Genomic DNA, 111,828 nt, shown 5'->3' with positions numbered 1-111,828 from the left:
CTGCGCTACACCGACCAGCAGGAGACGACCCGCCGGCTGCTGCGCCGGCTGGCGCTGGCGGGCCGGGCCTCGCTGGGGACGGCCGCGGCCGCCGCGCTGCTCGGGACGGACCGCCCGGAGGCGGCCCGTGTTCTCGCGGCCCTCGCCGACGCGGGTCTCGTCGACCGGGTCCGCGGCGACCGCTACCGTCTGCACGACCTGGTCCGCGGTTTCGCGCAGGCCCGGCTGCTGGACGAGGAGGACCCCGCCGAGCGTTCGGCCGCGCAGGAGCGGCTGCTGGTCAGCTACGCGGAGCTCGCCGACTCCGTGCTGCGGCTGGTCGACGGCAACATGTCGACCCGCTCCGACCGGTTCACCCCGCACGGCTTCACCTCGCTGGACGAGGCGTTGCGCTGGCTGGACGACGAGTCGAGCTTCATCACGGCGACGCTGCGGCACGCGGAGGGCGTCGACCAGAACGCGGTGATGAGTCTGCTGGGCGCGCTGTGCGACTACTGCCTGCTGCGCGGCGACCTCTACCGGCTCGGCGAGATCAGCGAGCTGGCGCAGTCGGTCGGTCAGGATCTGCTGGTCAGGTCCGTGCAGTGGCGGACCGGCATCGCCGCCCGCCAGCTGGGAGAGCTCGACAAGGCGCGCACCACGCTCAGTTCGGTCGTCGACCTGTATCTGCAGGCCCACCACGACGCGGGGGCGGCACGGGCGCTGTGCTCCCTGGGCATCACCCTGCACCATCAGGGTCAGCTCACCGAGGCGTCGGCGAAACTGCGGGAGGCGATGGCCCTGCAGGCGGCGCCCGAGCTGGCCACCGACCGTGCCTGGACGATGCACGCGCTGGCGGCGGTGGAACGGGACCGGGCCCACCTCGCCGAGGCTCTGGACCTGCTGACCCGTTCGCTGCTGCTGCACCGCGAGGGCGGCTCGGTGCACGGTGAGGCGTGGGCGCACTTCCAGCTGGGGCAGCTGCATCTGCGGCGGGGAGACGTGCCGCAGGCCGAGTCGGAGCTGCGGCAGGCCCTGGACCTGTACGGTCGCACCCGCGACGCCCGCGGCGAGGCGTGGGCGATGACCCAGCTGGCGCGGGCCCGTCTGATCGACGGCGATCCGGGGCCGGCTGCGGAGGACCTGCGCCGGGCGGCGGCCCGGCACCGGGACAACGAGGACGCGCGCGGCGAGGCGTGGACGGTGTACTACCTGGGCCTCGCCCTGGAGGAGACGGGCGATCTCGACCACGCGGTGCGCGAACTGGAACGGTCCCGCACCTTCTTCTCCCGTATGCGGGACGTCTACGGGCTGGCCTGCGCCCGGCACCACTCGGCGCGGGTGACCCGGGACCAGCGCGCCGCCCAGACCGGTTCGCTGCGCAACTCGGGCTTCGCCCGGCAGCTGCTGGTCGACGCCCGCGCCGACTTCCAGCGCATCGGCGTCGCCCACGGCGAGGCCTGGACGTGCGTGGAGCTGGCGATCGTGGACGCGGGCAACGCCCGTACCCAGGCGGCCCTCGCGCTGTGCGAGGAGGCGGCGGCCCTGTTCGCGTCCTACGGCGACCGGCGGGGCGAGGACTGGGCCCGCTTTCTGCGCTGCACGCTCCTGCCGTACGCGGCGCCGGGCGGCGTGGAGGTGGGCACGGCGGTGGCCCGGGAAGACCTGGCGGAACTGCGGCGGGCACACCATCCGCTGCGCGACGACCGGCTGACCGAGTGCCTGGAGGCCTACGGCGTGCTGCTGGAACGCGGCGTGCGCCTGGAGTCGGGCTGGCAGGCCTGGCGTCTGGGACTGGTGCCGGACAGGCACGGGCGCGAGGTCATGGGGGTCGACGTCGGCACGGGCTGATCCCCCGGCCGGGCTCGAACACCCCGAACCCCGCGCACCCGCCCGTGCACGGCCCGCGTGCCGCCCGCAGGCCCCGCCCACGGGCGACACGCGGGCCGCGAACCGCCTTCGGCCTCGGGCGACACCCGGGCGACAGGCGTCAGGCCACGGGCGACAGCCAGGCGTCAGGCGTCAGGCGTGTCAGGCCTCGGGCCTCAGGCCTCGGGCCACGGCCCGGATGCCGGTCGTCCGGCTCCGGCCGCGGCCCGGGCGCTCGCGCGCCTGCGGCGTCCGCGTTCGTCCCGTCGCGGCCTCACGTCGCCGAGGAGGGCTTCCCCGTCGTCGTGTTCGCCGAGGTCTCCCGCGGGGCGTCCGCCGACGCGCCGTCGGCGGTCCGCTCCGCGCCCGTCTCCTTGAAGTCGACCTTGCCCATGTGCTTGCTCATGGACCTCATCAGCCCCCACACGGCCACCGCCATCGCCGCGAAGACGATGAAGCCGAGGACGCCGGGGGTGACCTTGTTCTCGTCGACCTCCTTGGCGAGGGGGACGAGGTGCGTCATTGCCAGGCTCACGCTTGCGCTCATATCAGGCATTGTCGCGGATGCCCGCGAAGAGGTCGTCCTCGGGGATGGCGGTGTCGACGCGCGACTTCGCGAGCTCGTACTCCTCCGTGGGCCACACCTCCCGCTGGATCTCCATCGGGACGCGGAACCAGCCGCCGTCGGGGTCGATCTGGGTGGCGTGGGCGATCAGCGCCTTGTCGCGGATCTCGAAGAAGTCGTCGCACGGGATGTGCGTGGTGAGCGTGCGCTCCCGCTGCCCGAACTCCTCCCAGCGCTTGAGCCACTCCCCGTAGGGGGACTCCAGGCCGCGGTCGAGCATCGCCTGGTGCAGCGCCATGGTGCGCGGACGGTTGAAGCCCTGGTTGTAGTACAGCTTCAGCGGCCGGTACGCGGCGCCGAAGTCGGCCTCGGGGTACTTCTCGGTGTCGTCCGCGCCCTCGAACGCCACCATGGAGATCTTGTGGGTCATGATGTGGTCGGGGTGCGGGTAGCCGCCGTTCTCGTCGTAGGTGGTGATCACCTGGGGACGGAAGCTGCGGATCTGCTTCACCAGCTCGCCGGCGGCCCTGTCCACGTCCTCCAGGGCGAAGCAGCCCTCGGGGAGCGGCGGCAGCGGGTCGCCCTCGGGGAGGCCGGAGTCGACGAAGCCCAGCCACTCCTGCCGGACGCCGAGGATCTCGCGCGCCTCGTCCATCTCCTTCTTGCGCACCTCGTGGATGTGTTCCTCGATGTAGGCGTCGCCCTGCAGCTTGGGGTTGAGGATGGAGCCGCGCTCCCCGCCCGTGCAGGTCACGACCAGCACGTCCACCCCCTCGGACACGTACTTCGCCATGGTGGCCGCGCCCTTGCTCGACTCGTCGTCGGGGTGGGCGTGCACGGCCATCAGTCGCAGCTGGTCAGTCAAGACTCAATCCTCGGTAAGTCGGCGCCCGGTGTGCACCGGCGCGATCGCAGGCTTCTATAGTGACCGACTCGGGGGGCGAATAATTCCGCGCCGAGAGGACGATCATGAGCACGGCCAGCACGCGACTTCCGGAGGGCCGGTACGGCCGTTCCTCGGACGAGCGCGCCGACCACAAGCTCAAGATCGCCGGTGCGGTGCTGGGCGCCCTGCTGCTGGCGCTGATGGGCTACTTCGCCTATCACTACGTCGGCCAGAACAAGATCAGCGCCGAGGTGATCGCCTTCGAGGCGACCTCGGACTCCGCGGTGCGGGTCCATCTGGAAGTGCGCAAGGACTCGGGCACGAGCGGCTACTGCACGGTGCGCTCGCAGGCCGCCGACGGCGCCGAGGTGGGCCGTGCCGACTTCCGGTTCTCCGGTTCGGACACGCGCATCGACAAGGTGGTCACCCTGCGTACGACCGCGACGGGCACGACGGCGGAGCTGCTCGGCTGTCACGCGGACTGATCCGGGAGCCTCACGCGGGCGGTGCCGACGGCAATACACGTTCGTTGACCTGCCTCGACGCAATTCTGGTGGCTTATGTCCTCCCCCTTCGGCCACTGAATTGTTAGGCTCGTGGTTTCGCCCATCACCTGAGGAACATGCTTCTGGGTGGGCGATGCTTTGACTTCCCAGTACCGACGAGGAGCACCTGTGACCCAGACCAGCGAGTCCGTCACCTGGCTGACCCAGGAGGCGTACAACAAGCTCAAGGTCGAGCTTGAGTACCTTACTGGTCCTGCGCGCACGGAGATCGCCGCCAAGATCGCGGCCGCGCGCGAGGAGGGGGACCTGCGTGAGAACGGTGGGTACCACGCGGCCAAGGAGGAGCAGGGCAAGCAGGAGCTCCGTGTGCGCCAGCTGACCCAGCTCCTGGAGAACGCCAAGGTGGGTGAGACCCCCACCTCCGCCGACGGCGCGGTGGCGCCCGGCATGGTCGTGACCATCGCCTTCGACGGCGACGAGGACGACACCATGACCTTCCTGCTCGCCTCGCGCGAGTACGCGAGCTCCGACATCGAGACCTACTCGCCGCAGTCCCCGCTGGGCACCGGCGTCATCGGTCACAAGGTCGGCGAGGAGGCGGAGTACGAGCTGCCCAACGGCAAGAAGGCCTCCGTGCGCATCCTCAAGGCCGAGCCCTACAGCGGCTGAGCCCTTTTCGCGGATCCTCCGTCCCGGACCTTCGGTCTGGGACCCTCCGTCCCGGGCCTTCCCTCCCGGATCCTCCGGGCGAGCCCCCGGCGCCCCGTGCCGCCGGGGGCTTCGTCATCCCCGCATCCGCCTGGCGCGGCCGGCCGTCACGCGGTGGCCGAGCGGTACTTGCGGACGGCCAGCGTTCTGAACAGCAGGATGATCAGCACGGACCACAGCAGTGACGCCCACACGGCGTGCTGCATCGGCCACGCGTCCGGTACCGGATAGCCGGCCGGGAGGTTGCCGAACAGCTCGCGGCACGCCTGGACCGTGGCGCTGAACGGGTTCCAGTTCGCGATGGTCTGCAGGAACGTGGGCATGTTCTCCGCCGGCACGAACGCGTTCGAGATGAACGTCAGCGGGAACAGCCAGATCAGGCCGCCGGAGGTGGCCGCCTCCGGGGTGCGCACGGACAGGCCGATCAGGGCGCCGATCCAGGAGAACGCGTAGCCGAGCAGGAGCAGGAGGCCGAAGCCCGCCAGGACCTTGCCGAAGTTCTCGTGCGTGCGCCAGCCGACCAGGAGGGCGACCAGGGCGAGGACCACCAGGGTCAGGGTCGTCTGCACCAGGTCGGCGAGCGTACGGCCGGTGAGCACGGCGCCGCGCGCCATGGGCAGCGAGCGGAACCGGTCGATGAGGCCCTTGTGCATGTCGTCCGCGATGCCCGCTCCCGCGCCGGCGGTGGCGAAGGTGACGGTCTGCGCGAAGATGCCCGCCATCAGGAACTCGCGGTACCCGGAGGGGCTGAGCCCGGCGCCCGGGACGTTGATCGAGCCGCCGAACACATAGCTGAACAGCACCACGAACATGATGGGCTGGACGAGCCCGAAAATGACCATCTCCGGAATGCGGGACATCCTGATCAAGTTGCGTTTGGCAACGACCAGCGAGTCGCGGACGGACTGGCCGAGTGGATGGGCGGGCTTGGGCGCCGCGCCGCGCACGGTGTCGGTGACGGCACTCATTTGACGTTCTCCCTCTTGCTCTGTCCGCTGTCGTCGGTTTCCGCCTGCTCCTCCGCCACGTGTCCGGTCAGGGACAGGAAGACGTCGTCGAGGGTGGGCCGGCGCAGGCCGATGTCGTCGATCTCGATGCCGCGGGCGTCGAGCTCGCGGATCACCTCGGCGAGGAGCTTGGCGCCGCCGGTCACCGGCACGGTGAGTTTGCGGGTGTGCTGCTCGACGGTGGTGTCGCCCTTGCCGAAGCCGGTCAGCACCTCCTGCGCCACGGGGATGTGCACTCGGTCGTGCACGACGACCTCCACGCGCTCGCCGCCGGTGCGGGCCTTGAGTTCGTCGGAGGTGCCGCGGGCGATGACACGGCCGTGGTCGACGACCGCGATGTCGTGCGCGAGGTGGTCGGCCTCCTCCAGGTACTGGGTGGTCAGCAGCAGGGTCGTGCCGCCGGAGACGAGACGCTTGATGACCTCCCACAGCAGCTGCCGGTTTCGGGGGTCGAGGCCGGTCGTAGGCTCGTCCATGAACATCACGGGCGGGGAGACCACCAGTGCCGCGGCCAGGTCGAGGCGGCGGCGCATGCCTCCGGAGTAGGTCTTGGCCGTGCGGTCGGCGGCGTCCGCGAGGTCGAACTGCTCGAGGAGTTCGGCGGCCCGGGCCTTCGCCGCGCTCGCCCTCATCTGGTACAGCTGCCCGACCATCTGCAGGTTCTCGCGGCCGGTGAGGTACTCGTCGACCGCCGCGAACTGCCCGGACAGGCCGATCGAACGGCGGACCTCGTTGGGGTGTCTGAGCACGTCGAGGCCGGCGACCACGGCCCGGCCGCTGTCGGGGCGCAGCAGGGTGGTCAGACAGCGCACCGTGGTGGTCTTGCCCGCCCCGTTCGGCCCGAGCAGACCGAGTACCGTGCCTTCTGGGACATCGAGGTCGACGCCGTCCAGAGCCTTTACGTCGCCGAAGGTCTTCACCAGGCCTTCGGCGTAGATGGCGCCTGGCATATGAGTCTCCACGTCGTTGGGGATGCTTTGTACGGGATGCTTTGTGCGGGATTCTTCGTTCGGACTCTTCGTTCGAGGTTCTTCGTTCGAGGTTCGTCGTTCGAGGTTCTTCGTCCGGGTTTCTTCGGGGCCCCGAAGCAGCGCCTCTCCTCCTGCACCGGGAAGCAGGGACGGGAGGCGCGACATCGACCATAACGCGATGTATCGCGTCTCACAACGGACTTTCCCGTATGGGTGACAGGGGCCGCCCTGGCCTGCACCGACACCCCGCCGCGGCCCTTCCCGGACGCCCGTGACGGGGGCCGGGCAAGGCGACGGAGGGCGACGGGAGCGCGGCCTCCGACAGCTCCCCAGGCCGCCCCGTAGTTCTCTTCCGGCGGCCTCAGTCGATGACGGTGTAGCCGGCCTCGCGCAGGGCTCGGCCGACCTCGGCGCAGTGCGCCGGCCCCTTCGTCTCCAGGTGCAGCTCGACCTCCGCCTCGGACAGCCCGAGCCGCGGGTCGGTCCGCACATGGCCCACGTCCAGCACATTAGCGTCGACCGCTGACAACGCCCCGAGCATGGTGGCGAGGGCGCCCGGCCGGTCCGTCAGACGCAGACGAACGGCCAGGTAGCGGCCCTGCGCCGCCATGCCGTGCCGCAGCACCCGCTCCATCAGCACCGGGTCGACGTTGCCGCCTGACAGCACCGCGACGACCGGCCCCTCGAAGGCGCCCGGCTCGCTCAGCAGCGCGGCCACCGGACTCGCCCCGGCCGGCTCGACGACCAGCTTGGCCCGCTCCAGGCACAGCAGCAGCGCGGTGGACAGCTCGTCCTCCGACACCGTGCGCACCTCGTCCACCAGGTCGCCGACGATGCCGAACGGCACGTCGCCGGGCCGGCCGACCTTGATGCCGTCGGCCATCGTCGTGGGATTGCCGATCGACACCGGTCGCCCGGCCGCCAGCGAGGCCGGGTACGCCGCCGCGCCCGCCGCCTGCACGCCGACGATCCGCACGTCCGGCCGCAGCGCCTTCACGGCGACCGCGATGCCCGCCGCCAGGCCCCCGCCGCCGATCCCCACGACGATCGTGCGCACCTCCGGGCACTGCTCCAGGATCTCCAAGCCGACCGTGCCCTGCCCTGCGATGACGTCGGGGTGGTCGAAGGGGTGGATGAACACCGCGCCCGTCCCGGCCGCGTACTCCTGCGCCGCCGCCAGCGTCTCGTCGACCACCTGACCGTGCAGCCGCACCTGCGCGCCGTACTCCCGGGTGGCGCTGATCTTCGGCAGCGGCGCGCCCTGGGGCATGAACACCGTGGAGCGCACGCCCAGCAGCGTCGACGCCAGGGCCACGCCCTGCGCGTGGTTGCCCGCGCTCGCCGCGACGACCCCGGCGGCCCGCTCCTCCGGCAGCAGCCCGGCGATCCGCACGTACGCGCCGCGCAGCTTGAACGATCCCGTCCGCTGGAGGTTCTCGCACTTGAGGTGCACCGGCGCCCCGATCAGCTGGGACAGGTGCCTGCTGCCCTCCATCGCGGTCGCCCGGGCCACGCCCGACAACATCTTCCGGGCGCCGCGCACGTCGTCGAGGGTGACGGTGCGCAAGGAGTCAGCCGGGGTGTAGCTCATGACACCAGCATCGCAGTTCACAGGCGGGAACGACCGCTGTGACCAACCTCCGAGACCGGTTTCCGCAGCGCCGGTACGACCCGCCTTCCAGCCGCGTACTCTGTCCCCCATTCCAGCAGCCCCTTCATGAAGTGAGCCCCCGGCCATGCCCACAACACCTGAAATGTCGATGGACATGACGACCGTCGGTGACACCGGTCTCCTCGACACGCTGCAGCACGAGGTCGCGGTGTTCGCGCGCCGTGCCGAGCAGACCCGGCTCGGCGGCGTCGGGCAGGTGCGCAACTCCATGGACCGCGCCGCGTACCTGCTGCTCAACCGCCTCGACAACGAAGGTCCGATGGGCGTCAAGGCGCTCGCCGCGAGCATGGGCATCGACTCCTCTACGGTCACCCGGCAGGTGGCGCCGCTCGTGGACACCGGTCTGGTCAAGCGGACCTCGCACCCGGAGGACGGGCGCGCCGTGGTGCTCCAGCTGTCCCCGCGCGGGGCCTCGCGCCTTGAGGAAGTACGGTCCTCCCGGCGGCAGTTGATGGCCGAACTGACGGACGACTGGGCGCCGGAGGAGCGCGAGGCGTTCTGCGCGCTCCTCACGCGCTTCAACACCGCGCTGTCCTCCCGGATGGCCTCCTCGAGCCTCCCGGGGGCGGAGCAGTCGCCGGCCGCCTCCTGACCCCCGGCACGCTCGCGGACGACTTTCCGGCGTGCGTGCGCGGCTCTTGACCGGCGGCCCGCCCCTGGCCTCAGATGAGACCGGGCATATGGCCGTCGGGAGGACGCCGTCAGGCGGGAGGCTCGGTGTGCGAGAGAGGCTTACGACCCGGGAACACCGCAGGAACCGCGACTTCGAGGCGTTCGTCGCCGGAGCGGGCGGGCGGTTGCTGCACACCGCCACGCTGCTCACCGCGGAGGCCCCGGACGACAACCCGCGCGCCCGTCGCCTGCTGACCCTGTCCCTCGCGCACACGTACGCGTGCTGGGACCGGCTGCGCGGCGAGGACCCCTACGACCACGCCCGTGAGGCCCTCGCGTCCCGCTTCGCGCACGGCGCCTGGCACCGGTACGGCACGCTGCACTTCGGCCGTGCCCACGCGGGTGGCGCCGTCGGCGCGCTGGCCCGCCTCAGCCCCCGGCAGCGCCTCGTCGTCGTCCTGCGGCTGTGGGAGGGCGTCGCCGAGGAGCAGGTGGGGGCGCTGCTGGGGCTGCCCGAGGACCGGGTCCGCGCGGTCTGCGAACGGGCCACGGCGACGCTGCTGCATCCGCCGCGCGATCCCGCTCCCGCGGTGCGCCGGGCGAAGGCGGCGACGTCGTGAACCGGTCCGCACGGGAGGCCGCGGTCCGGCAGATGCTCGAGCGGACCACCCCGCCCCTGCCGGCGGAGATCTACCCGGACGTGGTCCGCCGGGGCAGCCGGGCCCTGCGCCGCCGGACGCTGGCCCTGCGGCTGCTGTGGCTGCTGCTGTTCGCGGCGACCGTGGCGTTCGTCGTCTGGGCGGCGGTCGTCGAGCCGTGGGTGGAGCCGCCGTCGCAGACGACTCCACCGCTCACCGGCTGGTGAGGACCCGCGCGGACGACTATCCGAGGGCCTGCTGGAGGTCCTCGAGGAGGTCGTCGACGTTCTCGATGCCGACGGAGAGACGGACGAGGTCGCCGGGCACCTCGAGGGCGGAGCCGACCACGGAGGCGTGCGTCATGCGGCCCGGGTGCTCGATGAGGGACTCGACGCCGCCCAGCGACTCGCCGAGGGTGAACACCTTGGCGCGGTTGCAGACCTCGACGGCCACCTCCTCGCCGCCGGCGACCCGGAAGGAGACCATGCCGCCGAAGGCCCGCATCTGCTTGGCCGCGACCTCGTGACCGGGGTGCTCCGGCAGGCCCGGATACAGCACGCTCGTCACGCGCGCGTGGCGGGTCAGCATGTCGGCGATCCTGGTGGCGTTCTCGCTGTGCCGGTCCATGCGCACCGACAGCGTCTTGGTGCCGCGCAGCACCAGCCAGGAGTCGAAGGGCCCGGCCACCGCGCCCATCGCGTTCTGGTGGAACGCCAACTCCTCGCCGAGTTCCGCGTCGCCGGTGATCAGCGCGCCGCCCACGACGTCCGAGTGGCCGCCCATGTACTTGGTCAGGGAGTGCACGACGACGTCCGCGCCGAGCGACAGCGGCTGCTGCAGGTACGGCGTGGCGAAGGTGTTGTCGACGACGAGACGCGCGCCGGCCTCACGGGCCACCTGGGCCACGGCGGCGATGTCGGTGATGCCGAGGAGCGGGTTGGAGGGGGTCTCCACCCACACGGCCTTGGTCTTCGGCGTGATCGCTGCCCGGACGGCGGCGGCGTCGCCGGTGTCCGCGACCGACCATTCCACGCCCCAGCGGGCCACGACCTTGGCGAAGAGCCGGAAGGTGCCGCCGTAGGCGTCGTTGGGGATGACCACGTGGTCGCCGGGGCTGAGCAGCGTACGCAACAGGCAGTCCTCGGCCGCCAGTCCGGAAGCGAACGCGAGGCCCCGGCGGCCGCCTTCGAGGGCGGCGAGGTTCTCCTCGAGGGCGGTCCTGGTCGGGTTGGCGCTGCGGCTGTACTCGTAGCCGCCGCGCAGACCGCCGACGCCGTCCTGCTTGTAGGTCGAGACCTGGTAGATGGGCGGTACGACCGCGCCGGTGAGGGGGTCCGCGGTGTTGCCTGCGTGGATCGCGAGAGTCTCGAAGTGCTGACTGATGTGCCTGTCGCTCATGGGCCCCGAGCGTAGTCCGCTCGCGGGCGCGGTGCGGGCGGCCGCCGCGACGGCGGGCCGGGGGCGGCCGGTCGGCAGGGACGTTTTTCCACAGGCATGGGGTCGGGTTGGCCAATTGTCGGCGCGGTCTGGTTCGCTTGTGGCATGGAGATTCTCTGGGTCCTGACAGCCGTGATCATGATCGGCTTCGTGCTGCTGTCACTGCTGCGGCGCAGGCGCGGCCTGGTCGGGCTGGTCCCGGCGGATCATCCGGACGCCGCGGACCCGGCGACGTACGGTTTCCTGACCACGGAGGAGCTGGACATCCGTATGCCCGGCCCCGACCAGGACCTGCTGAGCGTGCTGGACGTGGTGCAGCGCACGCAGGACTACCGGGCGGCGCAGCAGCTGCTGGCCGGCACGGAGACGGAGGGCGAGCTGCGCTGGCAGCGCGTCCAGGCTTTCGCGGGCGCGGCTGCGCTGGAGCTGCAGCAGCGGCCGGGCGGGGTCGCCGAGGCGCCGGGCGGGCAATGGCTGCGGGTGTGGCGCACCGAGGCGCCGAAGGACCCGGGCGGTGCGGCGGTGCACGCCGAGTTCCTGGTCCAGCAGGCCTGGCGCACGTCGACGCCGGGCACCGACGACTTCCGGATCATCATGGAGGAGGCCAAGGACACCTGCGAGCAGGCGGCCCTGCTGGCCCCGGGTGACCCGATCCCGTACATCGTCGAGCTGTCGGTGGCCCGCGGCATGACGTACTCGCAGGCCGAGTTCGAGCAGCTCTGGCTGAAGATCCTGGACCGCGCTCCTGCGCACATGGGCGCGCATCTCTCGGCCCTGCACTACTGGTGCGAGAAGTGGCACGGTTCGCGCGAGCTGGCGTACGAGTTCGCGGAGGCCGCGGCGGCGAGAGCGCCGCAGGGCTCCCTGCTGGCGGCGATGCCCCTCTTCGCGGTCTTCGAGCACCTTCCCGAGGTCAACCTGGTCAGGAGCTTCTACCAGAGCGAGGTCGTGACGAAGGCGGTGCACGGCGCGCTCTTCGCGGTGCACGCGGCCCGGCCCGACGACCCGATGCTGGCGCACGTGCGCCATCTGCTGGTCTTCTTCCTGGTCCGCTCCGAGCGCTGGTCGGAGGCGATGAGCCAGCTGGTCCACGTGGACGGCCACGTCGGCGCCCTGCCCTGGACGCTCTCCCCGGATCCGGCGGCGGAGTTCGCGGTCTACCGCGCGCTGGCCGTCGCGGGTTACGAGGCGAACGGCGGCAGCCCGGCGACCATGCCGCACTGACCCCGCTCGGACGCCCGCGAGGGCGGTCGCCCCGGTTCCCTGTCCGCCCCCTGTCCGGCGCCTGCTTCGGGCCGGGGGCGGACGTCGTCGGATCGGCCCCGGTCGCAGCCCGTCTGTTCCTGTGCGAGCCTGAATTCATGATCAGGAAACCGCCTGTCCGCCGGCCCCACCGGGTGGGGACGGGGGCGGGGGCCGCTGGGGCGGGGGCGCTCGAGAGGAGCTGATCGACATGAATCCGGTCGCGAAGTCACCGGTGAGGATCGAGGCGTTCCTCGACCCTCGGTTGTCCAGATGGCTGTGGCTGGTGAAGTGGCTTCTCGCCGTCCCGCACTACATCGTGCTGTTCTTCCTGTGGATCGCGTTCTTCTTCGTGACCGTCGTGGCGTTCTTCGCCATCCTGTTCACGGGCCGCTACCCGCGCTCGCTCTTCGACTTCAACGTCGGCGTGCTGCGCTGGAACTGGCGTGTCGCCTACTACGCCCACGCCGCGCTCGGCACCGACCGGTACCCGCCGTTCACCCTCGCCGAGGTGGCCGACTATCCGGCGCGTCTCGACGTCGCCTACCCCGAGCGCCTGTCCCGGGGCCTGGTCCTGGTGAAGTGGTGGCTGCTGGTGATTCCCCAGTACATCGTCGTGGGGATGTTCGTCGGCGACTGGGGCTGGGGCTGGGAGGATTCGGACCGTTGGCACGGGGGCGGCCTGCTCTACTTCCTCTCGCTGGTCGCCGTGGTCGTCCTGGCGTTCACCGGCCGCTACCCGGTCCACCTCTTCGACCTGCTGCTCGGGCTGGCCCGCTGGGTCGCGCGGGTGGCGGTCTACGCGGCGCTGATGACCGACGTGTATCCGCCGTTCCGCCTCGACATGGGCCCGCAGGACGACCCCGCGCCGCTGACGAAGTCCCCGGCAGGAGGCGCGGGCGGCTCCGGACCGTGACGGCCGGCCGGGGCCGGCCCGGCGGTATTTCGGTTGCCCGTGGCGCTTCGGTGAGGGCTGAATGACGGTCATGGCTGACATTCAGGGCTCGTACGACGATCTGTTCACCGCGGTGCCCACCGCTCTGGCCACTCTCCTGGACGACGGCGACGCGGGCGGCTCGGTGGCCGTCTTCGTGGACGGTGAACCGGTGGTGGATGTCTGGGGCGGGTTCGCCGACGTCGCTCGCACGGTCCCATGGCAGCGGGACACCCTCGTCAACGTCTACTCCGTCACCAAGACCATGACGGCGCTGTGCGCGCTGGTGCTGGCCGACCGGGGGGCGCTCGACCTGGACGCGCCGGTCGCCCGCTACTGGCCGGAGTTCGCCGCGGCGGGCAAGGAGGCGGTGCTGGTACGGCACCTGCTCTCGCACACGGCGGGGCTGCCCGACTGGTTCGGTTCGATCGCCGAGATCTACGACTGGCCGGCCGCGACGGCCCGGCTGGCCGCGCAGGCTCCGCAGTGGGAGCCGGGCAGCGCGGCCGGGTACCACTCGCTCACCCAGGGATTCCTGGTGGGCGAGGTCGTACGCCGGATCACCGGCCGGATGCCGGGTGACTTCTTCGCCGACGAGATCGCCGTGCCGCTGGACGCGGACTTCCACATCGGGCTGGCGGCCGAGCACGACGACCGGGTGGCGCCGACCATTCCCCCGCCGTCCCGGGACGAGGACTACACGGCGGCCGCAGCCGCCGGCGACCCGGCCGCGGACGCTCCGGGCGCCGCCGACCCGGCCGGAGCCCCGGCTCCCACGCCGACCGCCTTCCGGGTGCGCGACGGCAACAGTGTGGCCTGGCGACGGGCGCAGATCCCGGCGGCCAGCGGCTTCGGCAACGCCCGCTCGGTCGCCCTCGTCCAGTCGGCCATGGCCTGCGGAGGTGCCGTGCGCGGGGTGCGGCTGCTGTCGCGGGCGGGCCGTGACCGTGCGTGGGAGGAGCAGTTCAGCGGCGAGGACCGCAGGCTCGGCATGCCGATCAGCTGGGGCCTGGGTTACGGGCGGTTCGGCGGCACGTACGGCTGGGGCGGCTGGGGCGGCTCGACCGTCATGATCGAACCCGAGGCCCGCATGGTCGTCGCCTACGTGACCCAGCAGATGCGCGAACCCGCGCAGGACACCCGGGGCCTCGACCTCCTGATGGCCGCCTACGACGGTCTCCAGGGCCTGCGGACCGGCGGCTGAGGGGGCACGTCCCCGACGGGTCGTACCCCGACCACCCCGACCACCCCGACCGCTCGGGAACGGGAAAGGGCCCCGGCTGGATCCGCCGGAGCCCTTTCCCGGGAAGCCGTCGGCCCGCCCGTGGCACCGCCGGTCCGCCCCCGAGGACGCTCAGATCGTCGAGGCGTCGATGACGAAGCGGTAGCGGACGTCGCTGGCGAGCACCCGCTCGTACGCCTCGTTGATCTCGGCGGCGCTGATCAGCTCGATCTCCGCGCCGAAGCCGTGCTCGGCGCAGAAGTCCAGCATCTCCTGGGTCTCCTGGATGCCGCCGATGCCGGAGCCGGCGAGGGTCTTGCGGCCCGCGATCACGGAGAACAGGTTGAGCGCGACCGGCTCCTCGGGCGCGCCGACGTTGACGAAGGCGCCGTCCGTCCGCAGCAGGGCCAGGTAGGCGTCCAGGTTCAGCGGGGCGGAGACCGTGGAGAGGATGAGGTCGAAGGTGCCGCGCAGCTCCTCGAAGGTCTTCTCGTCGCTGGTGGCGTAGTAGTGGTCGGCGCCCAGCTTCAGGCCGTCGTCCTTCTTGCGCAGCGACTGCGACAGCACGGTCACCTCGGCGCCGAGCGCGTGCGCGATCTTGACGCCCATGTGGCCGAGGCCGCCCATGCCGAGGATCGCGACCTTCTTGCCCGGGCCGGCGTTCCAGTGCTTCAGCGGGGAGTAGGTGGTGATGCCGGCGCAGAGGAGCGGCGCGGCCTCGTCGAGCTTGAGGCCGTCGGGGATGCGCAGGACGTAGTTCTCGTCGACGACGATCTTCTGCGAGTAGCCGCCGTAGGTGGGCTCGCCGTCCTTGCCGACGGCGTTGTACGTGCCGACGCCGCCGCCGGTGCAGTACTGCTCGAGGCCGGCCTTGCAGTTGTCGCACTCACGGCAGGAGTCGACGAGGCAGCCGACGCCCACGCGGTCGCCGACGGCGAACTTGGTGACGCCGGGGCCCACCTCGGAGACGACGCCCGCGATCTCGTGGCCGGGCACCATCGGGAAGATGGCCTCGCCCCAGCCCTCCCTGGCCTGGTGGATGTCGGAGTGGCAGATGCCGGCGAACTCGATGTCGATGAGGACGTCGAACTCGCGCACCGGGCGGCGCTCGATCGTCGTGCGCTCCAGCGGAGCCTTGGCGGCGGATGCGGCGTACGCGGCAACGGTGGTCATGCCGGGGTTCTCCTAGCGAGGGGGTCGTCCCGGCCTGCCTTCGGGCCGGGGCATGCCGTCCAGGTTCCCCCATCTCCCGGTGTTCACCCAGGTCACGCTTCTGCGTACGACTGCCGTGCCTACCACTGGCGGGGTCAGGCTGGTGGTCGTACGACCGGGAATACTGGGCGCCATGGACGATCGCCCCGAACCCTCCGGCGCCTCCCTGGACCGGCGTGCCGAGCTCAGCGAGTTCCTGCGCACCCGTCGGGCCCGGCTGAAGCCGCAGGACGTGGGGCTGCCGGACTTCGGACGGCACCGCAGGGTGCCCGGGCTGCGGCGCGAGGAGCTGGCGCAGCTGGCCGGGGTGTCGGTGGCCTACTACACCCGTCTGGAACAGGGCAACGGACGGAACGTGTCGGGGGAGGTGCTGGACGCGATCGCCCGCGCCCTGCGGCTGACGGACGCCGAGCACGCGCACCTCACCCACCTCGCGAAGCCGAAGCACAAGAAGAAGCAGAGCGGGCCGCCCCAGCAGGTCCGGGCGGCGCTGCGGCAGCTGCTGGACACGATGGACTCGGTGCCTGCGTACCTGGTCGGGCGGCGCGCGGAGATCCTGTGCTGGAACCGGATGGCCGCGGCGGTCTTCGGAGACTGGGCGGAGCTGCCGGCGGCGGAGCGCAACTGGGCGCGGCTGGTCTTCCTGCGCCCCGACTACCAGGACCTGTTCGTGGACTGGGAGCAGAAGGCCATCGACATCGTCTGCGCGCTGCGGATGGACGCGGGCTGCTATCCGGACGACCCGCGGCTCTCCGCGCTGGTGGGCGAACTGTCGGTGAAGAGCGAGGACTTCAGGCGGCTGTGGGCGACCCACGACGTCAAGGAGAAGAGCCACGGCGTGAAGCGGCTGAGGCATCCGCTGGTCGGCGAACTCCACCTGAACTTCGAGGGGTTCAGGCTGGCCGGGGACGGCGAGCAGACGTTGGTGACGTATCACGCGGAACCCGGGTCGGCGTCGGCGGAGGCGCTGCGGCTGCTGGCGAGCTGGGGCGCCGACGCGCGGCGGGCGGGGTCGCAGGCGCCGTCCGCCTGACCGCCCCCGCCCCGGCCGCCCGCCCCCGGCTCATGACCTCCGGCCGGCCACACCGGACCCCGGGGCTCCGGCCGGCCGCCGGCCGTCCTCAGCCCTGGTACGGCGGAGCCGCCCCCCATCCCCACTTCGGCGTCGGCTGCTCGGACGGCGGCTTGGCGTCCGGGCCGGAGAAGTGGACGGCGAGGCGCGTGCCCCACTCGACGTAGGCGAGGAACGCGGACCGGAACTCGGCGTCGGTCGGCAGACCGGCCTCGTCGGCGGCGTCCTGGATCAGGTTGACCCAGCGGCGGCGCTGGGGCTCGGTGATGTCGCGGCCGAAGTGCTTGGCGACCATGTGGCTGTGGCCGCCCTGGGTCGCGGAGTAGGTGTCGGGCCCGCCGAAGACCTCCGCGAGCCAGAGCGCGACGTGTTCGGCGTGCTCGGGGGCGAGGCCGGCGAAGACGGGGGCGAGGAGGTCGTCCTGGAGCACCTTGGCGTAGAAGCTCTCGGTGAGCCGGGTGAAGGCCTCCGCGCCGCCGGCCCACTCGTACAGCGTGGGCACGGCGGCGCCGGAGCCGTGCACCGAGGTGGCCTTGTAGTGGCGCATCTCGTCGATGTGGCCGATGTAGGGGCGGATCTCGGCGAGGAAGGCGGGGAACAGGTCCGAGGTCCGGAAGCCCTCCAGGTGGTCCTCGGTCGACGTCCAGGTGATGCGCAGGACGAAGTGCTCGAAGTCCTCCTCGCAGCGGGCGAGTTCGTAGTCGACGCAGTGCGGGGAGGCCGCGAGCCGGCGCGCGGCCCGGGTGTAGGCGGCGAGGAACTCCGCCGACCGCTCCTGCGGGATGTGGTAGCGGATGTACTCGATCGTGGTGGGGCCGGTGGGCGCAGTGGTTGTCTCGGCTGCCGTCATGGGGACACGCAAGCACGGACCGCCCGCCGGAGGCTTCTCTTCCGGCGGGCGTTCGCTCAGCGCTCAGCGATCGCGGGGGGGCGAGGCGGGTCAGACGGTCGTCGCGTTCTCCTTCACCGTGATCCGGCCCTTGCGGATCGTCGCGACGCGCGGGGCCCTCTTCGCTATGGCGGAGTCGTGGGTGACCATGATGAAGGTCAGTCCGTGCTCCTTCCACAGGGTGTGCAGCACGTCCATGATCTCGTCCCGCATGTCCTCGTCGAGGTTGCCGGTCGGTTCGTCGGCGAGGAGCACCTTCGGCTGTTTGACCAGCGCGCGGGCGATGGCGACGCGCTGCTGCTGTCCCCCCGACATCTCGGACGGCAGATGTCCGAGGCGTTCACCGAGGCCCACCGACTTCAGCGCCTCGGCGGCCCGTTCGCGGCGCTCCCCGCCCTTCACGCCGAGCGGGACGAGGGCCGTCTCCACGTTCTCCTGCGCGTTGAGCGTCGGGATCAGGTTGAAGGACTGGAAGACGAAGCCGATGCTCTCGCTGCGCACCTTCGTCAGCCGCGCCTCGGAGAGCCTGGCCAGGTCGACGCCGTCGAAGACGACCTCGCCCTCGCTGGGCCGGTCGAGTGCGCCGAGCATCTGCAGCAGGGTGGACTTGCCGCCTCCGGTGGGCCCCTGGATGACGAGCCGGTCGCCGTCGGGGACGGTCAGGTCGACGCCGTCGAGGGCGTGGACGGTCTCCTTGCCCCGGGTGTAGCGCTTGGTGACGCCTCTGAGTTCGTACATGGGGACAACAACTCCTGGAGCTGGTGGGTGGGTTGGCTATGCGACGCGGCTCAGCGCGTCCGCCGGGCGCAGCCGCGAGGCGCGCCAGCCGCCGAACGCGCCCGCGATCAGGCCGCCGGCCACGGCGAGCGCCACCGCGACGGCGACCGTCGTGACGCTCACCGGGGCCGTCAGGGCGACGTCGAGGGTCCTGGCGGCGGCCCGGCCGCCGAAGCCGCCGGCGCCTCCGCCCGGACCGCCGGGACCGCCCTGGCCGCCGCCGGCGCCGCCCAGCCGGGCCTGGAGTGTGGGGCTGATCGCGGTCACGGCGTAGGCGCCGGCGAGGCCGAGCGCGATGCCGAGGGCGCCGCCGAGCAGTCCGTTGACCACGGCCTCGCCGACGACCTGCCGGGTGACCCGGCCGGACTTCCAGCCCAGCGCCTTCAGGGTGCCGAACTCGCGCACCCGCCGGGAGACGGCCGAGGAGGTGAGCAGTCCGGCGACCAGGAAGGCGGCGATCAGGACCGCGACCGACAGCCACCTGCCGACGTTGGCGGCGAGCGAGGAGGCCGTGGAGAGGGAGCCGGAGACGGTGTCCGCGAGGTCGGCGGAGGTCGTCACCGTCGTGCCCGGGACGTTCTTCTGGATGGTCGACTTGACGCTGTCGATCTTCTGCGAGTCGGTCGCCTTGACGTAGATCGTGGTGACCTTGTTCTTCGCGTCGCCGAGGGTCTGGGCCTGGGTCAGCGGGATGTAGACGTCGGCGTCGGCGTCGCCGCTGTCGGCCGTGGCGATGCCGATGACGGAGAACTTGACGCCGCTGACGGTCAGCGTGGAGCCGACCTCGAGCGACTGCTCCTTGGCGTACGCCGAGTCCACCACGGCGACCTTGGCGTCGGTCTCGGAGGTCTTGAAGGTGCGGCCGCTGCTGATCCGGGAGGAGGTCAGCGGTCCGAGTCCGGGTTCGGTGACGTCGGCGCCGTAGACGGAGTAGTTGTCGACGTCGAAGTTCGCGCCGCCGCCCTGCACCTCGCCCTGCGGCCGGGCACTGCCCTCGCCCCGGCCCTGTCGGCCGCCGCCGGCGCTCTCGTCCTGCCGGAACCGACCGCGGGTGAACTGTCCGTTGATCTTGATGACCCGGAGGCTGAGCCCGCCGACCGCGTCGGAGACGCCGCTCTGCTCGCCGACCGTCGCGACGGTCGCGGCCGGCAGGGTCTGGAAGCCCTGGACCATGACGCGGTCGGTGCTCTGCTGCGCGTCGGAGTCGTCGTCCTGCGCGTCGAACTGGAAGCGCGGGCGGTCCGAGGAGCTCGCGGTGGGCGCGGCGGCCTTGGTGACCGTCATGTCGGTGCCCAGGCCGTACAGGGACTGCAGGACCTTCTCCTGGGCCTTCCCCATGCCGGCCGACACGGAGGTGACCACGATGACCAGCGCGATGCCGAGCGCGAGGCCGGAGGCGACGACGAGTGCCGCTTTTCTGCGGCGGCGCAGTTCGCGCCTCAGGTAGGTGAAGAACATGGCCGCAAGCTAGGCACGGCGCGTGATCGTGCCATAAGGCCCATATAAGAGATCGATGAGAAGGCTGTGGCGGCCCCCGGAAACACCGATGCCGCCCCTGGGGGCGGCATCGGGAGCCTGTGGACCGGCTGGGAGCGGGGGTCGGGTCAGGCGGCCGAACCGGCCTTCCACTGCGCCCAGTCCATGTTCCAGCCGTTGAGGCCGTTGTCCGGCGCCACGGTCTTGTCGCCGGTGTTCTTGACCACCACGACGTCGCCGACGATCGAGTTGGTGAAGAACCAGTAGCCGGCCGTGCCGGTGTCGTTGGCGCCCTTGGTGTCGGACAGGCCGACACAGCCGTGGCTGGTGTTCACCGAGCCGAAGATGGACTTCGCGCCCCAGTAGTTGCCGTGCACGAAGGTGCCGGAGTTGGTGAGGCGGATGGCGTGCGGCACGTCCTTGATGTCGTACTCGCCCTTGCCGTCGTCGTCGGTGAAGCCCACGGTCGCGCCGTTCATGCGCGTCTCCTTGAACTTCTCCGACATCACCATCTGGCCCTCGTACGTCTTGTTGTCGGGCGAGCCGGCCGAGATCGGGATGGTCTTGATGACCGTGCCGTTGTGCGTGATCTTCATCTGCTTCGACTTGGCGTCGACGTAGGAGACCTGGTTGCGGCCGACCTTGAAGGTGATCGTCTTCTGCTGGACGCCGATGACGCCCTTGGCGCCCTCCACACCGTCGAGCGCGAGCTTCAGCGTGACGGTGGAGTTCTCCTTCCAGTAGTCCTCGGGACGACAGTCCATCCGCTGGGTGGAGAACCAGTGGCAGACCACCTCCTGACCGCTGGTGGAGGTGACCGTGACGCCCTTCTGGACGGCCGCCTTGTCGGTGATCGGCTTGTTGAAGTTGATCGACACGGGCATGCCCACGCCGACGGTCGAACCGTCCTCCGGCGTGAAGTTGCCTATGAAGCTGTTGGCCGGCGAGACCGTGGTGAAGGAGGCGTTCTCGTGGGCCACGAGACCCTTCGCGTCCTTGGCCTCGGCCGCCACCTTGTAGGTGGTGGAGCGCTCGAGCTGCGCGTCCGGCTTCCAGCTGGTCTTGTCCGCGGAGAGGGCGCCCTTGACGGCGGCGCCCTCGGCGGTGGTCATCGTCACGGCGGTGAGAGTGCCCTTGCTCACCGTGACGGCCGCCGAGTTGTTGATGGAGGCGTTGTTCGAACCGTCCGCGGGCGTGATCTTGATCTGGGCCTCGGAGGACTTCTTCGCGGCGGCCTCGTCGGCCTTGGCCTGCGAGGAGCTGCCTCCGCCGTCGGATGCGCCGTCACCGCCGCCGGAACACGCGGAAAGCACCAGAACACCGCCGAGCAGTGCGGACGCCGTCATCAGACCCCGGCGCCGCCTACTGTCCGTCATCACACGCTTCTCCATCGTTGCGATTGCCTGAACCCCGAGAGTCCCCGTCAAGACCATCAACGCTACGACCGGTTCGTCCCGTTCCCCCTGCACAGAAGGTGTGGGGCACGCCACGTTCGTGGCGCGGAAGGTGCGGGTGTCGGTTCGTGCGCCTGCTGAGACGACGAGACCCCGGCCGGCGGTTGCCGTCCGGGGTCACGAGTTTCCCGGAAAGCTCAACCGATGCGGCCTTCTTCACCGTCCGCCTCGTCATCCTCGTCGAGATCGTCCTCGTCGAGGTCCCACTCCGTCGAATCCGGGTCGTGGTCGACCCGTTCACTGGACCAGGAGGCCTGCTGGAGCTCCACCCCCGGCACCTGTCCGACCAGGTCGAAGGGGTCGACGAGGTAGGCGAGGGCCTCCGCGGTGTCCTCCGTCACAGCGGCCTCGGCATGCACGCGTTCACCGTCCGGGACCTCCGGATCGTCCGCGAGCCGCCGCAGCGCGGCCGTGGTCAGGGCGTCCTGATCGTGCACCTCGAGCAGAACTTCCACTCGAATCCGCACAAAACGTGATGTCTCTTCATCGCTCATGGGCGGAGCGTACGGCTCATGGCTCCCGCGGCTTTCCCGCGACCCGCGACTTTCATTAGCATCGGGGCACACGGCCAATTCGCCAGCGCCACAAGGGGATCGATATTCCGTGTCATCCGCTCGACGTCCGTTGCTGACCGCCACCGCCGCGGCGACCCTGCTGGGCGCCCTGTGGTTCGTCCCGTCCGCCAACGCGTCCCAGGACACCTCGGCAAGAACGGTCGCGACGACGCAGGTCACGACCCAGGCGCGGGCCGCGTCGACGTCCACGACCGGCTCGGTGACGCGGACCGCCGACCGGTCGACGGGCCGGAGCGCGACGCGGACCCTCTCCGCCACCGAGGCCGAGGCCGCCGTGGAGACCGGGGCCGGGAGCGACGACGGCGTCCGGCTCGCCGACACCGGAAGCTTCGACACCACCCCCTACGTGGTGGGCGGGACGAGCCTGCTCGCACTGGGTGCGGGATTCGTCTTTTATTCCATTCGCCGGGAACGTCTGGGTTTTTGATTTAACTTGACTCACCTTTGACGACTTCTTCATAGTTCGCACATGAAGAGATCATCGGGGGCCCGGCTGTGCGCCACGGCCGCAATCGGCGCACTGTCGCTCTCCCTCCTCACCGCCTGTTCGGACGAGGGGTCGAAGGACACCGCGGACTCCAAGACGTCCGCCTCCTCGTCCGCCGCCTCCTCCTCGGCTCCGGCCGCGAAGGCGCTCACCAAGGCCGAGCTCGAGAAGCTGCTGCTCGCTCAGGGCGAACTCAAGGGCTACAAGGTCGACTCGGGTGACGACACCCTGCCGGCCTCCAAGAGCGTGGTGAAGACCGACAAGCCGGCCTGCGACCCGCTCGCATGGGCCACCGCCGCGCTCGCCCCGGGCGACACGGACGCAAACGCCGGCAACACGGTCGCCGAGGACAAGACGGCCGCCGCCGCCACGGCCAAGCCGACCGACCTCGCGGACGCGTTCGACATCGACATGACGTTCGTCGGTCTCTCCTCGTACGCGGGCGACGGCGCCGAGAAGGCGATGAAGGCCGTCTCCGACGGCGTGAAGACCTGCGCCGGCGGATACGGCCTGAAGGCCGACGGCGAGAACACCAAGGTCACCAGGGTCGCCGCGGACAAGGGCTCCGGCAAGGGCGACGAGACGGTCGCGTTCGTCGAGGACGTCGACATGGACGGTCAGGGCAAGGCCACCTTCCACGCCGAGGTGGTGCGCAAGGGCAACACCGTCGCCACCTTCTACACCGTGAACTTCGCCGGGTTCGAGAAGGGCGGCGACATGGGCGCCGTGCCGGCCGCCGTGATCGACGCGCAGGTCGCGAAGCTCAAGTAATCCCGCTCCGCCCGGGAGGACTTCGGGGCCCCGCCGCGTCTTCGTGCGGCGGGGCCCGCTCGTGCTACCTGAGCGGTCCGGTGACCGTCTCCACCGCCGCGACGACTCCTCCGGCACGCACGAAGGCGTCCGCCGCCGCGAGGTCGGGGGCCAGGAAGCGGTCCGGGCCGGGGCCCTGCACGCCCGCCTCGCGCGCCGCCCGGATGACCGCCCGCGTCGCCGGCGCCGGGGTCAGCCCCTCGCGCAGCTCGACACCGCGGGTGGCGGCGTACAGCTCGACCGCGATCACACGGGTGAGGTTGTCGACGGCGATGCGCAGCTTGCGGGCCGCGGACCAGCCCATCGACACATGGTCCTCCTGCATCGCCGAGGACGGGATCGAGTCGGCGGACGCCGGCACGGCCAGCCGCTTCAGCTCGCTGACCAGCGCGGCCTGCGTGTACTGGGCGATCATCAGCCCGGAGTCGACGCCGGCGTCGTCCGCGAGGAACGGCGGGAGCCCGTGGCTGCGGTTCTTGTCCAGCAGCCGGTCGGTGCGCCGCTCCGCGATGGAGGCCAGGTCGGCCACGGCGATGGCGAGGAAGTCCAGCACGTAGGCGACCGGCGCCCCGTGGAAGTTGCCGTTGGACTCGACCCTGCCTCCCCCGGTGCCGAAAGCCTGGGAGGTGCCCCCAGGAAGCACCACCGGGTTGTCGACGGCCGAGGCCAGCTCGCGCTCGGCGACCAGCCGGGCGTGCGCCATGGTGTCGCGGCCGGCGCCGGCGACCTGCGGGGCGCAGCGCACCGAGTAGGCGTCCTGGACGCGGGGCGCGTCGTCCTGGTGGTGGCCGGTGAGCTCCGAACCCGCCAGCACGGCCAGCATGTTGGCGGCCGAGGCGCCCTGCCCCGGGTGCGGGCGGATGGCGTGCAGCTCGGGGGCGAGCACCTTGTCGGTGCCGAGCAGGGCCTCGAGCGACAACGCGGCCGTGACGTCGGCCGACTTGTAGAGCATGTCGAGGTCGGCGAGGGCCATGACCAGCATGCCGAGCATGCCGTCGGTGCCGTTGAGGAGCGCCAGGCCCTCCTTCTCGCGCAGCTCGACGGGCGTGATGCCGTGCTCGGCGAGCAGCTCGCCGGCGGGGCGTACGACGCCGTCAGGGCCCTCCGCGTCGCCTTCCCCCATGAGGGTGAGGGCGCAGTGCGAGAGCGGGGCCAGGTCACCGGAGCAGCCGAGGGAGCCGTACTCGTGGACGACCGGGGTGATACCGGCGTTGAGGACGTCGGCCATGGTCTGCGCGACCTCGGGCCGGACGCCGGTGTGCCCGGAGCAGACGGTCTTCAGCCGCAGGAACATCAGCGCCCGGACGACCTCGCGCTCCACCCGCGGGCCCATGCCAGCGGCGTGCGAGCGGACGATGTTGCGCTGCAGCTGGGCGCGCAGCTCCGGGCTGATGTGCCGGGTGGCGAGCGCGCCGAACCCGGTGGAGACGCCGTAGACGGGCTCGGGCTTGGCCGCCAGCGCGTCCACGATGCCGCGGGCCGCGGCGAGGGCCGCCACCGCCTCCGCGGAGAGCTCGATCCGGGCGCCGTCGCGCGCCACGGCGACCACGTCGGACGCGGTCACGCCGGACGTCCCCACCACCACAGTGTGCATATCCATATTCAGGAGCGTACGCAGTGAAGACGAAGATGTCACCAGTGGGGGCGGGGTTCGCCCCTTACCGACGCGTCACTTCGCCGCCTCACCGGTCCTGACGTCGTGCCGCGGCTCACGTCGCCCCCTCGTGCGTCGCCTCGTGAGTGGCTTCGTCGCCTCGTGAGTGGCTTCGTCGCCCCGCGGCTCACGCGTCGGCCCCGCGGCCCGCGTCGCCGTCGGCGGCTCAGGGCCGTCCGCGGAACCGCCGTCGCTCGGCGGAGGTCCGCTCGTGCGGCGGCTCCGGCTCGTCGGCCAGCCGCACCACGGGGTCGTCGGGGCCCTGCCGGCCGGCCACCACCGGCCGGCCGGCCCGCACGGCCTTGGCGCGGTACTGGGCCGCGTCCGCCAGCCGGAACAGCCGACGGGCCGAGGACACGGGTCCGATCGGGTCCGCGGTCGAGGCCAGACCGCAGGCCACGCCCTCGCCGAGCTCCAGCTCCCCGGCCCGCCGGCACAGGTCGCCGGCGACCTTGACGACGTCGTCGGCGGGCGGTCCGACGGCCAGCAGACAGAACTCGTCCCCGCCGAGCCGGGCGGCCAGCGCCCCCGGCAGCATCGCCCCGCACAGCGACAGCACCGAGCCGAACCGCTCCAGGAGCCGGTCGCCGACGGCATGCCCGCGGGTGTCGTTGACCCGCTTCAGCCCGTTCAGGTCGCACACCACGAGGGAGACCACCACCCCCTCCGCCCGATGGAGCTCCACCGCCTCCTCCAGCCGTACGTCCACGGCTCGGCGGTTGGCCAGGCCGGTGAGGGCGTCGGTGAAGGCGAGACGGCGGGCCTCCTCCAGCCGCTCGGTCTGGGCGAGTCCGGCGGCGACGACGGCGGCGAGGACGGTCGCGAAATCGGCGTCGTCGCGGTCGAAGACCCGGGTGCCGGTGGAGCGGGCGACGTACAGCTCCCCCCAGGCCCGGCCGTGCAGCACGATCGGAGCGACCACACAGGAGCCCCGGCCCCGGCGGCGCAGGGCCGCGACGCGCTGATGGCAGTAGCCGGGACGGCCGGCGGCGAGGCCCTGGGCGGTCTCCACCCAGGCGTTGGGCTCGCCGCCCGCCGCCCAGCGCTCGTGCAGGAACTCGGTGATCTCGGGGAACTGGTGCACCGGGTAGGCCTCGGCCTCCGGGAACTCGGCCTCGTCGGCGGCCCGGTCCCCTACGTTCACCAGGACCCGCAGCCGCCCGAGGTCGCGCTCCCACACCGAGAGCGCGGCGAAGCTGCCCGTCAGGGCCCGGCCGGCCCCCAGCGCGGCCGCCCGCCAGGATTCGCGAGGGGTGCGCGCGGCCGCCATGCCCTGCGCGAGCGCCACCACGGCCGCCAGGCGTGTGTCCTCACCCATCGCCCTCACCCCCACTGCCCTCGCCCATGACATCAGGCTAGGGATATTTGGGTGAAAAAGAGACACGAAGGGGGCACTTAGAGTGACAGCGGCCCGTGCGACTGCGGCCGCCCCGGCATTCTCACTCGCCCGGCCACTGCGGCCTGCGCTTCTCGTTGAACGCGGCGACCCCCTCCGCCCGGTCCCCGGAGAACGCCACCGACCGCCACGCCGCGTCCTCGACCTCGAGCCCGGCCCGCAGGTCCAGCCCCTGCCCGAGCCGCAGCGCCCGCTTCGCCGCCCGCAGCCCGACCGGCGAGTTGCCGGCGATCCGCGCGGCCATCGCCAGCGCCTCCTCGCGATCCCGGCCCTCCTCCGCCAGCACGTCCACCAGACCCAGCTCCCGCGCCTCTGCCGCCTCCACGCGCCGCGCGGTGAAGATCAGCTCGGCCGCCCGGGCCGCGCCCACCCGGCGGGGCAGCAGCTGCGTGCCGCCGCCGCCGGGGATCACTCCCACCGACACCTCGGGCAGGCCGACCACGGCCGTGCGGTCGGCCACGATCACATCGCACGCCAGGGCCAGCTCGAAGCCGCCTCCCAGGGCGAAGCCGTGCACCGCCGCGATCGTGGGCGCCGGCAGCTCCAGCACGCCGGTGTACGCGCCGCGGGCGAGGGGCCGCTGGCGCACCAGCTCGGCGTCGCTGAAGGAGTTGCGCTCCTTGAGGTCGGCGCCGACGCAGAACGCCCGCTCGTGCGTCGAGGTCACCACGACCACCCGCGCCTCGCGGTCCTCGCCCAGCGCCGCGCACGCCGCCGCGATCGACCGGGCCATCTCGGTGGAGACCGCGTTCATGGCCTTCGGCCGGTCGAGGACCAGCTCCGCGACATGACCGCCCTCGCCGTGCCGCCGCACCAGCACGAACTCCCCGAAGCGCTCCTCGCCCACACGCTCCCCGCCCACGACACCGCTCACGACAGCCCTCCGGTTAACGATGGTTAACAACCAGGGTCCGATCATCCCAGTCGCGGGCCGCGAGCGAAAGGCCAGGCCCCTCCGTACCGGTCCCTCGGCCACCCGTACGAGTGATATCCCACCCAACCCCGCACGCACCACCCAGGACAGCGCATAACGTGCCTCCGCCCCGGCGCATCGAGGGCGCGAACGCATCGGGGAGGGAACGTGATGGCCGGCACGCTGATCGGGCTCGACGAAACGACACGGCAGGACGTGGCCGCGGCGGCCGACCCACCCTGGGCCCCGCGCGCCCGGGGCAGGCACCGCCGGCCGCGCCCCCGCAAGGTGCTGTTCGCCGCGGGCGGCCTGGTGCTGGCCGCGGGCGTGCTGAGCCTTCTGCGGCCGACTCCCGACACGGGCGGCGCCGGCGCTCTCGGCACCGCGGAGGCGGAGCCCCAGCCCGACCTCGTCACGAGCGCGGACGACGACCCCGGCGACGAGACCGGGGACGGAACCGCACAGGCGGCCGAGGACGGCCGGGACGATCGTGCGACCGCAGCCGGGCGGCCCTCCGCCGCCGGATCGGCCACCGTCGCGCCCGCGCCCACCGCGCCCACCGCCATGGGCGGGGCGAGCGCCGGCCCGGCGCGCGAGGCGGGCGGCCTCCTGCCGGGTGCGCCCGGGGCTCCGACGTCCGTCGCCCTGACGCCCGGCGCCACCTACGTCCCGGCCCCCCGCGCGGCGACGCCGGCGCCCACCGCGACCACCGCCCCCGAAGCCCCGCCGGCGCCCCGGCCGGCCCCGGCCACCGCCACCCCGGCGCCCCGGCCGCCGACGCCGCCGAAGACCGCGGAGCCCCGGCAGCCGGGCCTGTGCGTCCCGATCATCGGCCTCTGCGTGGACCCCCTGGCCGCCCCGGCGGCACAGCGCTAGGGCGCGACCGTGTGCGGGGCCGGGGGCCGGGCGCGGGCGGGCGTCGGGGGCGACCGGCGCGGGCGGGCGTCGGCGGTGCGGGTCAGATGTCGGTGTCGGTGCGGCGGGTGAGGAGCCAGGGCTCGACCACGCCCAGGCCGCGCACCGGGCGCTGCCACATCGGCTGGAGGGCGAAGCGGTACTTCGGCGACTCCTCGCCCTCCTTCTCCGCGGCGGCCGCCTCCTCCGCGGCCTCGGCCTCCGAGGAAGGGGCGTCGCCGGTGCGGATCAGCTCCTCGGCGAAGGCGCTGTCGACCAGGACGGCGTCCCGGGGAGCTATCGACGTCAGCCGGGAGGCCAGGTTGACCGTCGTGCCGAAGACGTCGCCCATCCGGGTGGTGACCGTGCCGAACGCCATCCCGACGCGCAGTTCCGGCATCGTCTCGTCGTTGCTCATCGTCTCGACCAGCAGCAGCGCGATGTCGGCGGCGGTGCCCGCGTCGTCCGCCGCGTAGAGCACCTCGTCGCCGAGGGTCTTGATCAGACGGCCGCCCCGGGCGGCCACCAGGTCGGCGGAGGTCGTCTCGAACGCCTCGACGAGCTCGCCGAGTTCCTCCTCCTCCATCCGGCGGGTCAGCCGGGTGAAGCCCACGAGGTCGGCGAAGCAGACGGCGAGCCGCCGGTCCACCATCTCCTCGTCGTCGGCGGCCTGCACGACCCGGCCGGCCGAGGCGGCGAGCTGGCGGCGCCAGACGTAGACGAGGAACTCCTCCAGCTCGGGCAGCAGCAGCTCGACGATCGGGTACGTGACCTCGGTGCGGGTCATGCCCGGCTCGGGCGGCTCGGTCAGGCCCTCGAGGAAGGAGTCGATCTGCCACTCCGCCAGACGGGCGGTGGTCTGCCCGGTGGACCGCGCCACCTGCACCGCCATCGCCTCGCTCAGCAGCCCCGCCTCGACGAGACCGGCCAGCCGCCGCAGGGCCAGGACGTCGGCCTCGGTGAGCGCCTTGGCCTGCCCGATGTCGGCGAAGCCCATCGCCCGCCAGAAGCGCGACGCCAGCTCCATGGAGACGCCCGCGCTGCGGGCGGCCTGGAAGGGGGTGTAGCGGCGCTCGGCGCCGAGGATGAGCTGTTCGAGGCGCAGCGCTAGAGGATGCGGGTCCTCACCGGATTCGCCCGGCTCGCCGGGGTCGGCGGCCGGCAGGTTGCCCCGGCCGTCCTCGCCCGCGCCGGAGCCCGTGTCGTCGACGGTCACGCCTGCTGCCCTTCCGATCTTCCGCGGTCAGGTTTCGACCGGCCTCAACTCTACGGCAGGTGTGCGCCAGCTCACTCCGTTCGGTTCGGCGGGGACGCGGGCCCCGTGGGCGTCCGATGGCGCCCCAGCACCCCCGAGGGGGCCGCCGAACGGCCTCGGAGCCACCGCCCGGCCCTCGCGTCGCCGTGCGTCACGCCGGTCTCAGATGGACGATGTCGCCCGCTCCCACCGGTTCCTGCACCCCTTCCTCGGTGGCGATGACGAGTCGGCCGTCGCCGTCGACCGCGACCGCCTCGCCGACGAGCGACCGGTCGCCGGGCAGTTCGGCCCGCACCGTTCGTCCCAGGGTCGCGCATCCGGCCGCGTACGTCTCCTGCAGGCCGCTCGCCGCCGGGTCGCCGCCGACGGCGCGCCAGCGCTCGTACCACTCCTCCAGCGACCGCAGGACGGCCCGCAGCAGCGGGTCCCGGTCCGTGGTGACCGCGCCGGCCAGCGCCAGGGAACCCGCCTGCGGCACCGGCAGCTCCTCCGCCCGCAGGGTGACGTTGAGGCCGACGCCGACGACCACCGCGTCCGTGCCGGCCCGCTCCGCGAGGATGCCGCCGGCCTTGCGTTCCTCCCCGCCGACGGTCACCAGCAGGTCGTTGGGCCATTTGAGTGCCGTGTCGACACCCGCGGCCCGGGACAGTCCCGTCGCGACCGCGACGCCGGTGAGCAGGGGCAGCCAGCCCCAGCGGGCCACCGGCACCTCGCTCGGCGTGAGGAGCACGGAGAAGAACAGTCCGGAACGCGGGGGCGCCGTCCACCGGCGGTCCAGCCGGCCCCGGCCCGAGGTCTGCTCCTCGGCCACCAGGACCGCGCCCTCGCGCGCCCTGCCCTCGCTCGCCGCCGTCACCAGGTCGGAGTTGGTGGAGCCGGTGCGCTGCACCACGTCCACACCGGACCAGAGACCGCCCTCCCGTACCAGCGCCCGGCGCAGGGCCGCGCCGTTGAGGGGCGGGCGGTCGAGGTCGGACCACCGGCCGCCGCCCGCCTCTGATGCATCTCGCGGTGTCATGCAAGCCACCCTAGGTGTGTTGAACACCGCACTGCCGATCGGTAGGGGCACCACTACGCTACGGATGAGTAACCGTCCCCCCTTTTGAGCAGGCAGGGAGCCGCATCCCGATGTCCGAGCCGGAAGAGCGCAACGAGATCCCAGGGATCGACATCCACACCACCGCGGGCAAGCTCGCGGATCTCCAGCGGCGCATCGAGGAAGCGACGCACGCCGGTTCGGAACGTGCCGTCGAGAAGCAGCACGCCAAGGGCAAGTTGACGGCCCGTGAGCGGATCGAGCTGCTGCTCGACGAGGGTTCCTTCGTCGAGTTGGACGAGTTCGCCCGGCACCGTTCCACCAACTTCGGCCTGGAGAACAACCGCCCGTACGGAGACGGCGTCGTCACCGGGTACGGCACGGTGGACGGCCGTCCGGTCGCCGTGTTCTCGCAGGACTTCACCGTCTTCGGCGGGGCGCTGGGCGAGGTCTACGGCCAGAAGATCGTCAAGGTCATGGACTTCGCGCTGAAGACCGGCTGCCCGGTCATCGGCATCAACGACTCCGGCGGCGCCCGCATCCAGGAGGGTGTGGCCTCGCTGGGCGCGTACGGCGAGATCTTCCGCCGCAACACCCACGCGTCCGGAGTGATCCCGCAGATCTCCCTGGTCGTCGGCCCGTGCGCGGGCGGCGCCGTCTACTCCCCCGCGATCACCGACTTCACGGTGATGGTCGACCAGACCTCCCACATGTTCATCACCGGCCCGGACGTCATCAAGACGGTCACCGGCGAGGACGTCGGCTTCGAGGAGCTGGGCGGCGCGCGCACCCACAACTCCGTCTCGGGCGTGGCGCACCACATGGCCGGCGACGAGAAGGACGCCGTCGAGTACGTCAAGCAGCTGCTGTCGTACCTGCCGTCCAACAACCTCTCCGAGGCGCCGGTGTTCGCGGAGGAGGCGGACCTGTCCGTCACCGACGAGGACCTCGAGCTGGACACGATCGTGCCGGACAGCGCGAACCAGCCGTACGACATGCACACGGTGATCGAGCACGTCCTGGACGACGCCGAGTTCTTCGAGACGCAGGCCCTGTTCGCGCCGAACATCCTGACCGGGTTCGGCCGCGTCGAGGGCCACCCGGTCGGCATCGTCGCCAACCAGCCGATGCAGTTCGCGGGCTGCCTGGACATCACGGCCTCCGAGAAGGCGGCCCGCTTCGTGCGCACCTGCGACGCCTTCAACGTCCCGGTCATCACGTTCGTGGACGTCCCCGGCTTCCTGCCCGGCGTCGGCCAGGAGCACGACGGCATCATCCGTCGCGGCGCGAAGCTCATCTACGCGTACGCGGAGGCCACCGTCCCGCTGATCACCGTCATCACCCGCAAGGCGTTCGGCGGCGCGTACGACGTGATGGGCTCCAAGCACCTGGGCGCCGACCTCAACCTGGCCTGGCCCACCGCCCAGATCGCCGTGATGGGCGCCCAGGGCGCGGTCAACATCCTGCACCGCCGCACGATCGCGGAGGCGCAGGCGGCCGGCGAGGACCTCGAGGCGGTGCGCGCGCGGCTGATCCGGGAGTACGAGGACACCCTCCTCAACCCCTACATCGCGGCCGAGCGCGGCTACGTCGACTCGGTGATCATGCCGTCCGACACCCGCCGGCACATCGTGCGCGGCCTGCGTCAGCTGCGCACCAAGCGGGAATCCCTGCCCCCGAAGAAGCACGGCAACATCCCCCTCTAAGGAGCCGCTGTGACGATCAAGGTCGTACGGGGCAACCCGACCCCGGAGGAGCTCGCCGCCGCCCTGGCGGTGGTCCGGGCCCGCGCCGCGGCGGCAGCGGCGACGCCGCCGTCCGGCGCGGACACCCCGAGGGACGCCTGGTCCGACCCCGCCCGCATCGCGGCACGCCGGGTGCCGCACCCGGGCGGGGCGTCCTGGACCCGCACGTACTGGCCGAGCTGAGCGCGACCCGCCCGCCTGCTGCTCAGGGAGCGGGCGGGCGGGCAACGCCGCGCAGCGGCCGCCCCACCGGCCCGCAGCCACGGACACCCGAACCCCGGACACCGGGGCACCGGGGCAGGGCTGCGGGCCCGCGATTTGAGTACGCCTACTCAGGCACGGGCCCCCCGCCGGGCCGCACGCTGGTGGAATGCTGTGGTCCGACCCCGAGAACGAGCCCCCCGAGGAACTGCGCGACATGCAGGAGACCCTGCGCAGACTCGGCCTCTTCCTCGCGCTGGCCATGGTGCTGGCGATGATCGTGCTCGGCGTCAGATGACGGCACCGGCGATACGCTGACCGCATGACCGCTGCGCGCCGCCTCGTCCTCGCCTCCCAGTCCCCCGCCCGGCTGAACCTGCTGCGGCAGGCCGGTCTCACCCCCGAGGTGATCGTGAGCGGGGTGGACGAGGACGCCGTCACCGCCCCCACCCCCGCCGAACTGGCGCTCGCCCTCGCCGAGGCGAAGGCCTCCGTCGTCGCCGCGAAGCCCGCCGTCAAGGGCGCCCTGGTGATCGGCTGCGACTCGGTGCTCGACCTGGACGGCGAGGCGCTGGGCAAGCCGGCGGACGCCGAGGAGGCCACCGCGCGCTGGAAGGCGATGCGCGGCCGGGCCGGCACGCTGCAGACCGGCCACTGCGTCTACGACACCGCCAGCGGGCGCTACACGTCCGCGACCGCGTCCACCGTGGTCCGCTTCGGCGAGCCGACGGACGCCGAGATCGCGGCGTACGTCGCCTCGGGCGAACCCCTCTACGTGGCCGGGGCGTTCACCCTCGACGGCCGGTCGGCGCCGTTCATCGAGGGCATCGACGGCGACCACGGCAACGTGATCGGCCTCAGTCTGCCCCTGCTGCGCCGGCTGCTGGCACAGCTGGGCGTCGGCATCACGGAGCTGTGGGCGCCGCCGGAGGCGTGACGGGCGCCGGCGCGACCTGCGGGGCCGGGGAGCCGCCGTCGTCGCCCTTGGCGTCCTCGGGCGCCGGGGCGGCGGACCGCGGCCGGGCGTCGTAGGTCATCAGCAGCAGCACGATCAGCGCGAGCACAGCCACCATGAACACGAACTGCGGCACGCCCAGCAGTCCCCAGGCGAACGCGCCCAGCAGCCCGTGCACGACGGCGGCGCTGATCAGCAGCACCCGGCCGAAGCCGGCGGGCGCGCGGTCGCGCAGCGCCACCAGGAGCGCCACCACGCCGCACAGGACGAAGTAGAGACCGAAGACGATCCCGCCCACCTTGGAGGACGTCGACATGACGTCCGGGTCCAGACCGGCCAGGGACATGTCCTGCCGGTCCACCACGACGCCCATGAACCAGTTCAGCGCGGCGACGCCGAGCCCTTCGGCGAAGAGCACGACCGCCACGATCCACGCCACCGGTCTGCGAACCACCGGTCCCCACCCACTTTCGACCCCGACCCGAGCAAGGGTGCTGTTACCTCAAGTACGTTCGAGACATCCTGAACGCTACTAACGGGTAAACCCTGGGACAAGGGTTCTGCGGGGGGCAAAGAATCATTGGGCCATTCGTAGGGACTCCACAAAGAAACGGAGTGGGCCGCAGCACGCTCTCACAGAGACCTTGACCACATCGGAGGGCTAGGGTTTCCCGGAGGAGTGCTGCGTACGGCGGTACTGCAAGGAATTTCGGTGTCGAGTGAGCCTCGCATCACGCTCCGTGTGGGCAAGCTCACCTGTGGGCACGGGTCGATGAGTCGTGTCGGCAGTCCCTAAACTCGGCTTGTTTCAAGGAGGGAGCCTCAATCGTGCGCAAGGTGCTCATCGCCAACCGTGGCGAAATCGCAGTCCGCGTGGCCCGGGCATGCCGGGATGCCGGTATCGCGAGCGTGGCCGTCTACGCCGACCCGGACCGGGACGCTCTGCATGTCCGCGCCGCGGATGAGGCGTTCGCCCTGGGCGGTGACACTCCCGGGACCAGCTACCTCGACATCGAGAAGGTGCTGAACGCGGCCCGGGAGTCGGGCGCGGACGCCGTCCATCCGGGTTACGGATTCCTCTCGGAGAACGCCGAGTTCGCTCAGGCGGTCCTGGACGCGGACCTGATCTGGATCGGCCCGCCTCCGCAGGCCATCCGCGACCTCGGCGACAAGGTCGCCGCCCGGCACATCGCCCAGCGCGCCGGCGCTCCTCTCGTGGCCGGCACGGCCGACCCGGTCTCCGGCGCCGACGAGGTCGTCGCCTTCGCCGAGGAGCACGGCCTGCCGATCGCGATCAAGGCCGCGTTCGGTGGCGGCGGCCGGGGTCTCAAGGTCGCCCGCACCCTCGAAGAGGTCCCCGAGCTGTACGACTCGGCGGTCCGCGAGGCGGTCGCCGCCTTCGGTCGCGGCGAGTGCTTCGTGGAGCGCTACCTCGACAAGCCGCGCCACGTGGAGACGCAGTGTCTGGCCGACCGCCACGGCAACGTGGTCGTCGTCTCCACCCGTGACTGCTCCCTGCAGCGCCGCCACCAGAAGCTGGTCGAGGAGGCCCCCGCGCCGTTCCTCTCCGAGGCGCAGCGGGCCGAGTTGTACGCCTCCTCCAAAGCCATCCTGAAGGAGGCCGGCTACGTCGGCGCCGGCACCGTGGAGTTCCTCGTCGGCGCCGACGGCACGATCTCCTTCCTGGAGGTCAACACCCGGCTCCAGGTCGAGCACCCGGTGACCGAGGAGGTCGCCGGCATCGACCTCGTCCGTGAGATGTTCCGCATCGCCGACGGCGAGGAGCTCGGCTACGGCGACCCGGAACTGCGCGGCCACTCCTTCGAGTTCCGCATCAACGGCGAGGACCCGGGCCGCAACTTCCTGCCGGCCCCCGGCACGGTCACCCTCTTCGCCCCGCCGTCGGGCCCGGGCGTCCGCCTGGACGCCGGCGTCGAGTCCGGCAGCGTGATCGGTCCGGCCTGGGACTCCCTCCTGGCCAAGCTGATCGTCACCGGGGCGACCCGCGAGCAGGCGCTGCAGCGGGCGGCCCGCGCCCTGGCCGAGTTCCAGGTCGAGGGCATGGCCACGGCGATCCCGTTCCACCGCGCGGTGGTCGTGGACCCGGCGTTCGCTCCCGAACTCACCGGCTCCGACGCCCCCTTCACGGTCCACACCCGCTGGATCGAGACCGAGTTCGTCAACGAGATCCCGGCCTTCTCCGCCTCGGCGGACACCGACGCCGAGGACGAGACGGACCGCGAGACGATCGTCGTCGAGGTCGGCGGCAAGCGGCTGGAGGTCTCCCTCCCGTCCTCGCTCGGCATGTCGCTGGCCCGCACGGGCCTCGCGGCGGGCGCCAAGCCGAAGCGCCGCGCGGCCAAGAAGTCCGGTCCGGTGGCCTCCGGCGACACCCTCGCCTCTCCGATGCAGGGCACGATCGTGAAGGTCGCGGTCGAGGAGGGCCAGGAGGTCAAGGAGGGCGACCTGGTCGTCGTCCTCGAGGCCATGAAGATGGAGCAGCCCCTGAACGCCCACCGCTCCGGCACCGTCAAGGGCCTCAGCGCGGAGGTCGGCGCGTCCATCACGTCGGGCGCGGCGATCTGCGAGATCAAGGACTGACCCCACCCGCACACCGTGTCGAGGCGCCCGCCACCCCGGGCGCCTCACCACGTCAAGCCCCCGCACCCGCAGCAGGCATCATCAGCCCGTCCGGCGCGCACTGAAAGACGCGGACCGCGATATCAGCCCGTCCGGGGGTCCCTCCTCTGGGGGAGTTCGAGGACGAGGCCCCTTCAGGGCCGAACGGGGGCCTGGGGGCGGAGCCCCCAGCAGCGGACCCGCGACGTCACCGACGGCGCAGGTCCGCGACCCGCGCCCGCTCCGCACCCGGCGCCTGCTCCCCCAGGACGGACCCGGCACGAAGCCCCGACGCCGCACCGGGAACCTGGCCCCGCCGCGGAGCCGGCAGCGGCACGTCCCGGCGCTGTTGCTGATGGCGCGCCGGGGCCGCATCACCCCCCGGGCTTCCCGGCGCCCCCGCCACGGCGATCTGCACCCCCTGGTCCGCCAGGGCCTGCAGTTCGGTGGCGGCACGGTCGTCGTGCGCGGGCGGCTCGTCCGTCACCAGGCGGGTGACGAGGTCCGTGGGCACGGTCTGGAACATGGTGTCCGTGCCGAGCTTGGTGTGGTCGGCGAGGACGACGACCTCGGCGGCCGCCTGGACGAGCGCCCGGTCGACCGACGCCGACAGCATGTTGGACGTGGACAGTCCGCGTTCGGCGGTGAGGCCGCTCCCGGAGAGGAAGGCGCGGGAGACCCTGAGTCCCTGGAGGGACTGCTCGGCCCCGCTGCCCACCAGGGCGTAGTTGGAGCCGCGCAGGGTTCCGCCCGTCATCACCACCTCGACCCGGTTGGCGTGGGCCAGGGCCTGGGCGACCAGCAGGGAGTTGGTGACCACGGTCAGGCCGGGCACCCGGGCGAGCCGGCGGGCCAGCTCCTGTGTCGTGGTGCCCGCCCCGACCACGATGGCCTCGCCCTCTTCCACGAAGTTGGCGGCGAGGTCCGCGATGGCGGTTTTTTCGGCGGTCGCGAGATGGGATTTCTGCGGAAAGCCGGACTCCCGCGTGAACCCGCCCGGCAATACCGCACCGCCGTGCCGGCGGTCGAGGAGTCCTTCTGCCTCCAGTGCGCGCACGTCCCGCCGCACGGTCACTTCGGAGGTCTGGACGACGCGGGCGAGTTCACGGAGCGACACGGCCCCGTTCGCTCGCACCATTTCGAGGATCAATTGACGACGTTCTGCAGCGAACACGAAACTGACAGTAACGCGGACGACCGTCTGCTTTCAGCTCTTTGCGCCGAATAGTAGAAGTTGTTCGCACAGAGGCACGGGGGGTGGTATAGGGCTCACTTCCGGCGCCTATAACCCCCGCGCCGTCTCCCGCGCTCTCCCGCGCTCTCTCCCGAGCCGTCTCCGCGCCGTCCGCCGACGCCGGGCCGCCCCGCCGGTCGGCTTCCTGTGACCGGCGGGGAGTCCGACGGGTGGCCGGGGGCCGTCGGAACGGACCGTCAGCCCTCGCCCGACGTCTTGCGGGTGTGCAGCTGCCTCGCCACCTCCGCGATCGACCCCGAAAGGGACGGATACACGGTGAACGCGTTCGCGATCTGTTCGACCGTCAGGTTGTTGTCGACGGCGATCGAGATGGGGTGGATCAGTTCCGAGGCGCGCGGGGCGACGACCACGCCGCCGACGACGATGCCCGTGCCGGGGCGGCAGAAGATCTTGACGAAGCCGTCCCGGATGCCCTGCATCTTGGCGCGCGGGTTGCGCAGCAGCGGCAGCTTCACGACGCGGGCGTCGATCTTCCCGCCGTCCACGTCGGCCTGGCTGTACCCGACCGTGGCGATCTCGGGGTCGGTGAAGACGTTCGAGGAGACCGTCTTGAGGTTGAGCGGGGCCACCGCGTCGCCGAGGAAGTGGTACATGGCGATCCGGCCCTGCATGGCGGCGACGGAGGCGAGGGCGAAGATCCCGGTCACGTCGCCGGCCGCGTAGACGCCCGGGGCGGTGGTGCGGCTGACCTTGTCGGTCCAGATGTGCCCGGACTCGCGGACCCTGACGCCCGCCTCCTCCAGCCCCATGCCCTCGCTGTTGGGGATGGCGCCGACCGCCATGAGGCAGTGCGAGCCGGTGATGACCCGGCCGTCGGACAGGGTGACCTCGACCCGGTCGCCGACCCGCTTGGCGGATTCGGCGCGCGAGCGTGCCATGACGTTCATGCCGCGACGGCGGAAGACGTCCTCGAGGACCGCGGCCGCGTCCGGGTCCTCGCCGGGCAGCACGCGGTCACGGGAGGAGACCAGGGTGACCTTGGAGCCGAGGGCCTGGTACGCGCCGGCGAACTCCGCGCCGGTGACGCCCGAGCCGACCACGATGAGCTCCTCGGGCAGCTCGCCGAGGTCGTAGACCTGGGTCCAGTTCAGGATGCGCTCGCCGTCGGGCCGGGCGTCCGGCAGCTCGCGCGGGTGGGCGCCGGTGGCCAGCAGGACGGCGTCGGCGGTGAGGGTCTCCTCGGTGCCGTCCGCCGCGGCGACGACGACCTTGCGGGAGCCGTCGAGGGCCTGCATGCCCTCCAGCCGGCCGCGGCCGCGCAGCACGCGCGCGCCGGCGCGGGTGACGGAGGCGGTGATGTCGTGCGACTGGGCGAGCGCGAGGCGCTTCACACGCCGGTTCACCTTGCCGAGGTCGACCCCGACGACCCGGGCCGCCTGCTCCAGCGGCGGGGTGTCGTCGGCGACGATGATGCCGAGTTCCTCGTACGACGAGTCGAAGGTCGTCATGACCTCGGCCGTCGCGATAAGGGTCTTCGACGGCACGCAGTCGGTCAGCACCGACGCTCCGCCCAGACCGTCGCAGTCGACGACGGTCACCTCCGCGCCGAGCTGCGCGGCCACCAGGGCCGCTTCATAGCCGCCGGGTCCGCCACCGATGATCACGATCCGAGTCACGTACTCCATTGTCCCGTACGGGACGCGCGGGCACCGCCCCGGGGCCCGCGGGCGCCGGGACTGTGACCAGAGTGACGCCTGCGCGCACTGCCGTACTCTCCTTGCATGTCGCTCTACGCCGCGTACGCCGGCAACCTCGACGCGCGGCTGATGACCCGCCGCACCCCGCACTCGCCGCTGCGCGCCACGGGCTGGCTGAACGGCTGGCGGCTGACGTTCGGCGGCGAGCAGCTCGGCTGGGACGGCGCACTGGCGACGCTGGTGGAGGAGCCCGGGGCGCAGGTGTTCGTCGCGCTGTACGACATCGCCCCCATGGACGAGGAATCGCTGGACCGCTGGGAGGGCGTGGGCCTGGGCATCTACCGGCGTGCCCGGATGCGCGTGCAGACCCTGGAGGGCGAGGAGTCGGCCTGGGTGTACGTGCTGAACGGCTACGAGGGCGGGCTGCCGTCGGCCCGGTACCTGGGCGAGGTCGCGGACGCGGCGGAGTCCGCCGGGGCGCCGCACGACTACGTGATGGAGCTGCGCAAGCGGCCCTGCTGAACGCGGCCGCCTTCGGACCCGGAGCGTCGGCGCGGCGACGGGAGAGCGGTGCGGGCCCGGGTGACGACGGGGACACCCTGGTCACGGGCGCCCGAGGGGCTCCGCGGCCGTTCCTCGTTGGAAACGACAAGACAACGATCGCATTCCCGTGGGCTCTGTCATCTACGCGCGTAGGCACAAACCGGCTACGCTCTCTCGCGTGAACGCATCTCTTCTCCCGGACGACATCCAGGGCGACCCGCACGCCGCCGCCGACGCCGCCGCCGCGCGCCTGCGCGAACTGACCGGCGCCGAGACCCACGACGTCGCCCTCGTGATGGGCTCGGGCTGGGCGCCCGCCGTGGACGCCCTGGGCGTCGCCGACGCCGAGTTCCAGGTCACCGACCTTCCCGGGTTCCCGCCGCCCGCGGTGGAGGGCCACGGCGGCAAGGTCCGCTCGTACCGGATCGGCGAGAAGCGGGCGCTGGTGTTCCTCGGCCGCACCCACTACTACGAGGGCCGCGGCGTCGCCGCCGTCGCCCACGGCGTGCGCACCGCGGTGGCGGCCGGCTGCAAGACGATCGTGCTGACCAACGGCTGCGGCGGTCTGCGCGAGGGCATGCGTCCCGGTCAGCCGGTGCTGATCAGCGACCACCTGAACCTGACGGCGACCTCGCCGATCGTCGGCGCGAACTTCGTCGACCTGACGGACCTCTACTCGCCGCGGCTGCGCGCCCTGTGCAAGGAGATCGACCCCACGCTGGAGGAGGGCGTCTACGCGCAGTTCCCCGGCCCGCACTACGAGACGCCGGCCGAGATCCGCATGGCGCGGACCATCGGCGCGGACCTGGTGGGCATGTCCACCGTGCTGGAGGCCATCGCGGCACGCGAGGCGGGCGCCGAGGTGCTCGGCATCTCCCTGGTGACCAACCTCGCCGCCGGTATGACGGGCGAGCCGCTGAACCACGAGGAGGTCCTCCAGGCGGGCCGGGACAGCGCGACGCGCATGGGGTCGTTGCTGGCCCGCGTACTCGGCCGGCTCTGAGCGCGCCACCGGGGGCCGCGGCCCCCGGACCCGGGCGGGACCGGTCCTCGCCCCGGCCCCGAGCGGGCCTCGTCCTCGCCCTTCCCGGAGGGGGACAACGGACGGGCCGGCCGGATCGACCCGGCCCGAACTGACAGACAAGCGGCGTCCACACGCAACCGGAGGGTGACCCCCGTGCACGACGATCTCCTCGCCCGCGCCCAGGCCTGGCTCGCGGAGGATCCCGACCCCGAGACCCGCGCCGAGCTGGCCCGGCTCCTCGACGCCGGGGACGTCGCCGAGCTCGCCGACCGCTTCGGCGGCACCCTCCAGTTCGGCACCGCCGGTCTGCGCGGCGAGCTGGGGGCCGGGCCCATGCGGATGAACCGGTCCGTGGTGATCCGCGCGGCGGCCGGTCTCGCCGCCCACCTCACGAAGAACGGCCACGCCGGCGGGACCGTCGTCGTCGGCTACGACGCCCGTCACAAGTCCGCCGACTTCGCCCGCGACACCGCGGCCGTGATGACCGGCGCGGGCCTGCGGGCCGTCGTCCTGCCGCGTCCGCTGCCCACGCCCGTCCTCGCCTACGCCATACGGCACCTGGGCGCGGTCGCCGGCGTCGAGGTCACCGCCAGCCACAATCCGCCCCGCGACAACGGCTACAAGGTGTACCTGGGCGACGGCTCGCAGATCGTGCCGCCCGCCGACACCGAGATCGCGGCGGAGATCGACGCGATCGTCTCGCTCGACGACGTCCCCCGTCCCGAGGACGGCTGGCAGACGCTCGACGACTCCGTCCTCGACGCCTATCTGGCCCGCACCGACGCCGTCCTCGCCAAGGGCTCCCCGCGCACGGCCCGTACCGTCTACACGGCGATGCACGGCGTGGGCAAGGACGTCCTGCTCGCCGCGTTCGCCCGCGCGGGCTTCCCGGAGCCGGTCCTCGTCGCCGAGCAGGCCGAGCCCGACCCGGACTTCCCGACCGTCGCCTTCCCCAACCCGGAAGAGCCCGGCGCGATGGACCTCGCGTTCGCCGCCGCCCGCGCGGCGGCCCCGGACCTGGTCATCGCCAACGACCCGGACGCCGACCGCTGCGCGGTGGCCGTCCCGCACGACGGCGACTGGCGCATGCTGCGCGGCGACGAGGTCGGCTCACTGCTCGGCGCCCACCTCGTCCGGCGCGGCGCGCAGGGCACGTTCGCCGAGTCGATCGTCTCCTCCTCCCTCCTCGGCCGCATCGCCGCGAAGGCGGGTCTGCCCTACGAGGAGACCCTCACCGGCTTCAAGTGGATCGCCCGCGTGGACGGCCTGCGCTACGGCTACGAGGAGGCACTCGGCTACTGCGTGGACCCCGAGGGCGTCCGGGACAAGGACGGCATCACCGCCGCCCTGCTCGTCACGGAACTGGCCTCGGAGCTCAAGGAGGAGGGCCGCACCCTCCTCGACCTGCTGGACGACCTCGCCGTGGAGCACGGTCTGCACGCCACCGACCAGCTCTCGGTCCGGGTGCAGGACCTCTCCGTCATCGCCCGCGCGATGGACCGGCTGCGCGCGCGGCCCCCGGCCTCCCTCGCGGGCCTGACGGTGACGCGGGCCGAGGACCTCACCCTGGGCACGGACCGGCTGCCTCCCACCGACGGCCTGCGCTACACGCTCGACGGCGCGAGGATCGTCGTCCGGCCCAGCGGCACCGAGCCGAAGCTGAAGTGCTACCTGGAGGTCGTCGTCCCGGTCGCCGCCCACGCCGACCTGCCGGCCGCCCGCACCGAGGCGGCCGCTCTCCTGGCGGACCTCAAGCGGGACCTGTCGGCGGCAGCGGGCATCTGACGCGTCGGGCGCCCCACGCAGCGCGCGTCCGACGCCCGAACGCGCGGGCACGGCGGGCGGACCGCGGCGGCCGACGGGCCTGCGGGCGGCGGGGCAGCGACACGGCGGGCCGGCCCGGGCAGGAGGAGCGGCACTTCGCCGCGCTCCCGCCGTGGCCGCCGCCGCGCCCCTCGCCGGGCCGGCGTCACCGCAGGAGGAGCAGTCCCGCCGCGACCGCCGTCGCCAGGGCCGCGCCGAGCGGCCACAGGGGCCGTCCGCGGTCGCGGCCGGTCGCCGTGCCGGCGGGCCGCAGGGCCGGGGTCCGCCACACCGCCGTGATCTCCGCGGCCGTCCGCTCGTACGGATGCAGCAGCCCGAGCCTGTCCTCCAGCCAGGACCAGCGCGGGGACGCCACCCGCCACTCCCCGAACGCAGCGCTCCTGCCGTCGATCCGCAGGCGCGCGCCCTCGCACTTCACGATCCGGACGTCGTGCCAGGGGAGGTGCCGGGTCCCCCGCAGCCCGTTGAACCACAGGCCTTCCCGGTCGGCGGTGACCCGCCAGGCAAGCCGGCGCGGCAGCGAGAGCGCGGCGAGGACCGTGAGGCCGATGCCGTACGCGTCACCCCACCTGCCGGACTTCGCGTAGCAGGCGAGGAACAGTGCCACGAGCGCGACGGCGGTCCAGTCGGCCCACCCGGCGCGCCAGTGCCGCGTCCGCGCCTCGTCGGCGCGGTCTCGTGCGGCGACGGCCTCCGCGGCCGTCGTGCGTCGCCGGGCGTCCCGGGCCGCGCGCACGGACGTCCGCTTCTCGGCCCTGTTCCTGCTCCGCAACGCGCCCGGGGTCATCGGCCGCACCGGGCCGAGGGACGCCTCCACCACGGGCGCCCGGCCGGCCGCGGACGCGGCGGCCAGGAAGACCGCCTCGCCCCCGTCGTACGGGACCCCGTGCAGTACGGCCTCGCGCAGCGGTCCTGATCGCCCGTCACCGATCCGGTCGACCAGCGCCCGCAGCTCCCCGTCCTCATCGTCGTCCCGGCAGCCGTCGTCCTCGTCCGCACCGGCGTCGTCCGCGCCCCGGGGGGTCTCGGGCCCGGACGTGGGGACCGTGAGCGACGTGGACACCGTGAACAGGGGGCGCAGCGCGGCGAGATCGTCGGCGGCGTAGACCTCGGTGTCGGCGTCGATGCCGTCGCGCACGAGGACCCGCAGCACAGGGACGGGCGCCCGGCGCAGGGCGAGGGCCCGGCGGCGGCCCAGCACCCCGGAGAGCAGCAGGGTGAGGCCGAGTCCGGCGAGACACCAGCCGGCCGCCGGTACCGCCTGCCGTTGGGCAGACCCGTCCGGGAGACCGGCGGCGGCGTACAGCGCCCCACCCGCGACGACCGTGCCGAGGCCGCACCACGACAGGAACGTCCCGCGTTCCGCCCGCCCGCCCCCGGGCGCCGGCGCCGCGGCTGTCACGCCTGCGGCGGCCTCCCGGCCCGCCGCCCGCTGCCGCCGACGGACGGCAAGCCGCAGACAGGCGGTTCCCCAGACGCCCGCCAGGACGGCAGCCGTGCTCAGCCGCACGCCGGGGGCGAGGTCTCCCGTCGTCAGCGCCACGCCGACGGCGACCGGCCCGAGGACCGCGGCCGCCTCGGGCCGCAGCACCCACCACACGAGGTGCAGGGCGACCAGGGCGGCGGCCCACGCGGGCAGGGCGCCCGACGCGCTCAGCAGGGCGGCGCCCGCCACGGCCGCCGGCGGCAGCGCCACGAAGGCCGACGCGGGGGTTCGCACCGGCGCCCAGCGCGGCGGCAGCGCGCGCGTCCAGTGCGCCGCCCGCTCACCGGACCAGGGCGGACAGCCCTCGGGTATCGCGGCCGCGGGCAGCCGCAGCACCGTGTCGACTTCCGTGCTCATCGCTCCCTCTCGGCTTCGGGGACACCGGTACGGCGGGCAACGCTACGCGGCGGGCCCGACGTCCAGCGCAGGTGGGAGCCCCGGTGGGCCCGGCGGCGAGGTTCGGCGGAAGATTCCTGAGCGGCTTCGGGCGCCGATGGCTCCACGACCGTGCCGGCGGCCTTCCCGACCGACGAGCAGACGGTGACGAGCTGCCCGACCGGGCACGGGCACAGCGGGACCCGCGGGTGGGCCCGGCCCGGGGTCCGGCACAGCGCGACCCGCGGGTGAGCCCGGCCCGGGGTCCGCCCCGTCGACCGGGTGCACCCGGCGGGCCCGCTCCCGGCTCGCCGACGTCGTCATCCGCCTCCGCGCTTGTGCACGCGCCCGGCAGATCGTCGACCGGAGGGACGGGTCGTCGCCGGCCGGCCGCGCGCCGCCCCCGGCACCGGTCGCCTAGGCCGGCGTCGTACATGTAGCCCGAGGGCGTTCCGGGCGACCTGTACGGCGTGCACCGCTGCGGGTGCGAGGCTGAGCCGCGTCGCCGGAGCAGTCGAAGCACACGCCCACCGCCCGGACCCGTGGCACACGCCCACCCGGACCCGAGGACCCGAAGGACACCCACCCGCCCCCGAGGCGTGCGCCCCCGGCGGCGGCTCAGCCCACGGCGAGCAGGATCGCGAGCACCACGGCCCCCGCCGCGACCGGGCCCAGGATCTCCCAGGCCCAGCGCACGGAGACCTCGCCCTGGGCGCTCTCCTCCTGCTGGCGCGCCTCCCACACCTCGCGCAGCTCGTCCACGTCCCGGTCGCCGCGGGCGCGCAGCGGGCCGTCGGCGGCGGTCGCGCCGGCCCCGCCCAGGCGGCTGCTCTTCCCCCGGGCCGCCCGCTTGCGCGCCCGCAGCGAGACGGGGATGGACCACAGCTGGAACTTCTTCCCCGACACGGCGATCGCCTCGTTGGAGTAGCCGGAACGCAGCGTGGCGACCTCCCCCCAGGGCAGCACGATCAACCGGAAGGGGTTGCGCACCCGCAGCCGGTCCGGGCCCGCGTACACGGCGGGCCGCAGCGTGAAGGCGATGATCAGCGGTACGACGAGGATCAGGGTCGCGAGCGCCAGCCAGGGGGTGCGCCCCTCGCCCGAGACGATCGCGTCGACGCCCAGCCAGGCGGCCAGCCCGAGCAGCAGCACACCGCCGAAGACGCCCCCCGAAGACCGGTAGACCCGGTCCTTCGTCACGGGCTCCGGGGGCTCCTGAAACCCGGAGGGTCCTGATGCGCCGGGCCGGGGAGTGCCCGTGGGCCCCGGGGTCCCCGCGGGCCGTTCGGGCTCCGGGGCGCCCGCGGGCTTCGCGGGCCGTGGCTCAGGCGACTGGTCTTCCGGGCTCGTCATGGCCCCGATTGTGCCCGAAGCCGGCGATGCGCTCATACGCGGTGCCCCCGCGCGCGATGAGCGCCCGAACCGCTTCCGGGGGGTGTACACCTGCTACGCGCGTAGATATGCTCGTCTGGTGACCATGCCCACCAATGCACCCACCGCAGCCCCGGCGCTCACGGACGTGACCGCGTCCGACGCCGCGTTGCGCCGCTTCCTCCACGGGCTGCCCGGCGTCGACGCGGTCGGCCTGGAGGCGCGCGCCGCCACGCTCGGCACCCGTTCCATCAAGACGACCGCCAAGGCGTACGCCATCGACCTCGCCATCTCGATGGTCGACCTGACGACGCTGGAAGGCGCGGACACCCCGGGCAAGGTCCGGGCGCTCGGCGCGAAGGCGGTCCGTCCCGACCCGACCGACCGGACGGCCCCCGCCACGGCCGCGGTCTGCGTCTATCCCGACATGGTGGCCGTCGCCAAGGAGGCCGTCGCCGGCTCCGCCGTGAAGGTCGCCTCGGTCGCCACCGCCTTCCCGGCCGGCCGCGCCGCCCTCGACGTGAAACTGGCCGACGTCCGTGACGCGGTCGCCGCCGGCGCCGACGAGGTCGACATGGTCATCGACCGCGGGGCGTTCCTGGCCGGCCGGTACATGAAGGTGTACGAGGAGATCGTCGCCGTCCGCGAGACCTGCGGCTCGGCCGCCCGTCTCAAGGTCATCTTCGAGACCGGCGAGCTGTCGACGTACGACAACATCCGGCGGGCGAGCTGGCTCGGCATGCTGGCCGGGGCGGACTTCATCAAGACGTCCACCGGCAAGGTCGCCGTCAACGCCACCCCCGCCAACACCCTGCTCATGCTGGAGGCCGTCCGCGACTTCCGCGCCCAGACCGGCGTCCAGGTCGGCGTGAAGCCCGCCGGCGGCATCCGCACCAGCAAGGACGCGATCAAGTTCCTGGTCCTGGTCAACGAGACCGCGGGCGAGGACTGGCTGGACAACCACTGGTTCCGCTTCGGCGCCTCCTCGCTCCTGAACGACCTGCTGATGCAGCGCCAGAAGCTGGCCACCGGCCGCTACTCCGGCCCCGACTACGTGACGGTGGACTGAGACCCCATGACCACGCAAAAGCTGACTTCCGCATTCGAGTACGCACCGGCGCCCGAGTCCCGCTCGGTCGTCGACATCGCCCCGTCCTACGGCCTGTTCATCGACGGCGAGTTCACCGAGGCGGCCGACGGCAAGGTCTTCAAGACCGTCTCGCCGTCCTCCGAGGAGGTCCTCTCCGAGATCGCCCAGGCGGGCGAGGCGGACGTGGACCGCGCCGTGAAGGCCGCCCGCAGGGCCTTCTCGCCCTGGTCGGCGCTCCCCGGCGCCGAGCGGGCGAAGTACCTGTTCCGCATCGCCCGGATCATCCAGGAGCGCAGCCGTGAGCTGGCCGTCCTGGAGACGCTGGACAACGGCAAGCCAATCCGGGAGACGCGTGACGCCGACCTCCCGCTGGTCGCGGCGCACTTCTTCTACTACGCGGGCTGGGCGGACAAGCTCGACCACGCCGGGTTCGGCCCCTCGCCGAAGCCGCTGGGCGTGGCCGGCCAGGTCATCCCCTGGAACTTCCCGCTGCTGATGCTGGCGTGGAAGATCGCCCCGGCGCTCGCCACGGGCAACACGGTCGTGCTGAAGCCGGCCGAGACCACGCCGCTGTCCGCCCTGTTCTTCGCGGACGTCTGCCGCCAGGCGGGTCTGCCCAGGGGCGTCGTGAACATCCTGCCGGGCTACGGCGACACGGGTGCGGCGCTCGTCGCCCACCCCGACGTGAACAAGGTGGCCTTCACCGGCTCCACGGCCGTCGGCAAGGCGATCGCGAAGACGGTCGCGGGCACCCGCAAGAAGCTGACGCTGGAGCTGGGCGGCAAGGGCGCCAACATCGTCTTCGACGACGCGCCGATCGACCAGGCCGTCGAGGGCATCGTCAACGGCATCTTCTTCAACCAGGGTCAGGTCTGCTGCGCGGGCTCCCGCCTCCTCGTCCAGGAGTCGATCCAGGAGGAGCTGCTGGAGTCCCTCAAGCGCCGGCTGTCGACGCTGCGACTCGGCGATCCGCTGGACAAGAACACGGACATCGGCGCGATCAACTCCGAGGAGCAGCTGACCCGCATCACCTCGCTCGTCGAGCAGGGCGAGGCGGAGGGCGCGGAGCGCTGGTCCCCGGCCTGCGAACTGCCGGACGCGGGCTACTGGTTCGCGCCGACGCTGTTCACGAACGTCACGCAGGCCCACACCGTCGCCCGGGACGAGATCTTCGGCCCGGTGCTGTCGGTCCTCACCTTCCGCACCCCGGACGAGGCCGTCGCCAAGGCCAACAACACGCCGTACGGCCTGTCGGCGGGCGTCTGGACGGAGAAGGGCTCCCGCATCCTGGCGGTGGCGAACAAGCTCCGGGCCGGCGTCGTCTGGTCCAACACGTTCAACAAGTTCGACCCGGCCTCGCCGTTCGGCGGGTACAAGGAGTCGGGCTTCGGCCGCGAGGGCGGCCGCCACGGCCTGGAGGCGTACCTCGATGTCTGACAAGTCCGAGAAGACCGGGCAGCCCCGGCTGGGCGTCTTCAAGACCTACAAGCTGTACGTCGGCGGGAAGTTCCCGCGTTCGGAGAGCGGCCGGGTGTACGAGGTGACCGACGCACAGGGCGAGTGGCTGGCCAACGCACCGCAGTCGTCCCGCAAGGACGCCCGTGACGCGGTGGTCGCCGCGCGCAAGGCCTTCGGCGGCTGGGCCGGGGCCACGGCCTACAACCGGGGCCAGATCCTCTACCGCGTCGCGGAGATGCTGGAGGGACGCCGGGGGCAGTTCGTCCGCGAGGTCGCCGACGCCGAGGGCCTGTCGAAGTCCAGGGCGGCCGCGACGGTGGACGCGACGATCGACCGCTGGGTCTGGTACGCGGGCTGGACCGACAAGATCGCCCAGGTGGTGGGCGGCGGGAACCCGGTCGCGGGACCGTACTTCAACATCTCCTCGCCGGAGCCGACGGGCGTCGTGACGGTCCTCGCGCCGCAGGACTCCTCCTTCCTGGGCCTGGTCTCGGTCGTCGCCCCGGTGATCGCCACCGGCAACACGGCCGTGGTGATCGCGAGCGAGCGCTCGCCGCTGCCGGCGCTGTCGCTCGGCGAGGTGCTGGCCACCTCCGACCTGCCCGGCGGCGTCGTCAACGTCCTCTCCGGCCGCACGGCGGAGATCGCGGCGCCCCTGGCGTCCCACCAGGACGTCAACGCGATCGACCTCGCGGGCGCCGACGAGGCGCTGGCGAAGGAGCTGGAGATCGCCGCGGCCGACAACCTCAAGCGCGTCCTTCGTCCACAGCCTGTGGACGACTGGGCGGCGACGCCCGGCATCGACCGCATGACGGCCTTCCTGGAGACCAAGACCGTCTGGCACCCCACGGGCTCCCTGGGCGCGTCCGGCTCGTCGTACTGACGGCCTTGGGGCGACTCCCACCGCCGCCCCTCACGAGCGGGGCCGCGCCTCCTCTCCGTCCGGAGGAGCGCGGCCCTTTGTCATATTGACGCATGAATCGCTCACTAGATTAACCATGTGCTACTTTTCCAGCATGGTTGAGATCGCCATCAGCGCCGCCCGCTCCCAGCTCGGCGACCTGGTCCGCCGCGCCGCCCACAGCCGCGAGACCATCGCCCTCACCGACCACGGTCACGTGGCCGCACTCCTCGTGTCGCCGCAGGTGATAGAGGACTTCGAAGACGCCCTGGCGCTGGCCGACTACCAGCGGCGCAAGGCCGAGGGCACTCTCGAACCCGGCATTCCACACGAAGAGGTCGGCAGGATGTTGGGGCTTCGGTAAGTGACCTACAAGATCATCTGGGAACCACGCGCCACCGATGCGGCGGTCAGGTTCCTGAAGGAAGACCCTGCCGGACTGTCCGCCGTCTATGAAGCGGTGGACGCTTTGGCCACGCTCCCCCGGCCCGCCGGTTCCGTCCCCTACGGCTCGCAGGACGTGCGCCGCCTGCACGTCGGTGACTATCGGGTGCTCTACCTCATCGACGACGACGTGATCCACATTCTCGTCACCCACCTCGGCCGCACCCCCTGACCGAAAAGCGGGAGCCGCACCGACCCCTTCGTCGGGGCCGGCGCGGCTCCCGCCGCCCGTATGCCGTGCAGGGTGCTCAGCCGCCCAGCACCTTCGTCACCTCGCCCAGCACCGGGATCGACCCGATGGACTGCGCCTGGGCGACCGGGGCCGTCAGCATCTGGGACGTCAGGGGCCGGAAGTCGGCGAGCTGGGTTCCCACGCCGTTGTCCAGGGGGTCGACGCCGGTGCCCGCGAGGGGGTTGGGCTTGAGGCCCGAGACGGCGCCGGTGACGTACGGGAGAGCGCCCAGCGCCCCCTGCACGCCCGCCTGCGGGTCGATCGAGCCGATCGAGCCGGGCCGGCCGTTCACCGCGTCGAGGACCGGCTCACCGGTCGCCGCGGAGGCGGCCGAGGCGCCCGCGCCCAGCGCCACTCCGGCGGTCGCGAGGGCGGCGAGGGCGCGCCGGCCGGTGGAGATGCGGGGGGAGTCGTGTCGGGCCATCGTCGATGCCGCCTTCTGATGCGCAAGGTGATCAGGTCGCCACGAAGGGTAGTTGAGATGTGACGCGCGCATCAAAGCCGACCCGCGGGGTCGTTGACGGACCGGGGGATGCCTCACACTGGTGTCCCGTGACTCCCCCTCCGCCCATACCGACGCGAGTCGTGCTGCTCTGCGGCCCCTCCGGCTCCGGCAAGTCCCTGCTCGCGGCCCGCTCCGGGCTCCCTGTGCTGCGGCTCGACGACTTCTACAAGGAGGGCGACGACCCGACGCTGCCGTCGGTCGCCGGCAGTTCCGACATCGACTGGGACCACCCCGACTCGTGGGACGCGGACGCCGCCGTCGCCGCGATCGTGGAACTGTGCGGCACCGGACGCACGAATGTTCCCGTCTACGACCTCTCGCTGAGCGCGCGCAACGGCGAGGAGGCGGTCGAGATCGGGCGGACCACTCTGTTCATCGCCGAGGGCATCTTCGCCGCGGAGATCGTCGTCCGCTGCCGGGAGCTGGGCGTCCTGGCCGACGCGCTGTGTCTGAGCCGCGGTCCGGTGAAGACCTTCCGCCGCCGCTTCCTGCGCGATCTGAAGGAGGGCCGCAAGTCGGTGCCCTTCCTCCTGCGGCGCGGCTGGCGCCTGATGCGCGCCGAACGCTCCATCGTGGCCCGGCAGACCGGGCTGGGCGCGTACGCCTGCGACCGCGACGAGGCGATGGGCCGCCTGGCCGCCGCCGCGGCGGGCCGCCGCGCCGCCGCCACGCGGACGGCCGTCTAGCGCCGTGACAGGGGCGGGGCGGCCCGGACGGAAGGCCGCCGACCGGGCCGGGCACGCAGAAGCGGGACTGGACGGACCCCCCGGCCCTCCAGCCCCGCTCCCGGTGCTTCCCCCGTGCTTCCCCCGTGTGGTGCTCCCCCGTGCTTGCGCGGCGCCGCTCCCCCGTACGTCCCCCGTCGGGTCCCCCCGGCGCCGCTCCCCCGTTCACCGGCTCCCCTGAGCGGAGCCGGGCCCTCCCCCGTTCACCCTCAGGCGACCAGCTCCCCGAAGGCGTCCTCCTCGTCACGGCCGAAGCTGAGGACCTCGTCCTCGCGCAGCCGGCGGAGCGACCGCCAGATGCTGGACTTCACCGTGCCGACACTGATGTCGAGGATCTCCGCGATCTCCGGGTCGGTGCGGCCCTCGTAGTAGCGCAGGACCAGCATCGTCCGCTGGAGTTCGGGCAGCCGGGCCAGCGCCTGCCACAGGACGGCGCGCAGTTCGGTGCCGCGCATCGCGTCCGTGTCGCCGGGCGTCTCCGGCAGTTCCTCGGTCGGGTACTCGTTCAGCTTGCGGCGGCGCCACGCGCTGATGTGCAGGTTCGTCATCGTCCGGCGGAGGTATCCGCCGACCGCGGCCTTGTCGCTGATCCGCTCCCAGGCCCGGTACGTCGAGAACAGCGCGCTCTGCAGCAGGTCCTCCGCCTCGAAGCGGTCACCGGTGAGGTGGTAGGCGGTGGCGTACAGGGAGGCGCGGCGCTCCTGGACGTAGGCGGTGAACTCCGCCTCCGTCAGGGAGCGACGCTCCCCCGGGTCCTCCCCGTACGCGGCTCCCCCGTGAGCCGCCGGTTCCCCCGTGTCGACCACCGTCATGAACCCGGTGTGCTGACGCCCGGCGCCGCGAGCGCACCCCCGCCCGCTCACGACGCCGGACTTCTCGGAACCCCGGTTCACGTCGTGCAGACGCGTGACGACCGCGACTGCGTTGGTGCTCATACCGTGCAGCGTGTTCATCTCGCGCCCCCCGTCGTGGACTTCCGGTGTTCTGTCTGGTGCATCGGCCGGGCTTCGCGGTGTTCGCCGTGCTCGTCTCCGCGTCGCCCCGCCTCGTGACCAAAAGACTGCCCGGGCCACTTCATCGCCGTGTCCGCCGTCTGTCACAGACCTGTCACAGGGGCCTGTCACGGGAACACCACAGACACTCCACAGGCTTGCGCGGTACGGCAGTTGGCCTGGTCCGCGCAGGAGCCCGGCGCGGGGAGGCGGGGTCCCTCGAACCGCCCCCGCACCCCTTGGACCACGCGGCGGGGACGGTCCCTTCGGCTGCTCCGTGGACGGCGGGGCCCGAGCGGTCACCGATCAGCCGGCTGTCATGCCCGCGACCGGCAGGGGGAGCTGTCGACCCGGTCCCGCCGCGGCCGGCCCGGCGGGGCCGCGCCTTGGCGAAGGAGCGCCCGTCCCCGACGAAACCGCAGGTCCGCGACGTGCGGATCGAGCATTTATGCGCTTCGGGCGCAGGTGTTCGCGGGATTTCCGCGGCCCCGTGCACACCGCCCGGCGCGGTCCGACGCCGCCGGAACCGGCGCTCCGCGACGGCCGCGCGCAGGCCGACGCCTACCCACGGGTCGAACGACAGCCCCCTCATGGGCCAGAATGAGCCCGTGCCTTCCCTGTTGCTGATCGAGGACGACGACGCCATCCGTACGGCCCTGGAGCTCTCACTGACGCGCCAGGGGCACCGTGTGGCGACCGCTGCGAGCGGTGAGGACGGTCTGAAGCTGCTGCGCGAGCAGCGGCCGGATCTGATCGTGCTGGACGTGATGCTGCCCGGCATCGACGGTTTCGAGGTGTGCCGTCGCATCCGGCGCACCGACCAGCTGCCGATCATTCTGCTCACCGCGCGCAGCGACGACATCGACGTGGTCGTCGGGCTGGAGTCCGGCGCCGACGACTACGTCGTCAAACCCATCCAGGGCCGGGTGCTGGACGCCCGGATCCGGGCCGTGCTGCGGCGCGGCGAACGCGAGTCGAGCGACGCGGCGACCTTCGGCAGCCTCGTCATCGACCGTGCCGCGATGACGGTGACGAAGAACGGCGAGGATCTGCAGCTCACGCCGACCGAACTGCGGCTGCTGCTCGAACTGAGCCGCCGGCCGGGGCAGGCGCTGTCCCGGCAGCAGCTGCTGCGGCTGGTGTGGGAGCACGACTACCTGGGCGACTCCCGGCTGGTGGACGCCTGTGTCCAGCGGCTGCGGGCCAAGGTCGAGGACGTGCCGTCCTCCCCGGTCCTGATCCGTACCGTGCGCGGCGTCGGCTACCGCCTGGACGCCCCTCAGTGACACAGCCGCAGGGGGGGCTCCGCGGCTGGTCCGCGGCGCGCAAGGGAAGACTGTCACGGCTGCGTCTCACCAGCCTGCGCCTGCGGCTGGTGGTGGTCTTCGGCGCGGTGGCGCTGACGGCCGCCGTGTCCGCGTCCGGCATCGCGTACTGGCTGAACCGCGAGGCCGTGCTGACCCGCACCCAGGGCTCGGTGCTGCGCGACTTCGAGCAGGAGATGCAGAACCGGGCGGGATCGCTGCCGGCGCATCCCTCGCAGGACGAGCTCCAGCACACCGCGGGGCAGATGGCCAACAGCAGTCAGCGGTTCAACGTGCTGCTGGTGGGCGCGGACGACAGCGGCAAGACCGTGTACGGCAACTCCAACGGACTCAACGGGTTCTCGCTGGAGGACGTCCCCGAGTCGCTGCGCACGGCGGTGAACAAGCAGCAGGAGGTCACCGGCGGCAACAAGTCGCCGTACCACCTGTACTGGCAGCGGGTCGTGGACCACGGGACGCCGTACCTGGTGGCCGGGACGCGGGTGAACGGGGGCGGGCCCACCGGCTACATGCGCAAGTCGCTGGCGCCGGAGGCCAAGGACCTGAACTCGCTGGCGTGGTCGCTGGGCATCGCCACCGCCCTCGCGCTGATCGGGGCCGCGCTGCTCGCGCAGGCCGCCGCCACGACCGTCCTGAAGCCGGTGCACCGGCTGGGCGTCGCGGCGCGCCGGCTCGGCGAGGGACGGCTCGACACCCGGCTGCGGGTCTCCGGGACGGACGAGCTCGCCGATCTGTCCCGGACGTTCAACCGCACCGCCGAGGCGCTGGAGAAGCGGGTCGACGACATGGCCGCCCGCGACGAGGCCTCGCGCCGGTTCGTCGCCGACATGTCGCACGAGCTGCGGACGCCGCTGACCGCCATCACCACCGTCGCGGAGGTGCTGGAGGAGGAGCTGGACGCCGAGTCGGGCAGCATCGACCCGATGATCGAGCCCGCGGTGCGGCTGGTGGTGAGCGAGACACGGCGGCTGAACACCCTCGTGGAGAACCTGATGGAGGTCACCCGCTTCGACGCGGGGACCGCGCGGCTGGTCCTGGACGACGTCGACGTCGCCGACCAGATCACCGCGTGCATCGACGCGCGGGCCTGGCTGGACGCCGTCGACCTCGCCGCGGAGCGCGGCATCCACGCCCGGCTCGACCCGCGCCGGCTGGACGTCATCCTCGCCAACCTCATCGGCAACGCGCTCAAGCACGGCGGTTCGCCGGTGCGGGTGTCGGTGTCGGCGCAGGACGACTCGGTGGTCATCGCCGTGCGCGACCACGGGCCGGGCATCCCTGAGGAGGTGCTGCCGCACGTCTTCGACCGGTTCTACAAGGCGAGCGCCTCCCGGCCGCGTTCGGAGGGCAGCGGGCTCGGCCTGTCCATCGCACTGGAGAACGCCCACATCCACGGCGGTGAGATCACCGCCGCCAACTCCCCGGAGGGCGGCGCGGTGTTCACGCTGCGGCTGCCGCGGGGGGTCGCCGAACCGGTGGAGCAGGACGTCGCGGGCGTGCCGGGCGGGACGACCGGGCAGGACGAGGGGGACGCATCGTGACCATGGGCCGTGCGACCGTACGACGGCTGTGCGCCGCCGTGGTGCTGGCGGGCCTCGCCGGTCCGCTCGCGGGCTGCGGCATCCGGGCGACCGAGGTCCCGACCGACTTCGGTCCCGCGCCCTCGCGGGTGCGCTGCTCGCTCGCCGATCCCGTCGTGTCGCCGCAGGCCGCCCGCGCGGGCGTGCCGGTGCAGGTGTTCCTGCTGTGCGGTTCGTCGCTGGTGACCGTGGACCGCAGCGTGCGGGTGCCGGACGGCGCGGCGGGCTCCGCGCGGCGCGCGCTGGTCGCGCAGGGCCTGCTCGACCAGCTCGCCGAGTCGCCGTCGGCCGCCGAGAAGGAGGCCGGGTACACGACGGACGTGCGCGGCGCGATGACCGTGAGCGGCCCGGCCGCCAAGGACCCGGACGACGCGCTGCGGCTGAGCGTCCCGCCCGGGGACCTCACCTCGTACGCGCTCGCGCAGGTCGTGTGCACCTTCTCGGACTCCGCGGCGGCCGAGGGCGACGGCTCGGTGATCCTGGGCGGTCCCGGCCCGGAGCCCGTGCGCCGCTACGCGTGCACCGACGAGGTCCGTTCACGGCCCGGCAGCACCGAGCCCCCGTCCTCGGCCGTCACGAGCGGCGGCTGAGGGTCCGCGCCCGCTCCTCCCGGCCCGCGCGCCGTATCGACACGCCGTATCGACACGCCGGAACGGCGCGCCGCGGGGAGCGCGCCGCGGGGAGCGCGCCGCGGGGAGCGCGCGCCCTCCGGGAGCGGCGGCCGGGTGTGTCGGACGCCTCATGCGGGCGAGGGCGTGGACGTCGTCGCAGGTCACCGTCTGTCGTGGCACTGCGGGGCGGGGACCGGGCCGGGCGCCGTGCCGGTGGGCCGGAACCGATCGTGCCGGGGGGCGCGTCTTGGGGGGCGTGCAGCGTCAAGGCTCCATCGGCGGCAGCGCCGCGATCCGCATCCGCGCGACCGGGATTCTCCTCCTGGCCGCCCACCTCGTGTTCGTCGCCTGGGTCACGCTGCGCCCGCTGAACGTTCCCTGGGTGATGCCGGCCAACCTGCATCCGTTCGACGGGATCCGCGCCGATCTGAGGCTGGGCTGGCCCGAGGCGGCGTCGCGGATCGGCGCCGGGCTCGGGCTGTTCGCCCCGCTGGGCTTCCTGCTCCCGCTGGTGCACGGCAGGCTCCGGGTGTCGCCGCTCGCGTCCCTGGTCCGCACGGTGACGGCGGGCGCGCTGCTGTCCCTGGCCGTCGAGCTGCTGCAGACGGGGGTGCCCGGTCAGGTCGCGGACGTCGACTCGATGCTGCTGAACACGGCCGGCGTGGCCCTGGCGCACGTCGCGGTGGTGCCTGCGGTGCGCGGGTGGCTGCGCCGCCGGGAGGAGCCCGCAGGGCGTGCCGGGGTCCGGCAGGGAGAGCCGGCTCAGGGTCGCACCCCGAGGATTCCCAGGGTCGGTATCGCCCCGTAGAGCGACGCTTCGTCCCCTTCGTCACCGTAGCGTTGCCGTCAGAGGGAGCAGCCACAGGGCCGCCTCCGACGGACGCTCACGAAGGAGCCGCAGATGTCCAGCCTCGCCCGCCCCACCCACGGCCGCATGATCGGCGGAGTGTGCGCCGCGCTGGCCCGCCGCTTCGGCACCTCCGCGACCACGATGCGCGTGATCTTCGTGCTGTCCTGTCTGCTGCCCGGGCCGCAGTTCCTGCTCTACATAGCCCTGTGGATCCTCCTGCCGTCGGAGGGCAAGGCGGCGCGCACCGCCTGGTGACCCGCCGCCTCGCACCACGCCGTCGGGGCGTGCCCGGTACGTACGGGCACGCCCCGACGGCGTGACGGATCGCGGTGGGCGCGGTGGGCGGCGCCGCTCAGCCCAGCGGGATCCCGTTGACCGGCAGGCCGTGGGTGGGCAGGCCCTGCAGCGGCAGACCGCCGAGCAGCCCGGAGACGGGCGCGGTGGGGCCTTCGGCGAGCAGCTTCCCGGCGACCGGCTGGGCGGCGCTCAGACCGGCGCCGAGCGTCGGCTGGGCGTGCGTCAGCACCTGGCCGGCGGCGGGGAGCGCCTGGGTCACGTTCTCCGCCGGCAGCGTGCGGGTGATGCCGTCCAGGGCCTTCGTGGCGTCCGGTACGGCGGGGGCGGCGTTCGCGGCGCCCGCACCGGCGGCGGCGAAGGCGGCGCCGAGAGCGGCGACGCCGAGGGTCTTGGCAGCAGACTGCTTCATGATGAATGCGTCCTCGAATGGGATACGGGGAACTGAACGGTTCTCGACCGTAAACACGGGACGGGGTCAGCGGCAAACATCGAAATGCGGACGGTTGGTGAACGCCCGCCCGCATTTCGTACGCCCAAGATTTCCCGCTCAGCTTTCCATTGCCACAGAACCGCTGGTCGAGGCGGTTTGCTGGAACAGCCATTCGGATTTCAGCTCAGCATATCCGGGCTTGATCACGTCACTGATCATCGCGAGTCGTTCATCGAAAGGAATGAATGCTGACTTCATAGCATTGACCGAGAACCACTGCAGATCGTCGAGCGTGTAACCGAATGCTTCGACCAGGTGCTCGAATTCACGGCTCATGCTGGTACCGGACATCAGCCGGTTGTCCGTGTTGACGGTGGCCCGGAAGTGCAGCCGGCGCAGCAGCCCGACGGGGTGTTCGGCGTAGGAGGCGGCCGCTCCGGTCTGCAGGTTGGAGCTGGGGCACATCTCCAGCGGGATGCGCTTGTCGCGGACGTAGGAGGCGAGCCGCCCGAGCTTCACCGAGCCGTCGTCGGCGACCTCGATGTCGTCGATGATCCGCACGCCGTGCCCGAGCCGGTCCGCGCCGCACCACTGCAGCGCCTGCCAGATGGACGGCAGCCCGAAGGCCTCGCCGGCGTGGATGGTGAAGTGGTTGTTCTCGCGCTTGAGGTACTCGAAGGCGTCAAGGTGGCGGGTGGGCGGGTAACCGGCCTCGGCGCCCGCGATGTCGAAGCCGACCACGCCCAGATCCCGGTGGCGGTTGGCGAGTTCGGCGATCTCCAGCGCGCGGGCCGCGTGCCGCATGGCGGTCAGCAGGGCGCCGACGCGGATGCGGTGGCCGTTGGCGCGGGCCGCCCGCTCGCCGTCCCGGAAGCCCTCGTTGACCGCCTCGACGACCTGCTCGAGGGTCAGTCCGCCGTCGAGGTGCTGCTCCGGCGCGTATCGCACCTCGGCGTAGACGACGCCGTCCTCGGCGAGGTCCTCGGCGCACTCCCGGGCGACCCGCACCAGGGCCTCGCGGGTCTGCATCACGCCGACGGTGTGCGAGAAGGTCTCCAGATACCGCTCCAGGGAGCCGGAGTCGGCGGCCTCCCGGAACCAGACGCCGAGCTTGTCGGGGTCGGTCTCGGGGAGGCGGTCGTAGCCGCCCTCCCGGGCGAGGTCGACGATCGTGCCGGGGCGCAGCCCGCCGTCGAGGTGGTCGTGCAGCAGAACCTTGGGCGCCCGCCGGATCTGGTCCGGGCTCGGGGTGATGCCCGTCTGGATGCTCTGGCTCGTCATTTTCGCACTCTAACTCCTACGCGCGTAGATCGCGCGTTGTACAACTCCGCCGATATGTAACGGTGACCGCACGGACAGGTGGAGTACACCACTGCTTCTGACACTGTTCTGCCATGGCACAGGAACTGACGCCGGTTCGGACGGCCCGGCTGGGGAGGGCGCTCGGCCCGGAGCCGACGACGGTGAGCGGGGCGGTGCTGCTGCTCCCGGGCGGCGAGGAGGTCTCCGGCCGCAGACCGTCCGCGCTGTGGGCGGCCGCCTCCGTCCGGGGCCTCGGGCGCAGGCTCGCCCGTGCGGGAGCCGGGGAGGGGCTCGCCGTGCACGCCGTGCACTACCGCTACCGCGGCTGGAACGGCAGCGAGGCGCATCTCGCGGCCGACGCGGCCTGGGCCGCCGACGAGATCGTACGGCGCTACGGGGACGTCCCGGTGTGCCTGGCCGGCGTCGACATGGGCGCGCGGGCAGCGCTGCACGCGGGCGGCCACGACGCCGTCAACTCCGTTCTGGCGATGGCGCCGTGGCTGCCGGAGGAGGACCTGGCCGCGCCGCCCGAGCCGGTCCGGCAGCTCGTGGGACGACGGGTGCTGCTCGTGCACGGCACCAAGGACGAACGCTGCGACCCCGAGCTGTCGTTCCGGCTCGCGGCGCGCGCCAAGAAGGCGAACCGGGACGTGTGCCGCTTCGAAGTGCACTCCGACGGCCATGGGTTGCACCAGTACCGCACGGAAGTCCTCGCCCTCGCAGAGGACTTCGTCATGGGCGCGCTGTTCGGCCGGGCCCTCTCCCGCCCGGTCGAGGACGCGCTCGCGGCGCCTCCCCCGCTGGGCCTGCGCATGCCCCTGGCCGCCGGTTTCGGGAAGTCGTTACGGCGACGGTAGGCACACGGGCCCCCGGCGGGGCGGCCGTGCGTCCCCCCACGGGCGGCGCGGGCGGCGGGGGCGACCCGGACGACAGGCTTCAGGACGGGAGCAGGTTGCCCCGTCTCGAGAGCAGGAACTTCTTGAAGGCGGCCACCGGCGGGGTGTCCGGACGGCCGGCGAGCCAGGCCACGCCGATCTCGCGGGCCGCCCGCGGGGCCGTGACCGTCAGTTCCACCACGCCGGGACGGGCCACGGCCGGCGGCGGGAGCAGGGCGACGCCCAGGCCCGCCGCCACCAGTCCGCGCAGCGTCTCCGCCTCCTCCCCCTCGAAGGCGACCCGGGGCCGGAAGCCCGCCTCCTTGCAGAGGTCGTCGGTGATGCGGCGCAGGCCGTAGCCCGGTTCCAGGGTCACGAAGGTCTCGTCGGCGGCCTCGGCCAGGCGGACCCTTCGCCGGGCGGCGAGCCGGTGGTCGGCCGGCACGACCAGACGCAGCTTCTGCTCATCGAGCCTGCGGGCGACGAGGTCCGGGGCGTCCGGGACCGGGGAGGTGAGACAGAGGTCCAGCTCGCCGGCCCGCAGCCCTTCGAGCATCGCCTCGCCGTAGTTCTGCACGAGGCTGAAGCGCACCCGCGGGTGGTCGGCGCGGAAGGCGTGCAGCAGCCCGGGCACCGTCTCCGCGCCCATGGTGTGCAGAAAGCCGAACGCGACCTTGCCGGCGTTCGGATCGGCGTCGGCGCGGACCTCGTCGGCGGCCCGCTCGATCTCCGCGAGGGCGCGCTCCACCGAGGTGAGGAAGGTGCGGCCGGCCGGGGTGAGGGAGACCGTGCGGCCGCGGCGGGCGAACAGGTCGACGCCGAGGTCCTGCTCCAGCCGGACCATCGCGCGGGACAGCGTCGACTGGGGGACGTCCATCTCCTGAGCGGCACGCGTGACGTGCTCGGTACGGGCGACCCCGGCGAAGTACGCGAGCCGCGGGGCGAGCAGCCTCGCCATGTCGGTGGTGTCTTGTGTGTCACCGGACGGTGACAGGCGACTCCGTGACCTCTGCTGATGCACCATGGGAACGATTATGACGAGTCCGTGCATTGGACGGATCAGCGGGACGATCCGTAGGTTCGAGGCATGTCTCCCGCCAGTACCGGGGCGTCCACGATCGTGGTCGCCGCCTCGTCCGCCCGCACGACCGCCGTCTCCCCCTCCGCCCCCGTCCCCTCCTCCGACACCCGGCTCACCCCCGGCGGCCCCGGCTACCGCCGGATGAGCTTCGCGCTCTTCCTCGCCGGGGTGGCGACCTTCGCCCTGCTCTACTCCACACAGGCGCTGCTGCCGCTGATCTCCGGCGACTTCGGCGTGGCGGCGAGCCGGGCGAGCTGGACCGTGGCGGCGGCGACCGGCGGACTGGCGCTGTTCGTCCTGCCGATGAGCGCCCTGTCGGAGCGCTACGGCCGCCGCACCGTGATGACGGCCTCGCTGGCGGTGGCGGTCGGCGTGGGCCTGCTGGTCCCGTTCGCGCCCTCCCTGGGGTGGCTGGTCGTGCTGCGGGCGGTGCAGGGCGCGGCGCTGGCCGGGCTGCCCGCCTCGGCCACGGCCTACCTCGCGGAGGAGGTCCGGCCGAAGGCGCTGGTCACGGCGATCGGTCTGTTCGTGGCCGGCAACAGCGTCGGCGGGATGAGCGGCCGGGTCATCACCGGCTGGGTCGCGCAGGAGTGGGGCTGGCGGATCGCCGTCGGCGTGATCGGCGCGCTGGCGGTGGCCTGCGCGGTCGCCTTCCGGCTGCTGCTGCCGGCCCCCCGCCACTTCACGCCGGGATCCCTGGCGCCCCGCGTCCTGGCCCGGACCGTCCGCGACCACCTCGCCGACCCGCTGCTGCGCCGGCTGTACGCCATCGGCGCGCTGTTCATGACCGTCTTCGGCGGCGTGTACACGGTCATCGGCTACCGGCTGACGGAGGCGCCGTTCTCCCTCCCCCAGGGCGTCGTCGGCTCGATCTTCCTCGTGTACCTGGTGGGCACGGTGTCGGCGTCCACGGCGGGCAGGCTGGTCGGCCGGCTCGGGCGGCGCGGCGCGCTGTACCTGGCGGGCGGCACGACCGCCGCGGGCCTGCTGCTGTCCCTTGCGGACTCGCTGGCGTCGGTGCTGCTGGGGCTGGTCCTGATCACGGCGGGCTTCTTCGCGGGGCACGCGGTGGCGTCGTCGGCGGTCAGCAGGACGGCGACCACCGGCCGCGCCCAGGCCTCCGCGCTCTACCAGTCCGCGTACTACGTCGGCTCCAGCGCCGGCTCCACCGTCGGTGCGATCGCCTTCCACTCGGGCGGCTGGGCCGGCACGGTCGGCGTCGGCCTGTTCGCGGTGCTCGGTGTCGTCGCGATCACGGTGGCGGGCACGCGCGCGGCGCGCCGGGAGGCTCCGGCGGCCGCCTGACCGCCCTCCCTCGTTCCCGTTCTTGCCTGTTCAGAGCCCGTTGTCAGTGGTCGCGGATAGCCTCCGCGACCACTGATCGGTTTCTGGCACAGGGGGTTCTCGTCCATGGAGTTCCGGATCGACCGCGGTGATCTCGTCGAAGCCGTGGGATGGGCGGCCCGCGCGCTGCCCGCCCGCACACCGGTGCCCGTGCTGGGGGGCCTGGTGCTGGAGGCGGCGGCGGGGACGCTGAGCGTGTCGGGGTTCGACTTCGAGACGGCCGCGCGGATCGATGCGGACGCCGAGGTGGACACCGGCGGCCGGGTGCTCGTCCTCGGGCGGCGGCTGCTGGACATCTGCAAGGTGCTGCCGGACGGGCCGGTGGACTGCGCGCTCGAGGGGACGCGGTTCACGGTCGAGGCGGGCGGCACGAGCTTCGGCCTGTCCACCCTCCCGCACGAGGAGTACCCCGCCCCGCCCGCGCCTCCGCAGGTGTACGGCGCCGTCGACGCGGCCGCGTTCGCGACCGCCGTCGCGCAGGTCGCGGTGGCGGCGGGCCGCGACGACACCCTCCCCGTGCTGACGGGCGTCCAGCTGCGCCTGGAGGGGGACGAGATGACGCTGTCGGCGTCGGACCGCTACCGGTACGCGGTCCGGCGGCTGGAGTGGAAGGCGGAGCCCGGGGCGGCGGGCGCGGGTGTGGTGGAGACGCTGCTGCCGGCGCGGCGGCTGCTGGACGCGGCCCGGTCGCTCGCGCGGTGCGGGACCGTGCGGATCGGCCTCGACGGGACCGCCGGGGGCGGACCGGTCGGGTTCGGGGGCGGACGGATGCGGACCGTCCTGCGGCCGCTGGACGGGCGGCTGCCGTCGTACGGGAAGCTGTTCGACATGGGAGAGGCCGTGGCGGCCGAGATGGAGTGCGCCGCGCTGACGGAGGCCGTGCGCAGGGTCGCGGTGGTGGCGGAGACGAACAGCCCGGTGCGGCTCGACTTCTCGGCGGAGTCGGTGCTGCTGCGCGCGGGGTACGGCGACGACGTCGCGGCGCAGCGGCTGCCGGCCGCGCTGACCGGGACCGAGGACGTCACGGTGGCCTTCAACCCGGCGTACCTGCTGGACGCGCTGTCGTCGTTCGGGGCCACGCGGCTGCGGATGGAGCTGCTGGGGACCGGCCAGCGGACGCTGCTGAGCGCGGCGGACGAACCGGAGAGCCACCGGCACCTGCTGATGTCGGTCAGGCAGTTGGTCTGAGCCGCGGCCGCGAACAGCGGCCGCAATGGCCGGGGCACGCCTTCCACCTGCGCTTTCGTCGACTCGGCAGGCCGTTGTCAGTGGGCTGCGGTAGCTTCCGAGGTGCTGGGCGCGAAGACGCGTGACAGGACGGCCGCAGGGGTGGGTTGGACGATGGGCGACAGCACGGCGACGACGACGGACCTCGACGTCGCACTGGAGAAGCACCGGACGGAACTCACCGGTTACTGCTACCGCATGCTCGGCTCGTCCTTCGAGGCCGAGGACGCGGTGCAGGACACCATGGTGCGCGCCTGGCGGAGCTACGACAGGTTCGAAGGCCGCTCCAGCCTGCGCTCCTGGCTGTACCGGATCGCCACGAACGTCTGTCTGGACATGCTGACGGCGGGCAACAAGCGGGCCCGGCCGATGGACCTCTCCGGGCCCACCCCCCTCGCCCGGGCCGCGCTCTCGCCGCGCCCCGACCACACCTGGCTGGAGCCGATGCCCGACGCCCGTGTGCTGCCGACGGTGGAGGACCCGGCCGAGGCGGCCGTCGCGAAGGAATCGGTGCGTCTCGCGTTCATGGCCGCGCTGCAGCAGCTGCCGCCGAAGCAGCGGGCGGTGCTGATCCTGCGGGAGGTGCTGGCGTGGCGGGCGAGCGAGGTGGCCGAGCTGCTGGACACCTCCGTCGCCTCGGTCAACAGCGCGCTTCAGCGGGCGCGGGCCACGCTGGCCGAGCGGAAGGAGTCCGGCGCGGACGCGGCGGTGTCGGACCCGCTCGACGAGGAGCAGCGAAAGCTCCTGGACCGCTATGTGGCGGCCTTCGAGGGCTATGACATGACGGCGCTGACGGCCCTCCTCCACGAGGACGCCGTCATGACGATGCCGCCGTTCGACCTGTGGCTGACCGGGCACGACGACATCACCGGCTTCATGACCACGCTCGGCTCCGCCTGCGAGGGCTCGCGACTGCTGCCGGTCGAGGTCAACGGTCTGCCGGGGTTCGCCCAGTACAAGCCGGACCCGGAGAAGGGCGGGTTCACCCCGTGGGCCGTCCAGATCCTGGAGATCTCAGACGGCCGTCTCACCGGGTTCCACTTCTACCTCGACACCCAGCGCTGGTTCCCCCTCTTCGACCTCCCCCTCCACCTGGACGGGGAGTCCGACGAGGTCGAGCAGGGCGCGTAGCGCGGGGTCGGGGCCGCGCAGGCGTATACGGCCCCCGGCCCGCCGCGCGGCCAGCTGGAGCCGCGCCAGCAGATCGACGGCGAGGAGCCCCGGCGGCCCGATCCCTGCGACGTCGCAGATCACGACCCCGGTCTCGGTGCCGGCCAGCAGCGCGCGCACGGCGTCGCCCAGCCCTGCCGCCTGCCCTCGGGTGACGGGGCCGGTCAGGGTGAGCACGGGGGGTGTCGTCGCTTCCACGATCGGTAGACCGTGCGCAACGCCCCGACTCATCGGAGGCGGCCGCTGACACCGGCGGCCTCCGGCCGCAGGCCAGGTCAGGTCCGGTCGCGCCTGGTCAGGCGATGCGCTCCAGCACGACCGGGGACGCCGTGAACGGGGCCCGGGGCGGCGATGTCACTAGCCGGCCGGGAAGTCTGCGGTGTCGAGCTTCAGTCCGAAGGGCTCGGGCAGCTCGACGGTGTCGCCGAACTTGCCCGCCCGCAGGACGCGGTAGACGTCCCCCTGGGGTTCCCCGTACAGGGTGACGGTGGGTCCGCCCGGTGCCCAGCTGTCGATGAGGAGGTACAGCGGGACGCCGGCCTGGGCGTATCCGGCAGCCTTCCGGATACGGTCGTTGCTCGCGTTGGCCTTGGAGGTGATCTCGACGATCAGCTCGGCCTCGGACGCGGGGACGCAGTTGCCCGCCTCCGTCCGCAGAACCTCCTTCGGCGCCACCGCGATGTCCGGTATGTAGAGCCCCACACGAGACGGCACCGCAGTGCCCAACGACTGATAGATGCCCCACTCCCGTGGGATTACCAGGTACAGCTCTCGCTGGACCTGGTCCGCGATGTCGTTGTGGGCGTTGGACGGCGGTGGTGCCACGGTGACGATCCCCTCGATGATCTCCACCTTGCAGCCCTCCGGCGCGTCCGTCTCCTGCCAGATCCGGACGAGGCCGTCCCACTCATGGCCTCCGGCCGTCGAATGGTCGACCGTGAGTGCGCTCATGGCGGTCTCCTTGATCGGTGCGTCACCGAGTCCAGCATGCCGAACGGGACCGGCGGAGGTCCACCGATCCCGTTCACCCGAAAGGGGGCTGTGACACCGGTGGCCTCCGGCCGCAGGCCAGGTCAGGTCCGGTCGCGCCTGGTCAGGCGATGCGCTCCAGCACGACCGGGGACGCCGTGAACGGGGTGCCCGCGGCCGCGATGTCGTAGGAGCCGTCCACCGCGTCGAGCGCGTACGCGAAGCGCTCCGGGGTGTCCGTGTGGAGCGTCAGCAGGGGCTGGCCCTCGCGCACGGTGTCGCCGGGCTTGGCGTGCAGTTCCACGCCGGCGCCCGCCTGCACCGGGTCCTCCTTGCGGGCGCGGCCCGCGCCGAGACGCCAGGCGGCGATGCCGATGTCGTAGGCGTCGAGGCGGGTCAGGACGCCCGAGGCGCCCGCCTTCACCACGTGCTGTTCCTTCGCGACGGGCAGCGCGGCGTCCGGGTCGCCGCCCTGGGCCGCGATCATGCGCCGCCAGACGTCCATGGCCGAGCCGTCGGCCAGCGCCTTCGCCGGGTCGGCGTCCTTGATCCCGGCCGCGTCGAGCATCTCGCGGGCCAGGGCGATCGTCAGCTCCACGACGTCCGCCGGGCCGCCTCCGGCCAGCACCTCCACCGACTCGCGGACCTCCAGGGCGTTGCCCGCGGTGAGGCCGAGCGGGGTGGACATGTCCGTCAGCAGGGCGACCGTCTTCACACCGTGGTCGGTGCCGAGGCCCACCATCGTCGAGGCGAGCTCACGGGCGTCCGCGACGGTCTTCATGAAGGCGCCGGTGCCGACCTTCACGTCCAGGACCAGCGAGCCGGTGCCCTCGGCGATCTTCTTGGACATGATGGACGAGGCGATCAGCGGGATGGCCTCGACGGTGCCGGTCACGTCCCGCAGCGCGTACAGCTTCTTGTCGGCCGGGGCGAGCCCGTCGCCCGCGGCGCAGATCACCGCGCCGGTGCCGTCCAGGACGGACAGCATCTCCTCGTTGGAGAGCAGCGCGCGCCAGCCCGGGATCGACTCCAGCTTGTCCAGCGTGCCTCCGGTGTGGCCGAGGCCGCGGCCGGAGAGCTGCGGGACCGCCGCGCCGCAGGCCGCCACGAGGGGGGCCAGGGGCAGCGTGATCTTGTCGCCGACGCCGCCCGTGGAGTGCTTGTCGGCGGTCGGGCGGGACAGGGCGGAGAAGTCCATGCGCTCGCCGGAGGCGATCATCGCGGCCGTCCAGCGGGCGATCTCGCGGCGGTTCATGCCGTTGAGCAGGATGGCCATGTTGAGGGCGGCCATCTGGTAGTCGGCGACCTCACCGCCGGTGTACGCGTCGATGACCCAGTCGATCTGCTCGTCGCTGAGCTCACCGCGGTCCCGCTTGGTGCGGATGACGGAGACGGCATCCATCGACAATTGCGTCATGGCTTTCCTTCCGGTGGTGCAACGGTGGTGCACCGTGGTGCGACAAGACGGGGAGAAAGTGCGCGGCCCCTCTGCGGGTGTCAGAGGGGCCGCACGGGAGTCACCTGGTGAGGTGGTCCGGGCCGAAGGCCTGCGGAAGCATCTCGGCGAGCGGCAGGATTCCCGCCGGCGTCTCCAGCAGGAGACCGGGGCCGCCGAACTCGTACAGCAGCTGGCGGCAGCGGCCGCACGGGACGAGGACCTCGCCGCGGCCGTCCACGCAGGTGAAGTGCGTGAGCCGGCCGCCGCCGGTGTTCTGCAGCTGCGAGACCAGCCCGCACTCGGCGCACAGGCCGAGGCCGTAGGAGGCGTTCTCGACGTTGCAGCCGGACACGATCCGGCCGTCGTCGACGAGCGCCGCCACACCGACCGGGTAGCCGGAGTAGGGGGCGTACGCGCGGGACATGGCCTCGCGGGCCACCGCGCGCAGCGCCTCCCAGTCGACGGCGGCGGCCGGGGTCACTTGCCCTGGCCCTTCCGGTACCGCATGCCGTCGGCCCTGGGCATGCGCAGTCGCTGCGCGGACAGCGACAGCACCAGCAGGGTGACGACGTACGGGGTGGCGCCCACGAAGTCGCTCGGGACCTCGTCGGTGAACAGGTACCAGACCAGGACGAGCGCGGCGACCATGAGGCTGATTCCGGCCTGCCAGTGCGCCTTGCGGTACAGCTTCCAGCCGGCCAGGCCCGCGAGGAGCACGACCAGCAGGAGCAGCAGCGCGTGGACGGTCTCGCCGCCGTTGCGCAGCTGCAGCGCGTCGGAGTAGCCGAACAGGCCCGCGCCCATGGCCAGACCGCCGGGACGCCAGTTGCCGAAGATCATCGCCGCGAGGCCGATGTAGCCTCGGCCGCCGGTCTGGCCCTCGAGGTAGGTGTGCGAGGTGACCAGGGCGAGGAAGGCGCCGCCGAGACCGGCGAGGCCGCCGGAGACGGCCACGGCCGCGTACTTGTACTTGTAGACGTTGACGCCGAGGGACTCGGCGGCGATCGGGTTCTCACCGCAGGAGCGCAGCCGCAGGCCGAACGGGGTGCGCCACAGCAGCCACCAGCTGCCGACGAACAGCAGGAAGGCGAGAAGCGTCACCACGGACAGGTCGGTGACCAGGCCGCCGAGGATGCCCGCGATGTCGGAGAGCACGAACCAGTGGTGCTTCTCGACGGACTGGAGGGCGTCCGAGAGGCCGGGCACGTCGATGTGGGGCAGCGACTCCACGGGCGGGGACTGCTTGGGGTTGCCGCCCGCTTCGGCCGGCTTGCCCTCGGAGAAGAACAGCTTGGCGAGGTACTGGGTGATGCCGAGCGCCAGCAGGTTGACCGCGACGCCGGAGACGATGTGGTCCACGCCGAAGGTGACGGTCGCGACCGCGTGCACCAGACCGCCGAGGACGCCGAAGCCGACGCCGCACAGCAGACCGAGCCAGGGGTTGGACTGCCAGCCGATCCAGCCGGCGCCGAAGGTGCCGAGGATCATCATGCCCTCGAGGCCGATGTTGACCACACCGGACCGCTCGGACCACAGGCCGGCCAGACCGGCGAGGCCGATGGGCACGGCGAGGCCGAGTGCGGCCGACACCTGGCCCTCGGAGGTGAGCTGGTTGGCGCCGGTGATGATGCGGACCACGGCGACGAGCACCAGCGCGCCGGCGATGATCGTGAGGATCCGGCCGACCGAGCGCCCCGACCGGGCGCCGGTGTCCGCCTTGGGAGCCGCGGGGGGCGGCGTGTCGGTCATCGTGGCAGTCATCACGCCACCTCCTGCTTCTGGGTCGGGGCGGCGGCCTGGGCGGCGAGCTCGGCGCCGACCCGCTGCTGCTGGCGCTTGAGGCCGTAACGCCGGACGAGCTCGTAGGCGATGACGACGCACAGCACGATGACGCCCTGGATGACGCCGAGGATTTCCTTGTCGTACCCCTCGAACTCGAGGTGGTTGGTCGTGCGCTCCAGGAAGCCCCAGAGCAGCGCGCCGAGCGCGATCCCGACCGGGTTGTTGCGGCCGAGCAGGGCGATGGCGATGCCGGTGAAGCCGATGCCCGACGGGAAGTCGTTGCTGAACTGGTGGCTGTCGTTGAGCAGGGTCGGCATGCCGATCAGACCGGCCACGGCGCCCGAGATGACCATGCTGGTGGCGACCATCTTCTTGACGGAGACGCCGCTCGCGGTGGCCGCGCTCTCGGACTGGCCGACGGTGCGCAGGTCGAAGCCGAACCGGGTGCGGCCGAGCACGAACCAGTAGGCGACGCCGACGAGGATCGCGATGACGATGAAGCCCCACAGCACACCGGCCGCGCCGGTGTCGATGCTGAAGAAGTACGAGGACTTCGGCAGCGGGTCGGTCGAGACGACCGTGCCGCCGCTCTGGAGCTCGGCGAGCTTCCCCGGCTGCAGCAGGTAGGCGATGATCGCGGTGGCGATCGAGTTCAGCATGATCGTCGAGATGACCTCGCTGACGCCGCGGGTCACCTTGAGGATGCCCGCGATGGCCGCCCACAGGGCGCCGGTCGCCATGGCGCACAGGATGATCAGCGGGATGGCGATCCAGCCGGGCACGGTCAGCGCGCCGCCGAGTACGGCGGCGACGAACGCGGCGAGCCGGTACTGGCCGTCGACGCCGATGTTGAACAGGTTCATGCGGAAGCCGATGGCCACCGCGACGCCCGCCAGGTAGTACGTCGTCGCCTTGTTGAGGATGTAGACCTGGCTGTCGCTGGCGGAGCCGTAGGTCAGCATGTCGCTGAAGGCCGCGCCCGGGTTCTTGCCGGTGGCGAGGATGACCAGGGCGGTGACGACGAGCGCGGTGACGATCGCCAGCAGCGGGGCCGCGACCCCGAGGAGCAGCCGCTCCTTGTCGATCCGTGAGGTCAGCTTTTTCATCGGGCGTCGTCCTCTGCGTGCTCCAGGTGGCCGGTGGCCGCACCCGTCATGGCGGAGCCCAGCTCCTCGGGGGTGATCGTGGCGGGGTCGGCGTCGGCGACCAGTCGGCCGCGGTACATGACCCGCAGGGTGTCGGAGAGCCCGATGAGCTCGTCCAGGTCGGCGGAGATCAGCAGCACGGCCAGGCCCTCGCGGCGCGCCTCGCGGATGTGGTCCCAGATCGCCGCCTGCGCGCCGACGTCCACACCGCGGGTGGGGTGGGCGGCGATGAGAAGCTTGGGCGCGTGGCTCATCTCGCGGCCGACGATCAGCTTCTGCTGGTTGCCGCCGGACAGCGAGGCGGCGGTGACGTCGATGCCGGGCGTGCGGACGTCGTACGCCTGGACGATGCGCTCGGTGTCGGTGCGGGCGGCCTTGATGTCGAGCAGCTGGCCGCGCGAGTTGGGCCGCTCGGTGACATGGCCGAGGATGCGGTTCTCCCACAGCGGCGCCTCGAGGAGCAGGCCGTGGCGGTGCCGGTCCTCGGGGATGTAGCCGACGCCCGCCTCGCGGCGGTTGCGGGTGGGGACGTGGGAGATGTCGGCGCCGTCGAGGCTGATGACGCCGGCGTCGGGGGCGCGGATGCCCATGATCGCCTCGACCAGCTCGGACTGGCCGTTGCCCTCCACGCCGGCGATGCCGAGGACCTCACCCTTGTGGATGGTGAAGGAGATGTCGTCGAGGATGATCCGCTCGACGCCGTCGAGGTCCGTCTGCGTCAGGTGCAGCCCGTCCAGCTTCAGCAGCGGGACGTCCGTGACCGTGGACTCCTCGGTCTCCGGCGTGGGCAGCTCGCTGCCGACCATCAGCTCGGCGAGCTGCTTGGTGGTGGTGTTCGCCGGCTCGACCGTGCCCACCGTGGTGCCGCGCCGGATGACGGTGATCTCGTCGGCGACGGACAGCACCTCCCCCAGCTTGTGGGAGATGAAGATGACGGTGAGGCCCTCGGCCTTCAGCTCGCGCAGGTTGTCGAAGAGGGCGTCGACCTCCTGGGGCACCAGGACGGCCGTGGGCTCGTCGAGGATGAGGGTCTTGGCCCCGCGGTAGAGGACCTTGAGGATCTCCACGCGCTGGCGGTCCGCGACGCCGAGCTCCTCCAGGAGGACGTCGGGCCGGACGTTCAGCCCGTACGCGTCGGAGATCTCCTTGATCTTCGTCCGGGCCTTGCCGCCGATGCCGTGGAGCTTCTCCGCTCCGAGCACGACGTTCTCCAGGACCGTGAGGTTGTCGGCGAGCATGAAGTGCTGGTGCACCATGCCGATGCCGCGCGCGATGGCGTCGGCGGGGTTGCTGAAGGTGACCTGGTCGCCGTTCACGGTGATGGTGCCCTCGTCCGGCTGCTGCATGCCGTAGAGGATCTTCATCAGGGTGGACTTGCCGGCGCCGTTCTCACCGCACAGGGCGTGGACGGTGCCGGTGCGAACCGTGATGTCGATGTCGCGGTTGGCGACTACGCCGGGGAATCGCTTGGTGATGCCGCGCAGTTCGACGGCAGCGGGAGGGCTGGACGCGTTGATGGCGCACTCTCCTCGGGGAAAGGGGCTGCGTGGGGAGGGCAGGCGTCGGCGACGCTAGCGCGGCAACTCCGTGCTACACGCGTAGAGTTGACACATTGTTATGGCTCGACGAGGGGGTTCTCATGCACCCCCCTCGTCGAGCCGGGGTCAGACGGCGACCATCAGGTCACGGGGTGGTCTTGACCTTGATGGAACCGTCGATGATCTTCTGCTTCGCCGCGTCCAGCTGGGTCTTGATGTCGTCGATGAAGCCACCGCTGGTGGCGAGCGAGACACCGTTCTTGGCGAGCGAGTAGTTGTTGGTGCCCGTAAGCGGCTTGCCGTCGTGGACGGACTTGACGAAGTCGTAGACGCCGACGTCGACGTTCTTGACCATCGAGGTCAGGATCGAGGCCTTGTACTTGGCCAGACCCGGGATGTTGTACTGGTCGGAGTCCACGCCGATGGCCCAGGCGCCCTTGACGCCGTTGACGGCCTCGATCGCGCCGTTGCCGGAGGAGCCGGCCGCCGAGTAGATGACGTCGGCGCCGTTGTCGAGCATGCCCGACGCGGCGGCCTTGCCCTTGTCGGGGCTGGCGAAGCCGGAGAAGTCCGAGCCGTGGCTCAGGTACTGGGAGTCGACCTTGACGGTCGGCTTCGTGTCGTGGACGCCCTGCGTGAAGCCCGCCTCGAACTTCTTGATCAGCGGGACGTCGACGCCGCCGATGAAGCCGACGTGGTTCTTCTTGGTCTTCAGCGCCGCGGCGACACCGGCCAGGTACGAGCCCTGCTCCTCGGTGAAGGTGATGCTGTCGACGTTCTTGGCGTCCACCACCGAGTCGACGATGCCGAAGCTGACCTTCGGGTACTTCGCGGCGACCTTGGTCATCGAGGCGGCGTAGGAGAAGCCGACGCCGACGATGGGGTTGTAGCCGGCGTCCGCCAGGTCGGTCAGGCGCTGCTCGCGGTCGGCCTCGGTGTCGGAGGTCTTGGCGGTCAGCTCCTTGATCGAGCCGCCGAACTCGGCCTTGGCCTTGTCGGCGCCGCGCGCGGCGGAGTCGTTGAAGGAACGGTCACCTCGGCCGCCGACGTCGAAGGCGAGACCGATCTTGACGCCCGAACCGCCGCCGGAGGAGGCGGAGGACGAGCTGCTGGCGTCGTTCTCGGAGGAGGTGCTGCCACATGCAGTGGCAGTCAGTGCGAGAGCTGCGGTGGCGATACACGCAGCGGAAAGCTTGGCTACCCGGCGCACGGGAAGGCTCCTTCACCTGACCTGAGCGCCTTGTCGGCGCTTGATGTGAGCACCTTGCCAGTGCTCGGGCCTGGACGCCCCATCGGCGTTGGCTTCGCGGCATCGTAACGCGCGTAGATGTCAGAAAAACACCCCTCGCGACGCCGTTATCGATTCGAGGCGAACGCCGTCTGAACTCGACACCTTGCGGCTTCGCGCCGATGATTTCGAACCGGGGACGAATGGCTTACAACAGGGTTGCGCCGAACGGCGGAACGACCACGTGAGGGCCGTTCCGCCGCCGTCGGCTCACCTTTCGGCCGCGTCCAGCAGCGCAGCCGCCGTGAAGAGCTCGACACCGACGGTGATCGCCGACTCGTCGGCGTCGAAGTCGCCCTGGTGCAGGTCGCGCACGGTGCGCTCACCGGGCGGGCGCACGCCGAGCCGGGCCATCGAGCCGGGGACCCGCTCCAGATACCACGAGAAGTCCTCGCCGCCGAGGCTCTGCTCGGTGCCCTCCACGCCCGACTCGCCGCGCCGGGCCACCATGGCGTCGTGCAGCAGGGCGGTGACGTCGCCGTCGTTGACGACCGGCGGGACGCCCCGCACGTAGTTGATCTCCGACTTGGCCCGGTGCAGGTTGGCCACCTCGTCGATCGCCGCGACGACGATGTCCGGGGCCTGCCGCCACGCCTCGATGTCGAGGCAGCGCACGGTGCCGGAGAGCTCGGCGTGCTGCGGGATCACGTTCGGGGCGTGGCCGCTCTCGATGCGTCCCCAGGTCACGGCCAGGCCGGCGCGGGTGTCGACCCGGCGGCCGACCAGCGCGGGCACGTCGGTGACGACCCGGGCGGCCGCCGTGACGAGGTCGGTGGTCAGGTGCGGGCGCGCGGTGTGGCCGCCGGGCCCGTCCAGGGAGATCTCCAGCCGGTCGCAGGCCGAGGTGATGGCGCCCTCGCGCAGACCGACCTTGCCCGCGTCGACCCGGGGGTCGCAGTGCACGGCGATGATCCGGCCCACGCCGTCCAGCGCGCCGTCGGCGATGGCGTCGGCGGCGCCGCCGGGCAGCACCTCCTCGGCGGGCTGGAAGATCAGCCGCACCGGCCGCGGCAGCCGGCCCTGCCGGTGCAGCTCCGCGAGGACGAGACCGGCCCCGAGGACGACGGTGGTGTGCACGTCGTGGCCGCAGGCGTGCGCGCGGTCGGGGACGGTGGACCGGTAGGCGCACTCGGTCTTCGTGTCCGGGATGGGCAGCGCGTCGATGTCGGCCCGCATCGCGAGGACGGGGACGCCGTCGACCGCCGCGCCCTCCGCGCCCACGGTCCCGATGTCGCAGATGAGGCCGGTGCCGACGGCGAGCACGCGGGGCCGCAGCCCTGCCTTCTCGAGGCGGGCCTTGATCGCGGCCGTCGTGCGGAACTCCTGGTTGCCCAGCTCAGGGTGCATGTGCAGGTCGCGGCGGAAGGCCACGAGCTCGGCGCGCAGCGCCTCCGGCAGGGCGCCGGGAAGGGCGCCGGGGAGCACGGCTTCCCCTGAGGGATCGGCCTCGGACTCTCGGGACATCAGTTGCTTCACCCTCTGAAGGGTAGGACGCCTGGGCGGTCAACCGACCTACGATCAACAAAACTTCAACCCGTCAGGCGAAGAAAAGTTGGCCGCGCGGCGCATGGCTGCTGTGCGGGATGGGTAAACTCGCCGGCTTTCGGGGTCGGCAACCCGCACTTCTTCCTTTCTCTCACGGATACCACGGACCACCAATGGCACGCCGTGCCAGTCCACACACCGGAACCGATCCTGAAATCATCACCTCCGCGCAGCGGTCCCGCCACACAGGGCGATCCGGCCGGCGCCTCCGGGGAGGGCGGGCACGACGCGAGCGTGGCGGCCCCGCACGGAGAACGGGCGGAGCACCGGCGGAGGGCCCGCCCTCCCGTGCCCCTCAGCCGATCCCGTACCGGGCCGCGATCCCGTCCAGGATCAGGTCGAGGCCTTCGGCGAAGTGCCGGTCGTAGTCGGCGAAGATCTCCGCGCCCGCCTGCGCCGACAGCGGGAACGCGGCGAGGCGCCGGGCCCGTTCCTCTACGTCGTACCCCTCGCGCCGCTCGTCGGGCAGCGGCTCGACGCCCTGTTCCTCGGTGACGAAGCCGATCGTGTACAGGTACGTCGTCGAGGTCGCGCGGACCGCTTGGGCGAGGGTGAAGCCGGCGGCCGTGAGCAGCCGTAGGCCGTCCTCCATCTGCTCGGCGTGTTCGACGCCGGTGAAGCGGGAGCCGCTGAACACCTTCGCGCCGTCGCGGTAGCCGCGCAGCGCCCCGCGCAGACCGTGGTTGGACTTGCGCAGCCGCTGCCGCCAGGTGTCGGCGGGGTCGAGCGCGGCGCCGGCGACCATCCGCCGGTACATCTCGGTCGCCATCTCGTCCAGCAGCGCCTGCTTGTCCTTGAAATGCCAGTACAGCGCGGGCGCCTTGACGTCCAGCTCCCTGGCGATGGCGCGCAGGGTCAGCCCGTCGAGGCCGACGTCGTTCAGCAGGCCGAGCGCGGTGTCCGCGACCCGTCGGCGGTCGAGGGGGGCTCGTCGTCCGGTGCTCACGCTTGACAGTTTAACGCCGTTAAGGCCACTCTCGTGAGAGACAGCACTTAACATTGTTAAGGAGACTTGCATGGGTATCGACATGTACGGGGCAGTACAGGCGGACGCGCATGCGGATGCGGACGCAGTCGCGGACGTCGACGTCGACGTCCTGATCGTCGGCGCGGGCCCGACCGGCCTCGTCCTCGGCATCGACCTCGCCCGCCGCGGGGTGCGCGCGCTGGTCGTGGAGCGGGGCGCGACCCTGTCCCCCGGCTCGCGCGGCAAGGGCCTGCAGCCGCGCACCCTCGAGATCTACGAGGACCTCGGCGTCCTCGACGAGATCCTCGCCGCAGGCGGCCCCTACCCGGTCGGCATGATCTGGGCGGACGGCGTGCCGGCCGGCGAGCACGCCATGTTCGACCCGGCCAAGGACGGCGAGGAGGGCTCCCGCTTCACCGGCCCCTGGATGGTCCCGCAGTGGCGGAACCAGGAGATCCTGCTGGCCCGGCTGGAGGAGCTCGGCGGGTCGGTGGCCTTCGGCCGTGAGGTCGTCGGCGTGGAGCAGGACGAGACGGGGGTGACGGCCCGTTTCGCCTCCGGCCGGCCGGTCCGCGCCCGGTACGCCGTCGCCGCCGACGGCGGACGGTCGGCGCTGCGGCGTGCGCTGGGCATCGGGATGACCGGCGAGACCGTGGACCCGCGGCCGATGCTGGTGGCGGACGTCCGGATCGCGGACCTGGGCCGGGACCACTGGCATGTGTTCCCGCCGGGCGAGGGCTCCGACTTCCTGGCCCTGTGCCCGCTGGCGGGGACGGACGACTTCCAGCTGGCCGCGCGGTTCCCGCAGGGGTCCTGGCTGGACCTGTCGCCGGAGGGCGTCCGCGCGGTCGTCGCCGAGCGCACCCACCTCGCCGCCGGGGACGTCACGGGGATCGGCTGGGCGTCCGACTTCCGGCCCCGTGCCGCCCTCGCGGACCGCTTCCGCGAGGGCCGGGTCTTCCTGGCCGGCGACGCGGCGCACGTCCACTCCCCCGCCGGCGGCCAGGGCCTCAACACCGGCGTCCAGGACGCGTACAACCTGGGCTGGAAACTGGGCGCGGTGCTGACCGGACGCGCTCCCAAAGACCTGCTGGACACCTACGAGGAAGAGCGCCGCCCGGTCGCGGCCCACGTGCTCGGCCTGTCGACGGCGATCCACCGGGACGAGGCGCGCCGGGGTGCGGGGACACGGCAGCTGGGCCTGCACTACCGGCGGTCGTCGCTGAGCGAGGAGACGAGGCGGGCCCCGGGTCCGCTGCGGGCCGGCGACCGCGTCCCCGACCTGACGGTCGACGGCGTCCGTCTCTTCGACCGGCTCAGGGGCCCGGACTGGACCCTGCTGACCCTGGAGTCCGGCGTGTACCTGGTCCGCCCGGACGGCCACGTGGGCTGGGCGGGCGCCACGCGGGACGGACTCGAGACCTACCGCGGGCGGGTCGGCCTCGGCCGGGACGGATCGTAGGCCGGTGGAGGCCCGCCCCGCTCAGAAGACGTCCGACGGGACATACGTCCCCCACACCTCCCGCAGGGCGCCGCACACCTCGCCCACCGTCGCCCGGGCCCGCAGCGCGTCCTTCATCGGGTACAGCACGTTGTCCTCGCCCTGCGCCGCCTTCCTCAGGGCGTCGAGGGAGGCGTCCACGGCCGCCCGGTCGCGCTCCGCGCGGAGCCGGGCCAGCCGCTGCGCCTGCTGCGCCTCGATGGCCGGGTCGACGCGCAGGGGCTCGTAGGGCTCCTCCGCGTCGAGCCGGAATCGGTTGACGCCGACCACGATCCGCTCGCCGGAGTCGGTCTCCTGCGCGATCCGGTAGGCGGACCGCTCGATCTCGTCCTTCTGGAAGCCGTGCTCGATGGCCGACACCGCGCCGCCGAGATCCTCGACCCGGCGCATGAGATCGACGACGGCCTCCTCCAGGTCGTCGGTCATCCGCTCCACGACGTACGAGCCCGCGAAGGGGTCGACGGTGGCCGTCACGTCCGTCTCGTGGGCCAGGACCTGCTGGGTGCGCAGGGCCAGCCGCGCGCTCTTGTCGGTCGGCAGCGCGATGGCCTCGTCGAAGGAGTTGGTGTGCAGCGACTGGGTGCCGCCGAGCACCGCCGCCAGCCCCTGAACGGCGACCCGGACCAGGTTCACCTCGGGCTGCTGGGCGGTCAGCTGGACGCCGGCGGTCTGCGTGTGGAAGCGCAGCATCAGCGACCTGGGGTTCTTCGCGCCGAACTCCTCCTTCATCACCCGCGCCCAGATCCGGCGGGCGGCGCGGAACTTCGCGACCTCCTCGAGGAGCGTCGTGCGGGCCACGAAGAAGAAGGACAGGCGCGGTGCGAAGTCGTCGACGTCCATGCCGGCGGAGACCGCCGTACGGACGTACTCGATGCCGTCGGCCAGCGTGAAGGCGATCTCCTGCGCGGGCGACGCGCCCGCCTCCGCCATGTGGTAGCCGGAGATCGAGATGGTGTTCCACTTCGGGATCCCGGCCCGGCAGTAGCGGAAGATGTCGGCGGTCAGCCGCAGCGAGGGCTTCGGCGGGAAGATGTACGTCCCGCGGGCGATGTACTCCTTCAGCACGTCGTTCTGGATCGTGCCGGTGAGCTGGTCGGCGGGGACGCCCTGCTCCTCGCCGACCAGCTGGTACATCAGCAGCAGCAGCGCGGCGGGGGCGTTGATCGTCATGGACGTCGAGACCCGGTCCAGCGGGATCCCGTCGAACAGCACCCGCATGTCCTCGACCGAGTCGATCGCCACCCCTACCTTGCCGACCTCGCCGTGCGCGATCGGGGCGTCGGAGTCGTGGCCCATCTGGGTGGGCAGGTCGAAGGCGACGGACAGGCCCGTCGTGCCGTGGGCGATCAGCTGCCGGTAGCGCGCGTTGGACTCGACGGCCGTGCCGAACCCGGCGTACTGACGCATCGTCCAGGGGCGGCCCGTGTACATCGACGGGTAGACGCCCCGGGTGAAGGGGTACGCGCCCGGCTCGCCCAGCCGCTGCGCGGGGTCCCAGCCGGCCAGGTCCTGCGGACCGTACACCGGCTCGATGGGCAGTCCGGACTCCGACTCACGCGCCATGGGTGCAGGCCTCCCGCCGGGCGGTCGCGGCGGCGGCCGCCCCTGGTCTTCGACTGAGTACTCGTCAGTCTGCCGGGCGGTCCGCGACTCGTCATCCGGACGGCGGGGAGGAGGGGGAGGCGTTTGGGGCGCGAGCGGGACCGGGGGAACGTGTCCCGCCCGCGCCGAGCGCACGAGCCGAAGGTACGGGGGGAACCCCCGGCTCTGTGCTGGGGCCGATGACCAGTCGGCTCACTCGGTACTGCGTACCGGCCCCGGAAAATGTCACACCCGGGGCGAACGAATTTTTCGCGGTGGGAAAACCGCAGGTCAGCGATGGTGCCCGGAACCGCCGCCAGTACCGCGTCCCTGCCCCCGGCCGTGCCCAGCGCCGTTCCCGTCCCCGTCTCCGTGGCCGCTGCCGTGGCCCTGACCCTGCCCCCGGCCGTGACCGTGGCCGTGCCGGCGGCCGTCCCGGCCCGCGTCCTCGTCGTCGGAGCCGCCGCGGCCGCCCGGGTCGTCCGGACCGTTCTGCCCGGCCTCGTCGCCGCCCCCGCCACCGCCGCCGCCCCGGCCACCGCGGCCCGACTGCCCCTTTCCGGCGTCCCGGCCGGCCGAGCCGCTCCCGGCGCGGGCGCCGTCGAGCAGGATGGCGCAGTACGCCTGGACGCGCTGCGCGCCGCCCGCGAGCTTCTCCAGGCGCCGGCGGCGCTCCCGGTCGAGGGTCCTGCCGGCGCCGAGCTCACGGCAGGAGGAGGTCGCGCCGGACGGCCCCTCGCCACGGGCCTTAGGGGCGCCCGAGGCGTCGCCGCGCGCGTCCTTGCCCGCCGCACCCCGGCCGGCGGCGCTCGCGCCGGCCTCCGGCCCGGACGTCTCGCCGCCGCCGGCCGGCACGGACGGGGAGGGCGAGCCGAGCGGACGGCCGCCGGTCGGCGCGGGTGCGGAGACGGACGCCACGGGCCGCCCGGGCGCCTGATCGTCGAACGGCGTCGGCAGATAGCCGGCAGCCGTGGCCGCCGACACCCCGCCGACCATCCCGACCGCCAGCGCGGCGGCGAGCCCCAGTCGCACGGGCCGGCCCCGGCGCGGACGACGCCCGCTCTCCGCGACCCGCCCGCCGATGCGGACGAGGCCCGCGTCGCCGCCTTCCGGCGCGGGCGCGTCCGCGGCTCGGGCGGCACGGCCGGCCCGAGCGGCCGGACCCGTGTGCCCCGCGACGTCGGACAGACCCGCGACACCCGTACGACCGGGGCGGGCCGCGAGGTCATGGCGGTCGGCGTGCACCTTGCGGAACGCGGCCAGGGCAGCGGCCTCGCCGGGCAGCTCCTCGTCGGCGGGCGGCGGGGCGGCGGCCGACGCCGAGAGTGCGCCGAGCGTTCTGGCGAGCCGTTCGGCCTCTTCCCGGGCCGCGCCGGCGACAGCGTCGTCGACGGACTCGCCGCGCAGCAGACGCTCCGACGTCTCGCGGTCGAGCCACCTGTCGTGCTTGTCGGCCATCACATGTCCCTCTGCGTCCGTGTGCGCACATGCGTCACACCGGCGGACGTCACCGTACGGGACCGCGGTCCTCGCTGGGGCGGCAGCGCGTCGAGCACCCCGGCCGTCTCGGGGTCGTCGCCGAGCAGCTCGGCGAGTTTCCTCAGGCCCCGATGGGCGGCGGTGCGCACCGCGCCGGGCCGCTTGCCGAGCGTGTCGGCGGCCGTCTTGGCGTCGAGTCCCATGACCACCCGCAGGACGACGGCCTCGGCCTGGTCCTGCGGCAGCCGGGCGATGAGGCCGAGGGCGCTGTCGGTGGCCAGCGCCTCGATGGCCTCGCCCGCGGTGTCGGAATCGGCGGCCCGGCCGGCCAGCTCGGTCTCGTCGCCGACGGTCGCCGGCCGTCTTCCGCGCATCCGTATGTGGTCCAGGGCGCGGTTGCGCGCGATCCGGGCGGCCCAGCCGCGGAACCGGTCCGCGTCGCCGGCGAAGCGCTCAAGGTCCCGGGCGATCTGGAGCCAGGCCTCCGACGTCACGTCCTCGGCGTCGGGATCACCGACCAGTGTGCGCACGTATCCCAGCAGCCGCGGGTGCACCGCGCGGTACACGGTCCGAAACGCGGTCTCGTCCCCGTACTGTGCCGCGAGCACCGCGGCTGTCAGCTCCGCGTCGTCCCCCACGTCGTGGTTCCTCGGTCGATGCTTCGCGGTCTCGGGACCGCAGGTCGTAGCGGTGGTCTTCCGCTTGGCCGTCCGGCGCGAAAGGCACGTTACGACCTGAAACCGCCACCCGTCCATGTCCATAGAACATGCAACTACTTCGTGACGCGCGCAAGGTGTGACGGAAACCGCACTCCCGGCGCTGTAGGGAGTACGGGTCGCCGCGCGGCCCGTGCCGCGCGACGGCCGGGGCCTCTCCTGTGGGGGGTGGCGGCCCCGGCCGTTGCCTCGGTTCCGGCGCCCCCGCTCCCGGCGCACCGCGGTCACCGGCTTCCGGTGACCGCGTCCCGGCACAGCAGGCGCAGCGAGCCGTGGCCGGCGAAGCAGCGGCGGGCCTCGTCGAGGGGTTCCCACAGGCGCCCGTCGGGGGTGCGGACCCAGTGGTCGCCGCCGGACGCCCACCACTCGGCTCCGGACCGACGCACGATCACCTCGCCCGCGTAGGCGCCGAGTCCGCGCAACAGGTCCCCGACGGCCGCGGGCGCGGCGCCGGTGCGCCGCAGTTCCGCGATCCACCGGTCGACGCGCCACAGGCTCTGCGGCGAGTGGTCGAGGTGCGGCCGCACGGTGTCGGGCGCGGCGGCCACGGCCTCCGCCGCCCATCGCACGGGCCGGGCCGCGGCGGAGGGCCGGGCGGGCGGACGGGGGTGCCCGCTCCGGTCGGTCTGGTCGGTCTGGTCTGTCGTCCTGCGCGTCACACTCCATTGAGCGAGGTCGGCGGGTGTTCCGTCACGTGATTGCGCGGCGGACGCCAGACCGGTGCAGGACCGCCCCAGCTCCGCCGCGAAACGCTCACGACCGTCCACGAGCCCGCCGCGAGACCACCGCGCGCAGGACGCGGCGTCCCTCCGTGGACACCTCCAGAGCCCGCCGCAGTCCGCCCGCGCCGTGACCGGCGAGCACTTCCAGGACGATGACCTGGCGGCGCAGTTCGGCGGCGACGAGGGGCGACATGCCCGCCGTGCGGCCCTCGCGCCCGGGGTCGACCGGGCCGGAGTCCGCCGCCGGGTCCAGCAGGCGGTGGATCTGGAGCGAGGCGACGGAGCATGCGTCGGCCCACGTCCGCACCTCGGCGGCGCGCCGGTCGGCCGGGGCGGCGAGCAGCATGCGGCGGACCAGCAGCACGGCCTCGTCGTCCTCGCCCTCGGCGGAGTCCAGCTTGGCGCGCGTCTGCTCGAGCAACCCGCCCCAGTCGGCCGGGTCGGAGGCGTCCGCGAGGTTTCCCCACAACGGTCGCAGGGACTCGTCGTCGCCGCCGAGCAGGGGCACGCACCGGTCCAAACAAGCCAACCCGCTGGCGGCCAGTCCGCGTTCGTCGGCCTGCGCGATCAGTTCCACCAGGCTCATGCACGCCTCCCTCGCCAGGGCCCGACCTGACGGAGCCCGCACTTCCCCTTACAGCGTGCGACGGCCCGGGAGTGTCACAGGAGATCTTTTCAGCCAACCCCGGGGACGGGCGCGCAGTCGGCCGAGCATGACAGACGAGCCGGTTTCAGCCCAGCCTGTTGGCAAGGGACGTGAACTGCGCCCACGTCAGCGTCGGCGTCCGCGCGTCCCAGAGTTTCTGCGCGGTGGCCCGCAGCGGCATCCGGACGCCCGCCGCGACCTGCGCCTGCGTCTGGGAGTTCGCGAGGTCGCACCAGACCGAGAAGGAGCCGCCGAGGACCTGGGCGTCGTACCTCGCGGCGACGGGGGTGGTGCCGCGCAGCACGCGCGGGGTCCACTCCTCGTAGATGCGCCGTCCGGTCGGGTACACGAAGTCGTTGGGCTCGCCGAGGACGTAGTAGAGGTACTTGTCGTTGTAGTTGAGCGTCTTGCGCCCCGCGCTCAGGTACTCCGTCGGCGTCCGGGCGCCGAACTCCTTGCCCGTCCAGTAGGCGACCACGAGGTCGGAGGCCGGCTTCACCGACGTGCCGCGGAAGAACCCGTCGTTCCACGCCCGCATCGTCCGGCCGTGGGCGCGGACGGTGCCGGCACGGTCGTTGAGCCAGCCCGTGGCGAGGTCGGAGACGCCGGCGCCGGGGCCGTACCGGGCGGTCGCGGCCGCGGCGAGCTGGGGGTAGGAGGCGGCCGGGTTGCGCACCGTCAGCGCCTGGTACTCGTCGCCGCCGAGGTGCCAGTAGGCGCTGGGGAAGAGACCGGCGTACTCGTTCAGCAGGTCGTCGAGGAGGTTCGCGGACGCCTTCTTGGAGATGTCGATCGCCCCGCGGGTGGCCACTCCCTGCGCGTTGCGCAGCTGGAGCTCGGGGTGGGCGGCCAGGACGGCGCCGAGGTGACCCGGCGAGTCGATCTCGGGCACGACGGTGATGTGCCGCTGGGCCGCCAGCGCGACGATCTTCTTCACCTGGGCCTTGGTCAGGTGCTCCCGGGCGACGATCTCCGGGTGGGTGTCGGACTGGATCCGGAACGCCTGGTCGTCGGAGAAGTGCAGGCCGAGCTGGTTGTACTTGAGGTCGCCGAGCTCGCGCACCCGGTCCTCGATCCAGCCGGCGGTGAAGTTCTTGCGCGCGATGTCCAGGGTGAACCCGCGCTGCGGTTTGGCCGGCTGGTCGCGCACGACGCCCTCGGGAGCCGTCCCGCCGCCACGCACCTCCTGCTTGAGGGTGCGGGTGCCGTAGAACACGCCGGCGTCGGAGGGCGCGCTGACGGTGACCCGCCCGCCGCGCACGGTCAGGGTGTACGACTCCGGGTTCGCGCCCCGGTCCCCGTTGAGGGCGAGGCGCAGGTCGCCTGCGCGCACGTCGTTGCTCAGGCCGGCGTAGGTCAGTCCCAGCTCGCCGGCGACCAGCCGTCCCTCGTCGGCGAGTCCGGCGTCGCCGACCACCACCCGGCGTCCGGCCGCGGGACGCCAGCCCGGGCCGCGGGCCGGGGTGTGGGCGCGGACGGCGGGGATGGTGCGGGGGGCGGTGGACAGGGGGTAGGAGCGGCTGGGCGTGGGGCTCGGGGACGGGGCGCGGGCCACGCCCGGACCGCCGGCGGAGGCGCCCTCGGCGGCCTGCTGGGAGGACGACGCCCCGGTCGGCGTCCCGTCGTCGCCCGAGGAGGCCCACAGGCCCCCTCCGACCCCGAGCGCGGCGACCAGCCCGCCCGCCATCACCGCCCGTGTCACGACCCTGCGGTGCGGTTGCGTCTGCGGCGTCCGGCGCCGGTGCCTGTGCCTGCTCACCCCGCCAACCGTACGACCCGCGCGCGGCCGGGGCGCGCCGAAGTCCCCGCGAAGGGGTCCACGACACATCCTGAAACTCTCTCGTTCGAGTGAAATTCAGGCATCGGTCAGACACACTTCGACCGCTCTCGATAACGTGATGACACATCCTTCACTGCATCCCCTGCCACCACACACGTGACGCGAGGATCCACGCTGCCTGCGCACCGCCTTCCCCACCTCTCCGGCCGCCTCGCCATACCGGCGCAGACCCGGACATCGCCGGTGCCCCTGCTGCACGGCTTCAACACCGCGTCCGCCGACGAGGCGCACCGCACCCTCCTCGCCTGTCTGCGCAGCCTCCGCTGGGCCCGCCGCGTCGCCGACCACCGCCCCTACCCGACGCTCGACGCCCTCTTGGCCGCCTCCGACGAGGCCGCCTACGACCTGTCCCCGGGCGACCTGGCGGAGGCACTGGCGGAGGAGGACCTGCCCGCACTGCCCGAGGGCACCTACGAGGCGGCGCACATGGCGCTGGGCGCGGCGAACGCGGCCTACGAGGCGAAATTCGGACACGTGTTCGTCGTCTGCCTGGACGACGTACCTCAGGACGAGTCCCTGGACCACGTCCTCGAAGCCATCCGATCACGATTGACGAACGATCCGGAGGACGAACGGGTCGTGGCAGCGGAGGAACTCCGCCGCCTGGCAAAGCACCGACTGACCGACTCCCTGAGGGGCGCGGGGCCGTGACGACGTGCGGCTCCGCCGCGTGGGCGCGACCAGCCCCGACGGCGCCGCACCCGGCATATAACAGGGCACCCCACCCCAGAAGCCGCAGACGCTAACCCAAACGCGTGCCACTTTGATCACACCGGTAGGCCCCCTGTAAGCGCCAAGCCTGCGGCTAGCTACCATGCTGGGGGCCGGTGGACCGTACCCGGCCGGGCCCGTCCGACACCCAAGCCGGCAGGCCCCAATCCCCGCTCCCGGAGGGTTCTTCCGTGCCGGCTGGAACGCTGTACCGCGGCCGGGAAGGAATGTGGTCCTGGGTGGCTCATCGAGTCACCGGCGTCCTCATCTTCTTCTTCCTGTTCGTCCACGTGCTGGACACCGCCCTCGTGCGTGTCTCCCCCGAGGACTACGACAAGGTCGTAGCCACCTACAAGACCCCCATCGTCGCGCTGCTGGAGTACGGCCTCGTCGCCGCCATCCTCTTCCACGCGCTCAACGGCCTGCGCGTCATCGCCGTCGACTTCTGGTCGAAGGGCACGCGCTACCAGAAGCAGATGCTCTGGACCGTCGTGGGCCTGTGGCTCGTGCTGATGCTCGGGGCGGTCTACCCCGTCCTCGGACACGCCGCTCGTGAACTGTTCGGGAGCTGACACCCATGGCGACCACTGAATCCACCGCAGCCGGCATCGGCCCCGTCGAGGGCGGCTCCGGCTACGGCGTCGACAACCCGGCGCCCTTCATCGAGGCCCCGCGCCAGCGCACCAAGAAGACCCCGAAGTCCACCCGGGGCAACTTCGAGATGGCCGCCTGGCTGTTCATGCGCCTGTCGGGCGTCGTGCTGGTCGTGCTGGTCCTCGGCCACCTGCTGATCCAGCTGGTGCTGGACGGCGGCGTGTCGAAGATCGGCTTCGCGTTCGTGGCGGGCCGCTGGGCGTCCCCGTTCTGGCAGGTCTGGGACCTGCTGATGCTGTGGCTCGCGATGCTGCACGGGGCGAACGGCCTGCGCACGGTCATCAACGACTACGCGGAGCGCGCGAACACCCGGCTGTGGCTCAAGGGCCTGCTCTACACCGCCACGGTGTTCACCATCCTGCTGGGCACGCTGGTGATCTTCACCTTCGACCCGAACATCCGCTAGGCACGGGGTTGCGAGAATCATGAAGATCCACAAGTACGACACCGTCATCGTCGGCGCCGGCGGCGCCGGTATGCGCGCCGCCATCGAGTCGACCAAGCGCAGCCGCACCGCCGTGCTGACCAAGCTCTACCCCACCCGCTCCCACACGGGCGCCGCGCAGGGCGGCATGGCCGCCGCGCTGGCCAACGTGGAGGAGGACAACTGGGAGTGGCACACCTTCGACACGGTCAAGGGCGGTGACTACCTGGTCGACCAGGACGCCGCCGAGATCCTGGCGAAGGAGGCCATCGACTCCGTCCTCGACCTGGAGAAGATGGGCCTGCCGTTCAACCGCACCCCGAACGGCACGATCGACCAGCGCCGCTTCGGCGGTCACAGCCGCAACCACGGCGAGGCCCCGGTCCGCCGGTCCTGCTACGCGGCCGACCGCACCGGCCACATGATCCTCCAGACGCTGTACCAGAACTGCGTCAAGGAGGGCGTGGAGTTCTTCAACGAGTTCTACGTCCTCGACCAGCTGATCACCGAGGTCGACGGCGTCAAGAAGTCCGCCGGCGTCGTGGCGTACGAGCTGGCCACCGGGGAGATCCACGTCTTCCAGGCGAAGGCCGTGATCTACGCCTCCGGCGGCTGCGGCAAGTTCTTCAAGGTGACGTCGAACGCGCACACGCTGACCGGCGACGGCCAGGCGGCCGTGTACCGGCGCGGGCTGCCGCTGGAGGACATGGAGTTCTTCCAGTTCCACCCGACCGGCATCTGGCGCATGGGCATCCTGCTGACGGAGGGCGCCCGCGGTGAGGGCGGCATCCTGCGCAACAAGGACGGCGAGCGCTTCATGGAGAAGTACGCGCCGGTCATGAAGGACCTCGCGTCCCGTGACGTCGTCTCCCGGTCGATCTACACCGAGATCCGCGAGGGCCGCGGCTGCGGTCCCGAGGGCGACCACGTCTACCTCGACCTCACCCACCTCCCGCCGGAGCAGCTGGACGCCAAGCTGCCCGACATCACGGAGTTCGCGCGCACCTACCTCGGCATCGAGCCCTACACGGACCCGATCCCGATCCAGCCGACCGCGCACTACGCCATGGGCGGCATCCCGACGAACGTCGAGGGCGAGGTCCTGCGCGACAACACGACGGTCGTCCCCGGCCTGTACGCGGCCGGCGAGGTCGCCTGTGTGTCGGTGCACGGCGCCAACCGCCTGGGCACCAACTCGCTGCTGGACATCAACGTGTTCGGCAAGCGGGCCGGCATCGCCGCCGCCGAGTACTCCCAGAAGGCCGACTTCGTCGAGCTGCCGGAGAACCCGGCGCAGCTGGTCGTCGACCAGGTGGAGCGGCTGCGGGCCTCCACGGGCACCGAGCGCGTGGCGGTGCTGCGCCGCGAGCTGCAGGAGACCATGGACGCGAACGTCATGGTGTTCCGCACCGAGCAGACGATCAAGACGGCGGTCGAGAAGATCGCCGAGCTGCGCGAGCGGTACAAGAGCGTCTCGATCCAGGACAAGGGCAAGCGGTTCAACACCGACCTGCTGGAGGCCGTCGAGCTGGGCAACCTGCTCGACCTGGCCGAGGTCATGGCGGTGTCGGCGCTGGCCCGCAAGGAGTCCCGCGGCGGCCACTACCGCGAGGACTACCCGAACCGCGACGACGTCAACTTCATGCGCCACACCATGGCGTACCGCGAGGTGGGCGACGACGGCGCCGAGACCGTCCGTCTCGACTACAAGCCGGTCGTCCAGACCCGCTACCAGCCGATGGAGCGTAAGTACTGATGGCTACCCCGACCCTCGACAAGGCGGACGCGGCCGGCGCCCCCGAGCCCGGCTTCGCCGACTCCCCGTACATCACCGTCACCTTCCGCATCCGCCGGTTCAACCCGGAGGTCTCGGCGGAGGCGGTCTGGGACGACTTCCAGCTGGAGATCGACCCCAAGGAGCGCGTCCTCGACGGTCTGCACAAGATCAAGTGGGAGCTCGACGGCACGCTCACCTTCCGCCGTTCCTGCGCCCACGGCATCTGCGGCTCGGACGCGATGCGGATCAACGGCAAGAACCGCCTGGCGTGCAAGACGCTGATCAAGGACATCAACCCCGAGAAGCCGATCACGGTCGAGCCCATCAAGGGCCTGACGGTCCTGAAGGACCTGGTCGTCGACATGGAGCCGTTCTTCCAGGCGTACCGGGACGTGATGCCCTTCCTGATCACGAAGGACACCAACGAGCCGACGCGCGAGCGTCTCCAGACGGCGCAGGACCGCGAGCGGTTCGACGACACGACGAAGTGCATCCTGTGCGCGGCCTGCACCTCGTCCTGCCCGGTGTTCTGGAACGACGGCCAGTACTTCGGCCCGGCGGCGATCGTCAACGCCCACCGCTTCATCTTCGACTCGCGTGACGAGGCCGGCGAGCAGCGGCTGGAGATCCTGAACGACAAGGACGGCGTGTGGCGCTGCCGCACCACGTTCAACTGCACGGACGCCTGCCCGCGCGGCATCGAGATCACGAAGGCGATCGCCGAGGTCAAGAAGGCCCTGATCACCCGACGCTTCTGACCTGCGTCGCAGTACGCCCACGAGGGCCCCGTCTCCCGGATTCGTCACTGGAGGCGGGGCCCTCCGGCGTGCAAACCCCACGATCGGGTGAACGTGATCAAGAGAGACACCGGAGCGCGCCCCGGCCTACGATGATGCTCTCGACACCAGCCCCAAGGAGGCACGCGATGTCCGCTGCATCCGTCGAGCAGCCCTACACCGACGACGAGCCGTTCTCCCTCACGGCGATCGCCGACGAGATCATGGAGCGCCATCCGGGCTACCGCGTCGAGATCATCGGAGGCCACCTCCTCGTGACCCCTTCACCGGATGCCCCGCACGCCCGCGCACTGACCCAGCTGATGATTCCGTTCATCGCCGCCGGGCTGCACGGTACGGAAACCGAGGTCCTGCAGAACGTCGGGCTGTGGCTGCCGACGGGCGCGGAGGACTACGCGATTCCCGACCTCGTGATCGTCGACGCGGACATCGACGACCACTTCGTGGAGAACAACGCGTACGACCCCGGCTGCTTCCGCCTGGTGCTCGAGGTGACCTCGGGGAACTGGAAGGACGACCTCAGGACCAAGGTCGCCGCGTACGCCCAGGCCAAGGTGCCCGTCTACGTCATCGTCGACCGCAAGCACCAGCGTGTCCACGTCCTCACCGAGCCGGTCGTGGGCGGTTACGACAACCACCAGTTCTACGCGCCGGGCCAGTCCGTCACGCTGCCCGACGTCATCGGCGCGAAGGTCACCCTGGAGGCGGCCGAGATCCTCGCGGCGGGCCGCCCGAGGAAGAGCGACTGAGCGCTCACCACCGCGCGTACCACTCCGGGTCGTCGCCGAGCCGCCGGCGCAGGTAGTCCTCCAGGTCGTTCGCCGCCCAGCGGCGGCTGTCGTTCTCGTGGTCCCAGACGAAGACGTCGGGCCGCTGCGGCCTGACGACGCAGGCGAACAGGTCGCCGCCGCCGCTCTCGCCGAAGAGCAGCAGCGGATCGAAGGGCATGTAGAGGTCGCGGAAGTCGGCCGAGCTCCGGAACTCCAGGTTGCGGCCCATCACTTCGCCGACGGGGCAGACGACGGCGAAACCGTTCTCGTCGTGCGCGCCGTCAGCGAGCCGCCAGAAGTCCTTGAGGGCGGCCGGCAGAGGATGTCCGAGCACGGCCTCGGTCGCCCGCATTTCCTCCTCGCATCCGGGACCGCCGAGCTTCACGTCGGCGCTGAGCGAGGAGATGAGATCGATCCACATGCGGCCATCCTTCACGGATCCCTCCGGCGCACAAGCCCTTTCACCCCTCATCCTGCCGAGTTGAACATGTTCAAACACGGCGCTACAGTCATCCTCGACAGCGTTTTGAACGCGTTCAAGAAGAGGTGGGGAACATGGACCGCACGGTCATCGCCTACGTCGTCTACCTGGTCGTCAGCATCGGGCTGACCATCTGGGTGGCCAGGACCCTCAGTCGCAACGGCCGGATCTTCCTCGCCGACGTCCTCCAGGGCGACGAGAAGCTCGCCGACGCCGTCAACCACCTGCTGGTGGTGGGGTTCTATCTGGTCAACCTCGGGTTCGTCGCCCTGTACCTGAGCGGTGACGACACCATCGAGGACACCCGGGGCATCTTCGAGGCCCTGTCGACCAAGCTGGGCGTGGTGCTGCTGGTGCTCGGCGCGCTGCACCTGGGCAACGTGTACGTGCTCAACCGGATCCGGCGGCGCGGGATCATGGAACGCGAGCAGCTGCCGCCCGTCGCCCCGCAGGGCTGGACCGCCCCGCCGGCGCCCGCGACCGGGGCGTGAGCACCGTGACGGCCGACCGGGCCGCGCAGGGCTCACCGATCGCGCAGGGCTCACCGGCCGCGCAGGCCGCCGCCAGCCGGGACGCCCGACGCGTCCCGGTCCGCCGGCTCACCGTCCTGCACGACGCCGAGTGCTCGCTGTGCCGCTTCCTGTGCGACTGGCTGCGTCGGCAGTCGCAGCTCGTGCCGCTGGAGTTCGTCCCGGCGGGGTCGGCGCAGGCGCGCGCCCGCTATCCCGGCCTCAACCACCGGGCCACCCTCGACGAGATCACCGTCGTCGGCGACGCGGGCCAGGTCTACCGGGGCGCCGCCGCCTGGATCGTCACCCTGTGGGCGCTGCGCGAGCACCGCCCGCTGTCCCACCGGCTGAGCACTCCCGCCGGAGCGAAGCTCGCACGGGCCGCCGTGCTCGCCGCCGCCAGGTGGCGTCAGGGACAGGAGCCGGCCGCCGGCTGGGGCGGGGGCGTGTACCGGCGCGGCGACGGCTGGTCCTACGACCCGCACGTGGGCTGGCTCTACGACCCGCCCGCCTGTGCGGGCGGCGCCTGCGCCACTGACTAGGCTCTCCTTCCGTGTCCGCGAACAACGACGGTCCCCACGAGGCCGTTCCCCCGACCGAGTCCCCCGGGGCTCCCGCGTCCAAGTCCGAGCAGACCCGCGCCCTGATCCTGGAGACGGCGATGCGGCTGTTCCAGGAGCGCGGCTACGACAAGACGACGATGCGGGCCATCGCCAAGGAGGCCGGGGTCTCGGTCGGCAACGCGTACTACTACTTCGCCGGCAAGGAGCATCTGATCCAGGGCTTCTACGACCGGCTCGCCGCCGAGCACCGGGAGGCCGTCCGGGACGTCCTGGCGCGGGAGACGAGCCTGGAGGCCCGGCTGGCGGGGGTGCTGCGGGTCTGGCTGGAGGTGGCGGAGCCGTACCACGAGTTCGCCGTCCAGTTCTTCAAGAACGCCGCCGACCCGGACAGCCCGCTCAGCCCGTTCTCCGCCGAGTCGGAGCCCGCGCGCGTGCAGGCCATAGCCGTCCACAAGGAGGTGCTCGCGGGATCGAAGGCGAAGGTGCCGGAGGAACTGCGGGACGTGCTGCCCGAGTTGATGTGGCTGTCGCAGATGGGCCTCGTCATGTACTGGATCTACGACCGCACCGCGGGCCGCGAGCGCAGCTACCGGCTGGCCGGGCGGGGTGCGCGCCTCACCGCGCGCGGGGTGGCGCTGGCCCGGTTCCGGGTGCTGCGACCGCTCGTCCTGGAGGTGCACGACCTGTTCACGGACTTCCTGCCCGGGATGTCCAACGCGCTGCCGGAACCCGCGGAGAAGAACCCGCGGCCGGACCCGGCGGAGAAGAACCCGCCGGGCCCGGCCGGGGCGTGAGTCAGCCGACCTCCGCCCCCTCCTCCAGCTCCACGTCGTACACCAGGGGCTCCCCCGCGACCGTCAGCTGCCGGGTGCGCTTCAGCAGCGGCGGCTCGGCCGTCGTCACCAGCAGATAGGTCCCGGCGGCGGGGACGGTGAGGATGTACGAGCCGTCGGCGAGCGAGGTCACCCGGTCCCGTTCCGCTCCGTCCTGCGTCAGCAGGGTGACCGTGGCGCCTTCGACCGGGTCGCCGGCGGTGTCGCGGACGAAGCCGTGGACGACCGTGGCCGGACCGCCGCCCGCGGGCTGCTCCGCGGCCTCCTCCTTCGGTTCGACCGCGAGATGCGGCAGCCGCTTCTCCAGCCACGCGGGCAGCCACCAGTTGGAGTCGCCCAGCAGGTGCATCGCCGCCGGCACGAGGGCCGTGCGCAGGATGAACGCGTCCAGCGCGACCGCCGCCGCGAGGCCGACCCCCGCCATCGCCGCGCCCGAGTCGCCGCTGAGCACGAAGGCGAGGAAGACGCACACCATGATGAGGGCGGCGGAGTTGATGACCCGGCTGGTCTCCGCGAGGCCCACCCGGACGGCGCGCGCGTTGTCCCGGGTGTGCACCCACTCCTCGTGCATCCGGCTGACCAGGAAGACCTGGTAGTCCATCGACAGGCCGAACAGCAGGGACAGCATGATGACCGGCAGGAAGGCGTTGATCGGCCCCTCCTTGCCGAGGCCGAGCAGCTCCAGGCCCCAGCCCCACTGGAAGACCGCGACGAGGACGCCGAACGAGGCGGCGGCCGCGATCAGGTTCATCACGGCGGCCGTCAGCGGCACGACCAGCGAGCGGAAGGCGATCAGGAGCAGCAGGAAGCCGAGGCCGATGATGGTGGCGATGAAGAGGGGCAGCCGGTCGCCGGTGACCGTCGCGAAGTCCTTGGAGACGGCCGTCACACCGCCCACGTGCGCCTCGGCCCCCGACGCGGGGATCACGTCGTCGCGCAGCCGGTCGATGAGCGCGTCGGTCTGCTCGGACTGCGGCGAGGTCGTGGGCACCACCTGGATGACGGTGATCCCGCGGGCGGGCGGCAGCGCGACCGACTGCGCGACGCCGGGCGTCTTCGCGATGCCCCGGGTCAGCGCGGTGGCGTCGCCGCCCTCCACGACCACCTGGAGGGGGCCGTTGAAGCCCGGCCCGAAGCCCTCCGCGAGCAGGTCGTAGGCCTGGCGGGTGGTCGTCGCGGCGTCGTCGTTGCCCTGGTCGGTGGCGCCGAGGTGCAGCGACAGCACGGGCAGCGCCAGGACGGCCATGACGGCGAGGGCGAGCGCGGCGATCGTCCTGGGGCGGCGCTGCACACCCGCCGACCAGCGGGCCGACGGGCTGCTCGTCTTCTCCGGCTCCGGCCCTCCCCCACTCTCGGCTTCGCTCGAGCGGGAGGTACCCGCATCCGCCAGCAGACGCCGCTGCCTGCGGCTCAGCACGCGCACGCCGAGGAAGCCGAGCAGCGCCGGCAGCAGCGTCGTCGCGGCGAGGACGCTCAGGACGACCGTGAGGGAGGTGCCGACGACGACGCCGTCCAGGAAGCGCAGGTTCGTCACCAGCATCCCGGCGAGCGCGATGCACACCGTGCCGCCCGCGAACAGCACGGCCCGGCCCGAGGTGTTGAGGGCGGTGACCGCCGACTCCTCCGGGTCGATTCCGCGCAGGACGCCCTTGCGGTGCCGGGTGACGATGAACAGGGCGTAGTCGATGCCGACGCCGAGCCCGATCAGCGAGGACAGCAGCGGGGCCAGGTCCGGGATGTCGGTGACGTGGCTGAGCAGCTGGGTCGAGAACAGCCCCAGGCCGACGCCGAAGACCGCCACGGCGAGCGGAAGCAGCATCGCGTACAGCGAGCCGAAGGCCAGGAACAGGACCACGGCCGCCGCCGCGAGGCCGACCATCTCGGCGAGGCCGGTGGGCGGTTCCTGCACCCGCTTGACGGCCTGGCCGCCCACCTCGACGTCCAGGCCGTCCCGACCGGCGCCGCGCGCGGTGTCGACGACGTCCTGGACGAGTTCCCTGGGCACCGCGTTCGCCTGCTCGGTGAAGGTGATCTGGGCGTAGGCGATCCGCCCGTCGCCGCTGATCTGCCCTGCTCCCCCGGCGTACGGGCCGGTGACCCCGCCGACGCCCTTCATCTTCGCGATGTCGTCGAGGACGGGCTGTATCCGGGACCGTACGTCCTGGTCCCGTACCGAGCCCTCGTCGACCTTCCAGACGACGGTGTCGGTGTCGCCCGCGCGCGCGGGGAACGCCTTCTCCATCAGGTCGTACGCCTTCTTGGAGTCCGTGTCGGGGAGGGAGAAGACGTTCGCGTAGTCCGTGCCCGCCGCCGAGGCCGAGAAACCCAGCCCGAACAGCGCCCCCACCCAGAGCAACAGGACCACCAGCCGGTGCCGATAGCACCAGCGCGCCAATGCCGCCACGCTCAAACTCCTTCTGCAGATCCTCGGTCGGTCCCCCGGGTCGTCCGGTCCAGGATCGGCGGCGGCGCGCCCGGGCGGTCATGGGGCCGGGCCGACTCTCAAGGAACTCCAAAGCGCGAAGCGGTCCCGGCGGCTCCGGGGGCCGCCGATACTGGGGTCATGACGACGGCTTGTGGGACCGTGCTGGTCGTGGAGGACGAACCGAGCATCGCGGACGTCCTCGCCATCGCCCTGCGCTATCACCGCTTCGAGGTCATGACCGCGGGCACGGTCCGCGAGGCCCTCGCCCTCGCCGAGCGGACCAGGCCGGACGCGGCCCTCCTCGACGTGATGCTGCCGGACGGCGACGGGAGGGCGCTGGGGCGCGAACTGCGGTCCCGCAGGCCGGACCTGGCGCTGGTGTTCCTCACCGCGCGCGACGCGCCCGCCGAGATCGTCGGCGCCCTCGGCTTCGGCGACGACTACATCACCAAGCCGTTCGACATCGACGTGGTGGTCGCCCGGATCACGGCGGTCCTGCGGCGCACCCGGCCAGCCGACGTCCTGCCGCAGCGGCCGCCGCTGCGCTACGGCGACCTGGAGCTGGACGAGACGACGTACAGCGTGCACCGGGCCGGCCGCTCGGTCGAGCTCACCCCCACCGAGTACGCGCTGCTGCGCTTCCTGGTGCGCAACGGCGGCCGGATCGTGCCCAAGGAGCAACTCCTGCGCCACGTCTGGCAGTACGAGCACACCCCGCCGGAGTCGACCGTCGTCGAGACCTACATCAGCTATCTGCGGCGCAAGCTGGACTCCCTGGGACCGCCGGTGATCACCACCCGGCGGGGCGTGGGATACGGGCTGGCGTGAGGCGGATCCACCGGCACGGCGTCCACTCGCTGCGCGCCAAGCTGACGGCGGCGAGCGTCGGGCTGCTCGCGCTCGGCATCGTCGTGGCGACCGCCGTCAGCCTGATGGGGATGCGGCACTACCTGCTCGACCAGGTGGACACCGAACTGACGCATCTGCGCGACTCGCTGGGCGGTTCGCGGCTCACGCTGAGCCAGATCGACTCGCTGAGCGCGCTGAGCGTCGTCAGCGACCGCCTCGCGCCCCGGGGCGGCGACGTGCCCGCGCCCGACTCGGTGTTCACCGCCGTCGACGGCCGGGGCGCCGCCCTCAGCCTGTTCGGCGTCGAGCCCACCGACGCCCAGCGCGGCCTCGCCGAGGCGGTGCGGGACCCGGCTGCGCTGGCCGCCGCCGACGGCCCGCGCGACGTCACCGTGCACGACGCCCCCTACCGGGCGACCGCGACCCGGCTCTCCGACGGCACGTACATCCTGCTGGCCACCTCCACCGAGGCGCTCCACAACGGCATAGCGAAGGCCCTCCGCCTGGACCTCGCCGTCGGCACGCTGCTGCTGGCGCTGCTCGCCTGTCTGACCCTGTTCAGCGTGCGGCGGCGGATGCGGCCGCTGGAGGACATGGTGGAGACCTCGTCGGCGATCGCCGAGGGGGACCTGACCCGGCGGGTGCCCTCCAGCGAGCACCCCACCCACGAGGTCGAACAGCTGCGGCTGGCCCTGAACTCGATGCTCCACCAGGTGGAGACGGCGTACCGCACGCGCGAGCGCAGCGCGGCCCAGCTGCGTCGCTTCGTGGCCGACGCCTCGCACGAGCTGCGCACCCCGCTCGCCGCGATCCGCGGCTATCTCCAGCTGTACGACCAGGGGATGCTGGTCGAGCCGGAGGAGCGCCGACGGGCCTGGGACCGGATGAACGGCGAGGTGGACCGGATGGGCCGGCTGGTCGACGAGCTGCTCATGCTGGCCCGTCTCGACCAGCGGCCCGAGCTGCGGCTGCGCACGGTGGACGTGAGCCGTCTGGTGCGGGAGTCGGCGCAGGACCTGCGGGCGCAGCAGCCCGGCCGGCCGGTGACCGTCGAGGCCGAGGGGGCGGTGCTGCTGCAGGCCGACGAGTCGGGGCTGCGGCAGGTGCTGGGCAACCTGGTCGGCAACGTCCGCACGCACACGCCGGCCGGGGTCCCGGTGCGGCTCGGCGTGGGGCGGGTGGACGGCGTGGTGCGGCTGTGGGTGGAGGACGAGGGGCCGGGGCTGGGCCCCGAGGACGCGGCGCGGGTCTTCGACCGCTTCTTCCGGGCCGGCGGCGGCGCGGGCAGCGGGCTGGGCCTGGCGATCGTGCAGGGGGTGGTCGGGGCCCACGGGGGCGAGGTCGGGGTGCGGACGGCGCCGGGTGAGGGCCTGGCGGTGACGGTGACGCTGCCGACCCGCCCGAGGACCTGCGGATAGGGCTCAGATCCAGTCGAGCTTCCAGAGGCGGAACACGCCGTTGCCGTCCGCCAGGTACTGGCCGCCGCCGACCTCCGAGGAGGTGACGACGTACTCCTTGCGCTGCCACAGCGGGACGACCGGCACGTCCTGGGCGATGACCTGCTGCAGGTCGCGGAAGTCGTCGGCGACCTGGCTGCGGTCGGCGAACCGCCGGCTGTCGGCGATGTACTCGTCGACGTCCTTGTCGCTGTAGCCGGTGTTCATGGTGGAGCCGGTGCCGACGAGCGGGGCCGTGAAGGTGTCCGGGTCGGGGTAGTCGGCCACCCAGCCGACGGCGTAGGCGTCGAGTCTGCCGGTGGCCCACCGTTTCTGGAAGTCGGTCCACTTGTAGCCCTTGACGTTCACCTTGAACAGACCGCCGGCCTCCAGCTGCCGCTTGATCTCCACGGCCTCGGCCGCCGCCGCGCCGCTGCCCAGGCCGTAGCCGTAGGTGAAGGTCACCGGGATGCTGACGCCGGCCTTCTCCAGGAGCCCCCGCGCCTTCGCGAGGTCGCGGTCCGGGTAGCTGTCGAAGAAGGAGGAGGTGTGACCGTTGATCCCGGTCGGGATGAGCGAGTACAGCGGCTCGACGGTCCCGTCGTACACGGTCGACGCGAGCTGCCCGCGGTCGATCAGCCAGGCCACCGCCCTGCGGGCGTCGACGTCGTGCAGCGGCGAGCCGGAGCGGGTGTCGAAGTACAGGTTGCGGATCTCGGAGCTGTCGGCTTCGGTGACCCGCTGGCCGGGGTCGCTGGCGTTGAGGGCGGCGAGGGCCGCGGGGGGCAGCTGGCGCGTGGCCGCGTCGACGTCCTTGGCCTTCCAGGCCTTCTCCAGCGTGTCCGGGTCGGCGTAGTAGCGAAGCTCGACGGGCGCGCCGGCGGAGACCGCGCCCCGGTAGCGCGGGTTGGGCGACAGCTCGGCCTTCTCGCCCTTGGAGTACCCGGTGAGCGTGTAGGGGCCGGTGCCGTCGACGCCGTCGCCCGTGCGCAGGGCGTCGGCCGGATAGCGGGTGTGGTCGAGGATCGACCCGGCCCCGGTGGCCACCTTGAACGGGAACGTGGCGTCCGGCGACGACAGATGGAAGACGACGGTCAGGTCGTGGGCGTCGACCGACTTCAGGGTGGAGAACAGGGACGCCGGACCGACGTCCGAGTGGATCTTCTTGACCCGGTCGAAGGAGAACTTCACGTCCTCGGCCGTCACCTTGTCGCCGTCGGGGAAGGCGAGGTCGTCGCGCAGTTCGCAGGTGTACGTGAGCAGGCTGCCGTGGGCGAAGGAGCAGCTCCGGGCCGCGTCCGGCACGGGTGAGACACCGCCCGGCTGGTAGGTCAGCAGGGACTGGAAGACGTTGCTGAACAGCGCCCACGATCCGGCGTCGTAGGCGCCCGCAGGGTCCAGCGAGGTGACGGTGTCCGTGGTGCCGACCGTGATGGTCGCGTCGCTCTTCTCCTTCGACGGCAGCATCTGCCAGCCGCCCGCTCCGATCACCGCGAGGACCAGCAGCGTCAGGAGAATCCGCATGCGAACAGAGCGCATGGTGGTGCCCTGCCTCCCCAGGCCGCCAGACGGGCCCAGTCCACAAAAAGTGCCGCTCCCCTTGGCGGCGGCCTCACCTAACCACAGGAGTTTCAGCCGAGGGAAGAGGTGTCCGGCGAGATGGGAAAGAACTTACCGACGCACTGTTTCGGCCTGGTTTCACAGCTCCTTCTCAGGTTCCCCGCAAGGGATGAGACGGGGCGTCAGGTCCGTCCGGGCGGCCCGGCCGGAGCCCGGGCGAGCCCCCGTCAGGCGTGCCGGGAGGCCAGTTCGACGACGGTGATGTCGGACGGTGCGCCGACGCGCGTGGGCGGGCCCCAGGCGCCGGCGCCCCGGGAGACGTACAGCTGGGTGTCGCCGTGGCGTTCCAGTCCCGCCAGGGTGGGATTCGCGGCGGCGGCGACGAAGTTGCCGGGCCACAGCTGACCGCCGTGGGTGTGCCCGGACAGCTGGAGGTCGACGCCGTGACGCATCGCGTCGTGGATCTGGACCGGCTGGTGGGCGAGGAGCACACAGGCGCGCGCGGTGTCGCGGCCGCCGAGGGCCCGGGTGAAGTCCGGTCCCTGTCCTTCGCTCTCGCCGGCGATGTCGTTGACTCCGGCGAGGTCGAACCGGTCGAGCTCGGTGCGCGCGTTCTCCAACGGTGTGAGGCCGAGTCGGCGCACCTCCTCGACCCAGCCGGCGGCGCCGGAGAAGTACTCGTGGTTGCCGGTGACGAAGTAGCTGCCGTGCCGGGCCCTCAGCTGCGAGAGCGGTGCGGCCGCCGGCCCGAGGTCCTTGACGCTGCCGTCGACGAGGTCGCCGACCACCGCGATCAGGTCGGGCTGCGTCGCGTTGATCGTGTCCACGACCTTCTGCGCGAAGCCGCGGCCCAGCACCGGGCCCAGGTGGATGTCGCTGACCACCGCGATCCGGTAACCGTGGGCGGCCCGCGGCAGCTTGGCGAGGGGAACGGTCACCCGCTTGACCCTGGGTCCGCGCAGCACGCCGTAGGTGCCGTAGCCGACGGTCCCCGCGGCGGCCGCGGCCGCCGCGCCGGCCACCACCCGCGAGACGAACACCCGGCGGGACGGCGAGGGCGCCCCGGCGGCCGGGCTCCCCGGCCCCGGCGCGCCCGGTCCCGGCTTCGTCTCCGGGGCGGACCGTTCGGAGGCGGGCGCGCCCACCGGGACCGGGTCCGGCACCGGGTCGCCGACGGACGTCCCGGACGGGTCCGCGGCGCGCGCCCGCTTCTCCAGGAAGCGGCGCAGCAGCGGCCGTACCGCCTCGCCCGCGACGACGCCCAGCAGCAGGTAGACGGACAGGGCCAGCCACAGGAAGCCCGGCCAGGCGAGGATCCGCTGGAGCCAGAAGGGGGCGCCGGCCCGCTCGGCGGCCAGGGCGCCGAAGGCCAGCGCCCAGCCGCCGGCGATGAGGACGGCACCGCCGCGGCGGGCCCGGCCGGGGCCGCGGGTGGTGTCGCGGAACAGCCGGCGCCACAGGTACCAGTTGGCCGTGACCAGGACGGTCAGGGCGACGACCGCGAAAACGATCACCATGGCTATGACGTCCGGCCGAGTGCGCGCAGACCACGCAACCCGATGGCCCCGACGACCGTCCCCAATACGAAGGACACGACGGCCAGCGTGAGATGCACCCAGAAGTACGCGGTGGGGTCGCCGTCCTCGAACGCGAGCCCGCTGCTGTCCTTGACCAGGTTCTTGACGAAAGTGACCCAGATGATCCAGCTCCACACCCCGAAGGCGAGCAGGAACCAGGAGAGGCGGCGGCTGAGCGTCATGCGTTCAGTATCGCCGCCCGGTGTCCTGTTCCGTGACCGGGGTGGGGAGGGGAGCGGGACTTCGGGTCGCGGGCCGGGTACGTTCTGCGTCGTGCCCGCACCCATGAAGCAGACCGTCAGGCGCTCCCTGCTGGTCACCTCCGCGACCCTCGCGGCCCTCGCGCTGACCGCGCCCGCCTCGCTCGCCGTGCCGATCCCGCCCCCGTCGGCGCCCCGTTCGCCTTCGGCGTCGCCGCCCGCCTCCGCGTCGGCGTCGCCGTCCGCCGGAGCCTCGAAGGGGGCCTCGGCTTCCGCCTCTCCCTCGGTCACCCCTCCGGCGAAGATGTCGACCGTGGGCGGCGCGCGGCTCGGGCAGGCGGGCACCCAGGTGACGATCGCGGGCGGCGCGCCGGTGCTGCCGAAGAACCTCACGGCGCGGTCGTGGATCGTCGCGGACGCCGAGTCGGGCGATGTGCTGGCATCGCACAACGCGCACTGGCGGCTGCCCCCGGCGAGCACGATGAAGATGCTGTTCGCCGATACCGTGCTGCCGCGTTTCCCCCGGGCCACCGTGCACAAGGTCGACCCGAAGGACCTGGCCGGCATCGGCTCGGGCTCCAGCCTCGTCGGCATAAAGGAAGGCGAGACGTACTCGGTCCACGATCTGTGGCTCGGCGTCTTCCTGCGGTCGGGCAACGACGCCGTGCACGTCCTGTCCGCGATGAACGGCGGCGTCGCCGCCACGGTCGCCCAGATGAACGACCACGCCGGCGAACTGCAGGCCCTCGACACCCATGTCGTCTCCCCGGACGGCTACGACGCGCCCGGGCAGGTCTCCTCGGCGTACGACCTGACGCTGTTCGCCCGTTCGGGCCTGCAGAAGAAGGACTTCCGGGAGTACTGCTCGACCGTCTCGGCCAAGTTCCCCGGCGAGACGACGAAGAACAAGAAGGGCAAGACCAGCCGCGGGACCTTCGAGATCCAGAACACCAACCGGCTGCTGAGCGGCGACTACGACATCTCCCAGTACCCCGGCATCGCGGGCGTCAAGAACGGCAACACCACCAACGCGGGCGCCACCTTCACCGGCGTCGCCGAGCGCAACGGCAAGGTGCTGCTGGTCACGGTCATGAACCCGGAGAAGTCCGACCACAACGAGGTGTACAAGGAGACCGCCGCCCTGTTCGACTGGGGCTTCCAGGCGGCCGGCAAGGTGACGCCGGTGGGTGAGCTGGTCGCGCCGCGGAACGCCGCGCAGCCGAGCGCCCAGCCCGGCGCGAACCCGTCCGCGGAGGCCGGGCAGGCGGGCGGCGCGGGGAACGCGTCGGCGAAGCCGGTGGCGGGCGTGGTGGCGGAGGGGCGTTCCGGCGGCATGTGGATCGCGCTGGCGATCACCGGCGGTCTGCTGGTGCTGCTGGCGGGCGGCGCGTGGCTGGTCAACCGCCGCTGGCCCCTGCCGGACCTGGTACGACGGCGTCGCTGACGTCGATGTCCCCGGGCTCCTCGGGTGCGCTGCCGGTCGCCGTCCAGGCGGCGCAGTACAGGACCAGCTTCGCGGTGAAGTTGATCCACAGCAGCAGGGCGATGGGCACGCCGAACGCGCCGTACATGCTCTTCGCGGCCACGCCCTGCATGTATCCGCTCAGCAGCAGCTTCAGCAGCTCGAAGCCGACGGCGCCGATGAACGCGGCGACGACGAGCCGGCGGCGGCCCGGTTCGACGCCCGGCAGCAGGGTGAGGACGTAGAGCAGCAGCAGGAAGTCGGCGAGGACGGCGACGGCGAACGCCGCGGACCGCAGCAGGACGCTGCCCCAGCCGGCCTGGTCTATGCCGAGCTCGTCCGTGATCCAGCCGACCAGCGCCGAGGCGATGGTGGAGATGGCGAGGGTGAGCAGGAGCGCACCGCCGAGCCCGACGAGGACGCCGGCGTCCTTCGCCTTGGCGAGGACCGGGTTCTCGTCCTTGTCGGGCAGCTCCCACACCGCGCGCAGACAGTCCCGCATCTGCCCGACCCAGCCGATGCCGGTCAGCAGCAGGACGGCGCCGGCGATGGACCCGACCGTGCCGGCGTTCTCGACCAGGCCGTGGACGTCGATCTGGTCGGAGATGCCGGGGACCTGGTCGACGATCTTGTCCTGGAGTTCCTGCTGCCGGGACTCGGTCAGTGTGGCGGCGGCGACGGCCGCGGCCACGGTGAGCAGCGGGAAGAGCGCCACGAAGCTGACGAAGGTCATCGCGGCGGCGAGCCGCGTCCACTTCACGCGGTCCAGGCGCTCGTACGACCGCCACGCGTGCGTGGCCATGAGGCGCGCGACCGACGGGCCGATCCACGGCAGCTTTCTGAGCCAGTCCATGAGCCCACTCTGCCCTGCTCACGACGGATGACGCCGGGCAGAGGTGCACAAGCGCGCCGACACCGCCACCGGAAGCCGGCGATTCGGCCGGTATGCAGTCGATCGGCCATTTCGGGGATGATCGTCACGTTTCACGACCAGTCGCCCGACCAGGGGCGATACGGTCGCCGGGATGCCGGCCGAGACCGTTCCCGGCACCGTTCCCCAGGAGCCCGTATGAAGGACGCCTCCGGCCTCCCCCAGTCCCTGCTCGTCCTCGGCGGCACGTCGGAGATCGCCCTGGCCACCGCGCGCCGGCTGATCGCCCGCCGCACCCGCACGGTGTGGCTGGCCGGGCGGCCGTCCCCGGCGCTGGAGTCGGCCGCCGCGAAGCTGCGGCTGCTGGGGGCGGACGTCCACACCGTGCCGTTCGACGCGCTGGACCCGCAGTCCCACGAGAGCGCCCTCGGGAAGGTCTTCGCCGAGGGCGGCGTCGATCTGGTGCTGCTCGCCTTCGGCGTCCTCGGCGACCAGGCGAACGACGAGCGCGAGCCGGCGGCCGCGGTGCGCGTCGCGCAGACCAACTACACGGGGGCGGTGTCGGCCGGCCTGATCGCCGCGCAGGCCCTCCAGACGCAGGGACACGGCTCGCTGGTCGTGTTCTCCTCGGTCGCCGCCGAGCGGGCCCGCCGTTCGGACTTCATCTACGGCTCCAGCAAGGCCGGCCTCGACGCCTTCGCCCAGGGCCTGGGCGACGCCCTGTACGGCACCGGCGTCCACGTCATGGTCGTGCGGCCCGGGTTCGTGCGGACGAAACGGACGGCCGGGCGGGCGCACACGCCGCCCGCGACCACCCCGGAGGCGGTCGCCACCGCCGTCGAACTGGGACTGCGGCGCCGCTCGGAGACGGTGTGGGCGCCCGGGGCGCTGCGCCCGGTGATGTCCCTCCTGCGCCACCTGCCGCGGGGGCTGTTCCGGCGTCTGCCGCTCTGAACCGGTCGGTCGGGCTCAGCGCGCCGGCAGGGAGCCCCGGTCGACGTGGGCGGCCTGCGGGGGCACCACCGTGCCGCCGAAGGGGTACTCGCGGAGCTTGCGCCAGACGCCGTCGGCGCCCTGTTCGGCGAGGGCGAAGCCGGTGCAGGGCCACTCCGCCTCGTAGCCGGCGAGCTCCTGGAAGGCCCGGTCCATCGCGGCCTCGTCGATGCCGTGCGCGACGGTGACGTGCGGGTGGTACGGGAACTGCAGCTCACGCACCAGGGGCCCGGAGGCGTCCCGGATGCGCTGCTGGAGCCGGGCGCAGGTCTCCGCGCCCTGAACGACCCTCAGGTAGACGACCGGCGACAGCGGCCGGAACGTCCCCGTGCCGGAAAGCCGCATCGGGAAGGGACGGCCGGCCGCCGCGACCTCGGTGAGGTGCGCCTCGACGGCCGGCAGCGCGCCCGCGTCGATCTCGGTCGGCGGCAGGAGCGTGACGTGGGTGGGGATGCCGTGAGCCGCGGCGTCGCCGAAGCCTGTGCGCCGCTCCTGGAGCAGGCTGCCGTGAGGCTCCGGGACCGCGATCGACACGCCGATCGTTACGGTCCCCACGTCTTCTCCTGTCGTCATGTCGTGATGGCGGGGTGTGGTGCCGGGTTCGTACTCGGTCGTACGGCTATCGACTGTACGGCTGCCGCTGTCCTGTGGGCAGGCGCAGACAGAGTGATGTGCAGCGCTCTGCCCCGAGGAACAGGTGTGCGGTGCGCCCCGGGTGCTTCGGAGCGCCTTCAGTGCTTCGCGGGCAGGAAGCCCATCCGCTCGTACGTCCGCGACAGCGTCTCGGCGGCCACGGCGCGTGCCTTCTCGGCGCCCTTGGCGAGGATCGAGTCGAGCGTCTCGGGGTCGTCCAGGTACTGCTGGGTGCGGTCCCGGAACGGCGTCACGAAGTCGACGACGACGTCGGCGAGGTCCGTCTTGAGCGCGCCGTAGAGCTTGCCCTCGTAGCTGCTCTCCAGCTCGGGGACGCTGCGGCCGGTGAGCGTCGACAGGATGGTGAGCAGGTTGCTGACGCCGGGCTTGTTCTCCGCGTCGTAGCGGATGACCGTGTCGGTGTCGGTGACCGCGCTCCTGACCTTCTTGGCGGTGGCCTTCGGCTCGTCGAGCAGGTTGATGAGGCCCTTCGGCGTGGACGCCGACTTGCTCATCTTGATCGACGGGTCCTGGAGGTCGTAGATCTTCGCGGTCTCGCGCAGGATGTACGGCTTCGGGATCGTGAAGGTCTCGCCGTAGCGGCCGTTGAAGCGCTCGGCGAGGTCGCGGGTGAGCTCGATGTGCTGGCGCTGGTCCTCGCCGACCGGGACCTCGTGGGCCTGGTAGAGCAGGATGTCGGCGACCTGGAGGATCGGGTACGTGAAGAGGCCGACGCTCGCGCGGTCGGCGCCCTGCCGGGCGGACTTGTCCTTGAACTGCGTCATCCGGCTGGCCTCGCCGAAGCCGGTGAGGCAGTTCATCACCCAGGCGAGCTGCGCGTGCTCGGGGACGTGGCTCTGGACGAACAGCGTGCAGCGCTCGGGGTCGAGGCCGGCCGCGAGCAGCTGGGCGGCCGCCAGCCGGGTGTTCGCGCCGAGCTCCTTCGGGTCCTGCGGGACCGTGATCGCGTGCAGGTCGACGACCATGTAGAAGGCGTCGTGGGACTCCTGCAGAGCCACCCACTGGCGGACGGCGCCGAGGTAGTTGCCGAGGTGGAAAGAGCCTGCGGTGGGCTGGATTCCGGAGAGCACACGCGGACGAGACTGCATGGCGGAGCCATTCCCCTGAGGGTGGTGGTGGGCGACGGGCGGGCGGTCAGAGGCCATGCCCCCTATTGTCTCAGAGCGCGGAGACCACCCGGAACGGGTCCCGGGCGGCCGCGCGGGCCGCCCGGGACGCCGGCGGGTCAGCCGAGGTCGATCTCCGGGTACAGCGGGAAGCCCGCGACCAGGTCCGTCGCGCGGCGGGAGATCTCGTCCGCGATCTTCCCGTCCAGGACGTGGGAGGCCTTCGACGGCGCGCCCGACTTCGTGACGCCCGGCTCGGCGGCGGTGAGGACCCGGTCGATGAGGGCCGCCACCTCGTCCATCTCGGCCGCGCCGAGGCCGCGGGTGGTCAGCGCGGGGGTGCCGATGCGGATGCCGGACGTGTACCAGGCGCCGTTCGGGTCGGCCGGGATGGCGTTGCGGTTGGTGACGATGCCCGAGTCGAGCAGCGCGGCCTCGGCCTGCCGGCCGGTGAGACCGTAGGAGGAGGCGACGTCGATCAGGTTCAGGTGGTTGTCCGTGCCGCCGGTGACCAGGGTCGCGCCGCGCCGCGTCAGGCCCTCGGCGAGGGCGCGCGCGTTGTCGACGATGCGCTGGGCGTAGTCCTGGAAGGCGGGCTGCCGGGCCTCGGCGAGGGCGACGGCCTTGGCGGCCATGACGTGCGGGAGCGGGCCGCCGAGGACCATCGGGCAGCCGCGGTCGACCTGGTCCCTGAGGGAGTCGTCGCACAGGACCATGCCGCCGCGCGGGCCGCGCAGCGACTTGTGGGTGGTCGTGGTGACGATCTGGGCGTGCGGGACGGGGTCGAAGTCGCCGGTCAGCACCTTGCCGGCGACCAGGCCCGCGAAGTGCGCCATGTCGACCATGAGGGTCGCGCCGACCTCGTCGGCGATCTCGCGCATGATCCGGAAGTTCACCAGGCGGGGGTACGCCGAGTATCCCGCGACGATGATCATCGGCTTGAACTCGCGGGCCGTCGTGCGCAGCGCGTCGTAGTCGATGAGGCCGGTCGCGGGGTCCGTGCCGTAGGAGCGCTGGTCGAACATCTTGCCGGAGATGTTCGGGCGGAAGCCGTGCGTGAGGTGGCCGCCGGCGTCCAGGGACATGCCGAGCATGCGCTGGTTGCCGAAGGCCTGGCGCAGGGTGGCCCAGTCGGCCTCGGAGAGGTCGTTGACCTGGCGGGCGCCGGTCTTCTCCAGGAAGGGGGCCTCGACGCGGTCGGCGAGGACGGCCCAGAAGGCGACGAGGTTGGCGTCGATGCCGGAGTGCGGCTGTACGTAGGCGTGACGGGCGCCGAAGAGCTCGCGGGCGTGCTCGGCGGCGAGGGACTCGACGGTGTCCACGTTGCGGCAGCCGGCGTAGAAGCGGCGGCCGGCGGTGCCCTCGGCGTACTTGTCGCTGAACCAGTTGCCCATCGCGAGGAGGGTGGCCGGGGAGGCGTAGTTCTCCGAGGCGATCAGCTTGAGCATCTCGCGCTGGTCGGCGAGCTCCTGGCCGATGGCGTCGGCGACGCGCGGCTCGACCGCACGGACGACGTCGAGGGCCGCGCGGAACGCGGCGGACTCGGTGGACGGGGGTGCGGAATTCTCGGGCATCGGGACCTCCGGACGTGGCGTACGGCGAGTTCGGTTCGGCCCAGGCGCACGGCACTGTCACTGCTCACGGGCCGCTCCCCGATGGTCCGTCCCATCCCAGCGCGCCAGTCACGGCCCGTTCAGCAGCCTACCGGCTACCGGTCAGAGGATCACGTGCGGGACGAAGCGGGCGTACTCGTCCGTGATCAGGCCGGCGGACTCGCGGATGCCGAGGCCGGCGGACTCCCCGTCCACCACCCACGCGCCGAGGACGACGTGGTTGCCGTCGAAGGCGGGGAGCGGGGCGAGCGCCTGGTAGCAGCAGGGCTCGTCGTCGCGGACGACGGGATCGGCGCCCTTCTCGTGGATCGTGACGCCGGCCCCCTCGCGGCCCAGCAGCGGCTTGGCGACGTAGCCGGTGGTCGCCGCGAGGTCGCGCGGGCCGTCGAGGTACGCGGGCAGCAGGTGGGGGTGGCCGGGGTTCAGTTCCCACAGGACGGCGAGCAGCGCCTTGTTGCTGAGGAGCATCTTCCAGGCGGGCTCGATCCACAGGGTGCTGCCGGTGCCGCCTCCGTTGTCGAGGGTGTCGAGGACGTGGCCGGCGAAGCGGTCGGTGCTGAGCCATTCCCAGGGGTAGAGCTTGAAGCAGCTGCGGATGAAGCGGAGTTGTCCGTCGACGAAGCGGCCGGACAGCGGGTCCCAGCCGATCTCCTCCATGGAGATCCAGTCGGTGTCCAGGCCGGCCTGTTCGGCGGTCTCCTTGAGGTAGGCGACCGTCATGAGGTCCTCGCCGAGCTCGTCGGCCGAGGAGTGCGCGAAGTAGAGGGGGTTGCCGGGCGGAAGCAGCGCGGCCTGCTTCTTCCAGGCGGCGACGAGGCGTTCGTGCAGGGAGTTCCACTGGTCGGCGCCGGGGAAGCGGTCCTCCATCCAGAACCACTGCGGGGAGGCGGCCTCGACGAGGGAGGTCGGGGTGTCGGCGTTGTACTCGAGGAGCTTCGCCGGGCCCGTCCCGTCGTAGCGGAGGTCGAAGCGCCCGTAGACGGAGGGGAGTTCGGCGCGCCGACGCCAGGCCTCGGCGACCGCCGCCGCGATCCGCGGGTCGGTGATGCCGAGGTCGGCGAGGCGGTCGGCGTTCACCAGGTGCGCGGCGGCGGCCAGGCACAGGGCGTGCAGCTCCTCGACGGTCTCCTCCAGCGCCTCGACCTCGTCGAGGGTGAAGGAGTAGTAGGCGCTCTCGTCCCAGTAGGGGCGCAGACTGCCGTCGGGGTGACGGGTGAGGGGGTAGACGAGGCCCTGTGCCTCGACGGTCTGCTGCCAGCCGGGGCGGGGCTCGACGGTGTGACGTCGCATGGGTGACGGTGTCCTGTTCAGCCGCTCGGTCGTCCGGTCGCCGGGTCGTCCGCCGGCTCAGCCGCCGGAGCTGCCCTTGTGGCCGCCGCCGTCGCCGTCCCCGCCGAAGCCGCCGCGGTCGACGCCGCTGCCGCCGCCGCTGCTGCTCGAACCGCTCGAGCCGCCGGACCCCTTGCCCGGCTTGCCGAGGGATCCGCCGTCCACCCAGGAGCCCTGCTTCTTGCCTCCGTAGTACCAGACGCCGCCGGACGTGCTCTTGGCGGACTTGCAGTTCTTGTCGGCGACGACCTTGTATCCCTTGGCGAGGGTGTAGCTGTCGCGGTCGACGCAGCGCTTGTCGGGGTCGGAGGAGCAGGCGGTGAGGGCGGTGGCGAGCAGCCCCACGCCTCCGAGCACGACCGTGCCCGAACGAAGTCGTCGACGTGCTTCCGCCATGTCCGTGTCTCCCCCTGGTCGCATCGCCCCTACGGCGATTTCCGGTCGACAGCCTAGACACCGGGGTGAGAGCGCCCCGAGGCGGCCCGGGCGGCCCTCCGGCGGCGGCCCGCTCCCCTACAGTCCGTTTCGTGCTCTTGGGAATGGTGTGCGCGCTCGGCGCGGCGGTCTGCTTCGGTGCGGCGACGGTGTTGCAGGCGATGGCGGCCCGGGCGGCGGCCGCCGAGGGCGGCGCGGAGGGCGGCCGCGGCGGGGACGCGGCGCTGCTGCTGCGGGCCGTGCGGCAGTGGCGTTATCTGGCGGGGTTGGGCCTTGACGGGCTGGGGTTCGTCTTCCAGATCGTCGCGCTGCGGTCGGTGCCGATCTACGCCGTGGGGGCGGCCCTCGCGTCGAGCCTCGCGGTGACGGCGGTGGTCGCCGCGCGGCTGCTGCACGTGCGGCTGAGCCGGGTCGAGTGGGCGGCCGTGGCGGTGGTGTGCGCGGGGCTGGCGATGCTGGGGCTGGCCTCCGGCTCGGAGGGCGAGGAGAGCGGGCCTGCGGCGCTGCCGTGGGCGATGCTCGGCGCGGCTGTCGCGATGTTGTTGCTGGGGCTGGTCGGCGGACGGCTGCCCGAGCGCGGGCGGGCGCTGGTGCTGGGCCTGGGCGCGGGGTTCGGGTTCGGGGTGGTGGAGGTGGCGGTGCGGTTGATCGACTCGCTGTCCCCCGTGGCCCTGCTGACCGACCCCGCCCTGTACGCGCTGCTGCTGGGCGGCGGGGCCGCGTTCCTGTTGCTGACCACGGCCCTGCAGCGGGGGTCGGTGACGACGGCCACGGCGGGGATGGTGATCGGGGAGACGGTCTGGCCGGCGCTGGTGGGCGTGGTGTGGCTGGGCGACCGCACCAGGGAGGGGCTGGCGTGGCTGGCCGTGCTGGGCTTCGCGGTCGCCGTCGCGGGCGCGTTGGCGCTCGCCCGGTTCGGGGAGGCGCCGGAAGCGGCGCCGCCTTCGGAATGAAGACGTCCGCCGACCTGAACCGCTCCTTCGGCGATCGACCGGACGCACGGCCGCCTTTCCCCTCCGCGATTCCGCCCGCAGGCCGGACGAGACCCACCGTAAGCCCCTTTTCGGACGGCGGGTGACAGTTGGAAAAGTTTGAAGAACCTGTGAACGCAAGCGCTCTCTGACGCGTACTCGACGGTGTGACCAGTAATCCCGTCACCGTCACCGCCGCTTATCACGTGGTGCCGGGCCGAGAGGCCGACTTTCATTCCTGGGGTTGGGGCATGCTGGGCGCGAGCGCACAGCAGCCCGGATTCCTGGGAGGTGGTGTGCTCGTCGACGAAGGGGCGGAATGGCATGTGGTCTATCGCTTCGTCAGTGAGGGTGCGGCGCGCGCCTGGGAGGACTCGGCCGCCCGGTTGCGGTGGGACGCCCGGGCCCAGGGCGTCGCCCGGCAGACGGACCGCCGCAGCGTGCGGGGCTCCAAGGCATGGTTCGACGCCCAGGCTCCCGCGGCGAAGCCGCCCGCGCCGCCGGGCCCGCCGTCGAAATGGAAGTTGTGGTTCGTGAATATGAGCGCCGTTTTCCCGCCGGTGCTCCTCTTCAATCTGATCGTGCTTCCTTATCTCGGCGGACTGAATCCATTCGTTCGCACGCTGCTGTTGTGTCTGTGCGTGACGGCCCTCGTCACCTGGATTCTGATGCCCCGCCTCCAGCGTTTCTTCAAGAAATGGCTGTATCCACCGCTCCAGGCGCTCCGCGGTCGCCACAAACGCACCGCTCAGGCCAGAGAACGACCCTAGGGAGGTGAGCGGGTGAAAACCCTGCTCATCGACAATTACGACTCGTACACGTACAACCTTTTCCAGCTGATCGCCGAGGTCAACGGCGAGGAGCCGGTGGTGGTCCTCAACGACGCCCCGGCGGACGCCGTCCCCGAGCTCACGGCGTTCGACAACGTGGTGGTGTCGCCGGGGCCCGGACATCCGGAGAAGGCGCGTGACTTCGGCATCAGCGCCCGTGTGCTCGCCGAGTCCCCCCTGCCGGTGCTCGGCGTCTGCCTCGGCCACCAGGGCATCGCGCTCGGGGAGGGCGGCCAGGTCTCGGCCGCCCCACAGGCCCGGCACGGGCATCTGTCGGCCGTCCGGCACGACGAGCGGGATTTGTTCCAGGGGCTGCCCCAGAACTTCACCGCTGTCCGCTACCACTCGCTGGCCGTGCGCGAGCCGCTGCCCGACTCCCTGGAGGCCACGGCATGGGCGGAGGACGGCGTCCTGATGGGTCTGCGGCACCGCGAAAGGCCGCTGTGGGGCGTGCAGTTCCACCCGGAGTCGGTGCTCACCGAGTACGGCCACCGGATGCTGGTGAACTTCCGCAACCTCACGGCCGAGCGGGCCCGCAAGACCCGGACGAAGAACACCGCGGTCCCGCCCTCGGCGGCCACGATGCCGCGGCAGCGGGTGACCGTCCCCGGCCCGCGCCGGACGAGCGGGCCCGCCTACCGGCTGCACACCCGCCGCATCGCCGAGGCGATCGACGCGGAGGCCGCGTTCACCCGGCTGTACGCCGACTCGGCCCGGGCGTTCTGGCTGGACAGCTCCCGTGTCGAGCGCGGCCTGTCCCGCTTCTCGTTCTTCGGTGACGACAGCGGTCCGCTCGCCGAGTTCGTCCGGTACGACGTCGAGGCCGGGCGCTGCGAGATCGAGCGGCCCGGACGGCCGACGCGCAAGGTCCGGGCGAGCGTCTTCGACTACCTCAAGCGGCAGCTCGACGGCCGCCGCGTCGACGCCACCGGGCTGCCCTTCGACTTCACCGGCGGCTACGTCGGCTACTTCGGCTACGAGACGAAGGCCGACTGCGGTTCCCCGAACCGGCACCGCTCCGACGTCCCGGACGCATGCTGGCTGTTCGCCGACCGGCTGATCGCGGTGGACCACCAGGAGGGCTTCACCTACGCCGTCTGCCTGGCCGAGGACACCCCGCAGGCCGCCCTCGAGGCCGCCGACTGGCTCGAGGGCACGCTGGCCCGGCTCACCTCGCTGCCCGCGGAGGCCGACCGGACGCGGACCCCGTCCCCCGGGGCGTCGACGGAGGCGGACCGCTCCGCCGCCGAGCCCTGGCTGGTGCGGGACCGCGAGACCTACCTGGAGGACGTCGCGGCCTGCCGGCGGGCGCTCGCCGAGGGCGTCAGCTACGAGGTCTGCCTGACCGACGCCGCCCGGTTACCCGCACCGGCCGACGCGCTCGCCTTCTACCGGACGCTGCGCCGCGTCAACCCCGCGCCGTACGCCGCCTTCCTGCGACTCGGCGACCTCGACGTGGCGGGCTCCTCGCCGGAGCGGTTCCTGCGGATCACCCGGGACGGGATCGCCGAGGCCAAGCCCATCAAGGGCACCGCGCCGCGCGGCGCCGACCCGCTGGAGGACGCCCGGCTGCGCGACGCGCTGGCGGCCGACGCCAAGACGCGCGCCGAGAACCTGATGATCGTCGACCTGCTGCGCAACGACCTGGGGCGGGTGTGCCGGACCGGCACCGTGCGGGTCTCCCGGCTCATGGCCGCCGAGACGTACGCGACCGTGCATCAGCTCGTCTCCACCGTGGAGGGACGGCTGCGCGAGGGCGCCGACGCGGTGGACTGCGTACGCGCCTGCTTCCCCGGCGGCTCGATGACGGGCGCGCCGAAGCTGCGCACGATGGAGATCATCGACGAGCTGGAGACCGAGGCGCGAGGCGTGTACGCGGGCGCGCTCGGCTATCTGGGCTGCAGCGGCGGCGCGGACCTGAGCATCGTCATCCGCACCGCGGTCCTCGCCGGCGGTTCGATGCAGCTGGGGGCGGGCGGCGCGATCGTCCTCGACTCCGATCCGGTCGCCGAGTACGACGAGATGCTGCTGAAGACGGCCGCGCAGATGCGGGCCCTGCGGGAGGACGCCGAGGGCGCTGCCGCGGCCCCGCACCCGGGCACCGCCACCGCCGAGGAGGCCTCCCGATGACGACCCAGCGTCCCCTGGCGACTCCCCCGATCACCCGGGCGCCCGCCGCCGCGCCACCGTCACCCGCCGCGCCGGCGGCCCGCGCCTCGGGCGTGCCCCGGCCGAGGCGGCCCGCCGACGCCCCCGGCAACCTGGCCGGGCAGCTGGCCGACCTCGCCGAGCGGCGGGGCTGGACCGGGCGGGCCGCGTTCCACCAGGGCCACCGGCGCTGGACCCACAGCGAGGTGCACGACCTCGGGGCGCGGGCGGCGCGGGTGCTGGCGGACCACGGGGTGCGGGCCGGCGACCGGGTGGTGCTCGCGCTGCCCGACTCGGTGGCGTGGATCGCCGCCTTCCTCGGCGTGGCCCGGCTCGGAGCCGTCGCCGTCCTGGTCAATCCCGAACTGCCCGCCGCCGAGCACGCGTTCATGGCCGAGGACACCGAGGCCGTGCTCTGCCTGACGGGGCCGGGGCCCGCGGACGGCTTCGCCGGCCGGGCGCGGCTCGGCGCCGACGAGCTCCTCGCGTCGGCCCCCGCCGCCGAGCCGGCCGCCGTCCACCCGGTCGACGCGCACACGCCGCTGTACGTGCAGTACACCTCCGGCACCACGGGCCGTCCGAAGGGCGTCGTGCACGCGCACGGAGACCCGAAGACCTACCACGACCTGATCGGCCGGCGGCTGCTCGGGATCACCGAGGACGACGTCACCCTGTCGGTGTCGAAGCTGTACTTCGCGTACGGCTTCGGCAACGCCTTCGCCTTCCCGCTCTTCTCCGGGTCGTCCGCCGTCCTGGTGGACCGGCGTCCCACGCCCGCCGCCGTCGACGAGCTCGTCGCCCGGCACCGGGTCACCCTCCTCTACTCGGTGCCGTCGGCGTACGCGGCGCTGGTCGCCGACCGGGGCAGCGGACACGGCGCCTGCTTCGCCTCGGTGCGCGCCGCGGTGTCGGCCGGCGAGGGCCTGCCGGACGGGCTCGGCGTCCGGGTCCGCGAACTGCTCGGCGCTCCCGTGCTGGAACAGATCGGCTCCACCGAGGCCGGTCACGCCTTCTGCGCCAACAGCCTCGGCCACCACCGTCCCGGCACCGTCGGGCACCCCGTGCCGGGGT

Annotated in this window: 108 protein-coding genes and 1 riboswitch (2 of these 109 running past the window's edge); of the genes, 54 read left to right on the top strand and 54 right to left on the bottom strand. The window is 72.3% G+C overall.

Annotated features, from left to right (window positions below; translation table 11 throughout):
• Positions 1-1,830, top strand: partial view of a tetratricopeptide repeat protein gene (locus ACH4ZA_RS01590; protein ID WP_398427547.1) — the 3' portion only. Its footprint begins 1,371 nt before the window's first position; the window shows 1,830 of its 3,201 coding nt (coding positions 1,372-3,201); the start codon falls outside the window, past its left edge; the stop codon is at positions 1,828-1,830.
• A 292-nt stretch (positions 1,831-2,122) separates the two neighbouring features.
• On the opposite strand, the gene ACH4ZA_RS01585 is transcribed toward ACH4ZA_RS01590, so the two are convergent.
• Positions 2,123-2,404, bottom strand: coding sequence for a hypothetical protein (locus tag ACH4ZA_RS01585; RefSeq protein WP_319278470.1), 282 nt, complete (start codon positions 2,402-2,404; stop codon positions 2,123-2,125).
• A complete protein-coding gene (gene mca, locus ACH4ZA_RS01580) occupies positions 2,397-3,278 on the bottom strand; it encodes a mycothiol conjugate amidase Mca (protein ID WP_319278468.1) in 882 nt (293 codons plus the stop codon). The genes ACH4ZA_RS01585 and mca overlap by 8 nt, the downstream gene beginning before the upstream one ends.
• A 104-nt stretch (positions 3,279-3,382) precedes the next feature.
• On the opposite strand from mca, the gene ACH4ZA_RS01575 reads away from it, so the two are divergent.
• Together ACH4ZA_RS01575 and greA are read left to right on the top strand one after the other, a co-directional pair.
• A complete protein-coding gene (locus ACH4ZA_RS01575) occupies positions 3,383-3,784 on the top strand; it encodes a DUF4307 domain-containing protein (protein WP_319278467.1) in 402 nt (133 codons plus the stop codon).
• Positions 3,785-3,973: 189 nt separating this feature from the next.
• Entirely contained in the window at positions 3,974-4,474 is a 501-nt protein-coding gene (gene greA, locus ACH4ZA_RS01570; protein ID WP_319278465.1) for a transcription elongation factor GreA, read from the top strand.
• A 146-nt stretch (positions 4,475-4,620) separates the two neighbouring features.
• Here the strand turns inward: greA and ACH4ZA_RS01565 are convergent, their stop codons facing one another.
• From ACH4ZA_RS01565 to ilvA, 3 genes are all read right to left on the bottom strand, one after another.
• Positions 4,621-5,481, bottom strand: a complete 861-nt coding sequence (locus ACH4ZA_RS01565; protein ID WP_319278463.1) for an ABC transporter permease — start codon at positions 5,479-5,481, stop codon at positions 4,621-4,623.
• Entirely contained in the window at positions 5,478-6,470 is a 993-nt protein-coding gene (locus ACH4ZA_RS01560) for an ATP-binding cassette domain-containing protein (protein ID WP_319278461.1), read from the bottom strand. Before ACH4ZA_RS01560 ends, ACH4ZA_RS01565 begins: the two co-directional genes overlap by 4 nt.
• 382 nt (positions 6,471-6,852) lie before the next feature.
• Positions 6,853-8,082, bottom strand: a complete 1,230-nt coding sequence (gene ilvA, locus ACH4ZA_RS01555) for a threonine ammonia-lyase (protein WP_319278459.1) — start codon at positions 8,080-8,082, stop codon at positions 6,853-6,855.
• A gap of 163 nt (positions 8,083-8,245) precedes the next feature.
• Between ilvA and ACH4ZA_RS01550 the strand changes: the two genes are divergently transcribed.
• The 3 genes from ACH4ZA_RS01550 to ACH4ZA_RS01540 all read left to right on the top strand — a co-directional run bounded on the left by ACH4ZA_RS01550 (position 8,246) and on the right by ACH4ZA_RS01540 (position 9,640).
• Complete coding sequence (locus tag ACH4ZA_RS01550; RefSeq protein WP_319278457.1) at positions 8,246-8,755, top strand: MarR family transcriptional regulator; 510 nt, start codon at positions 8,246-8,248, stop codon at positions 8,753-8,755.
• Between the two features lie 127 nt (positions 8,756-8,882).
• Positions 8,883-9,395 (top strand): sigma factor-like helix-turn-helix DNA-binding protein, encoded by a 513-nt coding sequence (locus ACH4ZA_RS01545; RefSeq protein WP_398427545.1) that lies wholly within the window; start codon positions 8,883-8,885, stop codon positions 9,393-9,395.
• Complete coding sequence (locus ACH4ZA_RS01540) at positions 9,392-9,640, top strand: hypothetical protein (RefSeq protein ID WP_319278454.1); 249 nt, start codon at positions 9,392-9,394, stop codon at positions 9,638-9,640. Before ACH4ZA_RS01545 ends, ACH4ZA_RS01540 begins: the two co-directional genes overlap by 4 nt.
• 16 nt (positions 9,641-9,656) lie before the next feature.
• Here ACH4ZA_RS01540 and ACH4ZA_RS01535 read toward each other — a convergent pair whose 3' ends face one another.
• Positions 9,657-10,811, bottom strand: a complete 1,155-nt coding sequence (locus tag ACH4ZA_RS01535; RefSeq protein ID WP_398427544.1) for a cystathionine gamma-synthase — start codon at positions 10,809-10,811, stop codon at positions 9,657-9,659.
• A gap of 144 nt (positions 10,812-10,955) precedes the next feature.
• On the opposite strand from ACH4ZA_RS01535, the gene ACH4ZA_RS01530 reads away from it, so the two are divergent.
• The 3 genes from ACH4ZA_RS01530 to ACH4ZA_RS01520 all read left to right on the top strand — a co-directional run bounded on the left by ACH4ZA_RS01530 (position 10,956) and on the right by ACH4ZA_RS01520 (position 14,230).
• Positions 10,956-12,074, top strand: a complete 1,119-nt coding sequence (locus tag ACH4ZA_RS01530) for a hypothetical protein (RefSeq protein WP_319278450.1) — start codon at positions 10,956-10,958, stop codon at positions 12,072-12,074.
• A 229-nt stretch (positions 12,075-12,303) separates the two neighbouring features.
• Positions 12,304-13,008 (top strand): DUF4389 domain-containing protein, encoded by a 705-nt coding sequence (locus tag ACH4ZA_RS01525; RefSeq protein WP_398427542.1) that lies wholly within the window; start codon positions 12,304-12,306, stop codon positions 13,006-13,008.
• A 70-nt stretch (positions 13,009-13,078) separates the two neighbouring features.
• Positions 13,079-14,230, top strand: coding sequence for a serine hydrolase domain-containing protein (locus ACH4ZA_RS01520; RefSeq protein WP_398427540.1), 1,152 nt, complete (start codon positions 13,079-13,081; stop codon positions 14,228-14,230).
• Positions 14,231-14,380: 150 nt separating this feature from the next.
• Here ACH4ZA_RS01520 and ACH4ZA_RS01515 read toward each other — a convergent pair whose 3' ends face one another.
• Positions 14,381-15,421 carry an NAD(P)-dependent alcohol dehydrogenase gene (locus ACH4ZA_RS01515; RefSeq protein WP_319278443.1) on the bottom strand — a complete coding sequence of 347 codons (1,041 nt, stop codon included), beginning with the start codon at positions 15,419-15,421 and terminating at the stop codon, positions 14,381-14,383.
• Positions 15,422-15,593: 172 nt separating this feature from the next.
• Between ACH4ZA_RS01515 and ACH4ZA_RS01510 the strand changes: the two genes are divergently transcribed.
• Positions 15,594-16,493, top strand: coding sequence for a helix-turn-helix transcriptional regulator (locus ACH4ZA_RS01510; RefSeq protein ID WP_319278441.1), 900 nt, complete (start codon positions 15,594-15,596; stop codon positions 16,491-16,493).
• Between the two features lie 88 nt (positions 16,494-16,581).
• Here the strand turns inward: ACH4ZA_RS01510 and ACH4ZA_RS01505 are convergent, their stop codons facing one another.
• The 5 genes from ACH4ZA_RS01505 to ACH4ZA_RS01485 form a co-directional block, all read right to left on the bottom strand.
• A complete protein-coding gene (locus ACH4ZA_RS01505) occupies positions 16,582-17,382 on the bottom strand; it encodes a group II truncated hemoglobin (RefSeq protein ID WP_398427539.1) in 801 nt (266 codons plus the stop codon).
• A 90-nt stretch (positions 17,383-17,472) separates the two neighbouring features.
• On the bottom strand, positions 17,473-18,159 hold the full coding sequence (locus ACH4ZA_RS01500; protein ID WP_398427538.1) for an ABC transporter ATP-binding protein: 687 nt from the start codon (positions 18,157-18,159) through the stop codon (positions 17,473-17,475).
• Between the two features lie 36 nt (positions 18,160-18,195).
• Positions 18,196-19,656 carry an ABC transporter permease gene (locus ACH4ZA_RS01495; protein WP_398427537.1) on the bottom strand — a complete coding sequence of 487 codons (1,461 nt, stop codon included), beginning with the start codon at positions 19,654-19,656 and terminating at the stop codon, positions 18,196-18,198.
• A 146-nt stretch (positions 19,657-19,802) separates the two neighbouring features.
• Positions 19,803-21,065 (bottom strand): Ig-like domain-containing protein, encoded by a 1,263-nt coding sequence (locus ACH4ZA_RS01490; protein ID WP_319278434.1) that lies wholly within the window; start codon positions 21,063-21,065, stop codon positions 19,803-19,805.
• Between the two features lie 200 nt (positions 21,066-21,265).
• A complete protein-coding gene (locus tag ACH4ZA_RS01485) occupies positions 21,266-21,622 on the bottom strand; it encodes a hypothetical protein (RefSeq protein ID WP_319278433.1) in 357 nt (118 codons plus the stop codon).
• 109 nt (positions 21,623-21,731) lie between these two features.
• On the opposite strand from ACH4ZA_RS01485, the gene ACH4ZA_RS01480 reads away from it, so the two are divergent.
• Together ACH4ZA_RS01480 and ACH4ZA_RS01475 are read left to right on the top strand one after the other, a co-directional pair.
• Complete coding sequence (locus tag ACH4ZA_RS01480; protein ID WP_319278432.1) at positions 21,732-22,130, top strand: LPXTG cell wall anchor domain-containing protein; 399 nt, start codon at positions 21,732-21,734, stop codon at positions 22,128-22,130.
• 42 nt (positions 22,131-22,172) lie between these two features.
• Positions 22,173-22,961 carry a hypothetical protein gene (locus ACH4ZA_RS01475; protein WP_319278431.1) on the top strand — a complete coding sequence of 263 codons (789 nt, stop codon included), beginning with the start codon at positions 22,173-22,175 and terminating at the stop codon, positions 22,959-22,961.
• Between the two features lie 64 nt (positions 22,962-23,025).
• Here the strand turns inward: ACH4ZA_RS01475 and hutH are convergent, their stop codons facing one another.
• The 3 genes from hutH to ACH4ZA_RS01460 all read right to left on the bottom strand — a co-directional run bounded on the left by hutH (position 23,026) and on the right by ACH4ZA_RS01460 (position 26,897).
• Positions 23,026-24,594 carry a histidine ammonia-lyase gene (gene hutH, locus ACH4ZA_RS01470; RefSeq protein WP_319278580.1) on the bottom strand — a complete coding sequence of 523 codons (1,569 nt, stop codon included), beginning with the start codon at positions 24,592-24,594 and terminating at the stop codon, positions 23,026-23,028.
• A gap of 226 nt (positions 24,595-24,820) precedes the next feature.
• Positions 24,821-25,972, bottom strand: a complete 1,152-nt coding sequence (locus ACH4ZA_RS01465; RefSeq protein ID WP_398427535.1) for a diguanylate cyclase domain-containing protein — start codon at positions 25,970-25,972, stop codon at positions 24,821-24,823.
• A 121-nt stretch (positions 25,973-26,093) separates the two neighbouring features.
• Positions 26,094-26,897 (bottom strand): enoyl-CoA hydratase-related protein, encoded by an 804-nt coding sequence (locus ACH4ZA_RS01460; protein ID WP_319278578.1) that lies wholly within the window; start codon positions 26,895-26,897, stop codon positions 26,094-26,096.
• A 237-nt stretch (positions 26,898-27,134) separates the two neighbouring features.
• Here ACH4ZA_RS01460 and ACH4ZA_RS01455 point away from each other — a divergent pair, with 237 nt between their 5' ends.
• On the top strand, positions 27,135-27,839 hold the full coding sequence (locus ACH4ZA_RS01455) for a hypothetical protein (RefSeq protein WP_398427534.1): 705 nt from the start codon (positions 27,135-27,137) through the stop codon (positions 27,837-27,839).
• 82 nt (positions 27,840-27,921) lie between these two features.
• On the opposite strand, the gene ACH4ZA_RS01450 is transcribed toward ACH4ZA_RS01455, so the two are convergent.
• Together ACH4ZA_RS01450 and ACH4ZA_RS01445 are read right to left on the bottom strand one after the other, a co-directional pair.
• Entirely contained in the window at positions 27,922-29,073 is a 1,152-nt protein-coding gene (locus tag ACH4ZA_RS01450; RefSeq protein ID WP_319280099.1) for an adenylate/guanylate cyclase domain-containing protein, read from the bottom strand.
• Between the two features lie 190 nt (positions 29,074-29,263).
• On the bottom strand, positions 29,264-30,130 hold the full coding sequence (locus tag ACH4ZA_RS01445; RefSeq protein WP_398427532.1) for a biotin--[acetyl-CoA-carboxylase] ligase: 867 nt from the start codon (positions 30,128-30,130) through the stop codon (positions 29,264-29,266).
• 110 nt (positions 30,131-30,240) lie between these two features.
• Here ACH4ZA_RS01445 and ACH4ZA_RS01440 point away from each other — a divergent pair, with 110 nt between their 5' ends.
• From ACH4ZA_RS01440 to ACH4ZA_RS01425, 4 genes are all read left to right on the top strand, one after another.
• On the top strand, positions 30,241-31,854 hold the full coding sequence (locus ACH4ZA_RS01440; RefSeq protein ID WP_319280102.1) for an acyl-CoA carboxylase subunit beta: 1,614 nt from the start codon (positions 30,241-30,243) through the stop codon (positions 31,852-31,854).
• Between the two features lie 9 nt (positions 31,855-31,863).
• Complete coding sequence (locus ACH4ZA_RS01435; RefSeq protein ID WP_319280105.1) at positions 31,864-32,076, top strand: acyl-CoA carboxylase epsilon subunit; 213 nt, start codon at positions 31,864-31,866, stop codon at positions 32,074-32,076.
• Between the two features lie 187 nt (positions 32,077-32,263).
• The gene (mmpB, locus tag ACH4ZA_RS01430) at positions 32,264-32,392 is read left to right on the top strand and encodes a morphogenic membrane protein MmpB (RefSeq protein WP_107105390.1); all 129 of its coding nucleotides are present in this window, start codon (positions 32,264-32,266) and stop codon (positions 32,390-32,392) included.
• A gap of 24 nt (positions 32,393-32,416) precedes the next feature.
• Positions 32,417-33,031 carry a nucleoside triphosphate pyrophosphatase gene (locus tag ACH4ZA_RS01425; protein ID WP_319280107.1) on the top strand — a complete coding sequence of 205 codons (615 nt, stop codon included), beginning with the start codon at positions 32,417-32,419 and terminating at the stop codon, positions 33,029-33,031.
• Here ACH4ZA_RS01425 and ACH4ZA_RS01420 read toward each other — a convergent pair.
• On the bottom strand, positions 33,000-33,503 hold the full coding sequence (locus ACH4ZA_RS01420; RefSeq protein WP_398427529.1) for a hypothetical protein: 504 nt from the start codon (positions 33,501-33,503) through the stop codon (positions 33,000-33,002). The genes ACH4ZA_RS01425 and ACH4ZA_RS01420 overlap by 32 nt on opposite strands.
• Positions 33,504-33,877: 374 nt before the next feature.
• On the opposite strand from ACH4ZA_RS01420, the gene ACH4ZA_RS01415 reads away from it, so the two are divergent.
• Positions 33,878-35,650, top strand: coding sequence for an acetyl/propionyl/methylcrotonyl-CoA carboxylase subunit alpha (locus ACH4ZA_RS01415; RefSeq protein WP_398427527.1), 1,773 nt, complete (start codon positions 33,878-33,880; stop codon positions 35,648-35,650).
• 226 nt (positions 35,651-35,876) lie between these two features.
• On the opposite strand, the gene ACH4ZA_RS01410 is transcribed toward ACH4ZA_RS01415, so the two are convergent.
• Together ACH4ZA_RS01410 and ACH4ZA_RS01405 are read right to left on the bottom strand one after the other, a co-directional pair.
• Complete coding sequence (locus ACH4ZA_RS01410; protein ID WP_319280113.1) at positions 35,877-36,842, bottom strand: DeoR/GlpR family DNA-binding transcription regulator; 966 nt, start codon at positions 36,840-36,842, stop codon at positions 35,877-35,879.
• 257 nt (positions 36,843-37,099) lie between these two features.
• The gene (locus tag ACH4ZA_RS01405; protein ID WP_319280115.1) at positions 37,100-38,548 is read right to left on the bottom strand and encodes an NAD(P)H-quinone dehydrogenase; all 1,449 of its coding nucleotides are present in this window, start codon (positions 38,546-38,548) and stop codon (positions 37,100-37,102) included.
• Between the two features lie 96 nt (positions 38,549-38,644).
• Between ACH4ZA_RS01405 and ACH4ZA_RS01400 the strand changes: the two genes are divergently transcribed.
• The 3 genes from ACH4ZA_RS01400 (at position 38,645) to ACH4ZA_RS01390 (ending at position 41,912) form a co-directional block, all read left to right on the top strand.
• Positions 38,645-39,082, top strand: coding sequence for a gamma-glutamylcyclotransferase (locus ACH4ZA_RS01400; protein WP_319280117.1), 438 nt, complete (start codon positions 38,645-38,647; stop codon positions 39,080-39,082).
• A gap of 199 nt (positions 39,083-39,281) precedes the next feature.
• Positions 39,282-40,106, top strand: a complete 825-nt coding sequence (locus ACH4ZA_RS01395) for a purine-nucleoside phosphorylase (RefSeq protein WP_398427524.1) — start codon at positions 39,282-39,284, stop codon at positions 40,104-40,106.
• Between the two features lie 174 nt (positions 40,107-40,280).
• Positions 40,281-41,912, top strand: coding sequence for a phospho-sugar mutase (locus ACH4ZA_RS01390; protein ID WP_398427522.1), 1,632 nt, complete (start codon positions 40,281-40,283; stop codon positions 41,910-41,912).
• Between the two features lie 184 nt (positions 41,913-42,096).
• Here ACH4ZA_RS01390 and ACH4ZA_RS01385 read toward each other — a convergent pair whose 3' ends face one another.
• Complete coding sequence (locus ACH4ZA_RS01385; RefSeq protein ID WP_398427520.1) at positions 42,097-43,794, bottom strand: PH domain-containing protein; 1,698 nt, start codon at positions 43,792-43,794, stop codon at positions 42,097-42,099.
• Positions 43,795-44,430: 636 nt separating this feature from the next.
• Positions 44,431-45,165: a PH domain-containing protein gene (locus ACH4ZA_RS01380; protein ID WP_319280125.1), complete on the bottom strand. Its 735-nt coding sequence runs from the start codon at positions 45,163-45,165 to the stop codon at positions 44,431-44,433.
• 124 nt (positions 45,166-45,289) lie between these two features.
• On the opposite strand from ACH4ZA_RS01380, the gene deoC reads away from it, so the two are divergent.
• From deoC to ACH4ZA_RS01355, 5 genes are all read left to right on the top strand, one after another.
• The gene (gene deoC, locus ACH4ZA_RS01375) at positions 45,290-46,252 is read left to right on the top strand and encodes a deoxyribose-phosphate aldolase (RefSeq protein ID WP_319280127.1); all 963 of its coding nucleotides are present in this window, start codon (positions 45,290-45,292) and stop codon (positions 46,250-46,252) included.
• Between the two features lie 21 nt (positions 46,253-46,273).
• Positions 46,274-47,710: an aldehyde dehydrogenase family protein gene (locus ACH4ZA_RS01370; RefSeq protein ID WP_319280180.1), complete on the top strand. Its 1,437-nt coding sequence runs from the start codon at positions 46,274-46,276 to the stop codon at positions 47,708-47,710.
• Positions 47,703-48,614, top strand: coding sequence for an aldehyde dehydrogenase family protein (locus ACH4ZA_RS01365; RefSeq protein WP_319280129.1), 912 nt, complete (start codon positions 47,703-47,705; stop codon positions 48,612-48,614). Before ACH4ZA_RS01370 ends, ACH4ZA_RS01365 begins: the two co-directional genes overlap by 8 nt.
• A gap of 133 nt (positions 48,615-48,747) precedes the next feature.
• Positions 48,748-48,996 (top strand): type II toxin-antitoxin system Phd/YefM family antitoxin, encoded by a 249-nt coding sequence (locus ACH4ZA_RS01360; protein WP_319280131.1) that lies wholly within the window; start codon positions 48,748-48,750, stop codon positions 48,994-48,996.
• A complete protein-coding gene (locus tag ACH4ZA_RS01355; protein WP_319280134.1) occupies positions 48,997-49,248 on the top strand; it encodes a type II toxin-antitoxin system RelE/ParE family toxin in 252 nt (83 codons plus the stop codon).
• Between the two features lie 76 nt (positions 49,249-49,324).
• On the opposite strand, the gene ACH4ZA_RS01350 is transcribed toward ACH4ZA_RS01355, so the two are convergent.
• Positions 49,325-49,732, bottom strand: coding sequence for a hypothetical protein (locus tag ACH4ZA_RS01350; RefSeq protein WP_319280135.1), 408 nt, complete (start codon positions 49,730-49,732; stop codon positions 49,325-49,327).
• Positions 49,733-49,791: 59 nt separating this feature from the next.
• Between ACH4ZA_RS01350 and ACH4ZA_RS01345 the strand changes: the two genes are divergently transcribed.
• On the top strand, positions 49,792-50,499 hold the full coding sequence (locus ACH4ZA_RS01345; RefSeq protein WP_398427517.1) for a uridine kinase: 708 nt from the start codon (positions 49,792-49,794) through the stop codon (positions 50,497-50,499).
• 248 nt (positions 50,500-50,747) lie between these two features.
• Here ACH4ZA_RS01345 and ACH4ZA_RS01340 read toward each other — a convergent pair whose 3' ends face one another.
• Complete coding sequence (locus ACH4ZA_RS01340; RefSeq protein WP_319280140.1) at positions 50,748-51,491, bottom strand: SigE family RNA polymerase sigma factor; 744 nt, start codon at positions 51,489-51,491, stop codon at positions 50,748-50,750.
• 647 nt (positions 51,492-52,138) lie between these two features.
• Here ACH4ZA_RS01340 and afsQ1 point away from each other — a divergent pair.
• The 5 genes from afsQ1 (at position 52,139) to ACH4ZA_RS01315 (ending at position 56,151) form a co-directional block, all read left to right on the top strand.
• On the top strand, positions 52,139-52,816 hold the full coding sequence (gene afsQ1, locus ACH4ZA_RS01335) for a two-component system response regulator AfsQ1 (protein ID WP_057584528.1): 678 nt from the start codon (positions 52,139-52,141) through the stop codon (positions 52,814-52,816).
• Complete coding sequence (locus ACH4ZA_RS01330; RefSeq protein ID WP_319280142.1) at positions 52,813-54,396, top strand: HAMP domain-containing sensor histidine kinase; 1,584 nt, start codon at positions 52,813-52,815, stop codon at positions 54,394-54,396. Before afsQ1 ends, ACH4ZA_RS01330 begins: the two co-directional genes overlap by 4 nt.
• 2 nt (positions 54,397-54,398) lie before the next feature.
• Entirely contained in the window at positions 54,399-55,025 is a 627-nt protein-coding gene (locus tag ACH4ZA_RS01325; RefSeq protein ID WP_398427818.1) for a hypothetical protein, read from the top strand.
• Between the two features lie 277 nt (positions 55,026-55,302).
• Entirely contained in the window at positions 55,303-55,854 is a 552-nt protein-coding gene (locus tag ACH4ZA_RS01320; RefSeq protein ID WP_319280144.1) for a VanZ family protein, read from the top strand.
• A gap of 93 nt (positions 55,855-55,947) precedes the next feature.
• Complete coding sequence (locus ACH4ZA_RS01315) at positions 55,948-56,151, top strand: PspC domain-containing protein (protein ID WP_319192693.1); 204 nt, start codon at positions 55,948-55,950, stop codon at positions 56,149-56,151.
• Positions 56,152-56,248: 97 nt separating this feature from the next.
• On the opposite strand, the gene ACH4ZA_RS01310 is transcribed toward ACH4ZA_RS01315, so the two are convergent.
• Positions 56,249-56,602, bottom strand: coding sequence for an ATP-binding protein (locus ACH4ZA_RS01310; RefSeq protein WP_398427513.1), 354 nt, complete (start codon positions 56,600-56,602; stop codon positions 56,249-56,251).
• Between the two features lie 138 nt (positions 56,603-56,740).
• Positions 56,741-57,904, bottom strand: a complete 1,164-nt coding sequence (locus ACH4ZA_RS01305; protein WP_319280148.1) for an adenosine deaminase — start codon at positions 57,902-57,904, stop codon at positions 56,741-56,743.
• Between the two features lie 113 nt (positions 57,905-58,017).
• Here ACH4ZA_RS01305 and ACH4ZA_RS01300 point away from each other — a divergent pair, with 113 nt between their 5' ends.
• On the top strand, positions 58,018-58,782 hold the full coding sequence (locus tag ACH4ZA_RS01300) for a prolyl oligopeptidase family serine peptidase (RefSeq protein ID WP_398427511.1): 765 nt from the start codon (positions 58,018-58,020) through the stop codon (positions 58,780-58,782).
• 79 nt (positions 58,783-58,861) lie between these two features.
• Here ACH4ZA_RS01300 and ACH4ZA_RS01295 read toward each other — a convergent pair whose 3' ends face one another.
• Complete coding sequence (locus tag ACH4ZA_RS01295; protein ID WP_398427509.1) at positions 58,862-59,824, bottom strand: LysR substrate-binding domain-containing protein; 963 nt, start codon at positions 59,822-59,824, stop codon at positions 58,862-58,864.
• A 63-nt stretch (positions 59,825-59,887) separates the two neighbouring features.
• On the opposite strand from ACH4ZA_RS01295, the gene ACH4ZA_RS01290 reads away from it, so the two are divergent.
• The 3 genes from ACH4ZA_RS01290 to ACH4ZA_RS01280 all read left to right on the top strand — a co-directional run bounded on the left by ACH4ZA_RS01290 (position 59,888) and on the right by ACH4ZA_RS01280 (position 63,583).
• A complete protein-coding gene (locus tag ACH4ZA_RS01290) occupies positions 59,888-61,186 on the top strand; it encodes an MFS transporter (RefSeq protein ID WP_319280154.1) in 1,299 nt (432 codons plus the stop codon).
• Positions 61,187-61,291: 105 nt separating this feature from the next.
• Positions 61,292-62,413, top strand: a complete 1,122-nt coding sequence (gene dnaN, locus ACH4ZA_RS01285; protein ID WP_319280157.1) for a DNA polymerase III subunit beta — start codon at positions 61,292-61,294, stop codon at positions 62,411-62,413.
• Between the two features lie 153 nt (positions 62,414-62,566).
• Positions 62,567-63,583, top strand: coding sequence for a sigma-70 family RNA polymerase sigma factor (locus ACH4ZA_RS01280; RefSeq protein ID WP_398427507.1), 1,017 nt, complete (start codon positions 62,567-62,569; stop codon positions 63,581-63,583).
• On the opposite strand, the gene ACH4ZA_RS01275 is transcribed toward ACH4ZA_RS01280, so the two are convergent.
• The 10 genes from ACH4ZA_RS01275 to ACH4ZA_RS01230 all read right to left on the bottom strand — a co-directional run bounded on the left by ACH4ZA_RS01275 (position 63,467) and on the right by ACH4ZA_RS01230 (position 74,273).
• The gene (locus tag ACH4ZA_RS01275; RefSeq protein ID WP_398427505.1) at positions 63,467-63,853 is read right to left on the bottom strand and encodes an STAS domain-containing protein; all 387 of its coding nucleotides are present in this window, start codon (positions 63,851-63,853) and stop codon (positions 63,467-63,469) included. The genes ACH4ZA_RS01280 and ACH4ZA_RS01275 overlap by 117 nt on opposite strands.
• A gap of 126 nt (positions 63,854-63,979) precedes the next feature.
• Positions 63,980-64,573 (bottom strand): Uma2 family endonuclease, encoded by a 594-nt coding sequence (locus ACH4ZA_RS01270; protein WP_398427503.1) that lies wholly within the window; start codon positions 64,571-64,573, stop codon positions 63,980-63,982.
• Positions 64,574-64,715: 142 nt separating this feature from the next.
• A complete protein-coding gene (locus ACH4ZA_RS01265; RefSeq protein ID WP_398427817.1) occupies positions 64,716-65,993 on the bottom strand; it encodes a thymidine phosphorylase in 1,278 nt (425 codons plus the stop codon).
• A gap of 115 nt (positions 65,994-66,108) precedes the next feature.
• Entirely contained in the window at positions 66,109-66,510 is a 402-nt protein-coding gene (locus ACH4ZA_RS01260; RefSeq protein WP_319280166.1) for a cytidine deaminase, read from the bottom strand.
• Positions 66,507-67,790, bottom strand: a complete 1,284-nt coding sequence (locus tag ACH4ZA_RS01255; RefSeq protein ID WP_319280168.1) for an ABC transporter permease — start codon at positions 67,788-67,790, stop codon at positions 66,507-66,509. Before ACH4ZA_RS01255 ends, ACH4ZA_RS01260 begins: the two co-directional genes overlap by 4 nt.
• The gene (locus ACH4ZA_RS01250; RefSeq protein ID WP_319280170.1) at positions 67,790-68,917 is read right to left on the bottom strand and encodes an ABC transporter permease; all 1,128 of its coding nucleotides are present in this window, start codon (positions 68,915-68,917) and stop codon (positions 67,790-67,792) included. The genes ACH4ZA_RS01255 and ACH4ZA_RS01250 overlap by 1 nt, the downstream gene beginning before the upstream one ends.
• On the bottom strand, positions 68,914-70,440 hold the full coding sequence (locus ACH4ZA_RS01245; protein WP_398427816.1) for an ABC transporter ATP-binding protein: 1,527 nt from the start codon (positions 70,438-70,440) through the stop codon (positions 68,914-68,916). Before ACH4ZA_RS01245 ends, ACH4ZA_RS01250 begins: the two co-directional genes overlap by 4 nt.
• 199 nt (positions 70,441-70,639) lie before the next feature.
• Entirely contained in the window at positions 70,640-71,704 is a 1,065-nt protein-coding gene (locus ACH4ZA_RS01240; protein WP_319280172.1) for a BMP family ABC transporter substrate-binding protein, read from the bottom strand.
• 288 nt (positions 71,705-71,992) lie between these two features.
• Positions 71,993-73,246: an amidohydrolase gene (locus ACH4ZA_RS01235; protein WP_398427815.1), complete on the bottom strand. Its 1,254-nt coding sequence runs from the start codon at positions 73,244-73,246 to the stop codon at positions 71,993-71,995.
• A gap of 376 nt (positions 73,247-73,622) precedes the next feature.
• On the bottom strand, positions 73,623-74,273 hold the full coding sequence (locus ACH4ZA_RS01230) for a TetR/AcrR family transcriptional regulator C-terminal domain-containing protein (RefSeq protein WP_319280176.1): 651 nt from the start codon (positions 74,271-74,273) through the stop codon (positions 73,623-73,625).
• Positions 74,274-74,355: 82 nt separating this feature from the next.
• On the opposite strand from ACH4ZA_RS01230, the gene ACH4ZA_RS01225 reads away from it, so the two are divergent.
• Positions 74,356-75,756: an FAD-dependent monooxygenase gene (locus ACH4ZA_RS01225; protein ID WP_398427814.1), complete on the top strand. Its 1,401-nt coding sequence runs from the start codon at positions 74,356-74,358 to the stop codon at positions 75,754-75,756.
• A gap of 21 nt (positions 75,757-75,777) precedes the next feature.
• Here ACH4ZA_RS01225 and ACH4ZA_RS01220 read toward each other — a convergent pair whose 3' ends face one another.
• From ACH4ZA_RS01220 to ACH4ZA_RS01195, 6 genes are all read right to left on the bottom strand, one after another.
• Positions 75,778-77,358 carry a methylmalonyl-CoA mutase gene (locus ACH4ZA_RS01220; protein ID WP_398427500.1) on the bottom strand — a complete coding sequence of 527 codons (1,581 nt, stop codon included), beginning with the start codon at positions 77,356-77,358 and terminating at the stop codon, positions 75,778-75,780.
• Positions 77,359-77,667: 309 nt separating this feature from the next.
• A complete protein-coding gene (locus ACH4ZA_RS01215) occupies positions 77,668-78,834 on the bottom strand; it encodes a hypothetical protein (RefSeq protein WP_398427498.1) in 1,167 nt (388 codons plus the stop codon).
• Positions 78,834-79,493, bottom strand: coding sequence for an RNA polymerase sigma factor (locus ACH4ZA_RS01210; RefSeq protein WP_319279652.1), 660 nt, complete (start codon positions 79,491-79,493; stop codon positions 78,834-78,836). The genes ACH4ZA_RS01215 and ACH4ZA_RS01210 overlap by 1 nt, the downstream gene beginning before the upstream one ends.
• 302 nt (positions 79,494-79,795) lie before the next feature.
• A complete protein-coding gene (locus ACH4ZA_RS01205; protein ID WP_398427496.1) occupies positions 79,796-80,230 on the bottom strand; it encodes a hypothetical protein in 435 nt (144 codons plus the stop codon).
• Between the two features lie 94 nt (positions 80,231-80,324).
• Positions 80,325-80,879 (bottom strand): hypothetical protein, encoded by a 555-nt coding sequence (locus tag ACH4ZA_RS01200; RefSeq protein ID WP_319279655.1) that lies wholly within the window; start codon positions 80,877-80,879, stop codon positions 80,325-80,327.
• 145 nt (positions 80,880-81,024) lie between these two features.
• On the bottom strand, positions 81,025-82,626 hold the full coding sequence (locus tag ACH4ZA_RS01195; RefSeq protein ID WP_398427812.1) for a glycoside hydrolase family 20 protein: 1,602 nt from the start codon (positions 82,624-82,626) through the stop codon (positions 81,025-81,027).
• A gap of 249 nt (positions 82,627-82,875) precedes the next feature.
• On the opposite strand from ACH4ZA_RS01195, the gene ACH4ZA_RS01190 reads away from it, so the two are divergent.
• The 6 genes from ACH4ZA_RS01190 (at position 82,876) to ACH4ZA_RS01165 (ending at position 87,891) form a co-directional block, all read left to right on the top strand.
• Entirely contained in the window at positions 82,876-83,430 is a 555-nt protein-coding gene (locus ACH4ZA_RS01190; RefSeq protein ID WP_319279656.1) for a 2-oxo-4-hydroxy-4-carboxy-5-ureidoimidazoline decarboxylase, read from the top strand.
• A 251-nt stretch (positions 83,431-83,681) separates the two neighbouring features.
• Complete coding sequence (sdhC, locus tag ACH4ZA_RS01185) at positions 83,682-84,062, top strand: succinate dehydrogenase, cytochrome b556 subunit (RefSeq protein WP_079041644.1); 381 nt, start codon at positions 83,682-83,684, stop codon at positions 84,060-84,062.
• Between the two features lie 5 nt (positions 84,063-84,067).
• Entirely contained in the window at positions 84,068-84,550 is a 483-nt protein-coding gene (locus ACH4ZA_RS01180) for a succinate dehydrogenase hydrophobic membrane anchor subunit (protein WP_319279657.1), read from the top strand.
• Positions 84,551-84,569: 19 nt separating this feature from the next.
• Complete coding sequence (gene sdhA, locus ACH4ZA_RS01175; RefSeq protein WP_319279659.1) at positions 84,570-86,324, top strand: succinate dehydrogenase flavoprotein subunit; 1,755 nt, start codon at positions 84,570-84,572, stop codon at positions 86,322-86,324.
• Positions 86,324-87,103: a succinate dehydrogenase iron-sulfur subunit gene (locus tag ACH4ZA_RS01170; protein WP_319279660.1), complete on the top strand. Its 780-nt coding sequence runs from the start codon at positions 86,324-86,326 to the stop codon at positions 87,101-87,103. Before sdhA ends, ACH4ZA_RS01170 begins: the two co-directional genes overlap by 1 nt.
• A gap of 167 nt (positions 87,104-87,270) precedes the next feature.
• Positions 87,271-87,891, top strand: coding sequence for a Uma2 family endonuclease (locus ACH4ZA_RS01165; protein WP_057584558.1), 621 nt, complete (start codon positions 87,271-87,273; stop codon positions 87,889-87,891).
• Positions 87,892-87,895: 4 nt separating this feature from the next.
• On the opposite strand, the gene ACH4ZA_RS01160 is transcribed toward ACH4ZA_RS01165, so the two are convergent.
• On the bottom strand, positions 87,896-88,333 hold the full coding sequence (locus tag ACH4ZA_RS01160; RefSeq protein ID WP_319279661.1) for an SMI1/KNR4 family protein: 438 nt from the start codon (positions 88,331-88,333) through the stop codon (positions 87,896-87,898).
• 134 nt (positions 88,334-88,467) lie between these two features.
• Here ACH4ZA_RS01160 and ACH4ZA_RS01155 point away from each other — a divergent pair, with 134 nt between their 5' ends.
• From ACH4ZA_RS01155 to ACH4ZA_RS01145, 3 genes are read left to right on the top strand one after another with little or no spacing between them, the layout of a single operon-like run.
• Entirely contained in the window at positions 88,468-88,884 is a 417-nt protein-coding gene (locus tag ACH4ZA_RS01155; RefSeq protein ID WP_319279663.1) for a hypothetical protein, read from the top strand.
• A gap of 38 nt (positions 88,885-88,922) precedes the next feature.
• The gene (locus ACH4ZA_RS01150; RefSeq protein ID WP_398427810.1) at positions 88,923-89,444 is read left to right on the top strand and encodes a thiol-disulfide oxidoreductase DCC family protein; all 522 of its coding nucleotides are present in this window, start codon (positions 88,923-88,925) and stop codon (positions 89,442-89,444) included.
• Positions 89,445-89,455: 11 nt separating this feature from the next.
• The gene (locus tag ACH4ZA_RS01145) at positions 89,456-90,259 is read left to right on the top strand and encodes a TetR family transcriptional regulator (protein ID WP_319279664.1); all 804 of its coding nucleotides are present in this window, start codon (positions 89,456-89,458) and stop codon (positions 90,257-90,259) included.
• A 1-nt stretch (position 90,260) separates the two neighbouring features.
• Here ACH4ZA_RS01145 and ACH4ZA_RS01140 read toward each other — a convergent pair whose 3' ends face one another.
• Complete coding sequence (locus tag ACH4ZA_RS01140) at positions 90,261-92,693, bottom strand: MMPL family transporter (RefSeq protein ID WP_398427809.1); 2,433 nt, start codon at positions 92,691-92,693, stop codon at positions 90,261-90,263.
• Positions 92,694-92,861: 168 nt separating this feature from the next.
• Here ACH4ZA_RS01140 and ACH4ZA_RS01135 point away from each other — a divergent pair, with 168 nt between their 5' ends.
• Entirely contained in the window at positions 92,862-93,551 is a 690-nt protein-coding gene (locus ACH4ZA_RS01135) for a response regulator transcription factor (RefSeq protein WP_319279665.1), read from the top strand.
• On the top strand, positions 93,548-94,990 hold the full coding sequence (locus ACH4ZA_RS01130; protein ID WP_398427492.1) for an ATP-binding protein: 1,443 nt from the start codon (positions 93,548-93,550) through the stop codon (positions 94,988-94,990). The genes ACH4ZA_RS01135 and ACH4ZA_RS01130 overlap by 4 nt, the downstream gene beginning before the upstream one ends.
• 3 nt (positions 94,991-94,993) lie before the next feature.
• On the opposite strand, the gene ACH4ZA_RS01125 is transcribed toward ACH4ZA_RS01130, so the two are convergent.
• From ACH4ZA_RS01125 to ACH4ZA_RS01115, 3 genes are all read right to left on the bottom strand, one after another.
• On the bottom strand, positions 94,994-96,532 hold the full coding sequence (locus ACH4ZA_RS01125) for an ABC transporter substrate-binding protein (protein WP_398427490.1): 1,539 nt from the start codon (positions 96,530-96,532) through the stop codon (positions 94,994-94,996).
• Positions 96,533-96,795: 263 nt separating this feature from the next.
• Complete coding sequence (locus ACH4ZA_RS01120) at positions 96,796-98,085, bottom strand: metallophosphoesterase (RefSeq protein WP_319279670.1); 1,290 nt, start codon at positions 98,083-98,085, stop codon at positions 96,796-96,798.
• A gap of 2 nt (positions 98,086-98,087) precedes the next feature.
• Positions 98,088-98,327, bottom strand: a complete 240-nt coding sequence (locus ACH4ZA_RS01115) for an SCO4848 family membrane protein (RefSeq protein ID WP_057584767.1) — start codon at positions 98,325-98,327, stop codon at positions 98,088-98,090.
• A 91-nt stretch (positions 98,328-98,418) separates the two neighbouring features.
• Here ACH4ZA_RS01115 and ACH4ZA_RS01110 point away from each other — a divergent pair, with 91 nt between their 5' ends.
• Complete coding sequence (locus tag ACH4ZA_RS01110; protein ID WP_398427488.1) at positions 98,419-99,789, top strand: D-alanyl-D-alanine carboxypeptidase family protein; 1,371 nt, start codon at positions 98,419-98,421, stop codon at positions 99,787-99,789.
• Here the strand turns inward: ACH4ZA_RS01110 and ACH4ZA_RS01105 are convergent.
• Positions 99,743-100,660, bottom strand: coding sequence for a YihY/virulence factor BrkB family protein (locus ACH4ZA_RS01105; RefSeq protein ID WP_398427486.1), 918 nt, complete (start codon positions 100,658-100,660; stop codon positions 99,743-99,745). The two genes, ACH4ZA_RS01110 and ACH4ZA_RS01105, sit on opposite strands and share 47 nt — an antisense overlap.
• A gap of 216 nt (positions 100,661-100,876) precedes the next feature.
• On the opposite strand from ACH4ZA_RS01105, the gene ACH4ZA_RS01100 reads away from it, so the two are divergent.
• Positions 100,877-101,632: a decaprenylphospho-beta-D-erythro-pentofuranosid-2-ulose 2-reductase gene (locus ACH4ZA_RS01100; protein ID WP_319279674.1), complete on the top strand. Its 756-nt coding sequence runs from the start codon at positions 100,877-100,879 to the stop codon at positions 101,630-101,632.
• Positions 101,633-101,647: 15 nt separating this feature from the next.
• On the opposite strand, the gene ACH4ZA_RS01095 is transcribed toward ACH4ZA_RS01100, so the two are convergent.
• The 5 genes from ACH4ZA_RS01095 to ACH4ZA_RS01075 form a co-directional block, all read right to left on the bottom strand.
• A complete protein-coding gene (locus ACH4ZA_RS01095) occupies positions 101,648-102,226 on the bottom strand; it encodes a 2'-5' RNA ligase family protein (protein WP_319192608.1) in 579 nt (192 codons plus the stop codon).
• 176 nt (positions 102,227-102,402) lie between these two features.
• A complete protein-coding gene (gene trpS, locus ACH4ZA_RS01090) occupies positions 102,403-103,413 on the bottom strand; it encodes a tryptophan--tRNA ligase (RefSeq protein WP_319279711.1) in 1,011 nt (336 codons plus the stop codon).
• Positions 103,414-103,550: 137 nt separating this feature from the next.
• Entirely contained in the window at positions 103,551-105,005 is a 1,455-nt protein-coding gene (locus ACH4ZA_RS01085; RefSeq protein ID WP_398427484.1) for a glycine hydroxymethyltransferase, read from the bottom strand.
• A gap of 31 nt (positions 105,006-105,036) precedes the next feature.
• A riboswitch (ZMP/ZTP riboswitch) is annotated at positions 105,037-105,127 on the bottom strand.
• 19 nt (positions 105,128-105,146) lie between these two features.
• On the bottom strand, positions 105,147-106,334 hold the full coding sequence (locus tag ACH4ZA_RS01080; RefSeq protein WP_319279677.1) for a glutathionylspermidine synthase family protein: 1,188 nt from the start codon (positions 106,332-106,334) through the stop codon (positions 105,147-105,149).
• Between the two features lie 57 nt (positions 106,335-106,391).
• Positions 106,392-106,769 carry a hypothetical protein gene (locus ACH4ZA_RS01075; protein ID WP_398427482.1) on the bottom strand — a complete coding sequence of 126 codons (378 nt, stop codon included), beginning with the start codon at positions 106,767-106,769 and terminating at the stop codon, positions 106,392-106,394.
• Between the two features lie 143 nt (positions 106,770-106,912).
• Between ACH4ZA_RS01075 and ACH4ZA_RS01070 the strand changes: the two genes are divergently transcribed.
• The 4 genes from ACH4ZA_RS01070 to ACH4ZA_RS01055 all read left to right on the top strand — a co-directional run.
• Entirely contained in the window at positions 106,913-107,761 is an 849-nt protein-coding gene (locus ACH4ZA_RS01070) for a hypothetical protein (protein ID WP_319279712.1), read from the top strand.
• A gap of 185 nt (positions 107,762-107,946) precedes the next feature.
• Positions 107,947-108,549: an antibiotic biosynthesis monooxygenase gene (locus ACH4ZA_RS01065; RefSeq protein WP_319279679.1), complete on the top strand. Its 603-nt coding sequence runs from the start codon at positions 107,947-107,949 to the stop codon at positions 108,547-108,549.
• A 12-nt stretch (positions 108,550-108,561) separates the two neighbouring features.
• Positions 108,562-110,739 carry an aminodeoxychorismate synthase component I gene (gene pabB / locus ACH4ZA_RS01060; RefSeq protein ID WP_398427480.1) on the top strand — a complete coding sequence of 726 codons (2,178 nt, stop codon included), beginning with the start codon at positions 108,562-108,564 and terminating at the stop codon, positions 110,737-110,739.
• On the top strand, positions 110,736-111,828 hold the 5' portion of the coding sequence (locus ACH4ZA_RS01055) for an AMP-binding protein (RefSeq protein WP_398427478.1). 512 nt of this gene lie beyond the right edge of the window; 1,093 of the gene's 1,605 nt are visible here — the first part of the coding sequence; its start codon is at positions 110,736-110,738; its stop codon lies beyond the right edge, outside the window. The genes pabB and ACH4ZA_RS01055 overlap by 4 nt, the downstream gene beginning before the upstream one ends.

It is taken from the genome of Streptomyces sp. NPDC020597, from assembly GCF_044335095.1.
GTDB lineage: Bacteria > Actinomycetota > Actinomycetes > Streptomycetales > Streptomycetaceae > Streptomyces.
Note: the sequence above shows the minus strand (reverse complement) of the source record. Positions and strands in the feature narration are given on the sequence as shown.

Bases quoted from the DNA above. Each gene is read 5' to 3' on its own strand.
- ACH4ZA_RS01105 (WP_398427486.1), bottom strand. From the start codon at position 100,660: ATGGACTGGCTCAGAAAGCTGCCGTGGATCGGCCCGTCGGTCGCGCGC.
- hutH (WP_319278580.1), bottom strand. From the start codon at position 24,594: ATGCACACTGTGGTGGTGGGGACGTCCGGCGTGACCGCGTCCGACGTG.
- ACH4ZA_RS01380 (WP_319280125.1), bottom strand. From the start codon at position 45,165: ATGACGAGCCCGGAAGACCAGTCGCCTGAGCCACGGCCCGCGAAGCCC.
- ACH4ZA_RS01100 (WP_319279674.1), top strand. From the start codon at position 100,877: ATGAAGGACGCCTCCGGCCTCCCCCAGTCCCTGCTCGTCCTCGGCGGC.
- ACH4ZA_RS01465 (WP_398427535.1), bottom strand. From the start codon at position 25,972: ATGGGTGAGGACACACGCCTGGCGGCCGTGGTGGCGCTCGCGCAGGGC.
- ACH4ZA_RS01115 (WP_057584767.1), bottom strand. From the start codon at position 98,327: ATGACGCTCAGCCGCCGCCTCTCCTGGTTCCTGCTCGCCTTCGGGGTG.
- ACH4ZA_RS01440 (WP_319280102.1), top strand. From the start codon at position 30,241: ATGTCCGAGCCGGAAGAGCGCAACGAGATCCCAGGGATCGACATCCAC.
- dnaN (WP_319280157.1), top strand. From the start codon at position 61,292: ATGGAGTTCCGGATCGACCGCGGTGATCTCGTCGAAGCCGTGGGATGG.
- ACH4ZA_RS01265 (WP_398427817.1), bottom strand. From the start codon at position 65,993: ATGGATGCCGTCTCCGTCATCCGCACCAAGCGGGACCGCGGTGAGCTC.
- ACH4ZA_RS01215 (WP_398427498.1), bottom strand. From the start codon at position 78,834: ATGGCCGACAAGCACGACAGGTGGCTCGACCGCGAGACGTCGGAGCGT.
- ACH4ZA_RS01070 (WP_319279712.1), top strand. From the start codon at position 106,913: ATGGTGTGCGCGCTCGGCGCGGCGGTCTGCTTCGGTGCGGCGACGGTG.
- ACH4ZA_RS01445 (WP_398427532.1), bottom strand. From the start codon at position 30,130: ATGACACCGCGAGATGCATCAGAGGCGGGCGGCGGCCGGTGGTCCGAC.
- ACH4ZA_RS01515 (WP_319278443.1), bottom strand. From the start codon at position 15,421: ATGACCACCGTTGCCGCGTACGCCGCATCCGCCGCCAAGGCTCCGCTG.
- ACH4ZA_RS01475 (WP_319278431.1), top strand. From the start codon at position 22,173: ATGAAGAGATCATCGGGGGCCCGGCTGTGCGCCACGGCCGCAATCGGC.
- ACH4ZA_RS01315 (WP_319192693.1), top strand. From the start codon at position 55,948: ATGTCCAGCCTCGCCCGCCCCACCCACGGCCGCATGATCGGCGGAGTG.
- ACH4ZA_RS01270 (WP_398427503.1), bottom strand. From the start codon at position 64,573: ATGAGCGCACTCACGGTCGACCATTCGACGGCCGGAGGCCATGAGTGG.
- ACH4ZA_RS01200 (WP_319279655.1), bottom strand. From the start codon at position 80,879: ATGAGCCTGGTGGAACTGATCGCGCAGGCCGACGAACGCGGACTGGCC.
- ACH4ZA_RS01350 (WP_319280135.1), bottom strand. From the start codon at position 49,732: ATGGCCCGACACGACTCCCCCCGCATCTCCACCGGCCGGCGCGCCCTC.
- ACH4ZA_RS01280 (WP_398427507.1), top strand. From the start codon at position 62,567: ATGGGCGACAGCACGGCGACGACGACGGACCTCGACGTCGCACTGGAG.
- mmpB (WP_107105390.1), top strand. From the start codon at position 32,264: ATGCTGTGGTCCGACCCCGAGAACGAGCCCCCCGAGGAACTGCGCGAC.
- ACH4ZA_RS01180 (WP_319279657.1), top strand. From the start codon at position 84,068: ATGGCGACCACTGAATCCACCGCAGCCGGCATCGGCCCCGTCGAGGGC.
- ACH4ZA_RS01575 (WP_319278467.1), top strand. From the start codon at position 3,383: ATGAGCACGGCCAGCACGCGACTTCCGGAGGGCCGGTACGGCCGTTCC.
- ACH4ZA_RS01340 (WP_319280140.1), bottom strand. From the start codon at position 51,491: ATGAACACGCTGCACGGTATGAGCACCAACGCAGTCGCGGTCGTCACG.
- ACH4ZA_RS01560 (WP_319278461.1), bottom strand. From the start codon at position 6,470: ATGCCAGGCGCCATCTACGCCGAAGGCCTGGTGAAGACCTTCGGCGAC.
- ACH4ZA_RS01500 (WP_398427538.1), bottom strand. From the start codon at position 18,159: ATGTACGAACTCAGAGGCGTCACCAAGCGCTACACCCGGGGCAAGGAG.
- ACH4ZA_RS01565 (WP_319278463.1), bottom strand. From the start codon at position 5,481: ATGAGTGCCGTCACCGACACCGTGCGCGGCGCGGCGCCCAAGCCCGCC.
- ACH4ZA_RS01495 (WP_398427537.1), bottom strand. From the start codon at position 19,656: ATGTTCTTCACCTACCTGAGGCGCGAACTGCGCCGCCGCAGAAAAGCG.
- ACH4ZA_RS01365 (WP_319280129.1), top strand. From the start codon at position 47,703: ATGTCTGACAAGTCCGAGAAGACCGGGCAGCCCCGGCTGGGCGTCTTC.
- ACH4ZA_RS01530 (WP_319278450.1), top strand. From the start codon at position 10,956: ATGGAGATTCTCTGGGTCCTGACAGCCGTGATCATGATCGGCTTCGTG.
- ACH4ZA_RS01155 (WP_319279663.1), top strand. From the start codon at position 88,468: ATGGACCGCACGGTCATCGCCTACGTCGTCTACCTGGTCGTCAGCATC.
- ACH4ZA_RS01170 (WP_319279660.1), top strand. From the start codon at position 86,324: ATGGCTACCCCGACCCTCGACAAGGCGGACGCGGCCGGCGCCCCCGAG.
- ACH4ZA_RS01250 (WP_319280170.1), bottom strand. From the start codon at position 68,917: ATGAAAAAGCTGACCTCACGGATCGACAAGGAGCGGCTGCTCCTCGGG.
- ACH4ZA_RS01505 (WP_398427539.1), bottom strand. From the start codon at position 17,382: ATGACGGCAGCCGAGACAACCACTGCGCCCACCGGCCCCACCACGATC.
- sdhA (WP_319279659.1), top strand. From the start codon at position 84,570: ATGAAGATCCACAAGTACGACACCGTCATCGTCGGCGCCGGCGGCGCC.
- ACH4ZA_RS01085 (WP_398427484.1), bottom strand. From the start codon at position 105,005: ATGCCCGAGAATTCCGCACCCCCGTCCACCGAGTCCGCCGCGTTCCGC.
- ACH4ZA_RS01125 (WP_398427490.1), bottom strand. From the start codon at position 96,532: ATGCGGATTCTCCTGACGCTGCTGGTCCTCGCGGTGATCGGAGCGGGC.
- ACH4ZA_RS01455 (WP_398427534.1), top strand. From the start codon at position 27,135: ATGGCCGGCACGCTGATCGGGCTCGACGAAACGACACGGCAGGACGTG.
- ACH4ZA_RS01165 (WP_057584558.1), top strand. From the start codon at position 87,271: ATGTCCGCTGCATCCGTCGAGCAGCCCTACACCGACGACGAGCCGTTC.
- deoC (WP_319280127.1), top strand. From the start codon at position 45,290: ATGCCCACCAATGCACCCACCGCAGCCCCGGCGCTCACGGACGTGACC.
- ilvA (WP_319278459.1), bottom strand. From the start codon at position 8,082: ATGAGCTACACCCCGGCTGACTCCTTGCGCACCGTCACCCTCGACGAC.
- ACH4ZA_RS01310 (WP_398427513.1), bottom strand. From the start codon at position 56,602: ATGAAGCAGTCTGCTGCCAAGACCCTCGGCGTCGCCGCTCTCGGCGCC.
- ACH4ZA_RS01425 (WP_319280107.1), top strand. From the start codon at position 32,417: ATGACCGCTGCGCGCCGCCTCGTCCTCGCCTCCCAGTCCCCCGCCCGG.
- ACH4ZA_RS01290 (WP_319280154.1), top strand. From the start codon at position 59,888: ATGTCTCCCGCCAGTACCGGGGCGTCCACGATCGTGGTCGCCGCCTCG.
- ACH4ZA_RS01075 (WP_398427482.1), bottom strand. From the start codon at position 106,769: ATGGCGGAAGCACGTCGACGACTTCGTTCGGGCACGGTCGTGCTCGGA.
- ACH4ZA_RS01220 (WP_398427500.1), bottom strand. From the start codon at position 77,358: ATGGCGCGTGAGTCGGAGTCCGGACTGCCCATCGAGCCGGTGTACGGT.
- ACH4ZA_RS01325 (WP_398427818.1), top strand. From the start codon at position 54,399: ATGGGCCGTGCGACCGTACGACGGCTGTGCGCCGCCGTGGTGCTGGCG.
- ACH4ZA_RS01385 (WP_398427520.1), bottom strand. From the start codon at position 43,794: ATGAGCACGGAAGTCGACACGGTGCTGCGGCTGCCCGCGGCCGCGATA.
- ACH4ZA_RS01255 (WP_319280168.1), bottom strand. From the start codon at position 67,790: ATGACTGCCACGATGACCGACACGCCGCCCCCCGCGGCTCCCAAGGCG.
- ACH4ZA_RS01225 (WP_398427814.1), top strand. From the start codon at position 74,356: ATGTACGGGGCAGTACAGGCGGACGCGCATGCGGATGCGGACGCAGTC.
- ACH4ZA_RS01510 (WP_319278441.1), top strand. From the start codon at position 15,594: ATGGACGATCGCCCCGAACCCTCCGGCGCCTCCCTGGACCGGCGTGCC.
- ACH4ZA_RS01235 (WP_398427815.1), bottom strand. From the start codon at position 73,246: ATGTCCCGAGAGTCCGAGGCCGATCCCTCAGGGGAAGCCGTGCTCCCC.
- ACH4ZA_RS01550 (WP_319278457.1), top strand. From the start codon at position 8,246: ATGTCGATGGACATGACGACCGTCGGTGACACCGGTCTCCTCGACACG.
- trpS (WP_319279711.1), bottom strand. From the start codon at position 103,413: ATGCAGTCTCGTCCGCGTGTGCTCTCCGGAATCCAGCCCACCGCAGGC.
- ACH4ZA_RS01520 (WP_398427540.1), top strand. From the start codon at position 13,079: ATGGCTGACATTCAGGGCTCGTACGACGATCTGTTCACCGCGGTGCCC.
- ACH4ZA_RS01400 (WP_319280117.1), top strand. From the start codon at position 38,645: ATGTCGCTCTACGCCGCGTACGCCGGCAACCTCGACGCGCGGCTGATG.
- ACH4ZA_RS01535 (WP_398427544.1), bottom strand. From the start codon at position 10,811: ATGAGCGACAGGCACATCAGTCAGCACTTCGAGACTCTCGCGATCCAC.
- ACH4ZA_RS01295 (WP_398427509.1), bottom strand. From the start codon at position 59,824: ATGGTGCATCAGCAGAGGTCACGGAGTCGCCTGTCACCGTCCGGTGAC.
- ACH4ZA_RS01195 (WP_398427812.1), bottom strand. From the start codon at position 82,626: ATGGCGGGCGGGCTGGTCGCCGCGCTCGGGGTCGGAGGGGGCCTGTGG.
- ACH4ZA_RS01300 (WP_398427511.1), top strand. From the start codon at position 58,018: ATGGCACAGGAACTGACGCCGGTTCGGACGGCCCGGCTGGGGAGGGCG.
- ACH4ZA_RS01485 (WP_319278433.1), bottom strand. From the start codon at position 21,622: ATGAGCGATGAAGAGACATCACGTTTTGTGCGGATTCGAGTGGAAGTT.
- ACH4ZA_RS01135 (WP_319279665.1), top strand. From the start codon at position 92,862: ATGACGACGGCTTGTGGGACCGTGCTGGTCGTGGAGGACGAACCGAGC.
- ACH4ZA_RS01490 (WP_319278434.1), bottom strand. From the start codon at position 21,065: ATGGAGAAGCGTGTGATGACGGACAGTAGGCGGCGCCGGGGTCTGATG.
- ACH4ZA_RS01080 (WP_319279677.1), bottom strand. From the start codon at position 106,334: ATGCGACGTCACACCGTCGAGCCCCGCCCCGGCTGGCAGCAGACCGTC.
- ACH4ZA_RS01360 (WP_319280131.1), top strand. From the start codon at position 48,748: ATGGTTGAGATCGCCATCAGCGCCGCCCGCTCCCAGCTCGGCGACCTG.
- ACH4ZA_RS01525 (WP_398427542.1), top strand. From the start codon at position 12,304: ATGAATCCGGTCGCGAAGTCACCGGTGAGGATCGAGGCGTTCCTCGAC.
- ACH4ZA_RS01275 (WP_398427505.1), bottom strand. From the start codon at position 63,853: ATGAGTCGGGGCGTTGCGCACGGTCTACCGATCGTGGAAGCGACGACA.
- ACH4ZA_RS01160 (WP_319279661.1), bottom strand. From the start codon at position 88,333: ATGTGGATCGATCTCATCTCCTCGCTCAGCGCCGACGTGAAGCTCGGC.
- ACH4ZA_RS01120 (WP_319279670.1), bottom strand. From the start codon at position 98,085: ATGGTGATCGTTTTCGCGGTCGTCGCCCTGACCGTCCTGGTCACGGCC.
- ACH4ZA_RS01405 (WP_319280115.1), bottom strand. From the start codon at position 38,548: ATGGAGTACGTGACTCGGATCGTGATCATCGGTGGCGGACCCGGCGGC.
- ACH4ZA_RS01305 (WP_319280148.1), bottom strand. From the start codon at position 57,904: ATGACGAGCCAGAGCATCCAGACGGGCATCACCCCGAGCCCGGACCAG.
- ACH4ZA_RS01585 (WP_319278470.1), bottom strand. From the start codon at position 2,404: ATGCCTGATATGAGCGCAAGCGTGAGCCTGGCAATGACGCACCTCGTC.